Origin of the sequence: Methylobacterium brachiatum (genome assembly GCF_020523825.1) — a bacterium.
Taxonomy (GTDB): domain Bacteria; phylum Pseudomonadota; class Alphaproteobacteria; order Rhizobiales; family Beijerinckiaceae; genus Methylobacterium; species Methylobacterium brachiatum.
In genome coordinates, this window is the sequence record NZ_JAJALK010000002.1 from 615,789 (window position 1) to 715,173 (window position 99,385).

Consider the following 99,385-nt stretch of genomic DNA (forward strand, 5'->3'; position numbering starts at 1 on the left):
CGCCCAGGAAGCCGATGCCGGAGATCACGTAGGCCACGGTGCGGGTGCCGCCGTCCGGGCCGGTCAGCCGCATGCCGAGATCGACGAAGGCCGAGGCGCCGATCGCCACCAGCACCGCCGTGCGCAGGCCCGCGGTGCGCTGCCGGTACTGCCGCTCGGCCCCGATCGCGGTGCCGAGCACGAAAGCCACCATCAGGCCGATGGCGGATTTCAGTTCTTCCGGGATGGCGGCGTAGCTGGTCATGGCGGTCTCTTGCGAGGGGAGACGTGACGAAACCGTGACATCATGGCTCGGCCGCCCCACCAAAGGCGGAACCCATCGGGATTGACGGCCCCACCGGGCAGCAGGCACACCGGCTCCAACCTGAGGATCCCATGAGAATACGGGACCCGGCCGAGGAGACGTGCAGGATGCAGGACACGGCCCCCGCGGCAGGAGTTTGTCTCCCCGCACGAGCGTTTCCCGCATGAGCGGCGCCCTCGTCGAAAGCCGGCCCGCCGCTCTCACCCCGGCTGCCGCCACCCCGGATGCGGCCCTGCACGGGCGGGTCCTGGCCTTGCGCGACGGTCTGGAGCGCGGCCTGATCGGCAGCGCCGGCCTGGTCGAGCGCCTGCTGATCGGACTTCTCACCGGCGGCCATCTCCTGATCGAGGGCGCGCCGGGCCTGGCCAAGACCCGCGCGGTCAAGCGGCTGGCCGACGGGCTCGACGGTTCGTTCGCCCGCATCCAGTGCACCCCGGACCTGATGCCGGCCGATCTGACCGGCACCACCGTCTGGCGCCAGGACAGCGGCAGCTTCGAATTCCTGCAAGGCCCCCTGTTCCACGCCCTGGTGCTGGTGGACGAGGTCAACCGCGCACCGCCCAAGGTGCAGTCGGCCCTGCTCGAGGCGATGGCCGAGGGGCAGATCACGGTCTCGGGCTCGACCCATCCGCTCGCCGACCCGTTCATGGTCGTGGCGACCCAGAACCCGATCGAGCATGCCGGCACCTTCCCGCTGCCGGAGGCGCAGCTCGACCGCTTCCTGCTGCACGTCGTGGTCGAGATGCCCGACGAGGCCACCGAGCGGGCGATCCTCGACCTCGTGGAGGGCGAGATGACCCACCACGTCGAGGCGATGCCGGTGCGCCTGTCGCTCGCCGACGTGCGCGCCGCCCGGGAGGCCGCGCTCGCCACCTACGTGTCGCCGGCGCTCAAGGATTACCTGGTCCGCCTGGTGGCGGCGACCCGCACCGATGCGGCGGCCCCGGACCTGCGGGCGATGATCGAGCATCCCGCCTCGCCGCGCGGCACCCTGGCGCTGATGATGGCCGGCAAGGCCCGGGCCTGGCTCCGGGGCCGGGACCACGTCACCCCGGAGGACGTCACGGAGCTCGCCCGGGACGCGCTCTCCCACCGGATCGGCCTGACCTGGCGGGCCGCCGCCGAGGGCAAGACCGCCCGCGGCCTGGTCGGCGAGCTGGTGCAGCGGGTGCGGGCGCTCTGAGCGTGTTCGGGTTCGGAAAAGCGCACCGCCCATCGTCCCCCGCAGAGGGGGGAGGGAAGGGCGCGGGATCCGCCCAGTCCCAAAAAAACGGCATCCACCTCTCCGGCGAGGCCCTGATGGGCCTGCGCCATCTCGCCCGGCGGGGCGCGGCACCCGCGACCCGGACGCTCGCGGGCCTGCCCGGCGGCATCGTCACGAAGCGGCGCGGACGCGGTTCCGAGCCGGAGGATGTGCGGCTCTGGTCCGAGGGCGACGACCGCCGGTTCATCGACCGCAACGCCACCGCGCGCACCGGGCAGCTGCATGTGCGCACCCATCACGACGAGCGCGACCGCGCCGTGGTGCTGCTCGCCGATTTCCGGCCCTCCATGCTGTTCGGCACCCGCCGGGCCCTGCGCTCGGTGGCCGCCGCCGAGGCCCTGGCGCTGCTCGGCTGGCGGGTCGCGGCCGATGGCGGCCGGGTCGGCCTCGCCGTGGCGACCGCCGGGGCGCCGACGGTGCTGCGCCCGTCCGGCGGCGAGCGCGCCATGATTGCGGTGACCGGGGCCCTGGCCCAGGCGCATGCCGGCGCCCTCGAGGCCGCCGGCGCGGCCGGATCCGACGCGCCCCTGGAGCCGATCCTCGGGCTCGCCCGCAGCCTGCTGCCCGCGGGCGGCCACCTGGTCATCGCCAGCGCCCTCGACGCCCCCGGGCCTGGCTTCGACGCCACGCTGACCCTGCTGGCCGAGCGGGTCGCGATCCGGCTCATCCTGGTGAGCGACGCCTTCGAGCGCGTCCGCCCACCGGGCTTCTACCCCTTCGCCCTGGCGGATGGCCGGCGCGGGACCGCGCTCCCGGCGGTGCTGCCGGGCGAGACCGCCGAGGCGCGGCTCGCCGATTACGCCCGCCGGGGCATCGCGGGATTGCGCCTCGACGTCGAGGCCGGTCCCGAAGCCTACGCGCCGCTGATGGAGCGCCTCGATGCGGTGCTGTGAGGCGCGGGCGCACGCTTTCGAACGGGATGGCAGAACAGATCCGTCAGTCCGGGCTCCGCTGCGCGGCCCCGGAATGACGGCGTTTCTGGTCACGGCGATCCGTCATCCGGGACATACCGGACGATCCGCGGGCCTCGCGCGATGAACCCCGCCGAAATCGCCCCGTCCCTCGACCAGCTCCGCGGCCTGCACCTGCCCGGGGGCGCCGCCGGGGCGGTGCAGGGCGAGGTCGTGGCGGCGGCGGCTCTGGGCTTCTGCGCCGCTCTGCTGGTCGGGCTGGTGCGCTACCTGCGCGGCCGGGCGCGGGCGAGCCTGCGCCGGGCTGCCTTGGCGGAACTCGCCGGCAGCCGCGATCTCGACCCGGAATCGCGGCTCGTGGCCCAGGCCCGCCTGCTCCGACGCCTCGCCCGGACGCTGGCGGGAGATGCCGCCCGGGAGACCGGCGCGGCCTGGGCCACCCGCCTCGACACCCTCCTGGCCACCGACTTCTTCACGAAAGGGCCCGGCCGGGTCCTGGCCGACGGGCTCTACCGGCGCCAGACCCCCGACCTCGACGGGCTCGATGCCGAGTTGGGCCGCCTGATCGGACGGTTGCGGACATGAGCGGCCTCCTTCCCGCCTGGCTCACGGCGCAGCTCTCGGCCTTCGACCTCGCGGCGCCCTGGATCCTGCTCGTCCTGCCGCTGCCTTTGCTCGCCGCGCGCCTGCTCCCGGCCGAGCCGGAGGGCGGCAGCGGCGCCCTGCTGGTGCCCGGGACCCTGGTCGGAAAGGCGCATGCGGGGGCCGACCTCGCCGCGCGGGGCCGCCGCCGCGCCGCGCTGATCTGGACCCTCTGGGCGGCCCTGGTCGTCGCCCTGTCCGGCCCCCGCCTGGTGATGCCGGCCGCCGCGCTCCCCGCCTCGGGCCGGGAGATCATGATCGCCATGGACCTGTCCGGCTCGATGGAGCGGCGCGACTTCGCCCTGGACGGCGAGACCGTGAACCGCCTCACCGCGGTCAAGCGCGTCGGCACCGACTTCATCCGGCGTCGGGCCGGGGACCGGATCGGCCTGGTGATCTTCGCCGACCAGGCCTACGTGGCCGCCGCCCCGAGCTTCGACACCGCCGCGGTGGCCCGCGCCCTCGACGAGGCGACCATCGGCATCAGCGGCCGCTCCACCGGTATCGGCGACGGGCTCGGGCTGGCCCTGCGCCGGCTCGACCCGAAGGACGCGCCGACGGGCGCGCAGGGCGAGCCGGCGCCATCCGCCAAGGCCGTGATCCTGCTCTCGGACGGCGCCAACAATGCCGGCCAGACCGCCCCCAAGGACGTGGCCGCCCTGGCCAAGGAGCTCGGCATCAAGGTCTACACGATCGCGCTCGGCCCCCGGGACATGGCCGATGCCGACGGCGAGCAGGACGTGGTCGACACCGAGACCCTGCGCGACATGGCCCAGGCCAGCGGCGGCGAGGCGTTCCGGGTCCGCACCACCGAGGATCTCGTCCGGGTCGCCGACGCCATCGACCGGCTGGAGGGCGGCCGCGCCCTGGCCCCACCGCTGCCGCTGCGCCGGGACCTCTGGCCCTGGCCCGCCGCCCTGGCGCTCGCCGCCGCCGCGGCCCTGCTGGCGACCCGGAGGGGGGTGTGATGCGTCCCAACACCGTCTCCCCAATCCACGCCCTCATCCTGAGGTGCCGCGTCAGCGGCCTCGAAGGAGCGCTCCAGCCGGCCGCGCGATCCCTGGAGCCCTCCTTCGAGGCCTCCGCTGCGCTCCGGCACCTCAGGATGAGGATGCGGGCGGGAGGACAGCCCGCATGAGCGCCCTCGACGCCTTCGCGTTCCTGCGCCCCTGGTGGTTCCTGGCCATCCCGGTCGTGGCCCTGCTGGCCCTGCGCGCCGCCTGGCGGGCGGCACCGTTGGGTGATTGGGGCCGCGCGGTCGATCCGGCCCTGATGGCCCATCTCGCCCGCGCCGGGGCCGTGCTCGGCGGAAGGCGGCAGGCCAACCGGGCCGCCGCCCTGGCCGCCGGGGCGATCGCCCTGGCGCTGACCGGACCCGCTTTGGAGCGCCAGGATACGGCGACCTTCCGCAATCTCGACGAGACCGTGATCGTCCTGGACCTGTCCCGCTCGGTCACCGAGGGCGGCAACCTCCAGGGCGTCCGGCAGGCCGCCGCCGCGATCGCAGAGGCCGCCGGCACCCGGGCCGTGTCGCTCGTCGTCTATGCCGGCGACGCCTATCTCGCCGCCTCGCCGACCACCGACCGGGACAGCTTCGGCACGACCCTGTTCGCCCTCGACGCCGACACCGTGCCGGATCGCGGCAGCCATCCCGAGCGCGGGCTGGCGCTCGCTCGCCGCACCCTCGCGGAGGCCGACGTGGTCGCGGCCGACGTGGTGCTGATCACCGACGGCGACGGCATCGGCGCGGCCGCCGACCGGGAGGCCCGGGCCCTGGCCGATCGCGGCTGGCGCCTCCAGGCCCTGTTCGTCCCCGCCGGCAAGCCGCTGCCGCCGGGCGCGCCGAAGCCCGACCGGGCCGCCCTGGACGCGCTGGTGCGGGTCGGCGGCGGCCGCGTCGCCGACATCGCCGAGCCCGGCCCGGTCCTCGACGCGGTCGGGGCCGGCACCGCCCAGCATCTCGCCGCCGGCGGCTACGGCGTGCTGGCCTACGCGGATCTCGGTCGCTGGCTGCTGCTGCTCGCGGCCCTGCCGGCCCTGGCCCTGTTCCGCAGGAGCGCGTGATGGAGCGGCTCTTTCCGAAAACCGGCCTCACCGTCCCGATCCGCGCCGGCCTGCCCGCCGGCTGGCGGCGGCTCGCCCGGATCGCCGGGCTTGCGCTGGCCGGGCTCGGCCTCGTGGCCCTGCTCGCCGTCTCGCAGCCCCGCACCGGGCTCGGGCGCCTGCTGATGGCGCTGGGCCTGCCCGGGCTCGCCGCCGACCTGATCGTCGATCCCGCCTGGCGCGCCGCCGCTTTGTACGAGGCCGGCCGCTACGACGCGGCGATCGCGCTGTTCCGCTCCGGCGGGCGACGGGCGAGTTACAATCTCGGCAACGCGCTGGCCCGCGCGGGCGATTACAACGGCGCGCTCGCCGCCTACGACGAGGCCCTCCGCTTCGACCCGCGCGACGCCGACGCGCAGGCCAACCGCTCGCTGGTCGCCCGGATGCAGGCCGAGGTGATCGACCGCGGCCCCGGCGGCGGCATCGCCAACGGCACCGCGCAATACGGCGCCCGTTACAACAACACCGCCAACCAGGACCCGAACAACGCCATCAACGCCGCCTCCGCGGGCGAGGGCTTGGCCGGCAACAAGGAATCCAACGCCAGCGCGTCGCTGCCCGGCAACAGCAAGGTCGCCCGCCGCGGCAAGGCCGAGCAGCAATCGATCGATGCCGGCAAGGGCCAGGCCCGGGGCTCGGCCGGCGACGCCGCCGGGCGCGGCCGCACCGGCGGGGGCGCCGCCATGGTGGCGGAGGCTCCCGAACGCGAGGTCCGCCGGGTAACGAAGAGCTTCGAGGCCCACGAGATCCGCCCGGACCGGCTCTGGCTCCAGACCCTGCCGGACGATCCCGGCCGCTTCCTCAGGCTGCGCCTGCGCGCCGAGCAGACCCGCCGGGTCGAGGCCGGCACCGCCATCCCGGCCGGGAGCAACCCGTGGTAGTTTTTTGGGACTTTGTCCGCCCGCTTTTGGCCCCCCTGGCGAGCTGCCGGATGGCCACGTCGCCGGATGCGGCGCGGGTCCCCTCTCCCGGGCGGGAGAGGGACAGGGTGAGGGGACAGGTTCTTCCGGAGAGGGCGGGTCCCTCACCCCAACCCTCTCCCGCACGGGAGAGGGGGCGCGGCGCCGCCTGCCTAACGCGATGGGGGAGCACTGGAACCCGTAGCCGGAGGCGACAGAGCTACGTCCTGCTCCTGGCCCTTGCGCTCCTCGCCCCGCTCCCGGCCCGGGCTGAGATCGAGCCCGGCGACCTCACCCTCACGGTCACCGCGGAGTTCAACGGCAACAGCCCGCCCTTCGCCCGCGAGATGGTGCTGCTGAAGATCCGGGGGGTCTACAAGCAGCCGATCCTGCTGGAGGAGGTGGTCCAGCCGACGCTCGCCAACTTCTCCTGGACCCAGCTCGGCCGGGACCATTGGAGCCGGACCAAGCTCCCGGATGGCCAGAGCGCCATCGCGTTCGACCGCACCGTGGCGGTGTTCCCGCACCATGCGGGCGACTTCATCATCGAGCCCTTCACCCACAAGCTGACGGTCAACGATTTTGGCGAACGGCGGGTGGTCGAGGTGCGCTCGAAGCCGATCCCGTTCCCGGTGGCGCGCTGGACCGAGGCGACGGGCGGCCCGGACGTCAAGGAACCCTGGTGGCTGCCCGCCCGTGACGTCGCGGTCACCGATTCCTGGAGCCCGGACCCCGAGACCGTGAAGCTCGGCGAGACCACCCGGCGGATCGTCACCCTGGAGGTGCAGGGCATGGTCGCCGAGGGCCTGCCGCCCCGGCCGGTGATGCGCACCCGCGGCATCCTCACCTTCGCCGGCCCGGTCACCCGCGAGACCCTGCTGACGCCCTCCGGACCCGTGGCCCGGGCGACCTACCAGTGGGACGTGAAGCCCGGCGTGCCCGAGGTGATCCCCCTCGACGCCATCGCGATCCCGTGGTTCGACACCAACACCCGCACCATGCGCGAGGCCGAGATCCCGGCCCGCCAGATCGGCGGCGGCCTGCCCGACCGGGAGGGCGAGCGGGCGCCGCCGGCGGTCCCGTCGCCGCTGGTGGCCGCCGCCGCGGCGCTCGCCGCCTTCGGACTCGGCCTGGCCCTGATCGGTTACGGCGCGGGCCGCCCGCGCCTGCGCCTCCCCGCCGCCAGCCGCCGGGCCCTGAACCGGGCCGCCCGCGCGGGTGATCCGGCCGGGTTCCGCGCGGCCCTGGAGGCGGCCCGCCGGGAGGCGCCGGAGCTTGCCCGGATCTGGCAGGCACGGCCCGATCTCGCCGGGCCGCTCGCCGCCCTCGACCGGGCGGTGTTCGGAACCGCGGGCGCCCCCGCCCCGGACCTGCCGGCGCTCGCCCGCGCCCTGGCGCGGCCGGAATTTCAGGCGACCGCCTCCGGGCCGCAGCGGCTCGCCCCCCTCGACGGGCCGGCGGCCTGAAACCTTTGCACAGGACTTGGGCAGGTACTATTCCTGTGCAATGGCCCAAGTTCTGACCAGGCATCAATATTTTGCACCGTCTTGCGTCACCTGATTTCGCTTCGTAACCTTCGTTGCCTCAACAACGAAGCCTTCAACGATGATCGGGGAGGAGCGCCATGGCACGCGCCAACGACGTCAAGGACCGGTTCCGCGCCCGGCTGCAGGATGCCGACGCCCGCAGCAACGACTTCCGCCGCAAGCTGCTGGAGGAGGGCACCCGCGCCCTCGAGCCGGTGGTCGACGTCCTGAACCTGATGGCCGAGGTCCTCAACGAGGAGGACAACGTCCACGGCAGCATCACCGGCCTCGAGGCCAAGATCGACCAGGACAACTTCATCAGCCTGTGCGCCAAGCTGCGCGGGACCGACACCGAGCAGAAGATCAAGATCAAGTACGGGCCCGAGCTCGGCGGCAGCAACTACATCTCGGTCTCGGGCCTGAACCAGCGCTACAACGAGCGCCTGGTCCCGGGCGCGGCCGGGGCCGCCCTCGGCCGCAGCGTCGGCAGCGACATCCACCTGGACGAGAACCGCGGCACCGAGCTCGCCGAGGTGGTCCGCGAGGTCGTGGAGGATTTCTACGCCGCCCAGATCGAGCAGCGCAGCCACTTCGCCGCCGTCCAGTAGCGGCGACGCCGATCCTGCGCTAAGCCTGCCCGGGATGGGGATGGAGCTCCCCGATAACCGCCCGGCGATCGCCAAGCCGGGCTGATGGCTCCTACCGCACGGGCGTGCTCCGGACGTCCGCGGTGGGGCCGTGCGCCGAAGCCGCGACAGGGCCGCCCGACCGAACAGGAAGGGCAGGCATGGTCAACACCCTCATCGTCATCCTCGGCGCCGGGCTCGGCGGCGGGGTCCGCCACGGCATGAACGTCGCGGTCGCCCGGCTGCTGCCGGGCTTCGGGTTTCCCCTGGCGACCCTGCTGATCAACGTGCTCGGCTCGTTCCTGATGGGCGTGCTGGCCGAGGGCTTCGCCCTGCGCGGCGCGGCCGGGCATCCGGCGCGGCTGTTCCTGACCACCGGGATCCTGGGCGGCTTCACCACCTTCTCGACCTTCTCGCTCGACGCGATCAGCCTGTACGAGCGCGGCGAGCCGGCCCTGGCCGCGCTCTACGTGGCGGTCTCGGTGGCGGGCGGGCTGCTCGGCCTCATCGCCGGCATGGCCCTGATCCGCGCGCTCTGAAAACGTGATGGTTTCACAAGGTCCGAGACCTTGTGCGGGTCCAGGGCAGAGCCCTGGTCTCTCGGGGGCTCCGCCCCCGAACCCCTGCCAAAGGGCTTGCCCTTTGGGATCCCGGATTCATTCAATCCGCGATGAACTTCAGGCGGTGGTCGCGGTAGAGGTCGACGATCGCCGCGGCGGTCTCCTCGATCGAGCGGCGGGTCACGTCGATGGTCGGCCAGCGGTTCTTGGTGAACAGCCGGCGGGACATGGTGATCTCGTCGGCCACCGCCGAGCGGTCGACATACATCGAGGATTCGTCGGCGTTGAGGCTCGACAGCCGGTTCTGGCGGATCTGCACGATCCGCTCCGGCGAGGCGAACAGCCCGACCACCAGGGGCTTGCGCGCCCGCTCGATCGCCGGGGGCAGCGGCATGCCCGGCACCAGCGGCAGGTTGGTGGTCTTGAGCCCGCGATTGGCCAGGTAGATCGAGGTCGGCGTCTTCGAGGTCCGGCTGACCCCGAGCAGGATCACGTCGGCCTCCTCCAGGTCCTCCGGCAGGTTGCCGTCGTCGTGGGCCAGCGTGAAGTTCATCGCGTCGATGCGCTTGAAATACTCCGCGTTGAGCATGTGCTGGGCGCCCGGCCGGGCCGTGGTCTCGGCCCCGAGATAGGCGCGCAGCAGGTCGTGGACCGGCCGCAGCACCGACAGGCAGGGCGAGCCGGTCTCCCGGGCGACCTCTTCGAGCCGCTCGCCGAGATCGCCGCCGACCAGGGTGTAGAGCACGAGGCCCGGCGCCGCCCGGATCTCCGAGATTACCCGGTCGAGCTGCGCCGCCGAGCGCACCAGCGGATAGACATGCTCGATCGCCGAGACGCCCTCGTACTGCGCGGCCGCCGCCCGGCCGACATTGATCAGCGTCTCCCCGGTGGAGTCGGAGACGAGGTGGAGGTGGAAGTAGCTGCGGCCCATCCGGTCTCCTTCGCCTCGGCGGTCGGGTTATCCACCGCGGGCCGCCAGGGGAGTCGATGAGTGTGGATAGGATGCGGCTTCGGGCAGGTCCAGGGCGCAGGGGCTGCGCTTTATCGACTCCGCCGTTCACAGGTACGCCGTCGAGGCGCGCGGAATCCGGGCGCTTGGGAGAATCCGGGACGCAACAGGGGCGCGTACCGGACTCGGCGTTCGCAAGCCGCTGTTGGACTTGGCCGTTCTCGCAACATGGAGCGAATCCTTTAAAGCCTCGTTAACGGCGCGGCGGCGGGGACGGCCTGTGGACCCGCTTGCACCACCGTGTTGAGGCCCCCCAATAGAAAAAACAGAGTCCTAGAATCTCTCTTTTCTTTTCGAGAGGGGCCTGTGTGGGGATCCGGCGCGCCTCGACTCGACAGGACGGTCGCCGACAGGCATGCGGGATGACGAAGACGGGATGGGAGCGACGATGACGGGGACGGAGCGCATGTCCGAAGGCAAGTCCGACCGGAAGGTGCTGCGCGTCCTCGAGGGCGAAGCGATCGGACCGCCCCCCGCCTGGATGATGCGCCAGGCCGGCCGCTACCTGCCGGAATACCGGGCGAGCCGGGCCGAGGCCGGCTCCTTCCTCGACCTCTGCTACAGCCCGGACTTCGCCGTCGAGGTGACGCTCCAGCCGATCCGGCGCTTCGGCTTCGACGCCGCGATCCTGTTCTCGGACATCCTGGTCGTCCCCCACGCGCTCGGCCAGGACGTGCGCTTCGTGGAAGGCGAGGGGCCGCGCCTCGATCCCCTGGACGGCCGCGAGGCCTTCGGGCGGCTGCGCGAGGCCGGCGATCCGGCGATCTTTTCGCACCTGGCTCCGGTCTTCGAGACCGTGAAGCGGCTGCGCTCCGAATTGCCCGGCGAGACCACCCTGCTCGGCTTCTGCGGCGCGCCCTGGACGGTGGCGAGCTACATGATCGGCGGCCGCGGCACCCCGGACCTCGCCCCCGCCCGGGCGCTGGCCGAGGGCGACACGGCCCTGGTCGACAGCCTGATCGACCGCCTCGTCACGGTGCAGACCGCGTATCTCGTCCGCCAGCTCGAGGCCGGCGCCGACGCGGTGCAGATCTTCGAATCCCATGCCGGCACCCTGCCGCGCGCCGTGCCCGCCTCCGGGGACATCGTCGAGCCGGTGGGCGACGTGACCGAGAGCGCCCTGCCGGGCGAGGCGGCGATGGACGCCCTGACCCGCTGGTCGCTCCGCCCGATCGCCCGGATGATCGCCGGCGTCCGCGCACGGGTGCCGCACGCCAAGATCATCGTCTTCGCCCGCGGCTCGGGCCTCGACGGCCATGGCCGGGTGGTGCCGGAGACCGGGGCCGACGCGGTCGGCGTCGATTGGGCGGTGGACCTGAAGGCCCTGCGCCGGCAGCTGCCCGCCACCACGGTGACCCAGGGCAACCTGCATCCCGACACGCTGATCGAAGGCGGCGACGCCCTGGATGCCGGGGTCGACGCCGTGCTGGAGGCGACCGCGGGCCTGCCGCACGTGTTCAATCTCGGCCACGGCATCACCCCGCAGACGCCGGTGGCCCATGTCGAGCGCATGCTCGCGCGGCTGCGCAGGTAGGCCGTGCTCTACGATTGGCTCAAGGCCGGGCACGTCATCAGCCTGATCGCCTGGATGGCGGGCATGCTCTACCTGCCCCGGCTGTTCGTCTATCACGCGAGCCTGCCGCCGGGCTCGGACGGGCAGGCCGCGACCTTCAAGGTGATGGAGCGCCGCCTGCTCAAGGCGATCATGAACCCCGCCATGATCGCCACCTGGGCGTTCGGGCTGACGCTGGCCTGGATGAGCGGCTACTACGCCAGCCCCTGGCTCCAGGCGAAGTTCGTGCTGGTGCTGGCGATGTCGGGCATCCACGGCTGGCTCGCCCGGATGGTCAAGGATTTCGCCGCCGACCGGAACACCCGCGGGCACAGGTTCTACCGGGTGCTCAACGAGGTGCCCACCCTCCTGATGATCGGCATCGTCATCCTGGCGATCGTCAAGCCGGGCCTCTGATCCCGGGATCCTGTGATCCGGCTCCCCGCACCGCCGGCATGCCCGGAGCCTTTCGCCGGCCGGGCCGTTGGGGGGCCATGACCAAGGTTTTCGCCCTCGCCCTGCCGCTGGCCCTCCTGCCTCTTCTCGGCGCCGCCCCCGCCGGGGCCGCGAGCTTCGCCTGCGACAAGGCCGAGACCCAAGACGAGAAGGCGATCTGCGCCCATCTCCCGCTCAATGACATGGATGTCGAGATGGCGACTCGCTTCGCCATCCTGAAAGACGTCCTGCCGATGGGCGGCCAGACCAAGCTGCGCGACGACCAGGAGACCTGGCTCAAGGAACGCCACGCCTGCGGCGGCGACATCGCCTGCCTGCGCGGCCTCTACGAGACCCGGCTCAAGGTGCTGCGCGGGGTGCTGGCGGAATTCGCCAAGCAGGGGCCGCAGTGAGGGTGGTTCGGGCCATCGGGTGATCGGTCGGCTTCGCCCACGCCGCTATTGCCAGCGGAGCGCAGCAATCCGGGGCAGCGCGCGCTCTGAGACCGTGGCGGTTCCCTGGATCACATCGCTTCGCTGGTGATGACGGGACCCAGGTTGACGCACGTCACAGGGACGATCCCATCCACCCCCTCATCCTGAGGTGCCGAAGCGCAGCGGAGGCCTCGAAGGAGCTATCCAGCCCGCCGCGCGATCCCTGGAGGGCTCCTTCGAGGCCGCTAACGCGGCACCTCAGGATGAGGGGGGTGGATGGAAAGACCGCCGCTCAAGGCTTCGCGCAGCGATCAGCTCGATCCCGCTGAAGAATACGCTTCTTCTAAGCGACAGCCACAGCAATTTACAGCCACCGCTCCCGCGGCCCCGCAGGCGTCACGCCACAAGCGGCAGCGCCGCCGCATCGGCCCGGCAGGCGGCGACGCAGGCCCGGGCCAGGGACTCGGTCGCATCCACCATCACGCCCGCGAGCTCATCGTCGAGGGCGGACAGCGCCACCGGGATCTCGGTGCAGGCCATCACCACCCGGCGGCATCCGGCCGCCACCAGGGCCCGGGCCTGGGCTTCGAGGATCAGGGCCGCCTCAACCACCCGGCCGGCCTTCACCAGGTCGATCGCCGCGACCACCGCCTCCTGTCCGTCCGGATCCGGGCTCAGGCCGGTGAAGCCGTGCCGGGCGAGCCGCTCCGGGTAGAGGCCGACCCGGAGGGTCCCGGCGCTCGCCAGGAGGCCGATCGGGCCGCCGGCGAGGCCGCTCCCGGCGAGGTCGTCGGCCACCGCGTCGACGATGTGCAGGATCGGCAGCGCCGTGCCCGCCTGGAGCGCCGCGTGCCAGTGATGGGCGGTGTTGCAGGGAATCGCGATCCGGGTGGCGCCCGCCGTCTCCAGGCGGGCCAGGGCCGCGCGCATCGCCGGCAGCGGGTCCGGACCCCGGCCCAGGATGGCGGAGGCCCGGTCGGGGATGTCGACCGCCGAGCAGACCAGGGTCGGGATGTGGTCCTGGTCGCGCCGGGCCGGCGTCGCCCGCACCAGCTTGGCCAGAAAGTCCGCCGTGGCCAGCGGACCCATCCCCCCGAGAACACCGAGCATCTTCGCCTCCGAACGTCGCGGAGACCGTCATGAAGAGCGAAGGCAGGCGGGTCCAATGCCGTGTCGGCACGGGCCATGCCGGTCCGGCATGGTCGGGTCTCCGCCCCGACACCCCGCCAAAGGGCTGGCCCTTTGGCAACCCGGTTTCAGCCTACCTCGGAGGCCAGGGCGTGGGCGGCCTGCCAGACCGCGTCGAGGGCCGGGTGGCGGCGGGCGGCGTTCCGGTAGAGGCGGATCTCCAGGGCGGTCCCCGATCCCGAGGCCACGAGGCTGCCCTCGGCGAGCTCACGGGTGACCAGGCTCTCGGGCAGCCAGGCGAGGCCATGGCCCGCCAGCGCCATGAACTTCAGCGCCTCCGCCATGGCGTTCTCGTTGACATGGGCCGCCGGCATCGGCTCGGCACTCTGCGCCACCACCCGGCCCAGGAAGGAATCCGCCGGGTAGCCGAGACCGGGCAGGTCGGCTTGCGCCGGACCCGGCCGGTGCACCGGCACGAGCCTGTCCCGGCCGATGACGCGGTGCAGGAACGCCGCGGGGTCGAGGGGGATCGGCACGCCGGGATGATGGTAGGTCAGCAGCAGGTCGTGGCTGCCCTCGGCCAGCGCCTGCACGCAGGCGTGGAAGTCCCCCGGCAGCAGCCGGCTGCCCAGGGGCCCGGTCCGGGCCTCGATGTCCCGGTACCAGCCTGGGAAGACGGTCAGTGCCAGGGTGTGGAGTGCCGCCACCGACACCGCCCGGGCGGCCGGCCGGGTTCGGGCCCGCAGCGCGGCGCGGCCCTCGTACAGGAGCCGGACCGTCTCCTGCGCGGTCTCGCGGAACAGCTGGCCCTCAGGGGTCAGGGCGGTCGGGTAGGTGCTGCGATCGATCAGCGGGACCCCGAGCCAGCCCTCGAGCGCCCGGATCCGCCGCCCGAAGGCCGGCTGGGTGACGTGGCGCTCCACCGCCGCGCGGGAGAAACTGCCGGTGCGCGCGAGGCTCAGGAAGTCCTCGAGCCATTTCAGCTCCATCGCCGGGTGTCTTAGAGCCGGGCCAGCAGCCGCTCCGCCAGCGGGTTCTCGGCCGCGAAGGCGTAGTCGACCCGCCGGACCGTCACCGCCCGGGCGCCGGCCTCGACCAGGGCGCCGGCGAGGGCGAACACGGCCCCCTCGGGGCAGCGCATCACGATCTCGCCGTCGCTTCCGCGCGGGGCGCCGTAGGGCAACTCGGCCTCGTGCAGGCCCGCGATCGTGGCGAGGTCGATGGTGCCGCTCTCCGGCAGGGCGGCCCGGACCTCCCGGGTGGTGCGGGCGCGCTCCTCGGCGGCGATCCGGCCGAGCACCGTGCGCAGAGCCGTCCGCTGGTCCTCGCCCCAGGGGGCCTTGAGCGAGGCGACCAGGTTGGCCTCGGAGCGCAGGATGATGCCGTCGTCCAGCACCTTCAGGGCGTTGGCGCTGAGCGTCGCGCCCGTGGTGGTGATGTCGACCACGATCTCGGCCGAGCCCGCCGCCGGCGCGCCCTCGGTGGCGCCCAGGCTCTCGACGATGCGGTAATCGGCGACGCCTTTCTCGGCGAAGAACCGGCGGGTCAGGTTCACGTATTTGGTCGCCACCCGCAGGCGGCGGCCGTGGCGGGTGCGCATCAGGGCCGCGACCTCGTCGAGGTCGGACATCGCCCGCACGTCGATCCAGGCCTGGGGCACCGCCACCACCACGGTGGCGTTGCCGAAGCCGAGCGGGGTCAGGAGCTCGACCTGGCCGCGCACGTCCGGCAGGGTCTCGCGGATCAGGTCCTCGCCCGTGATGCCGAGATGGGCCGCCCCGGAGGCGAGCTGCGCGGCGATCTCCGAGGCCGAGAGGTAGCGCACCTCGACCCCCGGCACGCCCACGAGCTTGCCGCGATAGTCGCGGGCGCCCGCGCCCTGGGCGAGCCGCAGGCCGGCCCGGCCGAAGAACGCGCTGGCATTCTCCTGGAGGCGCCCCTTGGACGGGACGGCGAGGATCAGCGGCATGGCGTCCGAATCCGAGGAGGTCATCGGCCGGCTCCCGCCACGCGCTCGACCCAGAAGGTGCAGCCCACCGCGGGCAGGGGCGCCGCGCTGCCGAGATGCCCGAGCAGGCCGTCGTAACGGCCGCCGCCGACCAGGATCGGGCCGTCGCCCTCGTTCACCTCGAAGATGAAGCCGGTGTAGTAGTCGAGGTTGCGGGCGAAGCCGCCCTGGAACCGGAAGCGCTCGATCGGCAGGCCCCGGGCCGCGATGAAGCCGGTGCGCTCCTCGAACAGGTCGAGGGCGGCAGACAAGGCGTCGTGGCGCAGGCCCGCCTCGGCCACCAGCCCGCGCAGGTCGCGGGCCGCCGCGTCCGGATGGCCGGCGATGGCCCGGTAGCGGTCGAGCACGGCGCGGTTCTCGGCGTTGAGCCCGGCGCCGCCATTGGCCTGCGCGGCCGCCTTGCCGAGGAAGCGCTCGGCGATCTCGCCGGCGCTGCGGCCGCCCACCGCCGAGATGCCCGCGATGGCCAGCACATCCTCCACGAAGGCGCGCACGCCCCGGGGGTCCTGGCCCTGGATCGCGGCCAGCAGGCCGGCATGCGGATCCTCGGGGCGCGCGCCCTCGCCGCCATTGGTGACCTCGTCGAGGGAGCGCCCGGCGGCGAGGGCCCGCAGGGTCCGCCGCTTGGCCGCCGGCGGCACCGCAAGGCCGTCCAGCAGAGCCACGGTGAGGCCCATATCGCCGAGCCGCACCGCCGGGTCGGTCCGGCCGAACAAGGCGAGGCCCTCGAGGGCCAGCCCCAGCACCTCGGCATCGGCGGCGGGCGTGTCGGTGCGCCCGATCGATTCGATGCCGGCCTGGAAGAACTCGTCGGGCTCGTCGGCGGCGAGCCGGAAGACCGGGCCGCAATAGCTGTAATCGGCCGCCTGGCCGTCGGCCTGGGCCCGGTGCAGGCGGCAGACCGGGATCGTGAATTCCGGCCGCAGGCACAATTCGGCCCCGGCCGCATCCTGGGTGACGAAGATCCGCCGGCGGATATCCTCGCCGGACAGTTCCAGGAACGGCTCCACCGGCTGCAGCACCGGGGGCGTCACCGGCCGGTAGCCGGCCGCACTCAGATGCGCGAGCAGCCGCGTCCGCGCCGCGTCGCCTGCCCCCGTCTCACCGGCCTCCGGTCGTGTCATCGCATGTCCCTCGCGGGCGCTCTCTAGCAATCGCAGTCGCGCTTGGCGACACGTAGAGATCCTGGGTTCCCAAAGGGCTCAGCCCTTTGGCAGGGGTTCGGGGGCGGAGCCCCTGAGGAACGCGGGCTCTGCCCGCACCCGCAAAAGGTCACGGACCTTTTGAAACCGGGACTCAGCCCGCGATGGCCGGGAAGTGGCGGGCCAGGACGGCGCGGACCTGGGCGACCAGGTCGGCCTCCGGGCAGGAGAATTGCGCCGGCCGGGCGGCCTTCCACTCGGCGTTGCTGCCGATGGATTCGGCGGCGCGGGCGCCCTCGATCAGGTCCTTGATCTGGATCTCGCCGGCCAAGCGCTCGTTCGAGCCCTGGATGATCGCCACCGGGGCGCGGCGGCGGTCGGCGTATTTCATCTGGGCCTTCATGCCGGCGGCGCCGAGATAGAGCTCGGCCCGGATCCCGTCCGCCCGCAGCAGGGCGACCAGCCGCTGGTAATCGGCCATGTTCTCGCGGTCGAGGACCAGCACCACCACCGGGCCGGGGGTCTCGGTGCCGGCCAGAAGCGGGCTCTTGACCAGCTGGAGCGCCGAGAACAGCCGCGAGACGCCGATGGAGAAGCCCGTGGCCGGCACCGGCTCGGCCCGGAACCGCCCGACCAGGCCGTCGTAGCGCCCGCCGCCGGCCACCGAGCCGAAGCGCACGGTCTGGCCGTCCTCGTTGGTCACTGGGAAAGTCAGCTCGGCCTCGTAGACCGGGCCGGTATAGTATTCGAGCCCGCGCACCACGCTCGGATCGGCGCGGATCACATCGTGGCCGTAGCCCGCCGCCGCGCAGAGCCGCATGATCGCGTGCAGCTCGGCGATGCCCTCGCGGCCGGTCTCGGATTCGCCCACCGCCTCGTGCCAGCCGGCGAAGAATTGTTCCCAGAACGCCATCTTGTCGGCGCCGTCCCCGGCATCGGCCTGGAACGACACGTAGGCCAGGATCCGCGACACCGCACTGGCGTCGAGGCCGGCGCCCTTGGTGAAGTCGCCGCTCTCGTCCTTGCGGCCGGCGCCGAGCAGGTCGCGCACGCCGTCGACGCCGAGGCGGTCGAGCTTGTCGATCGCCCGCAGGACGGTCAGCCGCTGGCCGGCCTTGTCGGGGCCGGCGAGGCCGATCGCCTCCATGACCCCGTCGAGCACCTTGCGGTTGTTGACCTTGACCACGTACTGGCCGCCGAGCCCGAGCCGGTCCAGGGTGTCGGCCATCAGCATGCAAGTCTCGGCATCGGCCGCGACGCTGCCGGCGCCGACGATGTCGGCATCGAACTGCATGAACTGGCGGAACCGGCCGGGCCCCGGCTTCTCGTTGCGGAACACGTAGCCGGCCCGGTAGCTGCGATAGGGCTTGGGCAGGGAATCGTAATTCTCGGCCACGAACCGGGCGAGCGGCGCGGTCAGGTCGTAGCGCAAGGAGAGCCAGGCCTCGTCGTCGTCCTGGAACGAGAACACGCCGGCATTCGGCCGGTCGAGGTCTGGCAGGAACTTGCCCAGCGCCTCGGTATACTCGACGAACGGGGTCTCCAGGGCCTCGAAGCCGTAGAGCTCGAAGCTCTTGCGGATCGTCTCCAGCATCCGCCCCTGGGCGGCGATCTCGTCGGCGCGGCGGTCGACGAAGCCGCGGGGCAGGCGGGGTTTCAGGGTTTCGGCCCGGCTTTCGGCCTTCGCGGTTTCGGGCTTGGACATGTGAACGCGTTCGCTTCCCGCGGACCCGGAGCCCGGGTCCGGTGTGAGTCGTCCCCGGCGCGGCGGGGATCCTGGGCCGGGCTCTAGAGCATGACGGGCGAAAGGGGAATTCGGTTTCCGGGAAGCTTCCTCGGCCGCCTATCCCGCGCCGTCATCGCGCGTCGCGAAGCGACCCAGGGCAACGCGACGTTCGGGGAATGCGCGCTGCGCTGGGTTGCTTCGCTGCGCGCGCGATGACGGTGGCGGGTGGGAACGCTCGTCAAACCCTCAATACGGCGCGGTCAGCTTGAGCCAGAGCAGGACCGCGAGGCTCACCACGGCGATGGGCATCTGCAGCGGGCGCAGGCGGGCATGGGCCAGCGGCACCTCGCCGGCGCGGGCGGCGATCGGATCGAGGATTCCGATGGCCGCGTAGCCGAGGATCAGCATGGCCAGCGCCGGCACCGCCTTGCCCATCACCGCCGAGAACAGGCTGAACAGGCCGAGCGCGTACAGGATCAGCATCGTGACGATCTGGGCGAGTCGCGGGCCACCCTCGGTGCGGAAGCTGACGCCCCGGTGGACGCCGGCCAGGAACAGCAGGATCGAGGCGGCGTAGAGCAGGGTGAACAGGGCCACGAGATAATCGAGCGGCTGCCCGTTCAGCCACCAGGCGGCGGCGGCGCCGACGGCGATCGGCACCATCGGGCCGAAGCCGAACACGATGTCGAGCCATGGGATCCGGCGCGGCTCGTGCGCGGTGATGGTGCGTCCGGTGGCGTCGTCGCGCATGTTTGTGGGGCCGGGCTCTCGGGTGACGGGTTTGCTGCGCTGCGGCGCCGGGACGGGGAACGGCCCCGCGGGACCCCGGTTCCGCGCGGAGCCCTTTAGCGCCGCGCGAGCCGATCCGCGAGGTCCGGCCTGCGCTGGGGGCGTTCAACGGATCGTGACGGGTGAATGCACGTCTTCGAGAGGTGCCGCCGATTCCTAAAATTCTAAATGAGACTGCGTCTCCCTCCCTCCCTCTGCCGGGGAGGGGATGCGTGGGGGAGTGGTCACGGCCCCATCCCGCGACGAAGCCGGCCCGTCGTCACCGATCCCGCGGGCCCCCGGGCGCCTCCGATCCATCAGCCCCTTGAGTGCGGTGGCGAAACGCGTTATTTCTTGTGGGCCCTCTTCACAAGGTCAGCGCCGCAGCGCGCCCGTGAGCCGCGAGGGTCCTGCCGAAAACGGTCCAGCCAAGACGATCTTCGGGCCCCTCGCTGTTCCAGCGCGGCCCGCTCTCCGGCGCCCGTCCCCCGGGTTGCTTGGCGCAGAACCGGCCCTCCCACCTTCTCCGTCGGTTGCAAGACACCCCATGACGCCACATCCCGACGCCTTCGCCGATCCCCTGGCCGATCCCGAGACCGCGGATCAGGCCGACGCGCCCGCCACCCCGGGCACCGTCGCCGTCCTCGAGGGCGTGCGCGAGGTCAAGCTGTTCGACCTCAAGGCCAAGACGCCCACCGACCTGATCGCCTTCGCCGAGGAGGTCGAGGTCGAGAACGCCTCGACCATGCGCAAGCAGGAGCTGATGTTCGCCATCCTGAAGCAGCTCGCTGCCAAGGAGGTCGAGATCATCGGCGCCGGCACCGTCGAGGTGCTGCAGGACGGCTTCGGCTTCCTGCGCTCGAACGACTCGAACTACCTGCCCGGCCCGGACGACATCTACATCTCGCCGACCCAGATCCGGCGCTTCGGCCTGCGCACCGGCGACACCGTCGAGGGCCCGATCCGCGGCCCCAAGGACGGCGAGCGCTACTTCGCGCTCTTGAAGGTCAACACGATCAACTTCGAGAACCCGGAGAAGATCAAGCACAAGGTCCATTTCGACAACCTGACGCCGCTCTTCCCCACCAAGCGGTTCAAGCTCGAGCTCGAGAATCCGACCAAGAAGGATTTCTCGCCCCGGATCATCGACATCGTGGCGCCGATCGGCAAAGGCCAGCGCGCCCTGATCGTGGCGCCGCCGCGCACCGGCAAGACCGTGCTGATGCAGAACATCGCGCAGTCGATCACCCTCAACCACCCGGAATGCTACCTCATCGTGCTGCTCATCGACGAGCGGCCCGAGGAGGTGACCGACATGATCCGCTCGGTGAAGGGCGAGGTCATCGCCTCGACCTTCGACGAGCCGGCCACCCGCCACGTGCAGGTCGCCGAGATGGTGATCGAGAAGGCCAAGCGCCTGGTGGAGCACGGCCGCGACGTCGTCATCCTGCTCGACTCGATCACCCGGCTCGGCCGCGCCTACAACACCGTGGTGCCGTCCTCCGGCAAGGTGCTGACCGGCGGTGTCGACGCCAACGCCCTGCAGCGGCCCAAGCGCTTCTTCGGCGCCGCCCGCAACATCGAGGAGGGCGGCTCGCTCTCGATCATCGCCACCGCGCTCATCGACACCGGCTCGCGCATGGACGAGGTGATCTTCGAGGAGTTCAAGGGCACCGGCAACTCGGAGATCATCCTGGACCGCAAGGTCTCGGACAAGCGCATCTTCCCGGCGATCGACATCACCCGCTCCGGCACCCGCAAGGAGGAGCTGCTGGTCCCGCCGGACGCGCTCAAGAAGACCTACGTGCTGCGCCGCATCCTCAACCCGATGGGCGTCACCGACGCGATCGAGTTCCTGCTCGACAAGCTGCGCCAGACCAAGAGCAACAGTGACTTCTTCGACTCGATGAACACCTGATCGGGTCGATCTCAGGGGCTCCGCCCCCGAACCCCGCCAAAGGGCTTGGCCCTTTGGAAACCAGAGACCGCGTTGACCTTCTCCTAACCCGTGCCTGCCATGGTCGGCCTTGGGAGCCAGGTTGCGTATCGGCTCCGCGACAGCCCCGCCGACCGGTTCATCCCGGCGGCGGGGCTCGTCGCAGCCTTGCTTCGGCAACCCGATCCGTGACACTGGCGCGATGCCCCGCTCGCCCTGGCTCCGTCCGGATCCGCTCCTCCTCGCCTCGACCAGCCCGACCCGGCGCCTGCTCCTGGAGAGCGCGGCCCTGCCGGTCGAGACCGCATCCCCCGATGTCGACGAGCGCGCCGTCGAGGCGTCGAGCCAGGGATTGTCGCCGCCCGACCTCGCCCTGCGCCTCGCCCGGGCCAAGGCCGACGCGGTGGCCGCCCGCCATCCGGGCCGGGTCGTGATCGGCGCCGACCAGGTCCTCGAACTCGACGGCACGATCTTCCACAAGCCCCGGGATTCCGACGCGGCGCGCGCCCAGCTCGCCCGCCTCGCCGGCCGCAGCCACGCCCTGCATTCCGCGGTGGCGCTCGCCGGCGCCATCGACGACGCCTTCGTGGAGACCGCCCGGCTGACGATCCGCCCCCTCGATGCCCGGGCGATCGCCGCCTATGTGGACTGCGCTGGCGCCGAAAAGGTGCGCGCCAGCGTCGGCGGCTACCAGCTCGAGGGACCGGGCATCCACCTATTCGATTCGGTCACCGGCGACCATTCGACCGTGCTCGGCCTGCCGCTGCTGCCGCTGCTCGCCCGCCTGCGCGCCGCCGGCTATCTGGATTTCTAGGGAGCACCGCGTGGCAGGGCACGATCATTCGCATGGAGGCCCTCCCTTCGAAGGCGCTTCGCAGTCCGGCCACGGCACGTCTTCGACCGCTGGCCGATCCGGGGGCCACGCCCATGGCGGTCACGCGCATGGCGGTCATGGCGGCCACGTCCACGCGCCGAAGAATTTCGGGCCGGCCTTCGCGATCGGCATCGTGCTCAACACCGGTTTCGTGGTGGTCGAGGCGGCCTACGGCTACCTCAGCAACTCGATGTCCCTGGTGGCCGATGCCGGCCACAACCTCTCCGACGTGCTGGGCCTGGCCGCCGCCTGGATCGCCGCCATCCTGGTGCGCCGCCGGGCCAGCGCCCGCTTCACCTACGGCTATCGCGGCTCCTCCATCCTGGCGGCCCTGTTCAACGCCGTGTTCCTGCTGGTCGCCATGGGCGCGGTGATCTGGGAGGCGCTCGTCCGGCTGGTCCATCCCGAGCCCGTGGTCGGCACCATCGTGATGGTGGTCGCCGCCGTCGGCATCCTGGTCAACGGCGTCACCGCCTGGCTGTTCGCCAGCGGCGCCAAGGGCGACATCAACATCCGCGGCGCCTTCCTGCACATGGTGGCCGATGCCGCGGTCTCGGCCGGGGTCGTGGTCGCCGGCCTGGTGATCCAGCTCACCGGCCAGGCCTGGCTCGACCCGGCGGTCAGCCTCGCCATCGCGGGCCTCGTCGTCTGGGCGACCTGGGGGCTCCTGCGCGACAGCGTGGCGATGTCCCTCGACGCGGTGCCGCCCGAGATCTCCCCCGAGGCGGTGACCGGCTTCCTGCGCGACCGGCCCGGGGTCATCGACCTCCACGACCTGCATATCTGGCCGATGAGCACCACCAGCGTCGCCCTCACGGTCCATCTGGTGATCGCCGAGGACCACCCGGAGCATCGCGCGGCTGCCAACGGCTTCCTCAACGAAACCGCCGAGGGCCTGCGCACCCGCTTCGGCATCGGCCACGCGACCCTGCAGATCGAGGCGGCCGGCGGCCCGGCCTGCCGGCTCGCCCGGGAATGCGCGGCATGAGCGTGTCCCCGATCCCCCGGGCCTTCGTGGTCGGCCACCCGATCGCGCATTCGCGCTCGCCGCTGATCCACGGCTACTGGCTTAGCCAGCACGGTATCCCCGGCTCCTACGAGCGCCTGGACGTCGCCCCGGAGGCGTTCCCGGATTTCCTCCGGGCGCTGCCGGAATCGGGCTTCCGGGGCGGCAACGTCACGATCCCCCACAAGGAGGCGGCTTACGCGCTCGTCGATACGCTGACGCCGCGGGCGCAAAAGATCGGCGCGGTGAACACCCTGGTGGTCGAGCCCGACGGCCGGGTCCGCGGCGACAACACCGACGCGCCGGGCTTCTGCGCCCATCTCGACCACAGCCTGGGCGCCGGCTGGACCGAGCGGGCCGGCGGCACGGCGGTGGTGCTGGGCGCCGGCGGCGCGGCGCGGGCGATCGTGGTCGGCCTCGCCGAGAGCGGCCTGCGCCGGATCCTGATCGCCAACCGCACCCGGGCCCGGGCCGAGACCCTGGCGGCCCTGGCCCCGGGGATCGGCACCGCGCTCGCCTGGGACGACCTGCCCGACGCGCTCGCCGGGGCAGAGCTCCTGGTCAACACCACCTCGCTCGGGATGAAGGGCCAGCCGCCCCTCGATCTCGACCTCACCCCGTTGCCGGAAACCGCCGCAGTGGCCGACATCGTCTACGCCCCGCTGGAGACCGACCTGCTCGCGGCGGCACGCCGGCGGGGGCTCGCCGCGGTCGACGGACTCGGGATGCTGCTGCACCAGGCGGTGCCGGGTTTCGAGGCGTGGTTCGGCCTGCGCCCGGCCGTCACCCCGGGCCTGCGGGACCGGATCGTGGCGGATCTTACCGGATGAGCAAGGGCCGCCCCGTCATACTCGGCCTGACCGGCTCGATCGGCATGGGCAAGTCGGCCACCGCCCGGATGTTCTCGGCGCTCGGGGTCCCGGTCCACGATGCCGACGCCGCCGTCCACGCCCTCTACGGTCCAGGCGGCGAGGCCGCCGCAGCCATCGGCAAAGCCTTTCCGGGCGTGCTCGACCCGCAGGGCGGCGTCGACCGCGCCCGCCTGCGCGCGGCGGTGCTCGGCGATCCCGGCCGGATGGAAGCGCTCGAGGCCATCGTCCACCCGCTGGTCCGGGCGGCCAGCACGACCTTCCTGGCCCGGCACGCGGACGCGCCCCTGGTCGTCCTCGACATCCCGCTCCTCTACGAGACCGGGGGCGGGAGCCGCTGCGACGCGGTCGCGGTGGTCAGTGCGCCCCCCGAGGTGCAGCGCGCCCGGGTGCTGGCCCGCCCCGGCATGACCGAGGCGGCTTTCGAGGCGATCCGCGCCAAGCAGATGCCGGATGCCGAGAAGCGGGCCCGGGCGGATTTCGTGATCGATACGAGCCGGGGCTTTCCCGCCGCCGAGGCCGAGGTGGCGCGGATCGTGGCCGCGCTGACGGAGCGCGGTGCGCCGGAGCACCCCTCCGCTGGGTGACGCGGCCGCGCGACGGCCTATCTCCCGCTCACCGAGCCGGCTGCGGGATGGACGACGATGCGGTGTCTCGAAGGGATCGGCCGGGCCTCGGCGAATCCCGCGATCATGGCCAAGGCCCTGATCTCGCTCCTGATCCTGCCGCTGCTCGCGGCTGGGCCGGCCCAGGCGCAAGTTGCCGGCGCCTGCCCGCCCCCGAAGAAGCTCGCGGCCGGCGCCTGCGTCACCGCCTGCCCGGGCGGATACGAGGATCGCGGGCGCGACTGCGTCTACCGCAACCAGTCCCGCTGACAGTCAGGTCAGACCCACCCGATCCGCCCGAAGAACCCCGCGATCTCGGCCGTGGCCCGGTCGGGGTCCTCCCGGTGGGGGAAGTGGCCGACGCCCGGGAACGGCGCCAGGTCGAGATCCGAGAACGTCTCGCCGAGGCGGTCGGTCCAGGCATAGGGGAAGATCGGGTCGTGCTCGGCCCAGCGCACGCAGGTCGGCACGGCGATCGGCGGCAGGGGCGGGGCCTCGCCCTTGAGCATCGCGATCCGGCCGGCATGGGCCGCCCGGTAATGCGCGAAGCCGCCCGCGAGGTTGCCCGGCTTCCAGAAATTGTCCGCGAAGGCGTCCATCACGGGATCGAACGCGTCCTTGCGATGCGACCAGTGGCGCAGGAAATGGCCGATATAGGCGGCGCAGCTCTCCCGGCTGGCGCCCACCAGGGTCACCGCCAGGTCCATCTGGTTGAAGGACTGGTACCAGATCTCGCTGAGCCGGTCCGGCTCCCCGAGGCGGGGGCCGATCCCGGGATAGACGAAGTCGAACAGGAACAGGCCGGCGCAACGCTCCGGATGGGCGCGCGCCAGCGCCTGGATCACCGCGCCGCCGACATCGTGGCCGACGATGCCGGCGCGGTCGATGCCCAGCGCCTCCAGCAGCGCCGCCATGTCGGCCGCCTGCTCCGGTGGTCCGAAGGCGCCCTCCGGCTTGTCGCTGTCGCCGAAGCCGCGCAGGTCCGGGGCGATCAGGGTGTGGCGGGCGGACAGCCGCTCCATCACCGGCTCCCAGGTCAGCCAGAATTCCGGCCAGCCGTGGAGCAGAAGCAGCGGCGATCCCGTGCCGCGGCGGGCGACATGCAGGTTCGCGCCGTTCACGCGCACGGTCAGGTGCTCGGTGCCGTCCATCGTCCCTCCATCCCGGCGCGCCGGGCCAGCATCTTCGCCTGCAGGCGGCTGCGGCGGGCGGCGATCACCGTGCCGTTGATCTCGCCGCCGAACAGGAACATGGCGGCGAGCCAGTACAAGAACACCAGGAACACCATCGCGGTGGCCAAGCCCCCGTAGGTGGACGCGTAGGCGTTCGAGAACCGGTCGAGATAATAGCCGAAGCCGAGGCCGGCGAGGAACCACAGGATCAGCGTCACCCCGATCCCCGGCAGCACCGACAGGATCGAGCGCCGGCCGGCGGCCACGAACTTGTGGGCGATGATCAGCACCACCGCCAGCAGCAGGGCCGTGACGACGATCCGCCCGATCGCCACCGTGAGGCCCAGGGGCTCCACCCCCGGGGCGACCAGGACGATGTTGCGCCAGATCAGCGGGCCCAGCACCACGAGCAGGGCGAAGGCCAGCATCGCGAAGGCGCCGCAGATCACGTAGCCGATCGATTCGAGCCGGGTCAGCCACCACGGGCGGCTCTCCCGCAGGCCGTAGGCCCGGTTCAGGCCGACCCGCAGGCTCTCGACCCCCGAGGAGGAGAAGTAGAGGGCGAACAGGGCGCCGAGCGTCAGCACGCCGCTGCGCTGCTCGGTGAGCACCCGGTGGACCTCGCCGACGATCGGCTTGGCGATCTCCCGGGGCCAGGCGTCGAAGATCAGGTTGCCCGCCTCGTCGGCCAGGGACTGCGTGCCGAACAGGCCGGCGAGCGCCGCGAGCAGGATCAGGAACGGGAACAGGGAGGTCAGGGTCGAGAGCGCGATGTGGCTGGCGATCGCCCAGCCGTCATGGGCGACGAAGCGCTGCGCCGCGAGGCCCGCGACCTGTAATCCGCTGCGGAGAGATTTCACGGGTGTCCAACGATCCTCGTAGCGCGCTCGCCGATGAAGGGCGCGCGGCCCGGCCCGTCAACGCCGCCGGACCCGTCCGGTCCCGTTCGCGGCCCGGTGACGCGCCGCGGCCACGCCGGACCGGCCGGATGGCCGAATCGCCGTTGCCATTTCCCCGCCGGCATGCTCCGTCCGCGCGGTCATGCCCACCCCCCCAGGCGATTCGAACCGCGCGGCCAGCGCCCTCCCGGTGCTGTTCGTCCCGATCTGGGCGACCGGCTTCATCTCCGCCCGGGCCGTGATCCCGCACGCCGATCCCCTGGGCTTCACGGCGGTCCGGTTCACCGGCGTCGCCCTGCTGCTGGCGCTGATCGCCATGGCGTCCCGGGTGCGCTGGCCCGGGACCCGGGCGGGCTGGCGCGATCCCATGGTGGCGGGCTTCCTGATGCAGGGCATCTACCTGTCGGGGGTGTTCTGGGCGGTGAGCCGGGGGCTCCCGGCCGGGATCGCCGCCCTGGTCGGCAGCCTCCAGCCGCTGCTGACGGCGCTCCTGGCGGGGCCGCTCCTCGGCGAGCGCGTCAGCGGCCGGCGGGCCTTCGGGATCCTGCTGGGCTTTGCCGGCGCCGGGCTGGTGCTCGCCCCGAAGCTCGGCGCCGCCGACCCGTCCGGGATCCCGCCGGTGGCCCTGGCGGTCAGCCTGGTGGCGGTCCTGGCCCTGACGCTGGGCACCCTCTGGCAGAAGCGGACCGGCGGGGGCGGCGACCTCCTGGCCAACGCGACGCTGCAATTCGTGGGCGGGATGGCCTGCGCGATCCCGCTGGCGCTGGCCTTCGGCCACGCGACGATCGACCCGGTCGCGCCCCTGTGGCTCGGGCTCGCCTGGGCGATCCTGGTCAACTCGGTGGCCGGGATCCTGCTGCTCCTGGCGCTGATCCGGCGGGGCGCGGTGGCCGGCGTCGCCGCCCTGTTCTTCCTGGTTCCGCCGGTGGCGGCCCTGCTGGGCTACCTGCTGTTCGGCGAGGTGCTCACCCTGGTGCAGGGCGCCGGGATGACGGTGGCGGCGCTCGGCGTCGCGGTGGCGAGCCGGGCCTGACAGGAGGCCTTGGCGCCGCAGTCCCGGAACCCCCGGTGAGACCCGGTCTTTCGCTTGTTGCCGCCCAGCCGCCGAAGAGCCGGGCCGGATCACCGAGATCCCCGGGAGGCCCCATGAACCAGATCCTCGTCGTCGCGCTCATCTGCGCCGCCAACGTCCAGGCCCCCGACTGCTCGCGGGAGACCGCCCTCGACGTGATCACCGGGCCGGCCCACACGCTGCAGGAATGCCTGATCCAGGGACCGGTACTGGCAGCCAATACCGGTTTCACCGGCGAGAACGGCGCCTACGTGAAGACGCGCTGCGAGCAGAAGCGCTGAGCCGGGCTGAAACGGCTTCCCGTATCGTGGCACGCGGGCACGGCTGTCAGTGATTGTGGATACGAAATAACGTGCGCCGAGCCGGTCTCCATTTCGGCCGCGAGCATTCTGACGCATTCAACTTCAGTTCAAGACGCCGCAAATGAAATCTGCTTCGGCCTCGACGTCGGACGGGTTAGAAGACACGATCCAATAAAACGCCACGCGAGCCAAAAACCATGTCCGCATCCCCCGCCATCCAGACCGAGCCGCAGGACGTCGTCAGCCTCGCCAAGGCGGCCAGCGAGAGCGCGAAGGCCCTCGTGGCGGAAGCCACACGCCGGGTCCGGACGCGCATCCTCGGCACGGACGGGCGGATCGATGCCGGCAAGCTCGAGACCCAGCAGCACGCCGCCCACGGGCTGGCCTGGCTGGCGACCTACGCAGAGGCGGTGGCCGAGCTCGGCGGTTATGCCGAACGCCTCCAGGCCGAGGGCCGGTTCGGCGAGACCGAGACGCTGCTCGTGCGGATCGGCGCCGGCGAGTATCTCGACCAGCTGTTCTCCGGCATCCCGATGAGCCAGGGCGAGATGGTCCGCCCGACCGGCTCGCTCGGCCTCTCGGCCAAGGAGGTCGCGCAGTACCGCTCGGACGCGGTCGAGACCCTGATCGCCGAGGGCAATACCCCGGAGAACCGCGCCGCCCTGGTGGCGCTGATGCGCGAGGGCGGCGGCTCGGCCACCGTGGGCGCCTCGGGCCTCGACGAGGACATGGAGGCGATCCGCTCCGAGATGCGCCGCTTCGGCAAGGCCGAGGTGGTCGAGCAGGCGCATGAGTGGCACCTGAAGAATGAATACATCCCCATGGAGGTCGTCACTAAGATGGCCGAGCTGGGCGTGTTCGGCCTGACCATCCCGGAGGAATACGGCGGCATGGGCCTGCCTAAGACCGCCATGTGCGTGGTCTCGGAGGAGCTGTCCCGGGCCTATATCGGCGTCGGCTCGCTCGGCACCCGCTCGGAGATCGCCGCCGAGCTGATCCTGTGCGGCGGCACCGAGGAGCAGAAGCACCGCTTCCTGCCGAAGATCGCCAGCGGCGACATTTTGCCGACTGCCGTGTTCACCGAGCCGAACACTGGGTCCGACCTCGCGAGCCTGCGCACCAAGGCCGTCAAGGACGGCGAGACGTGGAAAATCACCGGCAACAAGACCTGGATCACCCATCCGGTCCGGGCCGACATCATGACCGTGCTGGTGCGGACCAAGCCGGAGGAGAAGGGCCATCGCGGCCTCTCGATGCTGATCGCCGAGAAGCCCCGGGGCACGGACGCAGAGCCGTTCCCGGTCCAGGGCCTGTCCGGCGGCGAGATCGAGGTGCTCGGCTACCGGGGCATGAAGGAATACGAGCTGGCCTTCGAGGGGTTCGAGGTGCCCGGCGGCAACCTGCTCGGCGAGGTCGAGGGCAAGGGCTTCGCCCAGCTGATGCAGACCTTCGAATCGGCCCGCATCCAGACCGCGGCCCGTGCCATCGGCGTCGCCCAGTCGGCCCTCGACGTGGCCCTGCGCTACGCCGAGGAGCGGGTGCAGTTCGGCAAGGCGCTGGTCAGCTTCCCGCGGGTCGCCGACAAGCTCGCCATGATGGCGGTGGAGATCAACATCGCCCGCCAGCTCACCTATTTCTCGGCCCGCGAGAAGGATGCCGGCAAGCGCTGCGACCTGGAGGCCGGGATGGCCAAGCTGCTCGGCGCCCGCGTCGCCTGGGCGGCCGCCGACAACGCGCTCCAGATCCACGGCGGCAACGGCTTCGCCTTGGAATACCCGGTCAGCCGGATCCTGTGCGACGCCCGCATCCTGTCGATCTTCGAGGGCGCCGCCGAGATCCAGGCCCAGGTCATCGCCCGGCGCCTGCTCGAAGCGGCCTGAAAGTCCCGGATTCACACGGTCCGGGACCGTGTGCGGGTGCCGGGCAGAGCCCGGCGGCATCGGGGCTCTGCCCCGATAGCTCCGCCCAAGGGCTGAGCCCTTTGGGATCCCCGCTACTTGGTAATCTTCACCGAGATCGGGTCGCTCGACGGGAACGTCTCCTCAAGGGCGTCGTCGAGGCGCTCGTCCATCTTCTCGGGCTTGTTGGCGGGATTGGCCTTGTCGTCCGGCTTGGCGCTGCCCTGCTGGAAGCCGGGCTTGGTCTCGTTCTCGAGCTTGTGGTCGTCGGCCATGTCTGTCCCTTATCGGTGACGGGTGCACGCGCGGTGCCTGTGCGCGTCAACGCGACGGGGCCCGGGTGTTTCCGGTTTTTTCGGGCGCAAGGCGTATCAATCAGGCCGTCGCCACCGCCGGGCCGGCTGATAACCGCGTCGCGCGGCCTCGCGCAGACGCCTCACGCATCACGGTCTCGTAGACGCCCGTCAGCCGGTCGAGATGGACTTCCGGGGTCAGCGGCGCGGTCCAGTAGCGGGCATGCGCGGCCCGGCCCATCCGGGCCGCGAGGGCGTCGTCCGACAGGCGGCGCAGATGGGCGGCGAGCGCATCCGGATCGCCCGAGCGGAACCAGAACCCGGTCTCGCCGTCGACCACCGCCTCCCGGCCGGCACAGGCATCGCTGACGACCACCGGCGTGCCGCAGGCCAGAGCCTCGTAAACGGTGAGCGGCTGGCCCTCGTACCAGACGCTCGGGAAGACCAGCGCCCGCGCCTGCCGCATCAGCGCCTGCACGCCGGCGGGGTCGCGCCAGCCGAGCATCACCGCCTCGGGATAGCGGGTGGCGAGGTCGGCCCGCTCCGAGCCGTCGCCGACGAACACGGCCCGCACCCCGGCCCGGCGGGCGGCTTCGGCGAAGATCGGCGCGCCCTTCTCGGTGGAGATCCGGCCGACGAACAGGCAGTCGCCCGGCGGTCCCTCGTGGACCGGCGTCTGCGCCACCGCGATCGGGTTGTCGACCCGGTGGAACATCGTGCCGGCGGGCATCAGCGGCCGGACCACGCTCTCTTGCAGGTCACTGATCGTGACGATGTGGGCGAACAGCTCCGGCAGCCGGGCGACATGCGCGAGCCCGGCATGGCGGATCATCCGGGCGACCTTGCGCGGGTAGCTGCGCGCATCGCACTTCGCCAGGATGCAGGAGGCCGACATCGGCGTGCGGTGGCAGATCGTCTGCTCGGGATAGGCGTAGAACCCGCCGGTCGGGCAGACCAGGAAGAACTCGTGCATCGTGTAGAGGCACGGCAGGCCGGAAGCCCGCAGGGCCGGGCCGATGGCGGGCGACAGCGCCTTGGCGAAGGCGTGGACATGGACCAGCGTGTCCCGCGGATCGCAGGCGGCGAGCTCGGCCGCCAGGGCACGGGCCGCCGGGCCGTTCCAGATCGCCTGGGCCGCGAAGGCGAGCTTGCTGCGCGCCGTCGTGACGTCGTCCTGATCCAGGCACACCACCCGGATGCCGGCGGGTTCCAGCCGCGGATCAACCGGGCCCACGGCCGCGAACAGGGTGACGCGGTGACCCCGGGCGGCGAGCCCGAGGGCGGATTCGATCGCGACCTTGGCCTGGCCACCGTTGATCGCGGCATGGTCGGCGACGAGGACGATGTGCACGTCAGGAAGTCCGCCGCTCTATTTTCGGGGTGGAAATCTGTAACGGCCGGCGGTTGATCCTCCGTAAACCGGCCTGGACTTATGATCGCGGCGGGTCCTGCCGAGACAAGTCATGCATGTCGTGATCCTGGCCGAGTTCGCGACCGCCAGCGGCGGGGCGGAAAAGGTCGCCCTGGAATCCGCCCGCGGGCTCGCCGAGGCCGGCCTGGCGGTCACCTACATCCAGGCGATCCCGGGCCCGGTCGATCCCCTGCTGGACCACGGGAACATCCGGCGGATCGAACTCGGCCTGCCCGACATCTGGACCCTGGGCGGCCTCAGAGCGGCGGCCACCGGGATCTGGCACGCCGCGGCGGCCCGCGCCCTCGAGGTGGCGCTCCGGGAGCTTCCGGCACCGCCGGATTGCCTCCATCTGCACCAATGGACCCGCACCCTGTCGCCGGCGATCTTCCCGGTCCTGACCCGCCTCGATGTGCCGGTGGTCGTCACCCTGCACGACTACGCCCTGGCCTGCCCGAACGGGGTCTATTACCGGTTCGACCGGGCCGAGCCCTGCGGGCTCACGCCGCTCTCGCCGGCCTGTCTCGCCGCGCCCTGCGATCCCCGCAGCCGGGTTCACAAGCTCGTGCGCGTCGCCCGCGCGGGCGCGCTCCGGCAGGCCCTGCACCGGCGCCCGCTCCATGTCGTCCATGTCTGCGACGCCAGCCGCCGGCGGCTTGGCGACCTGCTCGGCGGCTACGCGCTCACCCATCACCGCGTCGACAACCCGGTCCGGATCGCCGCCGGGCCGCCGGCCGATCCCGCCCGGGGCGACGCCATCGCGTATGTCGGGCGCCTGACCCGGGAGAAGGGCGCCGACCTCGTGGCGGACGCGGCCCGGTCCGCCGGGCTCACCGCCCTGTTCGTCGGCGCCGGTCCCCTGGAAGCGGAACTGCGCGCTCGGCCCGGTGTCGAGGTGATCGGCTGGCAGGCGCCGGACGCCGTCTGGGCGCTGCTGCGCAGCCGCGCCCGGGCGCTCGCCGCCCCGTCGCGCTGGTACGAGACCGGGCCGCTCACGGTCTACGAGGCCCTGGCGGCCGGCCTTCCCGTGGTCGCCTCCGACCGGTCCGGCGCGGCCGAGAAGGTGCGGGACGGGCGCACCGGCTTCGTGGTCCCCCCCGAGATCGGGGCGTTGGCGGCGGCGTTCTCGGCCCTGCGGGACGATGCCTGCGCGGCGACCCTCGGGGCGAATGCCCGGGCGCAGATCCAGGCTGCGCCGATGACGCTCGCCACCCATGCCGCCGCGCTCCGGTCGCTCTATGCCGGGCTCGTGCAGCGTGGGACTGGTGCGATGCACCATGCCGGCGCCGCGGCCCGGCCGGACCGGACGAGCGCTGAATCGGCCTGATACCGAATCGGCAAGTCCCAACCCCGGGCGCGTCGGCTATAGACAGCCAGAAAGATTGATATAGAGAGGCGTCTGTGCGGCCGAATCGTACCATGACCCTGTCTGGAACGGCCAAGGTTTATTGGAAGCGGGCGCGTTGCCGCTATGGCGACGCGAAGACTGTTCGGATACCGGGATCATGCATTTTATCCGGATTCTCGCGCCCGCGCCGCACCCCCGAACATGCACTTGACTTCTTGTTGCACTGCAACATATACAGACGCGTCACCGCGGACGCAGATCGGCGTCCCATCCCGAGACAGCGTGTGCTGGAGACTTCGATGCAGACCCCGAACTTCGAGATCCCGACCGAGATGCGTGATTTCGCCGAGAAGAGCGTCGACCAGGCGCGCAACGCCGTCGGCACCATGATGGCGAACGCCATCAAGGCGACCGAGCAGGTCCAGGCCTCGGGCCAGACCTTCCAGTCGACCATGACGGCGGCGGTCTCGAAGGGTTTCGAGCACGCGCAGAACAACGCGAACGCGACCTTCGACTTCGCCCAGAAGCTGGCCCGCACCAAGGACCTGCGCGAGGCGTTCGAGCTGCAGTCCGAGTTCGTCCGCAGCCAGTTCGCCGCCCTCCAGGCCCAGGCCAAGGATTTCGGCGCCCTCGCGCAGCAGAACGTCGCCCGCTGAAGACGCACCGATCCGCCCAGAGCGGATCGTTCGAGGCGGTGCCCGGCCCGACGCGGCGGGGCACCGCCGGATAGAAGCCTTCCGAACACGGTCTTCCCTCCGGCCGCCGCTCCGTCAGGGGGCCCGATGCGGACGAGGAGGAGATCGCGCCATGAGCAAGCCGCGTCGACCGAAGGGGCCCCGCCCCGATTGGGCTCCGAAGCCGGCTCTCAATACCGACGGGCCCGCGCTCCGCGCCGTTCCGCCGCCCACCGACACGGCCATCCCGGACGTGGCGGTTGCCAAGGCCACGGAGACCGTCGCCGCCTCCGAGCCGGATGATGCCGCGCCGGAGGCTCCCGCAGAGGTCTCGGTCCCGGTGGCCGCCCTCGTCCCACCCGTCACGATCCCGCCGGTGACGACTCCGTCCGCCGCGCCCCTCGCGCGGGACGACGCCGCCGAACACCTCACCGCGACCAGCTTAGCCGCGACCAGCCGGGCCGGGTTCACGCCGAATCACCGCGACGGCACCGGCATCGGCTCGACGATCGCCCGCTACATGCGCGGGGAGAGCGAGGCCGCTCTGGCGCATCTGCGGGCCCTGTCGCAAGCGGGCTCGCCGACCGAATTGATGCGTCTGCAGATGGGCGAGGTCCAGCGGGCCGCCGATGCCTCGCTGACCTGCTGGAGCGACGTCATCCGCAAGGCGAGCCGCCTCGTCGCGTTCCGCTGACGCACGATCGCCACGTTCAGGCTGTCGCATGCGCGCGACATGCCGGCCGCCTCGTTCCGGGCAACCGTCGATTAACCATACCGCTCCTATGCCCTATCAAGGGGCACGGGAGTTGAATCCGGACCGATGCCGAGTCGCGCGCGCCAGATCCGTTCCGCCATCCACCGCCTCTGCCTGGCTCTGACGCTGGCAGGCTCGCCCGTCCTCGCGCAGAACGGCGACAAGCCCGCCGCGCCGACGCCCGCGATCGCCATCGGGGCGGATCTCGCCAGCCAGGCCGGCACCACGCGGCTCACCCTGACCCTGTCCCGGGCCGTGGAGGCCCGCGGCTTCGTGATGGAACGGCCCGACCGGGCGGTGATCGACCTGCCGGAGGTCAATTTCCAGCTCGATTCCGGGGCGGGGCGTCGCCGCGACGGCCTCGTCCAATCCTTCCGCTACGGCCTGTTCGCCCCCGGCCGCTCGCGGGTCGTGATCGACCTCGCCGCGCCGGCCACGATCGGGCGGATCGAGACCGTGACCCGGGCCCGGGACGGTGCGGTGCTGCTGACGATCCCGCTCCAGCGCGTCGAGCGCGACGCGTTCCGCAAGGCGGCCGCGGCCAGCGACCCGGCCCCCGCCCAGGCGCGCAGCGCCGCCCCCGAACCCGCCGACCAGCGCCCGCTGATCATGGTCGATGCCGGGCATGGCGGGACCGATCCCGGGGCGATCGCGGTGGGCGGGGTGTTCGAGAAGGACATCGTGTTCGGCTACGCGCAGGCCCTGGTCGAGAAGCTGGAAGCGAGCGGCCGCTACCGGGTCCGGATGACCCGCGACCGGGACGTGTTCGTGCCGCTGGCCGACCGCGTCCGCCTCGCCCGCGAGGCCAAGGCGGACCTGTTCGTGTCGATCCACGCGGATTCGATCTCGGCCGCGCCCCAGGTGCGCGGGGCCACCATCTACACCAACGCCGAGAAGGCGACCGACGTGGAATCCGCCCGGCTCGCCGAGCGCGAGAACAAGGCCGACGCCGCCGCCGGCGCCGATTCCGCCGAGGCCCCTCCGGACATCGCCGACATCCTGCAGGAATTGACCCTGCGGGAGACCCGGGGCTTCTCGTCGGGCTTCGCCCGCACCCTGATGGGCCAGCTCGCCCCGGTCATGGAGATGAGCGCCAAGCCCCACCGGGAGGCGCGCTTCATGGTGCTGCGCTCCCCCGACGTGCCGAGCGTGCTGGTGGAACTCGGCTATCTCTCGAGCAAGCGCGACCTGGAGATGCTGCAATCGCCGGAGTGGCGCGCGGGGGTCACCGGCTCGATGGCGAAGGCGATCGATCTGTTCTTCGGCAACCGCGCGACCCTGAAGCCGTCCACGAACCCGCGCCGGTCGGCGGCCGTCGCCCCAGTTTTACCATAGATAGAGTGTCGATACGGGGTGTCCGACGCCCCGTCGCACCGCCGCTGAACCGGCAATCCGAGGGGGCCTCACGGGAGCGTCCGGGAGCCGACCGCGTCGAATACGGACGCCCGTGCCGGATGAGCCGAACCCGGCATGCGGCCGGGCCAGCGACGAGCGGAACACCGGATGCGTCTGATCCTTCGTTTCTTCGGGATCCTGTTTAGCGCCGGCGCGGTGCTGTTCGTGGTCGGTGCTGCGGCCGGCGGCTACTTCTACTGGAAGTACAGCCAGGACCTGCCCGACCACGCCGCGCTCGCCAATTACGAGCCGCCGGTGATGACCCGCATCCACGCGGCCGACGGCTCTCTGCTGGCCGAATATGCCCGCGAGCGCCGGCTATACCTGCCGATCCAGGCGATGCCGAAGATCGTGGTCGCGGCCTTCCTGTCGGCCGAGGACAAGAATTTCTACAAGCACGGCGGCATCGACCCCGAGGGGATCGTGCGCGCCTTCCTGACCAACGCCAAGTCGGGCAAGCGGCAGGGCGCCTCGACCATCACCCAGCAGGTCGCCAAGAACTTCCTGCTCTCCTCCGAGCAGACCTATGACCGCAAGATCCGCGAGGCGCTGCTGGCGCTGCGGATCGAGGCCGCCTACTCCAAGGACAAGATCCTGGAGCTCTATCTCAACGAGATCTTCCTCGGCACCATCGTCCCGGGCCGCAACCTGCACGGCGTCGCGGCGGCGGCCCTCGATTATTTCGGCAAATCGGTCCACGAGCTGACCATCAACGAGGCCGCGTATCTCGCCGCGCTGCCGAAGGGTCCCAACAACTACCACCCCTATCGCAAGACCCAGGCGGCCCTCGACCGCCGCAACGAGATCATCCGCCTGATGGCGGAGAACAGCTACATCACCAAGGAAGAGGCGGATTCCGCCAAGAAGATGCCGCTCGGGGTCAACCCGCGGGTCGCCTTCCCGAACGCCGCCAACGCCAACTACTTCACCGAGGAGGTCCGGCGCGAGATCTCCGAGCGCTACGGCGAGAAGAAGCTCTACGAGGGCGGTCTCTCGGTGCGCGCCACCCTCGATCCGAAGATGCAGGCCTGGGCCCGCAAGGCGCTGGTCGACGGCCTCGTGCGCTACGACCAGGCCCATGGCTGGCGCGGCGCGGTCACCAAGGTCGACCTGACCGGGCGCGACTGGGGCATGGCGGCCGCCGAGGTTCCGGCGCTCGGCGACGTGGCGCCGTGGCGGCTCGCCGTGGTGCTGGGCAATGGCGGCGGCGGCGTCCAGGTCGGCCTCCAGCCCAAGCGCGAGGCGTCCGGCCAGGTCGGCAAGGACCGCGAGACCGGCGTGATCCCCCCGGACGGCATGCGCTGGGCCGGCCGGCCGAACCTCCAGCCCGGCGACATGGTCTATGTCGAGGCGATGGATGGCGGCCGCGGCCAGTACCGCCTGCGCCAGAAGCCCGAGGTCTCCGGTGCCATCGTGGCGATGGACCCGAATACGGGCCGGGTCCACGCGATGGTCGGCGGCTTCTCGTACGACGAATCCGAGTTCAACCGCGCCACCCAGGCGATGCGCCAGCCCGGCTCGTCGTTCAAGCCGATCGTCTACTCGGCGGCGCTGGACAACGGCTACACCCCGTCCTCGATCGTGCAGGACACGCCGATCACCATCGAGGCCGGCCCCGGCCAGGAGGCCTGGACGCCCTCGAACTACGACGGCAAGTCCGGCGGCCCGCACACCCTGCGGTACGGGATCGAGCATTCGAAGAACCTGATGACGGTCCGGCTTGCCAAGGATGTCGGCATGCCGCTCATCGCCGAATACGCCCGCCGCTTCGGCGTCTACGACGACATGCTGCCGGTGCTGCCGATGTCGCTGGGGGCCGGCGAGACCACGGTCATGCGCATGGTCACCGCCTACTCGATGCTCGCCAATGGCGGGCGCCGCATCCGGCCGACCCTGATCGATCGGATCCAGGACCGCATCGGCGAGACGATCTACCGGCACGACAACCGCAAGTGCATCGGCTGCGACGCCGAGAAATGGTCCGGCCAGGACGAGCCGAAGCTGGTGGACGATTCCGAGCAGGTGCTCGACCCGCTCACCGCCTACCAGATGGTCTCGATCATGGAGGGCGTGGTCCAGCGCGGCACCGCGACCCTGCTGAAGCAGATCGGCAAGCCGCTCGCCGGCAAGACCGGCACCACCAACGACGCCAAGGACGCGTGGTTCGTGGGCTTCTCGCCGGATCTCGCGGTCGGGATCTATATCGGCTTCGACAAGCCGCGCTCGCTCGGCGACCGCGCCACCGGCGGCGGACTCGCGGCGCCGATCGCCCTCGAGTTCCTGAAGGTCGCCCTCAAGGACAAGCCGCCGACCCCGTTCCGGGTGCCGCCCGGGATCAAGCTGATCCGCGTGAACCTCGCCTCCGGCACCCGTGCCGGTTCGGGGGAGGGCGCCGGCACGATCCTGGAGGCGTTCAAGCCCGGCACCGCGCCGCCGGATTCCTACGTCGCCCCGGCCCAGAGCGCCGCCCCCGCGGCGGTCCCGGCGGACCCCGACCGGGCCGCGCAGGCGGGCGGCCTCTACTGAGGGATCGGCCTCGGTCCTAACCGTCGGGTGGGACCGAGGCCTTTCGCGCCCGATCCTCCGGCGTTGCCCCGTGGGATGCGCTTCACGCCACTGCGACGAAGCGCGGGCGGCCGTGCCCTTCCAGACTACGATCTCCTACCGCCCTGCCGGATATGGGCCTGGGACAGACATCTCTTGCGGCCGAGAACCATCCGGGCCGCGTTCCGTGGATCCGCGAGCCCGAGCGGGACCCGTCGCGGCCTGCGCAGGCCAACAGAAAAAAGCCGCCCGGTTGGGGGCGGCTTGGGAGAGTCATCAGGGAGGCATCAAACAGAGCGGACGAGGTCGTCCAACTCGATATCCAGAACTCTGGATGCCTCTTTATGCCGCGTGAACCTTAATCGGCGGTTAAAAACCAGTTTCCGTCGGCGAGCTTACGCGGCGAGACTGTCGAACAATCCGCGGCCGTCGGTGCCGCCGATCAGGCCTTCGACGAAGTTCTCGGGGTGCGGCATCATCCCGAGGACGTTGCCGGCCTCCGAGTAGACCCCCGCGATCGCGTTGAGGGAGCCGTTGCGGTTGGCCTCGACCGTGATCGTCCCGGCGGCGTCGCAGTACCGGAAGGCCACGCGCCCCTCGCCCTCGATCCGCGCCAGCGTCTCGGGATCGGCGAAGTAATTGCCCTCGCCATGCGCCACGCAGACGTCGATCACCTGCCCCTTCTGGTAGGCGCTGGTGAAGCGCGTGTCGGTGCGCTCGACCCGGAGGGTCTGCCGGTGGCAGATGAAGCGCCGGTTGACGTTGCGCATCAGCACGCCCGGCAGGAGGCCGGATTCGCACAGGATCTGGAAGCCGTTGCAGATGCCGAGCACGAGGCCGCCCCGGGCGGCATGCGCCCGCACCGCATCCATCGCAGCCGCGCGGCCCGCGATGGCGCCGCAGCGCAGGTAGTCGCCGTAGGAGAAGCCGCCCGGCAGGACGGCGAGGTCGGTTCCGGCCGGCAGGTCGTGGTCCGCGTGCCAGACCATGCTGACCCGCGCGCCCGACCGGCGCAGAGCCCGGGCGACGTCGCTCTCGCGATTCGACCCCGGAAAGACGACGACCGCAGCGTGCATCAGAGGATCTCGATCGCGTAGTTCTCAACGACGGTGTTGGCGAGCAGCTTCTCGCAGGCCGTCCGGAGGGTGGCTTCGGCGGTCGGGCCGTCGGCGGCCGAGACCTCGAGATCGAACACCTTGCCCTGCCGGACGCTGTCGATGCCGTCGATGCCGAGGGACTTGAGCGCGGCCTCGATCGCCTTGCCCTGCGGGTCCAGCACACCGGTCTTCAGGGTGACGATGATACGGGCTTTCATGGATCTTCCGGTCTCACGCGCAGCCGAAAACGTGGGCGCAACCCGCGGCGTCGTTACACGGGCGGCCGTCGCGCGTTCCCTAGCAGGAAGGCCGCCGGCCTGTCGAACGCCGTGCCGGGCACGGGCCCGGCGACACACCCAATCCGGCTACCGCGACGTGGCGCGGGTGCGGATCGGCTCGATGCTGGTCGCCCGGCGCCAGAGCTGGAGCATGATCCAGGCCGCGAACAGGCTGAAGACGCCCATCAGCACATGGCCGACCCGGTCGCCGAGGTCGAACAGGCCCGCGAGGGCCCAGCCGGCCGCGATGGCGACGGCGAAGACCTCCGTGCCGACGAGGACCATCATGCTCACGATGGTGATGGCGTTGCGCCCGTTCACGAGACTCGTCCCCCGGTCGATTGCGAGGCCCCGGACGAAATGCGCCCGGGACCCGCGCAGCTAGCCCACCGGGGAGGGGGGATGCAACCGCGGGACCCGGGATCGGTGGGTCCGGGCTTCAGCGCGGGGCGCGCTTGGCCAGGATCCGCTGCAGCGTCCGCCGGTGCATGTTGAGGCGCCGGGCGGTCTCGCTGACGTTGCGGCTGCACAGCTCGTAGACCCGCTGGATATGCTCCCAGCGGACCCGGTCCGCGGACATCGGGTTCTCCGGCGGGTCGGCGCGCTCGCCGGGCTGCGCCATCAGCGTGCCGTGGATCTCGTCGGCGTCGGCGGGCTTGGCGAGATAGTCGAACGCGCCGAGCTTCACCGCCGTGACGGCGGTCGCGATGTTGCCGTAGCCGGTGAGGATCACGCCGCGCGCGTCGGGGCGGCGCTCCTTCAGGCGGGCGATCACGTCGAGGCCGTTGCCGTCGCCGAGCCGCATGTCGATCACCGCGAAGGCCGGCGGGCGGGCCTCGACGGCCGACACGCCGTCGGCGACGCTGTCGGCGACCTGGACATGGTAGCCGCGGCTTTCCATGGCGCGGGCGAGCCGCGTCGAGAAGGGCTTGTCGTCGTCTACGATCAGCAGGCTGCGGTCGGTGAAGGCGGCGAGCGGATCGGCTTCGTTGATCACGGCGGGATCGATCGCTGCCGTGGTCCCGGGCTGCGTCAGCATCCGGCACTCCTTTCGGGTTTTCGTAAGGGAATTACTCAGTCAGTTCTCGGTCTGATCCTCATATAGGTACGACATCGCGCGGTGGCAGGGGCGCGCCGATATTGAGTTCCGGCGAATGGCGCGGGGCTGCACCCCGTTCGAAGATGTGCCGGGCCCAGGACACCCGCACGATCGCTCCATGGGCGTCCGGCGCGGAGACGTTCATCAGGGCGAGCTGTGCGCCCGAGCGCTCGATCAGGGTCTTGGCGATGAACAGGCCGAGGCCCAGGCCGGCGCCCACGGTCCCGCCGGTCTGCGGGCGGTCGCCGCTGCGGGTGGTTACGTAGGGCTCGCCCGCGCGCAGCAGGACCTCGCTGGAGAAGCCCGGGCCGTCGTCGCGGATCTCGATCCAGACCCGCTCCTGAGTCCAGCGGCCCTCCACGGTGACGCGGGAGGTGGCGAAGTCGACGGCGTTGTCGAGGATGTTGGCCAGCCCGAACATCACCCCGGGGTTGCGGCGGCAGGCCGGTTCCGGGCCGTCACCGCGGCTGGAGATTTCTAATACAGCTCCGAGGGCGCGCTGGGGGGCGACCAGCTCCTCAACGAGATGGCTGAACGTCACGGTCTCGAGGAAGCCGACCCCGTCCCCATCCAGGGACGTGAGCTTGCCGAGGATGCCGCGGCAGCGGTCGACCTGCTCGCGCAGCAGGTTCAGGTCCTCGGCCACCGCCGGCGAGGCGGTGGGCCCGAGCTGGCGGATCAGCTCCTTGGTCACCACCATAATCGTCCCGAGGGGTGTGCCCAATTCGTGGGCAGCCGCCGCCGCGAGGCCGTCGAGCTGCGAGAGGTGCTGCTCGCGGGCGAGCACCAGCTCGGTGGCGGCGAGCGCCTGGGCGAGGAGCCGCGTCTCCTCGGCGACCCGCCAGGCGTAGACGCCCGTGAACGCGGTGCCGAGCAGGATCGCGGTCCAGACCCCGGACACGTACAGGAACGGCAATTCGATCCGCCCGTCCGAGAACCAGGGCAGCGGCCGGTGCACCAGGGCGAGCAGCGTCGCCAGCCCCACGGCGAGCAGGCCGAGCGCCAGGGTCCGCTCCGGCGGCAGCGCGGTGGCGGAGATCAGCACGGGGGCGAGGAACAGCAGCGAGAACGGGTTCTGAAGGCCGCCGGTGAGGAACAGCAGCGCGGCTAGCTGCACGATGTCGAAGGCGAGCAGCAGCGCCGCGGAATCGTCGCTCAGCCGGTAGCTCGCCGGGAAGCGGATCCGCAGGGCCAGGTTCAGCCAGGACGAGGTCGCGATCACCAGGAAGCACCAGCCGAACGGCAGCGCCAGCCCGAGACCGAACTGCGCGCCGACCACGGCGGCGCTCTGGCCGGTGATGGCGAGCCAGCGCAGGCGGACGAAGGTGTCGAGCCGGAGGTGGCGGGCGTTGCGGACGAGGCCGTTGAGGTCGCTATCGGGCATGGGGTTATCGGTGGAGCGCCGGTCGGGCCGCGCCGGCGCGGATTTTCAAGATGGGTACCGCGGCACCGGATCCGGAGCGGGCCGCCGGATCCGTCGCGCCGAGGGCGTGGTCACGGGCAAGTCGCCCGGGGCGGGGGATGTTCCGTGATCGTTCAGGGTGGAACCTTATCCTACGCGGCGGGTTGCAGCAGGCTCCGCGCGCAGGCCGGATGTCGGCGGCCCGGATGGTGTGTCGTCCCGCGGCGGACCGGTCCCGGTCGGCCCCGGGCGGCATTCGAGACCGCGAGGTGGCGATGCTCCTGGCTTACGCGATGTTCGAAGGCGCCCGCGCCCTGATGGCGCCGGCCCGGGTCGCCGCGGACCTGACCCGCCACGCCCTCCAGATGCCCGGCAATCCCCTGGCCTACGGGCCCTACGCCCGGGCGATCAGCGCCGGCTGCGAGATGTTCGAGCGCGCCACGCGCCGCTACGGCAAGCCCGCCTTCGGGTTCACCGAGACGCGGGTCGATGGGATTGCGGTCCCGGTCAGCGAGCGCGTCGTCTGGGAGCGGCCGTTCTGCCGCCTGGTCGCGTTCGAGCGCGCCTTCCTCACGCCACCCGCCGAGCCGCAGCCCAAGCTGCTCATCGTCGCGCCGATGTCGGGCCACTACGCCACGCTGCTGCGCGGCACCGTGGAGGCGATGCTGCCGAACCACCGGGTCTACATCACCGACTGGACCGATGCCCGGATGGTGCCGCTGACCTTCGGGAGCTTCGACCTCGACACCTATATCGACTACCTGCAGGAGATGTTCGCGATCCTCGGGCCGGACCTGCACATCATGGCGGTGTGCCAGCCGGCGGTGCCGGTTCTGGCCGCGGTGGCGCTCATGGAGGCCAAGGCCGATCCGGCGGGCGATCCGGCCGTGCCGGCCTCGATGACCCTGATGGGCGGCCCGATCGACACCCGCCGCTCACCCACCGCCGTGAACTGCCTCGCCCAGGAGCGCGGCCAGGCTTGGTTCGAGCGCAACACGATCAGCCTGGTGCCGCCGATCTATCCGGGGGCCTGGCGCCGGGTCTATCCGGGCTTCCTGCAGCTGTCGGGCTTCATGGCGATGAACCTCGACCGCCACGTCACCGCCCATTCGGACATGTTCGACCATCTGGTGAAGGGCGACGGCGACTCGGCCGAGAAGCACCGGGAATTCTACGACGAGTACCTGGCGGTGATGGATCTCACCGCGGAGTACTACCTCCAGACCGTGCAGACCGTCTTCGTCGACCACGCTCTGCCCAAGGGGCAGATGCGCCACCGCGGCACCCCGGTCGATCTCGGGGCGATCCGCCGCTGCGCCATCCTGGCCGTGGAGGGCGAGAACGACGACATTTCCGGGGTCGGCCAGACCAAGGCGGCCCTCGAGCTGACGCCGAACCTGCCCGAATCCCGCAAGGCCTACCATCTCCAGGCGGGCGTCGGGCATTACGGCGTGTTCAACGGCTCCCGCTACCGGACGGTCATCGCCCCGCGGATCGCCGCCTTCATCCGCGCCCAACCGGCGGAGGCCGGCTCGCACCTGCGCCAGGTCAGCTGAGGCAAGTCCCGGTTTCGAAAGGTCCAGGACCTTTCGCGGGTCCAGGGCGGAGCCCGGGCCTCCGGGCGACGCCGCACCGAGCCCCATCAAAGCGCTGAGAGCCCTCTGAAATCCCTTTCGTGAGCTTGCGCTCCCGCCCCATCCTGCCGGGCGGTCGCACTGCATTTTGAATTCTCTTCCCCTCACGGTGGCGCGAGGCTTGCGAGGCGGCGCCCGTGAGCATGACGACCGCCGATCCCCCGACGCCCTTCCGTATCCCTGCCGGCCTGCATCCGGCCGGACGACCGCGCGCGCGAACAGGATGCGGATAACTAGAATTCAAATCTCCAAAACCGTCTTGCGGCAGCAGGGAACTGGCGCATGCTGCTGATCGCGTGAAACGCCAGCCCGCTCCGGCCCCGATACGGGACCGAAGCCTTCCGTCGACCGAGTCACAGGCGCACCCGGGGTGCGGGCCGGTAGCCGGGATCGCAATCCCACCGGCCAGGGAGATCACGATGGACCGCAGGACCTTCCTCAAGGGCTCGGCCGCACTCGGGCTGGCAGCACCGCAGATCGCGATGCCGGCCGTGGCGCAGGGCGCCAAGGTGCTGCGCTTCGTGCCCCAGGCGAACCTCGCCAATTTCGATCCGATCTGGGGCACGCAATACGTCGTGCGCAATGCCGGCACCCTCGTCTGGGACATGCTCTACGGGGTCGACGCGCAGCTGAAGCCGCAGCGGCAGATGGTCGAATCCGAGGAGGTCTCGGGCGACCAGCTGACCTGGACCTTCCGGCTCCGCCCCGGCCAGACATTCCATGACGGCGAGCCGGTGCTCGCCAAGGATGTCGTGGCGAGCCTGACCCGCTGGATGGCCCGCGACCCGATCGGCCTGATGATCCGCGGGATCCAGGACGACCTCGCCGCCGTGGACGACCGGACGTTCCGCTGGCGCCTCAAGAAGCCGTTCCCGAAGCTCCTCTACGCGCTCGGCAAGACCAACGCCCCGATGGCCCTGATCATGCCGGAGCGGATCGCCAAGACCGACCCGTTCACGCAGATCACCGAATATGTCGGGTCCGGCCCGATGACCTTCGTGCGCAACGAATGGGTGCCGGGCGCCCGGGCCGTGTTCCAGAAGTTCGCCGGCTACAAGCCCCGCGCGGAGCCGAATTCCTGGCTGGCCGGGGGCAAGCACATCCTGGTCGACCGGGTCGAGTGGGTGATCATGCCGGACGCGGCCACCGCCTCGGCGGCCCTGCAGAACGGCGAGGTCGATTGGTGGGAGAACCCGATCTCCGACCTTGTGCCGCTCCTGCGCAAGAACGCCAACCTCAACGTCGATATCGCCGATCCGCTGGGCAATGTCGGGTCGTTCCGGATGAACCACCTGTATCCGCCCTTCGACAACCCGAAGATCCGCCAGGCGGTCATGACCGCCATGAATCAGGAGGATTACATGCGGGCGATCGTCGGCGACGACGACAGCCTGTGGAAACCGCTACCGGGCTTCTTCACGCCGGGGACGCCGCTCTACAGCGAGGCGGGGGGTGCCCATGTCGGCAAGGGCGACCTAAAGCTCGGCCAGAAGCTGCTCAAGGAAGCTGGCTACAAGGGCGAGCCGGTGGTCTGCATCGTGGCCCAGGACCAGGGGATCACCAAGGCGCAGGGCGACATCACCGCCGACCTCTTGAAGCAGATGGGCTTCAACGTCGATTTCGTCGCCACCGACTGGGGCACCACCGGCACCCGCCGGGCCTCCAAGGCGCCGCCGAGCCAGGGCGGCTGGAACATGTTCCACACCTGGCATGCGGGCGCCGATTGCATCAATCCGGCGGGCTACCCCGCGGTCCGGGCCAGCGGCGACAAGGCCTGGTTCGGCTGGCCGAACGTCCCGCCCGTGGAGGCGGCCATCGCCGAATGGTTCGACGCGGCCGACCCGGCCGCCGAGAAGGCCGCCATCGACAAGGTCAACGCCGCCGCCTGCGAGGGCGTGGTCTACGTCCCGACCGGGTTCTTCCTCGGCTACCAGGCCTGGCGCAAGAGCGTCTCGGGCATCGTGAAGGGGCCGATCCCGTTCACCTGGGGCGTGTCGAAGGCGTGATGGGACGTCCCGCGGTCATCCCGTTCGGCGCGACACGCCCCCTCTCCCGTACGGGAGAGGGCTGGGGTGAGGGATACGCCCTCTCCGGACAAACCCGTCCCCTCACCCTGTCCCTCTCCCGCACGGGAGAGGGGACCTGCGCCCCAGCCGGATGCGGCCCGGGGCGCGGGCGACCGATGAGATAGGGGAGACCCATGCTCGGCTATATCGGCAGGCGCATCCTGGCCACCATCCCGGTAATGGCGGTGGTCGGCTTGTTCGTCTTCAGCCTCCTCTACTTCGCCCCCGGCGATCCGGCCGCGATCATCGCGGGCGACCAGGCGACGCCGGAAGACGTGGCGCGCATCCGCGCCTCGCTCGGCCTCGACCGGCCGTTCCTGGTGCGGTTCGGCGAATGGTCCTGGCAGATCCTCCACGGGGATCTCGGCACCTCGATCTTCACCAACCTGCCGGTCACCACGATGATCGGGCAGCGGGTGCAGCCGACCGTGTCGCTGATGCTGGTCACCCTGATCCTGGCCATCGTGGTGGCGGTGCCGCTCGGCGTCGTGGCGGCCTGGAAGGCCGGCAGCCTGATCGACCGGCTGGTCATGGGACTCGCGGTGCTGGGCTTCTCGGTGCCGGTCTTCGTGGTCGGCTACGTGCTCGCCTACGTGTTCGCCCTCGAGCTCGGCTGGCTGCCGGTGCAGGGCTACACGCCGATCGAGCAGGGCCTGTGGCCATGGTTCGCGAACCTGATCCTGCCCGCGGTGACGCTCGGCCTCGTCTACATCGCGCTGATCGCCCGGGTGACGCGGGCGACTATGCTCGACGTGCTGAGCCAGGATTACGTCCGCACCGCCCGGGCCAAGGGGTTGGCGCAGGGGCCGGTGCTGTTCATCCACGCCCTCAAGAACGCCGCGGTGCCGATCGTCACCGTGATCGGCATCGGCATCGCCCTGCTGATCGGCGGCGCCGTGGTCACCGAGACGGTCTTCGCGATTCCCGGCCTCGGGCGCCTCACGGTCGATGCGATCCTGCGGCGCGATTACCCCGTCATCCAGGGCGTCGTCCTGCTGTTTAGCTTCGTCTACGTGCTGGTGAACCTCGCCATCGACCTGTTCTACACCTTGCTCGACCCGAGGATCCGCTATTGACCGCGACCGTCCCGCCTCTCTCCGGTCAGCCCCTCGCCAAGGGGCCCGTGCCCAAGATGTCGCTCCCCGTCGGCATCGCCATCGCTTGGCCGATGCCGGATGTGATCCTGGCGCGCAAACGCCGGGGGCCGGTCTGGACCTATGTCCGCCGCAACCCGACCATCGTGGTCGGCGGGATCCTGCTACTGGTCGTGTTCCTAATGGCGGTGCTGGCCCCCTATCTCGGCACCGTCGATCCCACCGCCCTGGCCCCGGCCAAGCGCACCCGCGTGCCCTCGGCCCAGTACTGGTTCGGCACCGACATGCTCGGCCGGGACATCTACTCGCGGGTGGTCTACGGCGCCCGGGTCTCGCTGCTGGTCGGCTTCTCGGTGGCGCTCCTCGCCTCGGTGGCAGGGCTCGCGGTCGGGCTGATCTCCGGGATGGTGCGCTGGCTCGACGGCATCGTCATGCGGATCGTCGACGGCATGATGTCGATCCCGCCGATCCTGCTGGCCATCACCCTGATGGCGCTCACCCGCGGCTCGGTCCAGAACGTGATCGTGGCGATCACCATCGCGGAGATCCCCCGGGTCGCCCGGCTGGTCCGGGGCGTCGTGCTGTCCCTGCGCGAGCAGCCCTATGTCGAGGCCGCCGTGACCACGGGCACGCGCATGCCGGCGATCATCTGGCGCCACATCCTGCCCAACACCCTGGCGCCCATGACCGTGCAGGCGACCTATATCTGCGCCTCCGCGATGATCACCGAGGCGATCCTGTCGTTCATCGGTGCGGGCGTGCCGCCCTCGACGCCGTCCTGGGGCAACATCATGGCCGAGGGCCGGGCCCTCTGGCAGGTCAAGTTCTACATCATCCTGTTCCCGGCGATCTTCCTGTCCATGACGGTGCTCGCGGTGAACCTCGTGGGCGACGGCCTGCGCGACGCCCTCGACCCCCGCATGGCGAAAGACGCATGAGGAGCCCCGGCGTGAACGGCGTACCCCTCCTCTCCATCGAGAACCTGCAGGTCCATTTCCGAACCCCCGACGGAGCCAACCGGGCGGTGGACGGCGTGTCCTTCGCGATCCAGGCCGGCGAGACCCTGGCGATCGTCGGCGAATCCGGCTGCGGCAAGTCGGTGACCGCGATGTCGATCCTGCGGCTCCTGCCCGAGCCGCCGGCCAGCATCGCCGGCGCCATCCGGTTCGAAGGAAAAAACCTCCTCGACCTGCCCATCAAGGCGATGCGCAAGATCCGCGGCAACGACATCAGCGTCATCTTCCAGGAACCGATGACCAGCCTGAACCCGGTGCTGACGGTCGGCCGCCAGATCGGTGAGACCTTAAGGCTGCACCAGGGCCTCAGCCGGCGCGAGGCCGAGGCGCGGGCGGTGGAGATGCTGACGCTGGTCGGCATCCCCGAACCCGGGCGCCGGGTCCGGGAATACCCGCATCAGCTCTCGGGCGGCATGCGCCAGCGGGTGATGATCGCCATCGCGCTCGCCTGCTCGCCCAAGCTCCTGATCGCGGACGAGCCGACCACGGCGCTCGACGTGACCATCCAGGCTCAGATCCTCGACCTGATGCGCGACCTGAAGCGCCGGGTCGGCGCCGCGATCATGCTGATCACCCACGATCTCGGCGTGGTCGCCGAGGTCGCCGACCGGGTGGTGGTGATGTATGCTGGCCGGAAGGTCGAGGAGGCGCCGGTCCGCGACCTGTTCCGGGCGCCGCGCCACCCCTACACCCGCGGGCTGATGGGGGCGGTGCCCAAGCTCGGTGCGGTCGAGCACGGCGCCACCGAGCGGCTCGCCGAGATTCCCGGCATGGTCCCGAGCCTGAAGCAGCGGATCGAGGGCTGCGTCTTCGCCGGCCGCTGCCCGGACGTGACCGACCTGTGCCGCACCTACGCCCCGGCCCTGGAGCCGAAGGCCCCGGCCCACCTCGCTGCCTGCCACTACGCGCCCAAGGACGCCCTCGCGGCATGATGGTTTGTGACTTGGCTGGCGCAGAATCCCTTCGCCTTCGCAGCGGCCGTCGAATTCACGGGATGCCGGATGCGGCGCGGGTCCCCTCTCCCGTGCGGGAGAGGGACAGGGTGAGGGGACAGGTTTGTCCGGAGAGGGCGTATCCCTCACCCCAACCCTCTCCCGCCCGGGAGAGGGGGTACGTCATCGCCGACACAAGGCGCGGTGAGAGCCTTCCTGCCCGCAGAGGGGAATGGGTCGCCACGGTCGACGCGATCCTGGGAGGCCGCCCGTGACCACGACCGCCCGCACGCTCCTCCAGGTCAACGACCTGAAAAAGCACTTCGCCCTCGGCGGCGGCCTGTTCGGCCGGTCCGCCCGGGTGCTGAAGGCGGTGGATGGCCTGTCCTTCACGGTGGACCGGGGCGAGACCCTCTCGCTGGTCGGCGAATCCGGTTGCGGCAAGTCCACGGTCGCCAAGGCGCTGATGCGCCTCTACACCCCGACGGCCGGGCAGGTTGTGCTGGCGGGCCGGCGCATCGACGACCTTTCGGCCGGCACCCTGCGGCCCCTGCGCCGCCGGATGCAGATGGTGTTCCAGGACCCTTTCTCCTCGCTCAACCCGCGGATGCGGGTGCGGGCGATCCTGGCCGAGCCGATCCGCAATTTCGGCCTGGCCCAGGGCTCGGCCGACCTCGAGACGAAGCTCGCCGCCCTGATGGAGCGGGTCGGCCTGCCGCGGGAGGCCCTGGGGCGCTGGCCCCACGAATTCTCCGGCGGCCAGCGCCAGCGCATCGGCATCGCCCGGGCGCTCGCCGCCGAGCCGGACCTGATCATCTGCGACGAGGCGGTCTCGGCGCTCGACGTCTCGGTGAAGGCCCAGATCGTCAACCTGCTGCGCGACCTGCAGCGCGAGCTCGACCTCGCCATGCTGTTCATCTCGCACGACCTCGCCATCGTCGAGCACATGACCCACCGGGTGGCCGTGATGTATCTCGGCAAGATCGTCGAGATCGGCCCGCGCCGGGAGCTGTTCCTGGCCCCGAAGCACCCCTACACGCAGGCGCTGCTCTCGGCGGTGCCGATCCCGGAGCCCGGGGCCGGGCGCACGCGCATCGTGCTCAAGGGCGACGTCCCGAGCCCGATCAACCCGCCCAGCGGCTGCCGCTTCCACACCCGCTGCCCGCAGGCCTTCGACCGCTGCCGGGTCGAGGAGCCGACCCTGGATCCCGTGGGCGCCGGCCACCTCGCCGCCTGCCACCTCAACGACGCGGCCGTGCCGGCCCAGGCGGCCTGACGGATCGGATCCCTGCAGACGGCTTTTGGAGACAACCGTGCATCACGACCTCATCCTGAAGGGCGCGCGGGTGATCGACCCGTCGCAGAACCATGACGGCGTCTGCGACGTCGCCTTCGCGGAGGGCCGCGTCTCGGGCTTCGGCCGCGACCTGCCGGCCGGACCCGCCACGCAGGTCCGCGACATGGCGGGCGCCATCGTCACCCCGGGGCTGATCGACCTGCACACCCATGTCTACTGGGGCGGCACCTCGATCGGGATCGATGCCGACGAATTCTGCCGCACCTCCGGGGTGACCACCTCGGTCGATACCGGCAGCGCCGGGCCGGGCAATTTCGCCGGCTTCCGCAAGCACGTGATCGACCGCTCGGAGGCGCGGATCCTCGCCTACCTTCACGTGTCGTTCGCCGGCATCTTCGCCTTCTCCAAGACGATCATGGTCGGCGAGAGCAGGGACCCGCAGCTCATGGCGCCCCGCGAGGCGGTGGAGGTGGCCGAGGCCAACCGCGACGTGATCGTCGGCATCAAGGTCCGGGTCGGGCGCAACTCCTCCGGGGACCAGGGCACCGCGCCGCTCAACATCGCCCTCCAGGTCGCGGAAGAGACCGGCCTGCCGCTGATGGCCCATATCGACGAGCCGCCGCCGAGCTACGAGGAGGTGCTGGCCATGCTGCGCCCCGGCGACGTGCTGACCCACGCCTTCCGGCCGTTCCCGAATTCCCCCGTGACCGCGCAGGGCGCGGTCAAGCCGGCGCTCCGCGACGCCCGGGCCCGGGGCGTGCTGTTCGATATTGGCCACGGCAAGGGCTCGTTCGCGTTCAAGACCGCCCGGGCCATGCTGGCCGGCGGCTTCCTGCCGGACACGATCTCGTCCGACGTGCACCAGCTCTGCATCGACGGCCCCGCCTTCGACCAGGTCACCACCATGTCGAAGATGCTCTGCCTCGGCATGAGCCTGCACGACGTCATCGCCGCCTCCACGGTCAACGCCGCCGTGGCGCTCAAGCGGATGGAATACGGCACTCTGAAAGTCGGCGCGCTCGGCGACGCCACCGTGCTGTCGGTCCGGGACGGCGCGTTCGACTACATGGACACAAGGGGCGAGCACATGACCGGCGCCCAGCGGATCTTTTCCGAGGGCGTGGTGCTGCGGGGTCGGTGGTGGCACCCGGTCTAAGATGGGGAGGCACGCTCGCCATGACGGTGCGGGACCATCGAACGGGCGCTTCGGCCGGGAGATGCACGAAAGACGCTCCTTCGGCTGCCCGCCGGGAACGGCTCTGTCAGATATTCCCGACCCTGAGCGGCAGACCGGGATAGACGAAACAATCGGGCTGATCCGGACAGCAATCCTGGTTTATCAAGAATACGCCGCTTTACAGCCTCTCCTCGCCGACCCTACACTTTCCCGTGAGGCCCGGACCATCTCCGGGCCATCAGCGACACGCGGCTCAAGCTGCGGCGCCAGGGAGGATGGATGGGTACGGGTCAGCCTCTGCTGGAGGTCGACGGCGTCACGCTCCGCTACAAGACGCCCGAGCACCTCGTCACGGCCACCTACCGGGTGAGCTTCAAGGTCTGGCCCGGAGACCGGTTCGTCCTGCTCGGGCCGTCCGGCTGCGGAAAGTCGACCCTGCTCAAGGCGGTCGGCGGCTACATGGCCCCCACCGAGGGGGAGATCCGGCTGAAAGGCCGCCCGGTGACCGAGCCCGGGCCCGACCGGATGATGGTGTTCCAGGAATTCGACCAGCTCCTGCCGTGGAAGACGGTCCGGCAGAACGTGGTCTTCGCCCTCGAAGCCTCGGGCCGGCTGAAAGGCCGCCAGGCGCTGGAGCGGGCCAACCTCTACATCGACAAGGTCAACCTCACGAAGTTCGCCGACAGCTACCCGCACACCCTGTCGGGCGGGATGAAGCAGCGCGTCGCCATCGCCCGCGGCATGGCGATGGAGCCCGACATCCTGCTGATGGACGAGCCGTTCGCGGCGCTCGACGCGCTCACCCGGCGGCGCATGCAGGACGAACTGCTGATGCTCTGGGAGGAGACACGCTTCACGGTCCTGTTCGTGACGCACTCGATCCCCGAGGCGATCAAGGTCGGCTCGCGCATCCTGCTGCTCTCGCCCCATCCCGGCGAGGTCAAGGCCGAGCTCAACAGCGCCGCCACTCCGGAGGCGGCGCTGCGGCTCGAGAACCGCATCCAGCAGATGCTGTTCTCCGAGGAGATCCAGGAGGCCGAGAATGTCTAGCGCGCCCCTTCTGAGCGAGGCTCCGACGGCCGTGCCGCCGCGGCCGGCCGCCGCGGAGCCGGTCCGCCCCGAGATCGTGCGGGAGACCGGCCACGCCCACGGCGCCCCGGTGGTGGAGAAGCCGCTCTCGGCTTTCGAGCGGCTCTACAACCAGGCGTGGCTGCGCAAGATCCTGATCCTGGTCCTGCTGGCGGGGATCTGGGAGGCCTACGGGCGCTACCTCGACAACGACCTGCTGTTCCCGACCTTCTCGGCGACCATGGAGGCGTTCTTCCGGGCGGTCGCCGACGGCACGTTGCCGGCCCGGGCCTGGAGCTCGCTGAAGGTGCTGCTGATGGGCTACGCCGCCGGCATCGTGCTGGCGACCCTGCTCACCGGCATCGCCATCGCGTCTCGGATCGGGACCGATTTCCTCGAGACCCTGACCTCGATGTTCAATCCCCTGCCGGCCATCGCGCTGCTGCCGCTGGCGCTGATCTGGTTCGGTCTGGGCAATGGCAGCCTGATCTTCGTCCTGGTCCACTCGGTGACCTGGGCGATCGCGCTCAACACCCATTCCGGCTTCCTGTCGGTGAGCCGGACGCTCCGGATGGTCGGGCGCAATTACGGGCTGTCGGGACCGCGGCTGATCGGCAAGATTCTGATCCCGGCGGCCTTCCCGTCGATCCTCACCGGATTGAAGGTCGGCTGGGCCTTCGCCTGGCGCACCCTGATCGCGGCCGAGCTCGTGTTCGGCGTCTCGTCCGGGGCGGGCGGGCTCGGCTGGTTCATCTTCGAGAACAAGAACATGCTCGACATCCCGAACGTGTTCGCCGGGCTGCTCACCGTGATCCTGATCGGTCTCGTGGTGGAGAACCTGATCTTCCAGACGATCGAGCGGCGGACCATCCAGCGTTGGGGTATGCAGGCCTGACCGAAGTCCGGCATGGCGTCGGGTGATGTCGCGCAGCCATCCGGAGTCCTGACCATGCCGATCCTGTCCCTCGCGGAGGCGCACGCCCTCGCGGCCGGCGCCTTCCGCCGCTGTGGCGCCTCGGCGGCTGCGGCCGACAGCACCGCCCGGGCCCTGGTGGCCGCCGAGGCGGACGGCCTGAAGGGGCACGGCCTGTCGCGGGTGCCGAGCTACGCCGCGCAGCTGCGGACCGGCAAGGTCGTGGGCGATGCCGCGGTCAGCGTCACCCACCCGCGGCCGGGGCTCCTGGCGATCGATGCCGGACACGGCTTCGCCTATCCGGCCCTCGACGCGGCGCTGGCCGAGCTGCCCGAACTGGCACGCCGGCAGGGGATCGCGGCGGCCGGGATCCGGCGCTCGCATCATTGCGGCGCCGCCGGCCGGCCGGTCGAGGCCCTGGCCGAGGCCGGATGTCTCGCGATCCTGTTCGCCAACACGCCGGCCGCTATGGCGCCCTGGGGCGGCAACCGCGCGGTGTTCGGCACCAACCCGCTGGCCTTCGCCTGCCCGTTGCCCGGTCGCGCGCCGATCGTGATCGACCTGGCTCTGTCGAAGGTCGCCCGGGCCGCCATCGTGGGCGCCAAGCAGCGCGGGGAGGCGATCCCGGAGGGCTGGGCGCTCGATGCCGAGGGCCGTCCGACCACCGATCCCGCCGCCGCCCTCGACGGCACGATGGTATCGCTCGGCGACGCCAAGGGCGCGGCCCTCGCCCTGATGGTGGAGCTGCTCGCTGCCGGACTCACCGGGGGGCGCTTCGCAGCGGAGGCCAGCTCGTTCCTCGACGCGGCGGGCGACCCGCCCGGAACCGGGCAACTGATCCTGGCGATCGACGCCACGGCCTTGAGCTCCGACGCGCCGGAGCGCTTCGCCGTCCTGGCCGGAGCGATCGAGGATCAGGACGGCGCCCGGCTGCCGGGGAGCCGACGCCTCGATCTGCGCAGCCGCGCCGCGCGCGACGGGCTGACGGTCCCCGACGCCCTCGCGGCCGAGATCGCGGCGCTGGGCTGAAAGCGGCGCAATGTTTCCCGTGAAACACGAATGCCTCGGGAGAGGCCGGTTCGGCCGGACGAAATTCTGATACACCCCCACGGTAGGGCCGCCCCGGGATTGCCGGATCGAGGAGCGTCCGCGCGCAGATCGTTCGGTTTCCCAGGGTGGTGGAAGAAGGACGCGACGATGGCTGATCTCGACAGGCGCCGGGTTCTGCAGGGCGGTCTCGGCGCGCTCGCGGCCGTGGCGGCACCGGTGCAGGCCCGGGCCGAGGAGGTCACGCTTCCCTTCGGCAACGGCACACGGCCGCTGGTCGCCTATCCGGGCAAGCGCCCGCTTCTCCAGAATACGGCCCGGCCGCCCCAGCTCGAGACGCCGTTCGCGGTGTTCGACGCGGGGGCGATCACCCCCAACGACGCGTTCTTCGTGCGCTACCACCTGGCCGACATCCCGCTGGAGATCGATCCGGACACGTTCCGGCTCGGGGTGACGGGCCATGTCGAGCACCCGGTCTCGCTGTCGCTGGCCGAGATCAAGGCCCTGCCCGGGCGGACCGAGATCGTGGCCGTGAACCAGTGCTCGGGCAATTCCCGCGGCTTCTTCGAGCCGCGCATGGCCGGCGGCCAGCTGGGCAACGGCGCCATGGGCTGCGCCCGCTGGACCGGCGTACCGCTGAAGAGCGTGCTCGACCGGGCCGGCGTGAAGGCCGGCGCCGTGCAGGTGACGTTCGACGGGATGGACGGCCCGGTCCTGCCCGAGACCCCGGATTTCGTGAAGGCGCTCGGCCTCGACCATGCCCGCGACGGGCAGGTGATGCTGGCCTGGGCCATGAACGGCGAAGACCTCCCCTGGCTCAACGGCTTTCCGCTGCGCCTCGTGGTGCCGGGCTTCTACGGCACCTACTGGGTCAAGCACCTGAACGCGATCACGGTCCGCGACACGCCCTTCGACGGCTTCTTCATGAAGAGCGCCTACCGCATCCCGGACAATGCGTGCGCCTGCACGGAGCCCGGCCAGGCCGCCGCCGCCACGGTGCCGATCGGGCGCCTCAATGTGCGGTCGTTCCTGACCAACCTCGTCGACGGCGCGGACATCCGGGCCGGCAGGACGCATCTGCGCGGGATCGCGTTCGACGGCGGCTCCGGCATCAAGGCCGTCGCGGTCTCCACCGACGATGGCCGGAGCTGGATGCCGGCGGCCCTGGGGCAGGATCTCGGCCCCTACGCGTTCCGTCCCTGGTCGCTCGATCTCGATCTGAATCCGGGGCCGCACGCGATCCGGGTCCGGGCCACCGCCAATGACGGCAGCACGCAGCCGATGGAGTCGCGCTGGAACCCGTCCGGCTACATGCGCAACGGGGTCGAGACCACCCGGGTCCGGGTGGCGTGAAAGGGAACGGGATGCGCGCGCTTCTTGTCGGATCGCTGGCCGCCGGTCTGATCGCGGGCACTGCCCTGTCGGCACCGCGAAGCTACTCCGTGCCGGATCCGACCGCGGCGCTGAAGGCGCCCCGGGACGGGGAGGGGGGCAGCCAGGGCCGGGGCTTCGCGGCGGCGCAGGCCAATTGCCAGACCTGCCACTCGGTCGATTACATCGCCACGCAGCCGCCGGGCCGCGGCAAGGCGTTCTGGGATGCGGAGGTGACCAAGATGATCAGGGTCTATCACGCCCCGATCGACGAGGCGGATGGCCGCGCGATCGCGGCTTATCTGGCCGATACGTATTGAGTGACGGCCGCGCCTCAGCGCAGGGCGACGACCTGCGCGGCGTAGGAGGCGACGCTTTCCACCGCCGGCATGTCGTAGGCGTAGACGCGCCCGGCCAGGATCGCCAGCGCGAGCGTCCAGAACACGGCGCCGCCGACCCGACGGGCGGTCCGGTCGCCGGACGCGGTCGGGCAAGCGTTCGCCACGCCTTCGGCGACGGGCTCGCCAAAGGGGTCGAACGCCATCGTCGTCGACCGGGTGTTCGGGGTGGTGCGCATGGGGGTGAATGTCGCGCTCTGACCCTCGCGCCGCAATGGACGCGTCTTCCGAAGTTTTCTCGCGCCGTAGAGTGTCCTTCTCTCTTGCGCGTTCACGGCAAACGTTTTCTTCCCTTTGCTCGGATGTCGACCACGGAGCGACCGGCGTGAGCTCAAAAACCTCGTCCCGGACGGGCGAAACCGGCGCGGCCGTGCGGGACGGAACCGGTGCCTCCGTACTGCCGGGCCTCGGCCTGTGCGCGGCGATCACCGCCGTCGCCATGGCCGCGCAGGCGCTCGAGGAGCGCATCGCCGGCCACCCCTATGTCGAGGCGCTGGTGCTGGCGATCCTGATCGGCATCGCCGTGCGCACCGCCTGGACCCCGGATGCCCGGTTCCGCACCGGCATCGCGTTCTCGGCCAAGCAACTCCTCGAGGTCGCGGTCGTCCTGCTCGGCGCCTCCCTCAGTCTCGGGGCGATCCTGGCCTCCGGACCGGCCCTGCTCGCCGGCATCGTCGGCACCGTGGTGATCGGCATCGGCGCCAGCGTCGCGATCTGCCGGGCCCTCGGCCTGCCGCCCCGGATGGCGATCCTGGTGGCCTGCGGCAACGCGATCTGCGGCAACTCGGCCATCGCCGCGGTGGCGCCGGTGATCGGGGCCCAGCCCAAGGACATCGCGGCGGCCATCGCGTTCACCGCGGTGCTCGGCGTGCTGATGGTGCTCGGGCTGCCCTTGTTCGTGCCGCTCGCCGGCTTGAGCGACAACCAGTACGGCGTGCTGGCCGGGCTCACCGTCTACGCGGTGCCGCAGGTCCTGGCCGCGACCGTGCCGGTGAGCCTGCTCGCCACGCAGGTCGGCACCCTGGTCAAGCTCGTGCGCGTGCTGATGCTCGGGCCGGTGGTGGTGGCGTTCTCGCTGATCGCCCCGCGCCTGCCCCAGGAGGCCGGGCTCGAAGCGACCGGCCCGAAGCCCCGTCCCGGCCTGACCAAGCTGGTGCCCTGGTTCATCCTGGGCTTCCTGGCGCTCGCCACCGCCCGCTCCCTCGGGCTGATCCCGGATGCGGCGGTCAAGCCGCTGACACAGCTCGCGGGCGTGCTCACGGTCCTGTCCATGGCGGCCCTGGGTCTCGGGGTTGACGTGCGCGTCCTCGCCCGGGTCGGGGGCCGGGTCACTCTGGCGGTGACCGCCTCGCTGGCCGTCCTGGTCGCGGTCAGCCTCGGTCTCATCCGTGGACTCGGGATCGGTTGAGACCGTGGACAGAAGCATACTGCGTTCTGAGTTTCGTATTTCGGATTTTCTGCAGATCTGATCCGGACAGGCCCAGCAAATCGTGGGGCGGACGCAGTGAAAACACTCTGTCGGAAACGTGTTTTCCTTAGAGTCTGCATTAAAATGCTGCCGCGAATCGGGATCGGCTGAACAAAGCATCTTGACACTGCGACGGTTTTTGCTTTGGAACCGTGGTGTCACGAACGAAATCTTAGACTGGAACTTGCGCAGTGCCCGAAGTGATCCCCGAGAGCAGCGCCGAACTGGCCGTCTTGGTCGGCGACATCGTCGCCGCCTATGTCTCGAACAATCCCGTCCCGCCGACCGCACTGCCCGAGCTGATCGCCAGCGTTCACGGCGCACTGGTCAATCTCGACGGCAAGCCGCCCGTGGAGGTCGAGCCCGTGATCGAGCCGCCGACCGCGGCCCAGATCCGCAAGTCGGTCCAGCAGGACGGCATCATCAGCTTCATCGACGGCCGGTCGTACAAGACGCTGAAGCGCCACCTGACGGCCCACGGCCTGACGCCCGAGCGCTACCGCGAGCGCTACGGCCTGCCGGCGGATTATCCGATGACCGCGCCAGGCTATGCCGCGCAGCGCTCCGCCCTCGCCAAGGCGATCGGCCTCGGCGTTCCGGGTGCCCGCGCCGATCAGCGCAGGACGGGCACCAAAGGCTGACCGGCGCCTCCGCCGATCAGCGGCTTCCTCCGATCGCCGGTTACCGCTGGCGGAACGGCAGGATGCGCGCGATCATCCCGGGCAACCGCGCCCGGGGCGGACGTCCGAAGGTCTGGGCCCAGCTCAGGTAGATGATCCGAGCGCCGACGATCTCGGCGACCGCCTCCGGCTTGCCCGCGCGGCGGTTGCCGGTGTTGGCCCTGCGGCCCGCCCGGTGCGCCGATCCTTGGCGCCGGGACGGCTGCCCGTCCGGCAGGGACCGCCTGCGCGAGGGCTGAGGATCATCGGGCTTGGCTGAGAACGACACGTCAAGAGTCCCCGTCCGCGTTCGAGGTTCGAGCGGGGACGGACGTTGCGGTCGGCCGTAGATCCGCCGGGGCGCTCTGCCCTCGACAATGCCGGCATTTTACCGGATGGCCCGAAGCGGGACAGTCCGAGTCCGTCCAAAAAACTTGTCTGTGTGTCCAATGGCGGCCCCCGGCGTCTCAGAGAGGGGCCAGGACGTCTCAGCCGCCCGCTACGACGCGCGGGCGCCCGGGACGGCCGCCAGCAGGCTGCGCGTGTAGGCGTGCTCCGGGGCGGCGAACAGGTCGGCGGTGGTGCGCATCTCCACGATGGCGCCGCGATGCATCACGGCGATGCGGTCGCAGATCGTGGCCGCCACCCGCAGGTCGTGGGTGATGAACAGCATCGCCAGCGAGAGCCGCTGCTTCAAATCCTCCAGCAGGTCCAGCACCTGGCGCTGGACCGAGACGTCGAGGGCGGAGACCGCCTCGTCGGCCACCAGCACGTCCGGCTCCATGGCGAGCGCCCGGGCGATGCCGATGCGCTGGCGCTGGCCGCCCGAGAACGCGTTCGGGTAGCGGGCGGCCGCCTTGGGATCGAGCCCGACCAGATCGAGGAGGCTCCGGGCGCGCTCCCGCGCCTCCGCGACCGGCACCCCATGGGCGATCGGGCCGGCGATGATGATCTGCTCGACGGTACGCCGGGGGTTCAGGGACGCGAACGGGTCCTGGAAGATCATCTGGATGCGGCTGCGCTGGGCGCGCAGGTCCGCGGTCCTGAGGGCCGTGTAGTCGAGGCTGCCGAGCCGGACGGTGCCGCCATCGGGCTCGATCAGCCGGATCGCCAGCCGCGCCGTGGTCGACTTGCCGGAGCCCGATTCGCCCACGAGCCCGAGGGTCTCGCCGCGCCGCACGTCGAAGCCGACCTCCTTCACGGCCGCCACCACCCGGGGCTTGCCGAACAGGCCCGCCTTGGTCGTGTAGGTCTTGGACAGCCCGACCACCGACAGGGCCACGGGGGCCGCCTGCACGCTGGGCCGGACCGGCGGGGTCAGGCTCGGCACCGCGGCGAGGAGCGCCCGGGTGTAGGGCGCCTGCGGATCGCGCAAGACCGCCTCGGCGCTGCCCGATTCCACCAGCCGGCCGCGCTGGAGCACCGCCACATGGTCGGCGATCTCGGCGACCACGCCGAAATCGTGGGTGATGAACAGGACGCTCATCCCGCGCTTGCGCTGCAGGTCGCGGATCAGCTTCAGGATCTGGGCCTGGGTGGTGACGTCGAGGGCGGTGGTCGGCTCGTCGGCGACAAGCACCGACGGCTCCAGGGCCAGCGCCATGGCGATCATCGCCCGCTGCCGCTGGCCGCCGGAGAGCTGGTGCGGATAGGCCCGCACCGCCTCCTCGGGATTGGGCAGGCCGACCTCGGTGGCGAGCGCCACCGCCCGGGCCCGCCGCTCGGCCCGGGTGAGCAGGTTATGCGCCTCGAACATCTCGGCGATCTGGTCGCCGACGCGCATCACCGGATTGAGCGCGGTCATCGGCTCCTGGAACACCATGGCGATGCGCCGGCCGCGCAGGGCGCGCCACGCCGGCTCGTCCAGCGTCAGCAGGTTCCGTCCCTCGAACAGGATCGAGCCGGATTCGGGTTTCAGCGCCCGGGGCAGGAGGCCGGTCAGCGCGTAGGCGCTCATCGACTTGCCCGAGCCCGATTCCCCGACCACGCAGAGGATCTTGCCGGGCTCGAGGTCGAGGTTCAGGCCCTCGACGGCGTAGGGACGGTCGGCGCCCTTGGGGAGCGCGATCGTCAGGTCACGGATGCGGACGACCGGCTCGCTCATTGGTCAAACCCTCGCTTGACGGCGACGCAGGATGTCCGGACCGGCCTCGCCGAGATCCCAGAACAGCCCGGCCATGATCGCCAGACCCTCGCGGGTGCTGGAGGCGAGCATGTGCTCGTCCGGCCCGTGCTGGCGGCAGGCCGGGTAGGAATGCGGGACCCACAGGGTCGGCAGGCCCAGGATCTCCGAGAAGGCGTCGTTCGGCAGCGAGCCGCCGAGATTGGGCAGCAGGGCCGGCTTCTTGCCCGCGCTCGCCGTCATCGATTCGAGCGCCCAGTCGACCCACGGGTCCTCCACGGGCAGCCGCGTCGCGTGGAACACCTCCGAGGCCCGGGCCGGCTTGACCTCGATCATCGGGAAGCCGTTGGCGTCGAGATGGGCGCGGATATTCGCGATCAGGTTCTCCCAGTCGGTGCCGACGACGAAGCGCAGCTGCAGGGTCGCCTTGGCGTGGGGCGGCACGGCGTTGAGCGGCCCGTCGGGATCGCCGGTCTTGAAGGCGAGGACCTCCAGGGTGTTCCAGGCGAAGACCCGCTCGGCCGGGGTCAGCCCGGGCTCGCCCCAATCGGCATCGATCGTCGGTGCGGTCGGATCCTCGCCGACCCGGATGTCGCGGAGCGCGGCGCGCACGCCCTCGGGGATCGGCGGCGGCCGCAGGGCGTCGACCCGGATGCTGCCGCGGGCATCGACCATGGACGCGATCGCCGACGCAAGGACGGTGCCGGGATTGCGCAGCAGGCCGCCCCAATTGCCGGAATGGTGCGGGCCCTCGCGCAGGTTGAGGCTGAGCTCGAAATTGTAGGCGCCCCGGGAGCCCAGGAACAGGGTCGGCCGCTCGGCGCTGAGCCGCGGCCCGTCCGAGGCGATCAGCACGTCGGAGCGCAGGGCTTCGGCCTGTGCGCGGCAGAACGGGCGCAGGCCCGGCGAGCCGGATTCCTCGCCCATCTCGATCAGCAGCTTCACGTTGAAGCCGAGGCGGCCGTCGCGCGCCGCGATCACCTGCTCCAGGGCCGCGAGGTTGATGATGTGCTGGCCCTTGTTGTCGGCGGTGCCGCGCCCGTACCAGCGGTCGCCCTCGACCACGATCTCCCAGGGGCCGAGCCCCTCGCGCCACTGCTCGGGATAGCCCCGCACCGTGTCGCCGTGGCCGTAGATCAGCACGGTCGGCAGATCCGGCCCCTCGTGCCGCTCGGCGATCAGGAACGGGCCGTGCACCCCGTCCGGATTGTCGAATTTCTTCGGAACGGCGAAGCCGAGGCGCGTCACCAACGGGGTGATGTAGCTGTCGAGATAGGCGTGCAGGGCCGCTTCCTGGCCGGGCGCCTGGCTCTCCGTGGGGTAGGCGACCGCCTCCCGCAGGAGCGCGAGGAACGCGCCCGAATCGAAGGTCTCGGTGGCGCGCGCGATGGCGACGTCTCGCGTCATGGTGTGTTTCCCGTGAAACATTGGGGGGCTTCGCCGGACTCGATCCGCGTCAGTTGCGCCCCTCGGGCGCCGTGATGTCGCGCAGGCCGTCGCCCAGGAGATTGATCGCCAGCACGAGGAGGAGGAGCGCCACGCCCGGGATGGTGATGACCCAGGGCTGGAAGAACATGTACTGCTTGCCCTCAGCGATCATCAGGCCCCAGGAGGGCAGCGGCGGCTGCACCCCGAGCCCCAGGAACGAGAGGGCCGCCTCCAGCAGGATCGCGTGCGCCATCTCCAGCGTCGCCACGACGATCAGCGCGTTGAGGATGTTGGGCAGGATTTCCTGGCGGATGATGCGCAGGTCGGTCAGGCCGGCGGCCCGCGCCGCCGAGACGAAATCCTGGTTGCGGATCTGCTGGGTGGCGGCCCGGGTCACCACGGCGAAGCGGTCCCAGAGCAGGAAGCCCAGCACCAGCACCACGACCTTCAGCGAGCCGCCGACCAGCGACGCCATGGCGAGCGCCACCAGCACCACCGGCATCGCCAGCCGGGTGGTCACGATGTAGCTCACGACCGAATCGACCCAGCCGCCGAAATAGCCGGCGCAGAGGCCGAGCACCGTGCCGATCACCCCGGAGATCAGCGCCGCCGAGATCCCGATCAGCAGGGAGATCTGGCCGCCATAGAGCAGGCGGCTCAGATAGTCGCGTCCGAGCTTGTCGGTGCCGAGCACGTGGTCCCAGGTGCCCTTGGCCTGCCAGACCGGCGGGATCAGCCGGCGCGAGACATCCTGCGCGTAGGGGTCGTGCGGGGCGATCAGCGGGGCGGCAAGCGCGGCCAGAACGATCAGCCCGAGGATGCCGGCGCCGATCAGGAAGCCGCCGTGGCGCAGGCCGCGCCGGAGGACCAGACCGGTCGGCGAGCGCACCGGCGCCAGGGCGGTCGGGACCTCGATTTCCGGCGGGAGAGCGGGGGCGGCGAGCGCCGCCGTGTCGGTGGGCAGGCTCATGGGGCGAGCATCCTCACGATTGGCGCAGGCGCGGATCGAGGAAGGCGTTCAGCAGGTCGGCCGCGAGCGTCAGGGCGATGTAGATCATCGCCAGAACCAGCACGATCGCCTGGACCACCGGGAAGTCGTTGCGGGCGATGGACTCCCAGGCGAGCTGTCCGAGCCCCTGCAGCGAGAACACCGCCTCGATCACGATCGAGCCGCCGAGCATGAAGCCGAACTGCACCGCCGCCAGGGCGATCACCGGGATCACGGCGTTGCGCAGGGCATGCCGGACTAGGACCGTGCGGGGCGGCAGCCCCTTGGCGCGGGCGGTGCGGACGTAGTCGGAGGCCAGGACCTCGAGCATGCCGTTGCGAGTGAGCCGCATCACCGCCGGCATGGCGTAGTAGCCGAGCGCCACCGCGGGCAGGACGAAGTTCTTCCAGCTCGCATTGCCGGAGACCGGCAGCCACCGGAGGTTGACGGAGAAGACCAGGATCAGCGTCAGCCCGAACCAGAAGCTCGGCATCGCCTGGCCGAGCACCGAGATCGACAGGGCGAGCCGGTCGATCCAGGTATCGCGCTTGACCGCGGCGATCACCCCGAGCGGCACCGCCACGAACAGGGCTACGCTGAGCGCGATGATCCCGAGATAGAGCGTGATCGGCAGGCGGGCGGCGAGCAGGTCGATCACCCGCTCCCGGAAGTAGAAGGAATTGCCGAAATCGAGGTGCAGCGCCCGCCAGGCCCAGGCGAGGAACTGGGCCAGCAGGGGCTGGTCCAGGCCGTAATCCTTGCGGATCTGCACGATCTGCGGGCCGGTGGCCTCGGGCCCGGCGATCGCCGTGGCGAGGTCCCCCGAGAGGTGGAGGAGCATGAAGCTCGCCACCGAGACCGTGAAGGCCACCGCCAGGGCGACCAGGATGCGCCGGAGCGTGAAAGCCAGCACGAGAGCGGTCCTACTTCCAGGACGCCGCGTAGAAGCGCGGCACCTCGTCCGGCTGGGCGGTGAAGTTCAGGTCCGACGTGAAGGCGTAGTTGGTCGCGTAGGAGAACATCGGCAGGGCGTAGGCCTGGGCGGCGATCCGCTGGAGCGCCTTGGCGTAGGCGACCTTGCGCTTCTCCGGATCGGTCGAGCCGTCGCCTTCCTGCAGGTCGGCGATCACCTGGGGATCCTTGGTCAGGTCCTCCTCGCCGCCGCGGAAGAACACCCCGTCGAAGGCCGAGACGTCATAGACCGAGAACGAGCCCCAGGTCTGGTAGCCGATCGAGATCTTGCCGCTCCGCAGGGCATCCCGGAACGCGGCGTAACGCAGGTAGTTGAGCCGCACCTTGATGCCGACCGCCCCGAGATAGCCGATCACCGCCTCGGCATAGTCCCGCTCGCGATAGGCGCCGAGATCGATCTCGAACCCGTTCGCGTAGCCGGCTTCCTTGAGCAGCGCCTTGGCCTTGGCCGGGTCGTAGGGGTAGCGCATCACCCCCTGGTCGTTGCAGCCGAACTGGTCGACGAAGCAGAGCGCGTTCATCACCCGCGAGGCGCCGCGCACGAGGTTGTCGACCATGGCCTTGCGGTCGATGGCGTAGGAGATCGCCTGCCGGACCCGCACGTCCTTGAGCGGCGAGTTCTCCTTGGCGCGGCCGAGCGTGTCGAATTGCAGGAAGCCGACCCGCATCGTCTCGGAATTGAGCACGGTGACGTTGGGCGCGGCGCGCAGCTGCTCGGCCTGGTCGCTCGGCACCCGCCAGATCCAGTCGACGCCGCCGGTCATCAGCTCGGCCATCCGGCTCTCGCCGTCCGGGATGACGCGGAATTGCAGCTTGCCGATCTTCGGCTTCCCGAGCGGGCTGCCGGACCAGTACTGGGCGAAGCGCTCCATGGTGACGCCGCGGCCGCTATCGACCTTGGTGATCTTGTACGGGCCGCTGCCCACCGGCGCCTTGGCGAAGCCGTCGAGGCCGACCTTCTTGAAGTAGGCGGCCGGGAAGATCGGCGTCGGGCCGGCGAGGTATTCGAGCGCCGCCGGGAACGGCGCCTTGAGATGGATCCGCACGCTGTGCGGGCCGGTGACCTCCACCGACTTCATCCAGTCGACGTTCTGCCGGGTGACCGTGCGGGCCTCGGGCGTCAGCACGAAGTTGAACGTGAAGGCGACGTCCTCGGGCCCGAGCGGGTCGCCGTTGTGGAAGGTCACGCCCTCGCGGATCGTCAGGTCCAGGGTGGTGTCGTCCGTCCAGGTCCAGGCGGTGGCGAGCATCGGCTTGTAGGTGCCGTCCGCGGGGTCGCGGTACAGCAGCGTGTCCCAGCAGTTCCGGGCCAGGACGAGGCCTTCGCGGGCGCTGTTGTGATAGGGGCTGACATTCTCCGGCTCGCTGTCGGAGGCGTAGACCAGGGTGTCGTCGGCCTTGCCGGCGAGCGCCGGGCTCGCAGCGACCAGCGCGATCAGGGATGCTGCCAGGGAAGCGGTGAGGGGGATCGTCCGTACCGGCATGTCGACTCCGTCTCCGACGGCGGAGCGGCAGGATGCCCGGAGAGACTCCGCGACTGCCGCGTTTTTCACCCTGCGATGATGTTGTGCATCTGGGATCGCAACAAGTAGAATTTGGCGAGCGCTGCATTGCCGTTTCGGCAACGGGGCTGCGGTATAAGTGATATCGAGGCAGGATAATGCAGGCAACCGGGCTGCGCTACTTCCTGGCGGTCGCCCGCACCGGCTCCATCGCGGCGGCCTCGACCCAGCTCAACGTCGCCGCCTCGGCGATCAGCCGGCAGATCGCCAACCTCGAGGCCGAGCTCGATTGCGTCCTGTTCGAGCGCCGCCCGCGCGGCATGGTGCCGAGCCCGGCCGGGGAGCTTCTGGCCCAGCACGCCCACCAGATGCTGATCCGCTCCGAGCAGGTGGTCGCCGAGATCCGCGAGCTGGAGGGGCTCGCCCGTGGCCTGATCCGAGTGGCCAGTTCCGAGGGGTTTTCGCTCGACATCGTGCCGAGCGCCGTGGCGTCCTTCCACGCGGCGCATCCCGGCCTGCGCTTCGAGGTGACGGTGCTGCCCCCCGCCCAGGTGACCCAGATGGTGGCCGCCGGCGAGGCCGATCTCGGCATCACCTTCGCGCTCGCGCCGACCACCCAGGTCGAGGTGCTGTATGACGGGCAGGTCGACATGCGGGTGCTGGCCGCGCCCGATCATCCCCTGGCGCGGGCGAAGGTGGTGCAGCTCTCCGAGCTGCCGCATTATCCCGTCGCCCTGCCGACCCGGGACACGACCCTGCGGCAGGTCTTCGACGCCGCCTGCCTGCACGAGGGGATCGTGATCGAGCCGGTCCTGACCGCCAACAACCTGGCCACCCAGCTGCCCTTCGTGCGCAGGTCCCGCGGTCTCGCGCTGATGTCGGCGCTGTCGGTGCGGACGCCGGTGGACCTGAACGCGTTGATCAGCCTGCCGATCCGCGCCCGGGCGAGCCTCGCCCGGGGCATCCAGATCCAGGCCATGCGCGACCGGCGGTTGCCTCGGGCGGTGCGCGGCTTCCTGCGCCAGCTCATGGATGCGCTGCCGCCGACGGGCGTCGCTTAGGATGCCGGGTCAGGCGCCGCCGCGGCCCGAGGCGACGGCGCAGCTATGGTCCATCACGTCCTCGGCGCTGGCGCTCGGCGCCCGGTAGGCCAGCAGCAGGAAACCCGGCTCGGGATCGCCCGGCGGCGTCGCCACGGCGGCAAAGCTCGTCCGGTGTAGGTCCGGCCGGGGGCCCGGCAGGGTGCGCAGGGCCGCGAACGGGTTGAAGCGCGCGGCCTCCGCTTCCGGCACCCGCATCGCGTGGAAGCGATCCCCGGCGAGCGGCACCGGGAAGCGCGTCCAGGTCCCGCGGATCTGGCGGCCATGCGCCTTCACGGCGGCCAGCACGCTCGGCTTCAGGCAATCGAGGTGGATGTGGAGCTGGTCCTGGCTCCGGCCCCGGGCGGAGTTGACCGCGAGCCCCACCGCCTCAAGCGGCAGCCTGCCCTTCAGGGCATCCGACACGAACGGGCGCGCCGCCAGCGCCGCCCGCCAATAGGCGGCCCCGCGCGGCCCGCGCAGGACCGGGGCTTCGAGCCCGGGCGTCGTGTCGGTCGGCATCACCACGATGTGGGTCGGCTCGCCGGGCGCGCGCAGCACCGCCGAGCCGGGACGGTCCTTGTCGCCGAGATCGACCGAGAGGCACGGAAACGTCCGGTCGGCGATCCGCTTGGCGAGCACGCAGGTCTTGAGCGCGGCCCAGAGCACGTCCCGGCTGGGATCCGGCGCCGCCGCGGCCGGCAGCGCGAGCGTAACGACGAGGGCGGCGATCGGCGCACGGCGCATGGACAGTCCCGATGAGGCCAAGCCGGCGGACTGCCCGGCTGGCCGGGCTTGCGATAACCGTCTCACACCGCGTCGGCAAAGCGCCCGGCGCCGCATTGGGAGTTCCGCGATGCCGCACGCGCTCACCCCGGAGATCGGTGCCCGCTTCGCGGCACTCGCCCTCGGCCACGTCACCCGCGAATATCCGAACAAGCCGGGCCACGTCCTGGCCGGCCCCGAGGATGCGCGCACGCCCGCGGCGCTGCACCCGGTCTTCCACGGCAGCTACGATTGGCATTCCTGCGTCCACGGATACTGGCTGCTGGCGCGGGTGCTGCGGCGTTTCCCCGACGGGGCGCAGGCCGGGGCGATCCGCACGCGGTTCGACGCGCAGCTGGTGCCCGACAAGGTGGCCGGGGAATGCGCCTATTTCGCCGCCCCGACCGCCCGGGGCTACGAGCGGCCCTACGGCTGGGCCTGGCTCCTGAAGCTCGCCGACGAGCTGGCCCGCCTGCCCGAGCGCCGCTGGGCCGAGGCCCTGGCGCCGCTCACTGCGATGATCGCGGATCGCGTGCGGGATTTCCTGCCGGTCGCACCCTATCCGGTGCGGGTCGGCACGCATTTCAACACCGCCTTCGCGCTGCGGCTGGCGGCCGACTACGCCGAGGGCGCGGGCGACGCGGCCCTGTCCGACCTGCTGCTGCGCACCGCCGAGCGCTGGTACGGGGCGGACGCGGATTGCCCCGCCTGGGGCGAGCCCGGGGGCGACGATTTCCTGTCCTCCGCGCTGATCGAGGCCGAGTGCCTGCGCCGCCTCCTGCCGCCGGACACGTTCCGGCCCTGGTTCGACCGGTTCCTGCCCGACCTCGCGGCGGGGCGGCCCGCGACCCTGTTCCGGCCCGCCAGCGTGACCGACCGCAGCGACGGCAAGATCGCCCATCTCGACGGGCTGAACCTCAGCCGTGCCTGGTGCTTCCGCGCGCTCGCCGCCGCCCTCGACCCGGACGACCCCCGCCGCCCGCCGCTCCGGGCCGCCGCCGAGGCCCATTTGGAGGCCGGCCTCCCGCATCTCGCCGGCGACTACATGGGCGAGCACTGGCTCGCGACCTTCGCGCTGCTGGCGCTGGAGGCCTGAGCCGGATCGGACCCGCGGCGGCTAATCATGAGAGATTCCTGAGAACCTTTCGCCGCAGGCGGCGTTGTTCCCTGTCAGGGTGAAGCAGGACCCCGAACAAAAAAAGGACCGCCCCCGAGAGGGCAGCCCGAAGTCTTGGGAGGAAACGCCCACGAGGGGCAGCAGCGCGGCGACGCCATCGCCGTGCTGCATCGCATCAACCGGAGAGCGGGGGCCTTGTTCCCCGCCCGATCCGGCGCTGCGTCGCCTCGTAGAGCACCTGGGCGAGCTGCTCGGCCGAATAGGGCTTGCGCACCAGCGCGAATCCGTGCGCGTCGTCGGTCGCGAGCACGTGGCTGTAGCCGGAGGTCAGGACCACCGGCAGCTCCGGTCGGCTGCGCTGCAGATGGCGGGCGAGGGCGACGCCGCCCATCCCGGGCATGACCACGTCCGAGAAGACCGCGTCGAAGCGGCTCGGCGTCTGCTCGAGCTCGGTGAGCGCCTCTTCGGCGGATTTCGCCCAGATCGGCGCGTGGCCGAGATCCTCGAGGATCTGGGTGCAGAAGCGCCCGACCCCGAGATTGTCCTCCACGACCAGGATGCACAGGCTCCGCTGCGGTTCGGCCTCCCGGCGGTCGTCGCGGTTCGGATCCGCCGCCTTCGTGGGGGCGTCGACCTGCGGCAGGTAGAGGGTGAAGCGGGTGCCTTGGCCCGGCTCGCTCGCCACATCGATATCCCCGCCCGACTGCTTGGCGAAGCCGATGACCTGGCTGAGCCCGAGCCCCGTGCCCTTGCCGATCTCCTTGGTGGTGAAGAACGGCTCGAAGATCCGGCCCAGGTCGGGGGCCGGGATGCCGGCGCCGGTATCGATCACCACCACCGCCACGAACGGCCCCGCGGCGCCGGCATGCCCGCGGATCGGCGGCATCGGGCGGCCGCTCTCGAGGCGCAGGGTCAGGCTGCCTTCGCCGTCCATCGCGTCGCGGGCGTTCACCGCCATGTTGATCAGCGCGGTCTCGAACTGGCTCTCGTCGGCCCGCACGAAGCAGGCGCTGTCCGGCAGGTCGGTCTCGACATGGATGCGGGCACCGGTGACCGAGTCGATCATGTCGGCGATGCTGCGCAGGCGCTGGCCGATATCGAAGACCTGGGGCTTGAGGGCCTGGCGCCGGGCGAAGGCGAGCAACTGGCCGGTGAGCTTGGCGGCCCGGTCCACCGTGTCGGACACGGCGTCGAGGTAGCGGCGCTTGCGCTCCTCGGCGAGGTCCGGCCGGCGCAGGAACTCGACGGACGAGCGGATGATGGTCAGCAGGTTGTTGAAGTCGTGCGCGACGCCGCCGGTGAGCTGGCCGATCGCCTCCAGCTTCTGCGATTGCCGCAGCGCCTCCTCGGCCTGGCGCTGCTCGGTGATGTCGCGGCCGAAGCCGTAGAACAGCCCGTCCTCCGGCACGACGGTCCAGAGCACCCGCCGCCGGTCGCCGTCGCGGGTCATGCATGACAGCTCGACATCCTCGGCCCGGCGGCCCTCGCAGAGCGGCCGGAGCGCCGCCAGCGCCGTCTCGCGCTCCGCGGCGACGACGAAGTCGATGGCTTTCCCGCCCAGGGTCTCGTCCTCGGACCAGCCGAGCGCCCGGCTCCAGGACGGATTGACCGACTGGACCTGCCCATTCTTGTCGGAGACGATCTTCAGCACCGGCGACAGGTTCCAGACCCGGTCGCGGTCCCGGGTCTGGGCGGCGACCTGCGCCTCCAGCCGGTCCGCCCGGGATTGGAGCAGCGCCTCGTCCCGGTGCCGGGCCGCGGCGGCGCGCCGGCTCTCGAGCAGGCTCATCAGGGTCCGAGCGAGCCCCTCCAGGATGGCGACCTGCGGCCCGGTCAGGCCGCGCGGCTCGGGATCGAGGAGGCTGAGCGTGCCGATCGCCCAGCCATCGAGGGTGACGAGCGGGACGCCGGCGTAGAGGGCGAGGCCCGGCGCGCCGGTCCCGTCCTGCAGCACCAGGGCGCCCGGCTGGCACAGGGTCCGGATGCACAGCTCGGCGTCGAGGGACCGCTCCGGCCCGTCCCCGCCGATGGCGGCCGCGGTCCAGAGCCGGTCGGCGTCGACGAAGGTGATCCGCGCCAGCGCGGTGCCGCAGGACGCGGCGGCGATCCGGGCGATGTCGTCGAATACGGGGTCCGGCGGGGTGTCGAGAACGGCATAGCTGTGCAGCGCCGCCAGGCGCTGGGGGTGGTGGCGTTCGAAGCCCGACGGGCAGGACATGGTCTCGTTCCGCGACACGGCTGCGTCATAGCTCACGGCACCGACCTCCCAAACTGGGGCGATCGCCCGCGGCCTGCCGACTTGTTAAGCCGGTTCTCCCTACAACGCATGGGTGCAGATTTGAGTCCGGCTGCCCGGTGCAGATCGCCGCGTCGCCAGGCTGTCCGCGCTTGAGCCACCGCCCGACGGTTTGCGATGTGCAGTATCGTCGCACGGTGGGCCGAAACCCGGAGCGGCAAGTTGCCCGTGAGCAGCATGCTTCCGAGGGGTGGTCGCCGGCGTTCGGGAGACGATGATGGCAAGCCAAGGCCCTGGCGCGTCGCCCCGGATCCGGTATCCATGGTGACGGGCTGGGCTCGTCATGACCGGAGCAGCCGTGGACCTCAGACTCGACGACATCGCCTGGGGTACGCGGGGCGATCCGGTTGCGGCGGCCCGCGCGGTCGCGGCCGGGGCGGCGCGTCGGGCCGGCCGCCACGATCACGACGGCGGCTTTCCGGCGGAGGATGTCGCCGAACTCGCCCGGGTCGGCCTGCTGGCCGCGCCGGTCCCCCGGCGTGACGGCGGCGCGGGTCTCGGCGAGGAGCCGGACGGGGCGATCCTGCGCGCGGTGCTGACGCGCATCGGGGCCGGCAGCCTCGCGCTCGGGCGCGTCTACGAGGGCCACGTCAACGCGGTCCAGCTCGTCGCCCGCTTTGCCAGCGGCGAGGCACGCAACACCCTGCTGGCGGATGCCGCGCAGGGCCATCTGTTCGGGGTCTGGAACACCGAGCCGCCGGGCCAGGGCCTCAAGATCGACGGCGCCGACGGCACCCGGGTCCTGCGCGGCGTGAAGACCTTCGCGTCGGGGGCCGGGTTCGTGACCCGCGCCCTCGTGACCGCGCAGCCCGCCGCGCCCGGGTCGCAGATGATCGTCGTCGCCCTCGAACCCGGCGAGCGGGCGGACCTCTCCGCCTGGCGGGCGCAGGGGATGCGCGCCTCGGCCACCGGCACCGTGGATTTCACCGGGCTGGGCGCCGACCGCTTCACGCCGGTCGGCGCGCCCGACGATTACCAGGCGCAGCCGCATTTCTCGGGGGGCGCCTGGCGCTTCCTCGCTGTGCAGCTCGGCGGCCTGGAGGCGCTGCTCGACGCCTGGCGCGGCCATCTCGTCGCCACCGGCCGCGGCGAGGATCCGCACCAGCTCGCCCGTCTCGGCGAGGGCGTGATCGCCGCCGAGACCGCGCGCCTCTGGGTGGCCCGGGCGGCCGCGATCGTGGGCGAGGAGGGCGATCCGGACGGAATCATCGCCTACGTGAACCTCGCGCGCCTCGCGGTGGAGCGCGCCGGGCTCGACCTCCTGGAACGGGCGCAGCGCTCGGTCGGCCTGCAGGGCTTCCTGCGCGACCATCCGCTGGAGCGCCTGACCCGGGATCTCGCGACCTATCTGCGCCAGCCCGGCCCCGACCGGGCGCTGACCGAGGGCGCCCGCCACGTCCTGCGCGCGCCGCTGGCGAGCGGCGATCTCTGGCTCGACGAGGCCTGACCCCGAGGGGCGGCCCGGATCCGGGACGCAAGCCTTTTCGAATGCGGCATCGGGTCTGTGGATCGGATGGCCGCGGCCGGGAGCCCTAACCGTCGCCCGGCGTTTCCAGCGGCCGGGACAGGTTCGGATCATAGATGGCCAAGCGCAGGACGAAGACGGTCGCCCATTCGGAGACCGAAGACGCGCCGCTGATGCCCACCGGTGCGCTGGCGGTGGCGCTGCTGGACCTGGCCGAGGGCACGGCCCCTCTGGTCCACGTCGCCCGGGATGCCCGGCGGCTGGACGAACTGGCCGCAACCCTCAGGGCCCTGGACCCCGAGGCGCGCGTCGCCGTCTACCCGGAATGGGATTGCCTGCCGCTCGACCACGCCTCGCCCTCGCGGGGCATGATGGGCGCCCGGGCGGCCACGATGCGCTGGCTCACCGACCGGGACGCCCTGCCGGGCTTCGTGCTCACCACCGCCCCGGCGCTGATCCAGCGCGTGCCCCCGCCCGAGACCTGGGCCGATGCCCGGGTGACCCTCCGGGTCGGCGATGCCCTCGACGTCGCCGCCGCGATGGCCGACCTCAAGCGCCTCGGCTACATCCTCGACGAGCGGGTCGACGAGCCGGGCGAGATCGCGGTCCGGGGCCGCACCATCGAGGTGTTTCCCGCCGCCGCCCCGCGTCCCTGCCGGATCGAGCATGCCGAGGGCCGCGTCACCGCGATCCGCTCCTACGACCCGATCTCGCAGCGCTCCGTCGCCGAGGTCGCGGACCTGGTGATCGACCCGGCCACCGAGATCATCCTGGCGCCGGATTCCGGCCAGAGCTTCGAGCCCTTCACCGGGCAGGAGCACCGCCTCGAGCGCTACTATCCCCGCCTCGTCACCCTGCTCGACTACGTGCCCGAAGCCCGGCTGGTGGTCGAGGACGGGACCCAGGCCCGGGTCGACGCCTTCTACGAGCAGATGGACGAAGCCGGAGCCCGCCGGGCGCCCCGCGGCGGCCGGCCGGAGGGCGGCGCGGGCCTCTACCTCGCCCCCGAGGCGTGGCGGGCCGTCGTGGCGGAGCGCACCCGCGCGGTCGCCACGGACGCCGCGGCCGAGCCGGTGGCGGTGCCGGTCTTCGCCCGGGAGCGCCGGCCCGAGGCGGCCTTCGCCAAGGCGATGCGCGAGCGGCTGAAGGCCGGGGACATCGTCGTCCTGGCCGGCTCCCGCCAGCCGCTGCGGCGCCTCGTGCGCCAGGCCGGCAAGATCGCCGAGCGCCCGGTCCGGCTGATCGACGGCTGGTCCGACCTCGCCGACGCGGCCCCGGGAGACATCCTCGCCCTAGAGGCACCGGTCGGGGCCGGCTTCCGGGTTCCGGCCAGGGGCGCGACGGTGTTCGCCGCGGCGGACCTGTTCGGGCCGGATGCCGCGGTGGCCGGCACCGCCCGGGCGATCCTGCCGATGGGCGAGGTCGACCTGCGCCCCGGCGACGTCGCGGTCGATCGCGACCACGGCCTGTGCGTGTTCGAGGGGCTCGAGCCGGTCGAGACGCCGGCGGGCATCGCCGCGGAAGCCGCCTCCGAGCCGTCCGAGGCCCTGCGCCTGCGCTTTGCCGGCGACGCGATCCTGATGGTTCCGGTGACCCAGGCCGACCGGATCTGGCGCTACGGCCCCGAGCCGGATGCCGTCACCCTGGACAAGCTCGACGGCGGCACCTGGGCCCGCCGCCGCCTGGAGGCCGAGGCCACCATGGCGCGCACCGCCCGGGCGATGCTGGAGGCCGCCCGCGCCCGCCGGGACACCGAGGCTCCGGTCCTGGCGCCGCCCTCCCGCGACATGGAGCGGTTCGCCGCCGGCTTCGGCTACGCCCCGACTCCGGACCAGGCCGCCGCGGTCGACGCGCTGATGGCCGACCTCGCCTCCGGCCGGCCGATGGACCGGCTGGTCTGCGGCGATGTCGGCTTCGGCAAGACCGAGGTTGCGCTGCGGGCCCTGGCGGCGACGATTTTCGCCGGCAAACAGGCTGCGCTGATCGCCCCGACCACGGTGCTGGCCCGCCAGCACGCCGAGACCCTGCGCCGGCGGTTCGGCCGCTTCGGCATCGAGGTCGCGCAGCTCTCGCGCCTGGTCTCGCCGGCCGAGGCCAAGCGGGTGAAGGCCGGGCTGGCCGACGGTTCGATCCAGCTCGTCGTCGGGACCCAGGCGCTCGCCGGCCGCGGCGTGCGATTCGCCGATCTCGGCCTGACCGTGATCGACGAGGAGCAGCGCTTCGGCGCCAAGATGAAGGCGGATCTGCGCCGCCTCGCCGCGGGTGGGCACGTGCTGACGCTCACCGCCACCCCGATCCCGCGCACCCTCCAGGCGGCGCTCGTCGGCCTGCAGAGCCTCAGCGTGATCGCCACGCCCCCGGTGATGCGCCAGCCGGTCCGGACCGTGGTGGCGCCGTTCGAGGCCGACGCGGTGCGCGAGGCCCTGATCCGCGAGCATCGCCGGGGCGGGCAGAGCTTCGTCGTCTGCCCGCGCATCGAGGACATCGCCCCCATGGCCGAGCGCCTGCGCGGCCTCGTGCCGGGCCTCGACGTGCTGGTGGCGCATGGCGACCTGAAGCCCTCGGCCATGGACGAGGTCATGGTCCGCTTCGCCGACGGGGACGGCGACGTGCTGCTCGCCACCGCCATCGTGGAGAGCGGGCTCGACGTGCCCCGGGCCAACACGATGCTGGTCTGGGAGGCGGCCCGGTTCGGGCTGGCGCAGCTCCACCAGTTGCGCGGCCGCGTCGGGCGGGGCCAGCGGCGCGGGGTCGTCCACCTGCTCAGCGATCCGGCCGCGCCGCCCCCGCCGGCGGCCCTGCAGCGCCTGCGCGCCCTGGAGGCGCTGGACCGCCTCGGCGCCGGCTTCGCGGTCAGCGCCCGCGACCTCGACCTGCGCGGCGCCGGCGACCTCGTCGGCGAGGACCAGGCCGGCCATGCCAAGCTGGTCGGGCTCGGCCTCTACCAGCACCTGCTGCAGCTGGCGCTCACCGCCGCCAAGGGCGAGCCGGCCGAGGATTGGAGCCCGGAGATCGAGATCGGGCTGCCGAGCCGGATCCCGGCGGATTACGTCCCGGAGCCGGAGATCCGCCTGAGCCTCTACACCCGCCTGCTGCGCCTGCGCGACGGCGAGGCGATCGAGGCGCTGGCCGGCGAGGTCGAGGACCGCTTCGGCACGCCGCCGACGCCGGTCCTGGCCCTGTTCACCCTGGCGCGGCTGCGGGCCGCCTGCTGCGGGCTGGGCGTGGCCCGGCTCAGCGGCGGTCCCCAGGGCGTCGCGGCCGATATCCGGCCCGACCGGCCCCTGCCGCCGATGCCGGCCGAGGACGGGATCATCCTGCGTGCGGGGCGCGTGGTCTGGCGGCAGGCCTGCGCCGACGCGGAGGCGCGCGCGGGCCTCGCGGCGGATCTGCTCGACCGCATCCGGACCGCCCGGGACCGCGCCGCCTGACGCGGATCCGAACCCGGGCGGCCCTCACGCGCTTGTGAGCGGCGCCCGGGCCGGACCAGTAAAATCGTATCAGTGACAGCGGGCCCGCCGCGGCCCATCTGCGGCGGGCCACATCCCGACCGAGCGCCCCGTGCCAGCCGGCGGCACGCCGGACCGGTCGGGTCCCGACGTTGTACCGGGGTCTCTTGCCCTTTCGTCTCCGGTACGGCCGCATGGCCGGGCGCCCATGACCCCGTGCAAGGCGGGTGCCCGGCCTGTCGTCCGTGGAGGCCGGGCCGGGCGATCGGCCCGATCCGGAGTTGACCGGCGCCGTCCGCTCGGGCCTTCTCACCCAGAACGGGAAAAGCCCGGGTTCGATGGAATTTCTCCGCGATCCTGCGCCGACCCGGGGTCAACCAGGGAGGTATCATGCACGTCACGATTGAGCAGGCCGAGCGGGCGATCGCCGCGGCACGGGCGAAGGCCCAGGAGCTGGGCACCCAGATGTGCATCGCGGTCGTCGATTCCGGCGGCAACCTGAAGGCGTTCCATCGCATGGACGATGCCTGGGTCGGCTCGATCGACATCGCCCACAAGAAGGCCAAGACCTCGGTGTTCTTCGGGATGATGACCGGCCAGATCGGCCAGCTGTCCCAGCCGGGCGGCCCGCTCTACGGCATCGAGCATTCCAATGACGGGCTGATCACCTTCCCGGGCGGTATCCCGATCGTCGACGCCGACGGTGTCATGTCGGGCGCGATCGGCGTCAGCGGCTCCACGGTGGAGAACGATCACGTCGTGGCGGAGGCCGGCGCCAAGGCCATCGGCCAGACCGAGCTCCCGGCCCATCCCTGGCGGACCTGAGACCGCTCCGGCCCCGGCCTTACGGGTCGCGCTGCGCCAGCGCCCGGCCGATCCCGAGCAGCAACATGCTCGAGATCAGCCGGAGGTTCTCGTCGCCGTAGCGATCGAGCGCGGAATGGACCCGGATGCAGTGGTCGGCCGCGGATTCCAGATGCTTCACCTGCGTCGCGTCCGCGTCCAGCCCGGCCGGGACGGAACTGGGATAGAGATCCGTCACATCGATATAGGCGCCGCGCCCGCGCAGCGCCCCGCCGGTATCCGGGGCCAGGCGGCCGCGGTTGAGGATCCAGCGGACCTCGCCGGTCGCGCTCAGGACGCGGAATTCCAGCGAGACCAGGCCGCCGGTCCGGCGCACCTTGCGGATCCGGTCGAACACCCAGCCGCGATCCTCGGGATGGATGCGCCCCAGGGCCACGTCCAGCGGCAGGGGCTTGCCGGCAAAGCTCGGATTTCCGGACAGCAGGGTGGCCGCGCCCGCGTCGAGCACGGAGCGGCCGGCCAGGACATCCGTGTCCCAGGTCCCGACAAATCCCGCATCTTGCAGGGCGGAGGTCGCCGTGGAGGCCAACGCCATTCAATTCCCCGATGCGGCTGTGTCGGGCCCGGCACCCGACAACCTGCTGCGACACAAGCCAGCGACAATTCGGTTGTCGGCGAATCGATCCAAGTCCGGCGCCGCCCCGGCCCTGACATGTCGTCACGGGTCTCCGGCACCGGGCCGACGCCGCGAGCCCGCGGGCGGCCCGAGCAAACGCGGCGTAAAGCTTTTCGTGATGCGGTCTCGGCGCCGTTAAGACTGTATCCACGTCGGCGGTGAGCACCCACGATGCTCGGATACCGTATCGTTCCAGGTCTCTTGATGCGCAGCTACATCTTCCGGGCGATCCGCCGCGAGCCGGACGGGATGCTCGGCCCGGACCTGTACCGGCAGCCCTTCGAGGCCGCCGGCGACGCGGCCGCGGTGGTTGTGGCCAAGCGGATCGATCTCGATCTGGCCGAGCTCGGAGCCAACGCGGTCTACGTGACCGCCGAGGATGGACGGGCGATCTGGAGCCTGCACGCGCAGGACTTCCCCGATCCGCGCCTCTGACGGCGATGTCCGCCCCCGCCGCCCCGTCCCTGGTGCTGCGCGGGATCAGGGCCTAACCTCGTCGGCTCCGGTATACGGTCGGCCAGGGCGCGCGGGATCACACCAGCATGGATCGCACCAATCTCCCGCTCTCGCAGGAGCGCCTCTGGGACAGCCTGATGGAGCTCGCCCGGATCGGCGCGCTCCCCAACGGCGGCAACGACCGGCAGGCCCTGACCGACCGGGACGCCGAGGGGCGCGCCCTGTTCCAGCGCTGGGGCGAGGCGATCGGGCTGACGCTCACCGTGGACCGGATCGGCAACATGATCTTCCACCGGCCGGGGCGTGACCCGGGCCGGAAGCCGGTCGCCATCGGCAGCCACCTCGACACCCAGCCCACCGGCGGCAAGTTCGACGGGCCGCTCGGCGTGCTCGCCGGCCTGGAGATCCTGCGCGCCCTGCACGAGGCCGGGATCGAGACCGAGGCGCCGCTCCTGCTGATCAACTGGTGCAACGAGGAGGGCGCGCGCTTCGCCCCGCCGATGAGCGGCAGCGGCGTCGCCATGGGGATCGTGCCCGAGGCCGACGTGATGGAGACCCGCGACCTCGACGGCCGCGTCTTCGGCGACGAGCTGCGCCGGATCGGCTGGCAGGGGGAGGCGGATCCCGCGGCTCTTCGCGGCATCGGCGCCTATTTCGAATTGCACATCGAGCAGGGCAAGCGCCTCGAGGATGCCGGCCTGACCATCGGCGTGGTCGACCGGGCGCTCGCCCAGATCTGGTACGAGATCACCGTGCTGGGCGAGGAGGCCCATGCCGGCAGCCCCATGGCCGGGCGGCGCGACGCCATGATGGCCGCCGCGGCGCTGATCGGGTCCCTGGAGGACATCGCCCGGGACGCCGTCGGCCCGGAGGGCGAGCGCGGCCGCGCCACCGTGGGGGTCCTGAAGGCTGAGCCGGCGAGCCGCAACATCACCCCGGGCCGGGTCTGGTTCAGCCTCGACACCCGCCACGGCGATCCCGGGCAGCTGGAGGCGATGCGCGGGCAGGTCCTGGCCAGGGCCGACGCGCTCTCCGCGGAGCGGGGCGTGACGATCCAGGTCGAGGAGTTCTGGCGCGCGCCGCTCACGCCCTTCGACCCGGTGCTGGTCGACCGCGTCCAGGCGGCCGCCGAGGCGCGGGGCCATGCCTGGACCCGGATGCCGACCGCGATCTATCACGATGCCGTCTACTGTGCCCGGACGGTGCCGGCGGCCCTGGTGTTCTGCCCCTGCCACGGCGGCATCAGCCACAACGAGGCCGAGAGCATCACGCCGGACTGGGCCCGGGCCGGCATGGAGGTGCTGGCCGACGCGGTGCTGGCCACCGCCGGTCTCGCGCGCGCCTGAGGAGGCTGGTTCGGCATGTCCGACGACAACGTCATCCGCCCGACCTTCGGCGCGCCCCGCCCGGCCGCGCCCCCGGAGCCCGATCCCGGGCAGCCGCCGATGCGCCTGTTCGGTGCGGCGGCGGGCCACCGGGTCGGCCTGATCCGCGACCCGGCCGCCCAGGAGGGCGACGTGTTCCGGATCGTGGTCGGCCCGGAGGACGAGCACGCCGTCGAGACGGTGGCGCTGCTGCCGGCGGCGGGCGACACGGAAGGGGAGGCGGAGCGGATCGGCTTCGCGATCCTGCGGGCGCTCGAAGTGGTCGAGGGCGCGGTCTGATCCGGGCTGCCGGCCCGGCCGGTCAGGCGATCGGCTTCGGCTTGATGATCGGCGAGCGGGTGAGGCTCTGGATCTCGCGGCCGGGCCGTCCGGCCTTGAGGGCGATCTCCTCCTCATGCTCGGCGATGACCTGCCGGGCCGGCTCGTCGCCGTCCAGCCCGCCGAGGATCTCGGCCGGGACGCGCCGGTTCGAGGCCCGGGAGCCGTCCTCGAAGACGACGTCGAACAGAATGAAGCCCCGTTCCTGGGGTCTCGACTTGATGCGCTTAGCCATAGGTGCTGATACGCCAGCGCGATCCCGCGTGGCAGGGGGCACCGCCGCGCAGGGGGTTGCGCCGCGCGCAGCGCCGAACCCGCCCGCGGCCCCGCTCTCGCCGTGATCTTTCGTGCCGACGGTCCCGGACCGGCCGCACCGCCAATCGAGGAAACGTCCGTGATACCCTGGGTTCATCTCGACACCGGCTCCGTCCCGGGGGGCGGCACCGACCTGCGCTTGATGCAGCGGGGCGACGAGTTCTCGATCCTGGCCGACACGATCGAGCTGATGAACAACCGCCGCAGCGGCTCCGAGGCGGCGCTCGCCGCGATGACCTGCGAGCGGCTCAGGGACCGGCCCCGGGCCCGGATGCTGATCGGCGGCCTGGGCATGGGCTTCACCCTGCGGGCAGCGCTCGAGGGGCTCGGCCCGGACGCGCGGGTCGTGGTGGCCGAGCTGGTGCCCGCCGTGATCGCCTGGGCCCGCGGCCCGCTCGCCCATGTCTTCGGCGATTGCCTGGACGATCCCCGGGTCGACGTGCAGGAATCCGACGTGAACCGCCTGATCCAGGCGGGGCCGGGCCAGTACGACGCCATCCTGCTCGACGTCGATAACGGCCCGGAGGGGCTGATGCGCCGCTCGAACGACCGGCTCTACGACAATTGGGGCCTCAAGCGGGCCCGCTGGGCCCTGCGGCCGGGCGGCATCCTGGCCGTCTGGTCGGGCGCCCCGGACCGGAAGTTCAAATCGCGCCTGCAGCGCTCGGGCTTCGCGGTCGAGGAGGCCCGCGTCCACGCCAGCGGCCGTGGCAGCGGGCCCAAGCACGTGGTCTGGCTCGGCACCCGGACCGAGGGTCCGGTCGCGCCGGACCGGCCCGAGCCCGGCCGTCCGAAAGCGGCCCGGTAAGCGCCGGGCTGCCGCCCACGGTCGCACCCCCTGGGCCGGCGCGCGGGAATCCGCACATGCGGGTCATGGGTGCGAATGGCGGGCATCTCTACACGGTTGAGGTCAGGCCGAGCCGGCATGACCCGGGCCGTTTCACGTGGGCGATCCGCGACCGCGGCAAGCTGGTCCGCGGCTCGTACCGCCCGCATGCCTCCGAGGGGGCCGCCCGGGCGGTCGCCCTGGCCGAAGTGGACCGGCTCATCGGGCATGACGAGCCGCAGAACGACGGCTGACCGGCCGGAGCTATGGCCTGGACGCGCATCTCGACGACCATGCCGTGTCATCCATGCATGCAGAAACAACCTTCGGTCTGTTGCATGCCGCAATGCGGTAGCCTATCTGTGCAGTGCGGGATGGCGATGGCGTCGCGATCCCGCTGCCCTTCTTGGGCGTTTCCTCCCTAGACTTCGGGCCGCTCCTTCGGGAGTGGCCTTTTTTCTGTGCTGTATCCGCCGCGGGATATACGCCCGAGATCCGAGCCCTGGGCCCGGAGCTTCGGTCAAGCGGAACCATGACCTTGGCTGTTCGTTCTGCCGTCATGGAACACTACAGATCCACCCTTGCGACGACCGCGATCGCCGTATTCGGCCTGGTCGTAGCCGCCCATACTCTGCATCCGGGCAATTACGAGGTGCAGCCGCGCCCCGTCCGGACGGAGGCGGCGCAGGCCGCGCCGTCGACCTGGATGGATCCACCGGCCCGGATGGCCGGCACGATCAAGCCCGAACCCGCCGTCTCCGAGACCGCGCGCGCGCCCGCTGCCGACCTGCTGTCGCCCCGGCTGGCCGCCGCGCTGCCGCCGGGCGCCGTCACGGCCCCGGCGCTGCCGAGCGCGCTGGTGGCTCCGGCCGAGAAGGCGCGCAAAACGCTCGTGGCGAACCGGGTGAAGGTGGCGGATCGCGGCCTGCGTCGGACCGCCCGCCTGCGCCATGCCGGCCTGGACCGCCCTGCGGCCGTCGAGCCGATCGTCGCCGCCGCCGCACCGACGCCCGCACCCGCGGCCCAGAGAATCGATCCGATCGGCGACCTGATTCGCGGCCTCGGCCTCGCTCACGACAGCGAGGGCTGAGCCGGGCCGGGCTCAGCCATACCCGCCCACGCGCTACTGGACGTGGATGGTCAGCTTCATCTTCGGGTGGATGCCGCACTGGATGACGAAATCCCCCGGCTCCTTCAGGACCAGCCGGGTCTCGGTGCCGGGCTCCTGATCGCCGGCATCGAAGGAGAACCTGTCCGCCTCAATGAAGGCGTGGTGGGTCTGGTTGGCATCTTCGTTGCGCAGGGTGATCGTGTCGCCGCGCCGCAGGAACAGGTCGGTCGGCACGTAGTGACGCCCCTTCTGCAGGACGAGCCGGGTCGTGGCCGACAGCGTCGCCCAGGCCGCGTGCGGCGCGACGCACAGACCCGCCAGAACCACCGTCCCGACGAGGAGCAAGGGCTGCAGGCGCCGGTCGCGAAGGGGCATGTTGGGTGTCCGCTGGAAAATGGGATGCGCCGGGGCAAGGGATGAAGACCGGATCGCCCGCCGAGCGGCCCGGGAAACCGCGACGCCCATGGTGCGCCGAGGCCCTCAACATCCCGCTACGCCAAATCGTAAGATTGTCTCAATCGCCCGATGAATAAGCGCCGATATTTAAGTTCTACAAGTCTTGATTGTATTCGTCGCTAGAAAGCGGCTCCCCGTCATGCGCGCCGCACAGCCTCAGCGCGCCGCGCACATGCTCCCGGAAGACCTGGACCCGCGCCGGCAGATCGCGCCCGGCCAGGGTCACGGCGCGCAGCACCGCCCCGCGACTCGCCCAGGGCGCCAGCACGCGCACGAGCTGGCCCGCCGCGACCGCCCGGGCGGCGACAAGGCTCGGGATATGGCCGATCCCGGCCCCCACCAGGGTCAGGCGGTGCACGGTCGCGAAATCGCTGACCCGGATGGCCGGGCTCAGGACGATCCGCTCGGTCCGGCCGCGCCCGTCCGTGAGGGGCAGGGCGCCCGAGCCCGGCCGATCCCGGGACAGGATCAGGTCGTGCGCGTCGAGCCCGGCCAGGTCGGCGGGCGCCGGGCGGCGCAGCAGGTAGGCCGGCGCGGCGTAGAGGCCCACCGACAGGGTCGCCAGGACGACGGCCCGGTAGCCGGTCTCCTCCGCGCCGCCGAGCCGGAGGGCGAGGTCGATCCGGTTGGCCGCCAGGTCGAGGCGGGCATCGGTGTTCAGCATCTCGACCGTGATCTGCGGATAGGCCGCCCGGAAGCTCGCGACGATCTCGGGCATCACCTCGATCCCGAAATCGATCGAGGTGGTCAGGCGCAGGTGCCCCGCCGGCACCGTCCGGGCGTCGCGGGCGGTCTCGGCGGCCTCGTCGAGGAGCGCGAGGCTCTCATGGGCCTTGGCGTAGAAGGCCAGCCCCTCCGCGGTCGGCGAGACCGCCCGCGAGGTGCGGGCCATCAGCCTCGTGCCGAGCGCCCGCTCCAGCCGGGACAGGCGCCGGCTGACGCTGCCCTTGGTTTCCCGCAGGCTCGCGGCTGCGGCCGTGACGGTGCCGAGATCGACGACCGTGCAGAAGGCGCGCACGTCGTCGAGGCCGCCCTGGAAGGTTTCCGTTCTCGCAACCATGGGGTTCCGGATAGCAGGCTCAACCGCGGCCGTGAACGGGTCTACAGGGCGGCTGCGGCGCACCGAATCGCGCACGATCGTCTGCTGTGTAGGAGACACCCTTGAAGTCGATTCTCGCCTCCGGCCTTCTGGCCCTCCTGGTCGCCACCCCCGTCCTGGCCCAGTCCCCCGCGACCCGCGACCCGGCCCAGATCCAGGCCGGCACCTACGCGGTCGATCCCAACCACACCCAGGTCGGCTGGCGGGTCTCCCATATGGGCTTCTCGAACTATGCCGGCGGCTTCTCGGACGTGTCCGGCACCCTCGAGCTGCAGCCGAAGAACCCGGCGGCCGCGAAGCTGTCGATCAAGATCCCGGTCGCCTCCGTGACCACGACCAGCGCCAAGCTCACCGACGAGCTGAAGGGCGACCAGTGGCTCGACGCGGCCAAGTTCCCCGACATGACCTTCGTGTCCACCAAGGTCACCCCCGAGGGCAAGGACAAGGCGAAGGTGACCGGCAACCTCACGCTCCACGGGGTGACCAAGCCGGTGACGCTGGACGTCACCCTGGTCGGGGCCGGCGTGAACCCGCTGAGCAAGAAGGTCACGGTCGGCTTCGACGCCACCGGCACGCTCAAGCGCTCCGAGTTCGGGGTGAAGACCTACCTGCCGCTGATCGGCGACGACCTGCACCTGACCATCGCGGGCGCCTTCGAGCGTCAGGACTGACCCGGTACCGCGGGACGGGAGGATGGCCATGGCACCCGACGCGTCGGCCCGGCGCTACTCCGCGGTGGCTATCCTGCTGCACTGGGCGAGCGCGCTGGGCGTTCTCGCCCTGATCGGCATGGGCCTGACCATGACCCATGCCGGGCTGGCGCCGATGCGCCTGTTCCCGCTCTACCAGTGGCACAAGTCGGTCGGGATCACCGTGCTGGTCCTGACCGGGCTGCGCCTCGCCTGGCGGCTGGCTCACCGGCCGCCGCCCTATCCGGCGGCCATGCCGGCCCGGGAGCGCCGGGCGGCGGGGGCGGCCCACGCCCTCCTGTACGGGCTCCTCATCGGGCTGCCGCTGACCGGCTGGGCCGTGGTCTCGCTCTCGCCGTTCAACATCCCGACGGTGCTGTACGGGCTCGTGCCCTGGCCGCACCTGCCGCTCGCGCCGCTCCTGACCGATCCCGCGGGCGCGGAGGGGCTGCTCAAGGCGCTGCACGCCTCCGGCGCCTGGATCCTCACCGCGCTGCTGGTGCTGCACGTGGCGGCGGCGCTGCGCCACCATCTCATCCTGCGGGACGGCGTGCTGGGACGGATGCTGCCCGGCCGCCGCCCGGCGGGGCTCCCCGACGCCCTGGAATCGCCCCGATGATGTCGCGCCGCCTGCGCCTCGCCCTGTGCCTGTCGGCCGCCCTGTCGGGTGCCGTCTCCCCCGCGCTATCCGCCTCGTGGGCGGTGGATCCGGCCAAGAGCGCGATCCGGTTCTCGGGCGTGCAGGTCGGGACCCCGTTCTCCGGACGCTTCGAGCGCTTCGAGGCCCGGGTGGAGTTCGACCCCGCCAAGCCCGAGGCGGGCCGCGCCACGGTGCTGGTCGATCTGGCCAGCGCTCGCACCGGCGATACCCAGCGCGACACGGCCCTGCCCCAGAAGGACTGGTTCGACGTGGCGAGCGCCAGCCACGCGCGCTTCGAGGCGAGCCGCTTCGTCGACAAGGGCGGCGGCGACTACGAGGCCGTCGGCGACCTGATGATCCGGGGTACGAAACGCCCGCTGACGCTGCCCTTCCACCTGTCGCTCGACGGCGACCGGGCGCACGCCACCGGGCATGTCGGACTCGTCCGCACCGCGTTCGGTGTCGGCCAGGGCGCCTGGGCCTCCGGGCAATGGGTCGCCCTCGAGGTCGGGGTCGATGTCGACCTCGTCGCCACCGCCCGGTCCGACGCTCCGGCGCAGGCGCACTGAGCGCGCGCCGCCGACCCGGCTGCGGGCTCGGCGTGAGGCCCGGCCACCGCGCAGGCGCCTCTCAGCCCGAGGCACCGGAACGCGCCGTCTCCGCAGGGATCGGGAGGGCGGCGGGGCGCCTGGTTTTCGCGCGCACAACCGACGTGCTCTGACACACCTAAGACCTGAGCCGGCAGCGGTATGTCATTCCGCGGCGGCTTACTGACTTCAACGGATTGGCCGCCGGATTTACTGTCAACGAAACGAGTCCGCTCGTTATCTGGCAAAGGCGCCAATCATGAAATCACTCATCGTTGCTGGAATGCTGTCGGCGGCTTGCATGGGCTCCGCCTATGCCGGGCCCGCCATCCCCATGGATGCAGGCCTCGCGACCGGCGGTCAGACCGCGGTGACCAACGTCGCCTGGCTCAGCCGCTACGGCAAGCTCTGCTATCACGGCACGCGGTGGATCCCGGCCTGCCACGCCACCAATCGGCCGGTCGGCTACATGAGGGGACACTGGAACGCGACTCGCACCCGTTTCATCCCGGGGCGCTACTATTGAGGTCCTGTACCGCCGCGTCGATCGGACGGCACGGCCCGCGATCCCGATCGTCACCCTGAGCGCGGCGCCGCCGATCCGTACGATCGCCCCGGCCATGCGCCCAGGCGCAGGATCCCCCGCAAAGTCTGGTTGGACGTCGTCATGAGCAAGCGCGTTCTCGGCGCCCTTCTGGGGGCGTGGGCCGGTGTCATCGCGACCGTGAGCGTCGCTCCCCCGGCCGTGGCGGCCCCGCCTGCGCCCGCGTCCGGGACCTGCGACACGGACGAGCCGACGGCCTGCATGAACCGCTACGGCGAGGGCGCGGCCCGCAGCCTGTCCAGGGCCTACGGGAAGGCCGCCGGCCAGGTCGATGCGCTCTGCGCCGAGGCCACCAGCTCCGGGATCGCGTATTGCCTGGAGCCCGCTCAGCGGGTTGCCGACAAGGACCTCAACGCGACCTATGCCCGGGCCGTGGCGTCGATCGGCGACGACGCCGAAGGCCGGACATGGCGCGCGCGTCTCAAACAGGCGCAGCAGGCCTGGCTGCGTTTCCGCGACGCCGATTGCGGGGATCTCACCTTTTCCGAATGGGGGAGCGGCACGGGAGCCGGCCCGGCAATGTCGGCCTGCCTCATCGCCCATACCGTGGAGCGCACCGCCGAACTCCGCCGGCGCTACGACCGTCGATGACGGTCACGGACAAGGTCACGGGCGGCCCGGAACGCGCTTCTACGCCCCCGGCTGGTCCTCGGAACCGGTGCCCAGGGCCCGCTGCACCATCACGCTGTCCGACCAGCGCCCGTATTTGAAGCCCACCGCCTTCAGGTAGCCGACGCGGACGAAGCCGCAGGTCTCGTGGAGGCGCAGGGACGCCTGGTTCTCGGCGTCGATGTAGCCGATCATCTGCCGGTAGCCGCCGGCCGCGCAGGCCTCGATCAGCGCCGGCAGGAGGCGCCGCCCGATCCCGGCATGGAGATGGTCGGGATGCACGTAGATCGAGTGCTTGAGGGTGTAGCGATAGGCCGGGCGCTTCCGGAACGGCACCGCGTAGGCGTAGCCCGCCACCTGGCCGCCGCGCTCGGCGACGAGGTGGGGCAGGCGCTTCTTGCGCATGGTCTTGCGCCGCCGCTTCAGGTCGTCGGGCAGCAGGCGCGCCTCGTCGTCGAAATCGGCGACGTTGCCGACGCCCTTGCCGATATGATGCTCGTAGATCGCCACCATGGCCTCGACATCCGCGTCCGAGGAGGCGCGGATGATGATGTCCGGGCTCGGATGCGCCGGGACCGGGGCGCCCGCCTCGGGCTCGATCTCCATCAGGCGCCGTCCCGCACGACGTAGGTGTGGAAGCGGATCCGCCCGTCCGGATCGACCTCGCGGTAGACGCCCTGGATCTCGGCCTCGAAGCCCGGGAACAGGTTGGCGGAGGCTTCGAACATCTTGAAATAGTCGAGCATCGGCTTGGCGCGGTCGTCCAGGCGCTCGCCCGGCAGCACGGTGCCGATGCCCGGCGGGTAGACCAGCATCAGGGTCGTGGCGATGCGCCCCTCGGCCTCGGCGATCGGCACGTAGTCGACCTTGTTGCGGGTCAGCATCTGGGCGGCCTTCTTGGGCGCCATCACCATCTCGGGCAGGTGCTCGGGGGCGAATTGCCGGCGCTGGAGCGCGGAGGTGCCGGCCTCCCGGTGGAAGGCGTGGAACTCGGCGCAGAGGTCGCGCAGGCGCACCCCGCGGTAGCGGTTGGGCCGGCGGTTGACGAATTCCGGCATGGCCTCCTCGAGCGGCACGTTGTCGTCGTGGAGCCGCTTGAAGGCGACGAGGCCCGAGATCAGGGTCCCGGCCTTGGAGGATTCGACGCCCGGCGTCAGCAGGAAGAGCAGCGAGTTCAGGTCGTTCTTCTCGGCCACGATCCGGTTCTCGCGCAGGTACTGCGCGACGATCGGGGCCGGCACGCCGTGATCGGCATAGGCCCCCGTGGCCCGGTCGAAGCCCGGGGTGAGCACCGTCAGCTTGTTCGGGTCGGTGATCGCGTAGCCCGGCGCCACGTGGCTGAAGCCGTGCCAGGCCGCCCCCGGGGTGAGCTCCCAGTAGCGCGGCTCGGATGCGAGCGCGTCGGTGGGCACCCGCTCCCAGGCGATCTCGGCGCCGTCCGGGCCGGTCACCCGGTCCGGCACGAACGGGTCGAAGAACCAGCGCCGCAGCGGATCGGCCTCGTTCTCCTCGAATTCCCGCCGGATCGCCCGGACCTTCTTGCGCCACTCGATCCCGAGCCGGATCGTGTCGTCCCACAGGATCATGCCCGAGCGGCCCTTCATCATCTGGGCGCCGACATCGAGGGAGGCGAACAGGGGATAGAACGGCGAGGTCGAGGCGTGGACCAGGAAGCTCTCGTTGAGGCGCTTGTGCTCCACGCGCCGGGTCTGGCCGCGGATATGGCCGTCGCGGGTGTGGATCTGCGACGCCTGGGAGAAGCTCGCGAGCTGCTTGTGGGTCGATTGCGTGGCGACGATGCCGGGCGAGGTCTCGTCGAGCCCGGTGAGCCCCATGGCGAAGCGGCGGGCGAAGAGCGGGTGGAACTTCATGAAGCCCGCCCAGGCCTCGTCGAACAGGATGTAGTCGCAGAGGTGGCCGATCCGCTCCAGGATCTCCTGCGCGTCGTAGATCGTGCCGTCGTAGGTGCATTGCTCGATCACCGCGACCCGGAACGGCCGCTCCCGGCGCCAGGCCTCGGGATCGGTCACCAGCGGGTTGGTCCGGATCTTCTCGCGGATCCGGGTCTCGTCCAGGGCCTCGTGGTAGATCGGGCCGATCAGCCCGAAGGCGTTCCGGTCGGTCTCCAGGAAGATCGGGATGCCGCCGCCCAGGAACAGGGCGCCGTGATGGGCCGCCTTGTGGTTGTTGCGGTCGAACAGGACGAGGTCGTCCTCGGCCACCAGGGAGGACAGCACGATCTTGTTGGAGGCCGAGGTGCCGTTGAGGACGAAATAGGTCTTCTCCGCCCCGAAGATCCGGGCGGCCTCCTTCTGGGCCTTGAGGGCCGGACCCTCGTGGGTCAGCAGGTCGCCCAGATCGAGCACCGAATTGTCGAGGTCGTCGCGGAAGATCGCCTCGCCGAGATGCTCGACGAAGATCCGGCCGATCGGCGAGCGGTTGTAGAAGATGCCGCCGTTATGGCCCGGGCAGGTCCAGAGCTGGTTGCCCTTCTCGGCATAGTCCACGAGGGCGCCGAAGAACGGCGTCTTCAGGGTCTCGGCATATTGCGTCACGCGGCTGACCAGGCCGCGGGCGATGAATTCGGGGGTCTCTTCCGCCAGGAAGATGTAGCCGTCGATGAAGTCCAGGAGCTCGACCGGGATGTCCTCCAGCCGCTTGCGGCGGACCATGATGACGATCGGCATCTCCAGGCCGCGCTTGCGCATCATGTCGATGAGCGCCGCAGCCTTGCCGTCGAGGCCGCGCTTGCCCCAGTCGACCACCATGCAGCCGATGGCGGCGTCCGTCTGCACCGCGATGGCCGCGTCCTCGACGCGCCGCGCCCGCACCACCTCGAAGCCGCGATTCTCCACCGCCGCCACGATCTGGGCGACGCGCGCGCCCTCCAGGTCGTCCGGATCGAAGGCGGGAGCGCACATCAGAACCGTGAAGCGACGGTGGAAATCCATGGAGCCCCTCTCAGCCTTGCAAGCAGCGAGTGGCTTTCTGGCCCATCTGCGACGTTTGCATGACATCGCCCGGGATCGCGGCCGAAACCGGCTCGGGAATCGATGCGCTCAGGCGCCGATCACTTCGGCCATGGGCCTGACCGCGATCCCCCGGTCGGCGAGGTCGGCGCGCAGCTGCGCGGCCATCGTGACGGCCCCGTGGGTGTCGCCGTGGACGCAGATGCTGTCGATCCGGGCCGGGATGCGCCGCCCGGACAGGCAGAGGATCGCGCCGTCCTCGATCATCCGCACGACGCGCTCGGCCGCCTCCACGGGATCGTGCAGCACCGCCCCCGGCAGCTTGCGCGACACCAGGTTGCCGGTCTCGGCATAGGCGCGGTCGGCGTAGATCTCCCGGGCCAGGGGCAGGCCGAGCCGCTCGCCCGCCCGCTCGGTCTCGAGGCCGGGCATCACCACGAAGATCAGGTCGCGGTCGAGGGTGCGAATCGCCCGGGCCACCGCCAGGGCGAGGTCGGCATCCGCGTTGGCGATGTTGCCCAGCGCCCCGTGGGTCTTCACGTGCCGCACCGGGCAGCCGGCATCCTGCGCGAGCGCCAGCAGGGCGCCGACCTGGTAGAGCACGGCCTTCTCGACATCGGCCGGGCGCTCGCCGTGGATCGGGCGCCGCCCGAAGCCCCAGAGATCGAGGAAGCCCGGATGCGCCCCCGCCTGGACGCCGGCCCGGGCGGCGAGCGTCAGGGTCTCGTGCATGACCAGCGGGTCGCCGGCGTGGAACCCGCAGGCGATGTTGGCCGAGCTGGCGATCGCCAGCATCCCGGCATCGTCGCCCAGGCGATAGACGCCAAACCCCTCGCCCATGTCGCAGTTCAGGTCGACGATCATCCCGGTCCCTCGCAAGCGCGGCGGCTCCGCGCATTCAAGGGTCGGACCAAACGCATCACCAAGCGGCTCAGCGTGAGGGCGGTTGCCCGGACGGAGCGGGCGTCGCGCGAACCCCGAAACGTCCACGTCGTCACTTCGGCTCGCGGGCAGGAACGGCGCCTCAATCGAGCGGGTACCGGCTCAGGATATCCTCGGTCCGCTGGACGGTCTTGTCGTATTGGCAGGCATACAGCGCGCCGGTGGTGCCGCTGCCGTTGTTCCATTCGCTGAAGGTAAGATCGCCGCAATCGGCGTCCCGGAAGGCGATCCAGGCGCGCTGGGCCGTTGCGAACTGGGCCTTCCAGGCCGCTTTCGCGTCCTCCGGGCGGTCATCCTGGTCGATGATCGACAGGGCCTTCCTGTAGGCTGCATTGAGCTTCGCGTCGGCGGCTTCCAGCGCCTGGTGCAGACAGGTCTGGGTCTCGGGCGTCGAGGTCGCGTCCTGGCACAGCTTGGCCGAGGGCTGGTCGGCCCGCGCGCCTGCGGACGGGAGCGCGCACACCCAGAATGCGGCGAGGATCAGGATGCCGGCCGGGCGCGCGGGCTTGGGCGGATACGGACGCATCTATGTCTCCCCGGGGCGAAGCGGGCCGGCTCGGGCGAAAGGCCGGGCCGCGTGACGCTGGCCGGAAAGGCATGAAGACTTCTTTGGCGCGTCGCACGCCCGATCCCGCTTTGCACCGCTGGGTGCGGGGAGGAGGATGCAATGCTCAGACTTCGACGGGCGCTGGCTGTGAGTCTCGTCATGTCGTTCAGTTAAAAAATTGGACTGTCGTGTGCTTCCGCAAGATCGGTCATTTGTATCGAGTCGTAGTGTCTGTTTTTGCCTTCAGAACTATAATTATTACAACACAAAAGCACGATTGTCTTGCGGTTTGTCCTTGACTTGCTTCACGCGGGATGAAACGCCGCCCGTGATCGGCTCGGCGCCGAGACAGCGAGTCGTTTCCCATGGGTATGATGCGTTCGGGCCGGTGCGTGCCGCTGTTTCGCGGCTCCCCTGCGATCCTGAGCGCCGGTGTCCTGATCCTGGTCACCGCCGGCACGGCACGGGCCGAGGACGTTCGCCCCGGATCGACCGTCCAGCTCGAGGAGCTCTCGGTGGAGAGCACCGGCGCGGCGCGCGGGATCGTGCCGGCCTATGCCGGCGGTCAGGTCGCGCAGGGCGGGCGCGTCGGCCTGCTCGGCAACACCGAGGCGAAGAAATCGCCGTTCAGCATCACCAGCTACACCGACACGTTCGTGCGCGACCAGCAGGCCCGCACCGTGTCCGAGGCCCTGAGCCGCGACCCGTCGGTGCGCGCCACCCAGACCACCGGGGCGCCGTTCGATTCCTTCTCCATCCGCGGCTTCCCGTCCGGCGAGGGGACGAGCAGCGAGATCGCGTTCGACGGCATCTACGGCGTTGCGCCGAGCTTTCGCGTCTTCACCGACTATGCCGAGCGGATCGAGGTGCTGAAGGGCCCCTCCGCGGCACTCTCTGGCGTCTCGCCGAACGGCGCGGTCGGCGGCGTCGTCAACGTCGTCCCCAAGCGCGCCGGCGAGGACCTGACCCGCTTGACCCTGGATTACGGCTCGGTCGCCCGGGGCGGCGGCCAGCTCGACATCGCGCGCCGCTTCGGCCCGGGCCGGGAATGGGGCGCGCGCGTCGTCGGCAGCCTGCATGGCGGCGACACGCCGTTCGCGCGCCAATCCGAGACGACCGGCGTCGGGGCGCTCGCCCTCGACTACCAGGGCGAGCGTTTCCGGGGCTGGCTCTACCTGCTGGCGCAGAATGACCGTTTCGACGCGCCCCTGCGCCCGTTCCAGCTCAGGACCGGCGTACCGGTCCCGCGGGCGCCGGACGGACGCCTCAACCTGACCCAAAGCTGGGAATATTCCGATATCGACGACCGCGGCGCCCTGCTGCGGCTGGAATACGACCTCACCGACGCGGTCACGCTGTTCGCCGATGCCGGCGGCGCGCAGACGGAGGTCCAGCGCTACTTCCAGTCCGCGCCGACGATCCTCAATGCCCGCGGCGATACGACCAGCACGCCGCAATTCTACGCGATGGGCATCGCCCGCTCGACCGTCGATGGCGGCGCCCGGGCCCGGTTCGACACCGGCGCCATCCACCACGCGCTCGTCGTGCAGGCCTCGACCTACGACGAGGATACGGCCCGCCAATTCCCCGCCGGGCGCGGCGCCTATCTGTCGAACATCTACGCGCCGCGTCCGGCCGCCTACATCCCCCCGCCGATCACCGCCGGGCGGCCGCGCCTGTCCGACAGCACGCTGTCCGGGGTCTCGGTGGCCGACACGCTCTCGGCCCTCGACGAGCATATCCTGCTGACGGTGGGCGTGCGCCGGCAGCGGGTCGAGGCGCACAATTACCTGGCCAATGTCGGCACGCTGAGTTCCGCTTACGACAAGAGCGCGACCACCCCGGTGGTCGGCCTGGTGATCCGGCCCTGGGACGCCGTCTCGCTCTACGCCAACTCCATCGAGGGGCTGAGCCGCGGCGACGTCGCCCCGCTGGCGGCGAGCAATGCCGGCGCGATCCTGGCACCCTACGTGGCGCACCAAATCGAGGCCGGCGTGAAGCTCGATCTCGGCCGGATCGGCGCGACGTTCAGCGCCTTCCGGATCACCAGGCCGAATGGCGAGGCGAACCCCATCACCCGGAGCTTCGCCCAGACCGGCGAGCAGCGGATCAGCGGGCTCGAGTTCAGCGTCTACGGCGAGATCACCCCGGAGCTTCGGGTGCTGGGCGGGCTCAGCCTGCTCGACGGCGTCCTGACCCGGACGGCCACCGCCGCCAATCTCGGCCACGTGCCGGTCGGGGTGCCGGACGTGCAGCTCAATCTCGGCGCCGAATGGGACCTGCCCGGGCTGCCGGGCCTGACCGTCGACGGGGCGGTCATCTATACCGGGCGGCAATTCATCGACCTCGCCAACACCCAGGCCCTGCCGGACTGGGCGCGGCTCGATCTCGGCCTGCGCTACGCCACCGTGATCGACGGGCGCCGGACGACGTTCCGGGCCAACGTGCTGAACGCGACGGGGACGCGCTACTGGACCGGGGTCGCCTCGTTCGGGACGTTCTTCCAGGGCGGGCCGCGCACCTACCTGCTGTCGATGTCGGTCGATCTGTAGGCGTCGACAGGCCGCGGCCGCATGCCTCGGCGGCGATGTTTCACGGGAAACACTTTCTTAAGCCTGCCGGCCCGAACCTCTGGCCCGGATGCCGTCGCCTTCCCCCGCGTCGCGCGCTAGAGCGCTCGCCGCCGAAGTGGAGACCGGTTCGGCGTAAGCGAGCGCGTCATATGAAGGATTTAGAGGCGAGCCCGATTGCAACGCGATCGGGAACGGCTCTAGCACGGCCCGACATGACGGTCTCGATCACGACATCCAGCTGGCGCGACCTGAAGAACGCCAAGGCCCGGGCCCGGCTGGAACGGGCGCTGCCGTCGATCTTCCCGGCCCCGGTCCTGCACCACGCCCTGACGCGGCCCCTGATCCCGCCGACCCCGCGGCTGGCGGTGGAGAGCTACTGGCGCAACCACATCCTGCGGGCCGACCGGCTGGCCCGGGCGCTGGCGGCGCGCTCCGGGACGCCGGAGGGCTGGACCTGGCAGCTCGGCGAGGGCGGCGCCGGCGGCCGTCCGGCGAGCTTCCGGATTCCGCCCGCCCCGTTCCGCGAGGCGGCCTTCGCCCGCGGCCGCGGCGCCTGCTGCATCTGCGGCCAGCCAATCTACCGGTTCGGCTGGCACCGCGACCTCTGGGGGCAGGGCGTGCCGAACGGCAAGGCCGCCTGGCACGCGGCCTGTGTCGCCGCCTGGAAGTTCTGGATCGCCCCGCATGAGCAGGTCCGGGTGCTGAAGCGCCACCAGGGGCATCGCTGCAAGGCGTCGGGCAAGCGGCTGCTGCGCACCGCCGAGGTCGACCACGCCGTGCCGCTCTACCGGGTCTGGCGCGAGCACCGCGACGCGCCCTGGCCGGAGCTGCTCGGCTATTGGGGTGTGCCGAACCTGCAGGTCGTCAACCGGACCGCCCACGTCCTGAAATGCCGGGACGAGGCGGCGGAGCGGTCGCAGACCCTGCGGCTGTCCCGGTACCGGGTGGTCGAGGACGAGTCCGGGTTCAGCGTGGTCGAGGAGGAGTGAGCCGCCGGCTCAGCCGCGCGTGACCGCCTCCAGGCCGCGGGACAGGTCGGCCAGGAGATCGTCCACGGCCTCGAGGCCGATCGACAGGCGCAGCAGCCCGTCGGTGATGCCCGCGATGGCCCGCGCCTCGGGATCCATCGCCGCATGCGTCATGGTCGGCGGATGGGCGATCAGGCTCTCGACCCCGCCCAGCGACTCGGCCAGCGTGAACACCTGCAGATTCTCCACCAGGGTCTTCACGGCGGCGCGGCCGCCGACCAGCTCGAAGCTCAGCATCGCGCCGAACCCGGCCTGCTGCGCCTTGGCGATGGCGTGGCCCGGATGGGATTCCAGGCCGGGATAGTGGACGCGGCTCACCGCCGGATGCGCGTCCAGGAAGGCGGCGAGCTGCCCGGCATTCTGCTGCTGGCGCTCCACCCGGACGAACAGGGTGCGGATGCCGCGCAGGGTCAGGTAGGCGTCGAGCGGCGAGCCCGTCACCCCGATCGTGTTGGCCCAGGCGGCCAACTCGTTGCCGACCGCGGCCTCGGCGGCGATCACGGCCCCGCCGATCACGTCCGAATGGCCGTTGAGGAATTTCGTGGTGGAGTGGACGACGAGATCCGCCCCGAGGGCGATCGGCTGCTGCAGCGCCGGCGACAGGAAGGTGTTGTCGACCACCGCCAGGGCGCCGACCGCCTTGGCCTGACCGGTGACGCGCCGGACATCCACCACCCGCATCAGTGGATTGCTCGGCGTCTCGACCAGCACGACCTTGGGTTTCTGGGCGAGCGCCGCGGCGAGCGCGGCCTCGTCGGTCTGGTCGACGAAGATCACGCGGTACTGCCCGCGGGCGGCGCGCAGGCTGAGCAGCCGGTGCGTCCCGCCGTAGCAATCATGGGGCGCCACCAGCAGGTCGCCGGGACACAGGCTCGACAGGGCGAGGTCGAGCGCCGCCATGCCGCTCGACACCATGACGGCCCGGGCGCCGCCCTCGAGCTTGGCGATCGTGTCGGCGAGCTGGTCGCGGGTCGGGTTGCCGAGCCGGGAGTAATCGTAGGGGCCGGGCTGCTCGAAGGCCGGGAACTTGAAGGTGGTCGACAGGTGGATCGGCGCGATCACGGCGCCGAAGGACGTATCCTGGGCCACACCGTTGGTCGCCGCGATCGTGCGGGCATCGAGTCCCTCTGGCATCGGCTCGTCCTTCCTGTGCCGGAATTGCACCGGCGCGCGTGACCGGCCGGCTTGCGAGCGCGTTCTTTATGGCGAACGGATCAGGCTTTCAAGAGAACGAAAGCTGCATCAACGGAGCAAGCCCCGCATGCGGGACAGGGGTTGCGGTCGCGTTTCGGTACAGTCCTGGTTGGCCGAGGCACGGTCACCCAGAGCCGAGGCGGCGTCACGGCCAGAAATCCAGCCGCGACAGCAGGCGGTACCCCGCAGCCGCCTCGCCGACGGCCACGCTGCACGTTGTGCCCGCCGCGAGCGTCACGCCCGGGGGCACGGTGTTGATGTGGATCCGGACGGGGATGCGCTGCGCCAGCCGCACCCAGGCGAAGACCGGATTGACGCTCGGTAGGCCCAGATGGTCCGGGACCTCGTTCGCGTCCGCGATACCGTGTCCGATGCTTTCGACATGTCCGGAGATGGGCGGCTCGAAGCCCATCAGGTGGATCTGGGCGCGGGCGCCGATGGCGATCCGGGACAGCTTGGTTTCCTCGAAATACGCCGTGATCCAGAATCCCTCGGCATCGATGATCGAGACCCGGGTCAGGCCGGCCGTCGCATAATCGCCCGGCCGCATCCGGAGGTTGGTGACGTAGCCATCCAAAGGTGCCCGGACCGTCGTGCGATCGAGGTCGAGCTCAGCGACGTGGGCGGCCGCGATCGCCGCATCGTAATCCGCCCGCGCGATCGCCGCCGTAGCGTTTGCCTGCTCGATCGTCTCTGAGGCGACGACACCGGGGCTCAACTGGCTGCGCCGCCGCGCTGTCGCGGTTTTGAGCGCCGCATCCTCGCGCCTGGCCAGGACCACGGCCTGCGCCGTGTCGAGCGCCAGCCGGAAGCGGCGTGGGTCGATGACGTAGAGGATATCGCCCCGCCGGACGAACTGGTTGTCGACGACGCGCACGTCGACGACCGTACCCGAAACCTCGGGGGTGACCCGCACGACCTCGGCGCTGACCCGCCCGTCGCGCGTCCAAGGTGCCAGCATGTAGACCCGCCACAGGGCCGTGAGCAGCATCGCCGTAGCGGCGACGATGGCCAGGGTCAGCAAGGGGCGGAGCAGGCGCTTCAGGACCGTCATGGCGGCACTCAGACGAGGAGGAGGAGCAGTGCCACCGTCGCGAGGAGCACCGCGCATTCGAGCAGCGCGGGGTGCCAGGCGAAGCGCAGCAGGCCGGCCCGGTCCAGGACGGCGCGGAGCCCCATGAAGACCGGGATCGCCGCGGCGAGGTAGACCAGGATGGGCGGCAGGTAGACGCCGCCGATCGCGACCTCGCTCAGCATGGGGGGCTCCGGTGCCGGTCGAACGACCAGTCCGGATGGGCTTCGAGCAGCGCCACCATGTCGGTGAGGCCGGCGGCGACCCGATGGGCCGCGGGCCATGCGCGAGGATTTGCGATCGCGCGCGTGGCGATGTCGGCGGCCGCCGCGAGGGTGTCGCGCGCCTGCCGCGGCGACCGGGCGGCGTCGGCCAAGGCCTGCAAGATTAGGGTGCGGAGGAGGGCGGATGCGGCGGGGTGCTGGGCCGCGGCGCGGGCCCGGATTGCGGCGCGACCGAGACGCAGCCATGCGATCCCGTCCGCCAGGATCGCCGCTGCGGCGGGATCGCCCCTCAGGCTCAGCGCGATGCGGGCCAGGCGGTGATGCTGAAGATGCGCCCAGACATGCCGATGTTCGGGTGGGTCCGCATGGAGCAGTGCCAGCGCGTCGCGGCGCAGAGCCGCATGGATCCGGCGGGCCTGCCGGCGCGGATCGTGCGGCAGGAGCAGCTGAAAGGTCAGACGCGTCACGAGGACCGCCGCGATCCAGCCGAACGCCTGGTTCAAGAAGGCCGGCACACTGAACACCATCGGGTTGGTGGCGCCGACGAGCGTGTTGAACGCGACTAGGAAGGCCAGCCCGGACAGCATGTGACGGGGCAGGGTGGTGGCGTAGAGCCCCGCCATCCAGAACGGCGCGAGCACGGCGATCAGCAGAGGGAAGCCTTGCACGTTCGGGATCAGGCCGAAGGCGCAGACGAAAGCCGCCGGCACGGCCACGATCGTACCGTTGACGAACGCGCCGGCGCTCGCGGCCGGGTTGCCGGTCATGGCGAGCAGGACCGCGTAGGGGGCGAGGATCAGCAGCAGGAGCGACCAATCGTTCCAGCTGGTCGCGATCCCGAAGGCGCCCGCGAGCAGGATCGCCAGCGCGGAACGCAGGCCGTTCTCGGTCGCGGCCCCCCAATCCCGATGGAACCGGAATGACCTGGCCGGCACCGGGCGGCCACCGGACAGCCGTGCCATGCCGGACAGCGCCGACCTGTAATCCTCGGCGAATGCCAGGAGCCGGTCGAGGCCGATCAACCGGGCGGGGGTTCCGACATCGGCGGCTTCGGCGCGGCCGATGCGCGCCTGCAGCGCTTGGCTCAGCGCGGTGATCCGGTCGACCGCCTCATCGTAGCGCCGGGCCTCCAGTGCGGACAGGATCCGCGGCAGTTCGGTGACCACGTCCCTCCGTGCCGCGACGAGATCCTCGGGCGCCCGTGGATCGGGATCGCCGAGGTCCAACGTGCCCAGCAACGCGCCGAACAGGGCGGCGACGATGTCACGAACCGCGGCGTCACGGCCTGCCATGTCCCGGGACTCGGCACGGCTCAGTTCCAGCAGGTCGTCGATTGCGAAGAGGCCGGCAATCTGCGCCGCGGCAGGCAACGCATGCGGCTGGCCTTCGTGCCGCAGCCGCTCTAGGGCGAGGCCGGCGATCGTGCCGAACTGCCCGATCAGAGCCTGATCCAGCGTGGTGCGCGTGGTACGCCTGCTGAGCAGGGCCGTCACCAACCCGAGGCAGGCTACGCCGACAGCGACGGTGGCGGTCCGGCCGAGCACGGCATCCAGAGCCCGCTCGGGCGCCTCCAACGCGCCATACGTGGCGAGGCCGACCGTGTAACCGGCCACCGCCGCGCCCGACCCCCGGAAGTGGCGGAGCAGCGTGGCCGCGCCGGTACAGAGGCCGAGCCAGAGCGCGAAGCCGAGGATGAACAGGGCGGGAGCCTGGATGAACAAGCTCATGAGGGCGAGCGCCGCCGCCGCGCCGACCAACGTGCCGGCGAGGCGCCATCCCCCCTTGGCAAAAACCGCACCCGGGTTCGCGTTCGCCACCAGCAGCACCGTGGAGGCCGCCGAGTAAGGCGTCTCGAGTTGCAGGCCGAACGCGATCCCGAGGGCGAGGATCGCGGCGGTCGTCGATCGCGCGACATGACGAGTGCGGGGCGTGAGGATGTCGATCGCACAAATGCGGTCGCCGGCGCTTCGCAGCAGGGCGGAGGTGCGGATTGCGGGGTGTGCGGCGTGGCCGGTCATCGGAAGGCAGCCGACGAATCGGCCGCGATGCAGGGTTCTGCGCTTACAGATCGAATCGATGAATGACCCATGGCCGTCACTTGGAGCCGAAAAGTAGGATCATCCTATCTTTTGCCCGCGCGTCGTCAATCTGCGCGGCGGCGCGGACGTAAACCGGTTCCACGCCGCCGACGTGGAACGCGACCACCATTCGGCCGCGAACGACGCGGCGCTCCGGACGATCTGAAAGCCGATCGGCCCAGGCTGCCAGACACTGAGTGCCCCTATCCGAAAGACCGGGACCTCGCCGCGACGCTACGCACCTTCACGGCTGCGGAGTCACACGACGCTTCAGCCCACGTCGCCGGCCCTGGCCGTCGGAGCCGCGGACCGATTGCGGGGCGGCGTGAAGCATGGCGCCGCACATGCAGGGATGCGCCGCGGCTTTTCCCGTGAGATGCCGGCAAAAGGGTTGTTGACATAGGAATGCGGGGCGTCCTATACGGCGCCTCCCGACGCGGTGCCGAAGCAACGGCGAGCCGGTTGGACGGACTTTCTGAAGATCTCAGCAGGACTTGACCGGGGCAGCCCGGTGGTTTACTGGTCTCTTCAAGGTACTGACGAAGGTCAGTTCCGCTCTTTGACAAGTGAATACGAGAAAGAGAAGCGTGGACGGCGCTCGTCCTTGCGGGCCCGGCGTGAGCCGGGTCGTCAAGAGGATGCGAGCTGTCATACGCTTTTTGGAAGCTCACACGGTTCGGGTGGAAACGCCCGGATCAATGTGAGCCTTCGTCAAGATGTAGTGATCAGCTTTGATCAATCTCTTCAACGTGAGAGTTTGATCCTGGCTCAGAGCGAACGCTGGCGGCAGGCTTAACACATGCAAGTCGAGCGGGCCCTTCGGGGTCAGCGGCGGACGGGTGAGTAACGCGTGGGAACGTGCCCTCTGGTTCGGAATAACTCAGGGAAACTTGAG

Annotated in this window: 96 protein-coding genes, 1 rRNA gene and 1 riboswitch (1 of these 98 running past the window's edge); of the genes, 59 read left to right on the forward strand and 38 right to left on the reverse strand. The window is 71.2% G+C overall.

The window, feature by feature from the left end; all coding sequences use genetic code 11:
* On the reverse strand, positions 1-244 hold the 5' end (the start) of the coding sequence (locus LGR69_RS06565; protein WP_007565320.1) for an MgtC/SapB family protein. 467 nt of this gene lie to the left of the window's left edge; the window shows 244 of its 711 coding nt (coding positions 1-244); the start codon lies at positions 242-244; the stop codon falls past the left edge of the window.
* A 223-nt stretch (positions 245-467) separates the two neighbouring features.
* On the opposite strand from LGR69_RS06565, the gene LGR69_RS06570 reads away from it, so the two are divergent.
* From LGR69_RS06570 to crcB, 9 genes are all read left to right on the forward strand, one after another.
* Positions 468-1,487 carry an AAA family ATPase gene (locus LGR69_RS06570; RefSeq protein ID WP_230365525.1) on the forward strand — a complete coding sequence of 340 codons (1,020 nt, stop codon included), beginning with the start codon at positions 468-470 and terminating at the stop codon, positions 1,485-1,487.
* 116 nt (positions 1,488-1,603) lie between these two features.
* Positions 1,604-2,461: a DUF58 domain-containing protein gene (locus tag LGR69_RS06575; protein WP_007565315.1), complete on the forward strand. Its 858-nt coding sequence runs from the start codon at positions 1,604-1,606 to the stop codon at positions 2,459-2,461.
* Between the two features lie 141 nt (positions 2,462-2,602).
* On the forward strand, positions 2,603-3,064 hold the full coding sequence (locus LGR69_RS06580) for a DUF4381 family protein (protein WP_230365526.1): 462 nt from the start codon (positions 2,603-2,605) through the stop codon (positions 3,062-3,064).
* The gene (locus tag LGR69_RS06585) at positions 3,061-4,089 is read left to right on the forward strand and encodes a VWA domain-containing protein (RefSeq protein WP_230365527.1); all 1,029 of its coding nucleotides are present in this window, start codon (positions 3,061-3,063) and stop codon (positions 4,087-4,089) included. The genes LGR69_RS06580 and LGR69_RS06585 overlap by 4 nt, the downstream gene beginning before the upstream one ends.
* Positions 4,090-4,255: 166 nt before the next feature.
* The gene (locus LGR69_RS06590) at positions 4,256-5,185 is read left to right on the forward strand and encodes a VWA domain-containing protein (RefSeq protein WP_230365528.1); all 930 of its coding nucleotides are present in this window, start codon (positions 4,256-4,258) and stop codon (positions 5,183-5,185) included.
* On the forward strand, positions 5,185-6,105 hold the full coding sequence (locus tag LGR69_RS06595; RefSeq protein WP_230365529.1) for a tetratricopeptide repeat protein: 921 nt from the start codon (positions 5,185-5,187) through the stop codon (positions 6,103-6,105). Before LGR69_RS06590 ends, LGR69_RS06595 begins: the two co-directional genes overlap by 1 nt.
* Entirely contained in the window at positions 6,099-7,589 is a 1,491-nt protein-coding gene (locus tag LGR69_RS06600; RefSeq protein ID WP_230365530.1) for a hypothetical protein, read from the forward strand. The genes LGR69_RS06595 and LGR69_RS06600 overlap by 7 nt, the downstream gene beginning before the upstream one ends.
* Before the next feature lie 158 nt (positions 7,590-7,747).
* Positions 7,748-8,257 (forward strand): hypothetical protein, encoded by a 510-nt coding sequence (locus tag LGR69_RS06605; protein WP_007565300.1) that lies wholly within the window; start codon positions 7,748-7,750, stop codon positions 8,255-8,257.
* Between the two features lie 27 nt (positions 8,258-8,284).
* Positions 8,285-8,358, forward strand: a riboswitch (Fluoride riboswitch).
* A gap of 78 nt (positions 8,359-8,436) precedes the next feature.
* Positions 8,437-8,814, forward strand: coding sequence for a fluoride efflux transporter CrcB (gene crcB / locus LGR69_RS06610; RefSeq protein WP_007565298.1), 378 nt, complete (start codon positions 8,437-8,439; stop codon positions 8,812-8,814).
* 121 nt (positions 8,815-8,935) lie between these two features.
* Here the strand turns inward: crcB and LGR69_RS06615 are convergent, their stop codons facing one another.
* Entirely contained in the window at positions 8,936-9,766 is an 831-nt protein-coding gene (locus tag LGR69_RS06615) for a pyruvate, water dikinase regulatory protein (protein WP_007565296.1), read from the reverse strand.
* A gap of 454 nt (positions 9,767-10,220) precedes the next feature.
* On the opposite strand from LGR69_RS06615, the gene LGR69_RS06620 reads away from it, so the two are divergent.
* The 3 genes from LGR69_RS06620 to LGR69_RS06630 all read left to right on the forward strand — a co-directional run bounded on the left by LGR69_RS06620 (position 10,221) and on the right by LGR69_RS06630 (position 12,244).
* Complete coding sequence (locus LGR69_RS06620) at positions 10,221-11,378, forward strand: uroporphyrinogen decarboxylase (RefSeq protein ID WP_370881379.1); 1,158 nt, start codon at positions 10,221-10,223, stop codon at positions 11,376-11,378.
* Between the two features lie 3 nt (positions 11,379-11,381).
* A complete protein-coding gene (gene hemJ / locus LGR69_RS06625) occupies positions 11,382-11,813 on the forward strand; it encodes a protoporphyrinogen oxidase HemJ (RefSeq protein ID WP_122161759.1) in 432 nt (143 codons plus the stop codon).
* A gap of 77 nt (positions 11,814-11,890) precedes the next feature.
* Positions 11,891-12,244: a lysozyme inhibitor LprI family protein gene (locus tag LGR69_RS06630; protein ID WP_230365531.1), complete on the forward strand. Its 354-nt coding sequence runs from the start codon at positions 11,891-11,893 to the stop codon at positions 12,242-12,244.
* Between the two features lie 417 nt (positions 12,245-12,661).
* Here the strand turns inward: LGR69_RS06630 and cuyB are convergent, their stop codons facing one another.
* From cuyB to LGR69_RS06660, 6 genes are all read right to left on the reverse strand, one after another.
* On the reverse strand, positions 12,662-13,375 hold the full coding sequence (gene cuyB / locus LGR69_RS06635) for a cysteate racemase (RefSeq protein WP_230365532.1): 714 nt from the start codon (positions 13,373-13,375) through the stop codon (positions 12,662-12,664).
* Positions 13,376-13,521: 146 nt separating this feature from the next.
* A complete protein-coding gene (locus LGR69_RS06640) occupies positions 13,522-14,382 on the reverse strand; it encodes a LysR family transcriptional regulator (RefSeq protein ID WP_230365533.1) in 861 nt (286 codons plus the stop codon).
* A gap of 11 nt (positions 14,383-14,393) precedes the next feature.
* On the reverse strand, positions 14,394-15,386 hold the full coding sequence (gene hisG, locus LGR69_RS06645; protein ID WP_007565279.1) for an ATP phosphoribosyltransferase: 993 nt from the start codon (positions 15,384-15,386) through the stop codon (positions 14,394-14,396).
* Positions 15,383-16,525, reverse strand: a complete 1,143-nt coding sequence (locus LGR69_RS06650) for an ATP phosphoribosyltransferase regulatory subunit (protein ID WP_122161753.1) — start codon at positions 16,523-16,525, stop codon at positions 15,383-15,385. The genes hisG and LGR69_RS06650 overlap by 4 nt, the downstream gene beginning before the upstream one ends.
* A 172-nt stretch (positions 16,526-16,697) precedes the next feature.
* Positions 16,698-18,248: a histidine--tRNA ligase gene (gene hisS, locus LGR69_RS06655; protein WP_230365534.1), complete on the reverse strand. Its 1,551-nt coding sequence runs from the start codon at positions 18,246-18,248 to the stop codon at positions 16,698-16,700.
* A 267-nt stretch (positions 18,249-18,515) separates the two neighbouring features.
* The gene (locus tag LGR69_RS06660; RefSeq protein WP_007565273.1) at positions 18,516-19,019 is read right to left on the reverse strand and encodes a DUF3429 domain-containing protein; all 504 of its coding nucleotides are present in this window, start codon (positions 19,017-19,019) and stop codon (positions 18,516-18,518) included.
* Positions 19,020-19,584: 565 nt separating this feature from the next.
* On the opposite strand from LGR69_RS06660, the gene rho reads away from it, so the two are divergent.
* The 6 genes from rho (at position 19,585) to LGR69_RS06690 (ending at position 24,597) form a co-directional block, all read left to right on the forward strand.
* Positions 19,585-20,955, forward strand: a complete 1,371-nt coding sequence (gene rho / locus LGR69_RS06665; protein ID WP_007565271.1) for a transcription termination factor Rho — start codon at positions 19,585-19,587, stop codon at positions 20,953-20,955.
* A gap of 220 nt (positions 20,956-21,175) precedes the next feature.
* Positions 21,176-21,787: a Maf family nucleotide pyrophosphatase gene (locus tag LGR69_RS06670; RefSeq protein WP_230365535.1), complete on the forward strand. Its 612-nt coding sequence runs from the start codon at positions 21,176-21,178 to the stop codon at positions 21,785-21,787.
* Between the two features lie 10 nt (positions 21,788-21,797).
* Positions 21,798-22,835 carry a cation diffusion facilitator family transporter gene (locus LGR69_RS06675; protein ID WP_230365536.1) on the forward strand — a complete coding sequence of 346 codons (1,038 nt, stop codon included), beginning with the start codon at positions 21,798-21,800 and terminating at the stop codon, positions 22,833-22,835.
* Positions 22,832-23,683 carry a shikimate dehydrogenase gene (locus LGR69_RS06680; RefSeq protein WP_230365537.1) on the forward strand — a complete coding sequence of 284 codons (852 nt, stop codon included), beginning with the start codon at positions 22,832-22,834 and terminating at the stop codon, positions 23,681-23,683. The genes LGR69_RS06675 and LGR69_RS06680 overlap by 4 nt, the downstream gene beginning before the upstream one ends.
* The gene (gene coaE, locus LGR69_RS06685; protein ID WP_230365538.1) at positions 23,680-24,309 is read left to right on the forward strand and encodes a dephospho-CoA kinase; all 630 of its coding nucleotides are present in this window, start codon (positions 23,680-23,682) and stop codon (positions 24,307-24,309) included. Before LGR69_RS06680 ends, coaE begins: the two co-directional genes overlap by 4 nt.
* A gap of 57 nt (positions 24,310-24,366) precedes the next feature.
* Complete coding sequence (locus LGR69_RS06690; protein ID WP_230365539.1) at positions 24,367-24,597, forward strand: hypothetical protein; 231 nt, start codon at positions 24,367-24,369, stop codon at positions 24,595-24,597.
* 8 nt (positions 24,598-24,605) lie between these two features.
* Here the strand turns inward: LGR69_RS06690 and LGR69_RS06695 are convergent, their stop codons facing one another.
* Both LGR69_RS06695 and LGR69_RS06700 read right to left on the reverse strand, forming a co-directional pair.
* The gene (locus LGR69_RS06695) at positions 24,606-25,478 is read right to left on the reverse strand and encodes an alpha/beta fold hydrolase (protein WP_230365540.1); all 873 of its coding nucleotides are present in this window, start codon (positions 25,476-25,478) and stop codon (positions 24,606-24,608) included.
* Positions 25,457-26,359, reverse strand: a complete 903-nt coding sequence (locus tag LGR69_RS06700; protein ID WP_007565259.1) for a YihY/virulence factor BrkB family protein — start codon at positions 26,357-26,359, stop codon at positions 25,457-25,459. Before LGR69_RS06700 ends, LGR69_RS06695 begins: the two co-directional genes overlap by 22 nt.
* A gap of 181 nt (positions 26,360-26,540) precedes the next feature.
* On the opposite strand from LGR69_RS06700, the gene LGR69_RS06705 reads away from it, so the two are divergent.
* From LGR69_RS06705 to LGR69_RS06715, 3 genes are all read left to right on the forward strand, one after another.
* On the forward strand, positions 26,541-27,431 hold the full coding sequence (locus LGR69_RS06705) for a DMT family transporter (protein ID WP_230365541.1): 891 nt from the start codon (positions 26,541-26,543) through the stop codon (positions 27,429-27,431).
* Between the two features lie 113 nt (positions 27,432-27,544).
* Entirely contained in the window at positions 27,545-27,751 is a 207-nt protein-coding gene (locus tag LGR69_RS06710) for a hypothetical protein (RefSeq protein WP_007565256.1), read from the forward strand.
* 218 nt (positions 27,752-27,969) lie between these two features.
* Entirely contained in the window at positions 27,970-29,652 is a 1,683-nt protein-coding gene (locus LGR69_RS06715) for an acyl-CoA dehydrogenase family protein (protein ID WP_230365542.1), read from the forward strand.
* Positions 29,653-29,765: 113 nt separating this feature from the next.
* Here the strand turns inward: LGR69_RS06715 and LGR69_RS06720 are convergent, their stop codons facing one another.
* Entirely contained in the window at positions 29,766-29,945 is a 180-nt protein-coding gene (locus tag LGR69_RS06720) for a hypothetical protein (RefSeq protein WP_007565252.1), read from the reverse strand.
* A 100-nt stretch (positions 29,946-30,045) separates the two neighbouring features.
* On the reverse strand, positions 30,046-31,314 hold the full coding sequence (locus tag LGR69_RS06725) for a glycosyltransferase family 4 protein (protein ID WP_230365543.1): 1,269 nt from the start codon (positions 31,312-31,314) through the stop codon (positions 30,046-30,048).
* Between the two features lie 112 nt (positions 31,315-31,426).
* On the opposite strand from LGR69_RS06725, the gene LGR69_RS06730 reads away from it, so the two are divergent.
* From LGR69_RS06730 to LGR69_RS06750, 5 genes are all read left to right on the forward strand, one after another.
* On the forward strand, positions 31,427-32,701 hold the full coding sequence (locus LGR69_RS06730; RefSeq protein ID WP_230365544.1) for a glycosyltransferase: 1,275 nt from the start codon (positions 31,427-31,429) through the stop codon (positions 32,699-32,701).
* A gap of 320 nt (positions 32,702-33,021) precedes the next feature.
* Positions 33,022-33,378, forward strand: coding sequence for a phasin (locus tag LGR69_RS06735; RefSeq protein ID WP_007565246.1), 357 nt, complete (start codon positions 33,022-33,024; stop codon positions 33,376-33,378).
* Between the two features lie 151 nt (positions 33,379-33,529).
* A complete protein-coding gene (locus tag LGR69_RS06740; protein WP_230365545.1) occupies positions 33,530-34,090 on the forward strand; it encodes a phasin family protein in 561 nt (186 codons plus the stop codon).
* Positions 34,091-34,216: 126 nt separating this feature from the next.
* Positions 34,217-35,485 carry an N-acetylmuramoyl-L-alanine amidase gene (locus LGR69_RS06745; protein ID WP_007565243.1) on the forward strand — a complete coding sequence of 423 codons (1,269 nt, stop codon included), beginning with the start codon at positions 34,217-34,219 and terminating at the stop codon, positions 35,483-35,485.
* A gap of 168 nt (positions 35,486-35,653) precedes the next feature.
* Positions 35,654-38,071 (forward strand): penicillin-binding protein 1A, encoded by a 2,418-nt coding sequence (locus tag LGR69_RS06750; RefSeq protein WP_007565241.1) that lies wholly within the window; start codon positions 35,654-35,656, stop codon positions 38,069-38,071.
* 413 nt (positions 38,072-38,484) lie between these two features.
* On the opposite strand, the gene purQ is transcribed toward LGR69_RS06750, so the two are convergent.
* From purQ to LGR69_RS06775, 5 genes are all read right to left on the reverse strand, one after another.
* Positions 38,485-39,165, reverse strand: a complete 681-nt coding sequence (gene purQ / locus LGR69_RS06755) for a phosphoribosylformylglycinamidine synthase subunit PurQ (RefSeq protein ID WP_007565239.1) — start codon at positions 39,163-39,165, stop codon at positions 38,485-38,487.
* Positions 39,165-39,404 (reverse strand): phosphoribosylformylglycinamidine synthase subunit PurS, encoded by a 240-nt coding sequence (gene purS / locus LGR69_RS06760; RefSeq protein WP_007565237.1) that lies wholly within the window; start codon positions 39,402-39,404, stop codon positions 39,165-39,167. Before purS ends, purQ begins: the two co-directional genes overlap by 1 nt.
* Positions 39,405-39,551: 147 nt before the next feature.
* Positions 39,552-39,785 (reverse strand): hypothetical protein, encoded by a 234-nt coding sequence (locus tag LGR69_RS06765; RefSeq protein WP_007565235.1) that lies wholly within the window; start codon positions 39,783-39,785, stop codon positions 39,552-39,554.
* 118 nt (positions 39,786-39,903) lie between these two features.
* Positions 39,904-40,503, reverse strand: a complete 600-nt coding sequence (locus LGR69_RS06770; RefSeq protein ID WP_007565233.1) for an ActR/PrrA/RegA family redox response regulator transcription factor — start codon at positions 40,501-40,503, stop codon at positions 39,904-39,906.
* Between the two features lie 58 nt (positions 40,504-40,561).
* Positions 40,562-41,947, reverse strand: coding sequence for an ActS/PrrB/RegB family redox-sensitive histidine kinase (locus LGR69_RS06775; protein WP_007565232.1), 1,386 nt, complete (start codon positions 41,945-41,947; stop codon positions 40,562-40,564).
* A 293-nt stretch (positions 41,948-42,240) separates the two neighbouring features.
* Between LGR69_RS06775 and LGR69_RS06780 the strand changes: the two genes are divergently transcribed.
* The 12 genes from LGR69_RS06780 to sorB all read left to right on the forward strand — a co-directional run bounded on the left by LGR69_RS06780 (position 42,241) and on the right by sorB (position 55,900).
* Positions 42,241-43,521 carry a polyhydroxyalkanoate depolymerase gene (locus LGR69_RS06780; protein WP_091863613.1) on the forward strand — a complete coding sequence of 427 codons (1,281 nt, stop codon included), beginning with the start codon at positions 42,241-42,243 and terminating at the stop codon, positions 43,519-43,521.
* A gap of 497 nt (positions 43,522-44,018) precedes the next feature.
* Complete coding sequence (locus LGR69_RS06785) at positions 44,019-45,605, forward strand: ABC transporter substrate-binding protein (protein WP_007565230.1); 1,587 nt, start codon at positions 44,019-44,021, stop codon at positions 45,603-45,605.
* 194 nt (positions 45,606-45,799) lie between these two features.
* Positions 45,800-46,741: an ABC transporter permease gene (locus tag LGR69_RS06790; RefSeq protein WP_230365546.1), complete on the forward strand. Its 942-nt coding sequence runs from the start codon at positions 45,800-45,802 to the stop codon at positions 46,739-46,741.
* The gene (locus LGR69_RS06795) at positions 46,738-47,697 is read left to right on the forward strand and encodes an ABC transporter permease (protein ID WP_370881378.1); all 960 of its coding nucleotides are present in this window, start codon (positions 46,738-46,740) and stop codon (positions 47,695-47,697) included. The genes LGR69_RS06790 and LGR69_RS06795 overlap by 4 nt, the downstream gene beginning before the upstream one ends.
* On the forward strand, positions 47,694-48,707 hold the full coding sequence (locus LGR69_RS06800; protein ID WP_230365547.1) for an ABC transporter ATP-binding protein: 1,014 nt from the start codon (positions 47,694-47,696) through the stop codon (positions 48,705-48,707). The genes LGR69_RS06795 and LGR69_RS06800 overlap by 4 nt, the downstream gene beginning before the upstream one ends.
* A 271-nt stretch (positions 48,708-48,978) precedes the next feature.
* On the forward strand, positions 48,979-49,983 hold the full coding sequence (locus tag LGR69_RS06805) for an ABC transporter ATP-binding protein (protein WP_230365548.1): 1,005 nt from the start codon (positions 48,979-48,981) through the stop codon (positions 49,981-49,983).
* A 37-nt stretch (positions 49,984-50,020) separates the two neighbouring features.
* A complete protein-coding gene (locus tag LGR69_RS06810; protein WP_230365549.1) occupies positions 50,021-51,160 on the forward strand; it encodes an amidohydrolase/deacetylase family metallohydrolase in 1,140 nt (379 codons plus the stop codon).
* Positions 51,161-51,460: 300 nt separating this feature from the next.
* On the forward strand, positions 51,461-52,231 hold the full coding sequence (locus tag LGR69_RS06815) for an ABC transporter ATP-binding protein (RefSeq protein WP_007565223.1): 771 nt from the start codon (positions 51,461-51,463) through the stop codon (positions 52,229-52,231).
* Positions 52,224-53,144 carry an ABC transporter permease gene (locus tag LGR69_RS06820; RefSeq protein ID WP_007565222.1) on the forward strand — a complete coding sequence of 307 codons (921 nt, stop codon included), beginning with the start codon at positions 52,224-52,226 and terminating at the stop codon, positions 53,142-53,144. Before LGR69_RS06815 ends, LGR69_RS06820 begins: the two co-directional genes overlap by 8 nt.
* Positions 53,145-53,198: 54 nt before the next feature.
* Positions 53,199-54,191 (forward strand): Ldh family oxidoreductase, encoded by a 993-nt coding sequence (locus LGR69_RS06825; RefSeq protein WP_007565220.1) that lies wholly within the window; start codon positions 53,199-53,201, stop codon positions 54,189-54,191.
* 168 nt (positions 54,192-54,359) lie between these two features.
* The gene (sorA, locus tag LGR69_RS06830) at positions 54,360-55,562 is read left to right on the forward strand and encodes a SorA family sulfite dehydrogenase catalytic subunit (RefSeq protein ID WP_007565218.1); all 1,203 of its coding nucleotides are present in this window, start codon (positions 54,360-54,362) and stop codon (positions 55,560-55,562) included.
* Between the two features lie 11 nt (positions 55,563-55,573).
* Positions 55,574-55,900 carry a SorB family sulfite dehydrogenase c-type cytochrome subunit gene (gene sorB, locus LGR69_RS06835; RefSeq protein ID WP_007565216.1) on the forward strand — a complete coding sequence of 109 codons (327 nt, stop codon included), beginning with the start codon at positions 55,574-55,576 and terminating at the stop codon, positions 55,898-55,900.
* Between the two features lie 14 nt (positions 55,901-55,914).
* On the opposite strand, the gene LGR69_RS06840 is transcribed toward sorB, so the two are convergent.
* Positions 55,915-56,157, reverse strand: coding sequence for a hypothetical protein (locus LGR69_RS06840; RefSeq protein ID WP_007565213.1), 243 nt, complete (start codon positions 56,155-56,157; stop codon positions 55,915-55,917).
* A gap of 146 nt (positions 56,158-56,303) precedes the next feature.
* On the opposite strand from LGR69_RS06840, the gene LGR69_RS06845 reads away from it, so the two are divergent.
* Both LGR69_RS06845 and LGR69_RS06850 read left to right on the forward strand, forming a co-directional pair.
* Entirely contained in the window at positions 56,304-57,386 is a 1,083-nt protein-coding gene (locus LGR69_RS06845; protein ID WP_370881377.1) for a YeiH family protein, read from the forward strand.
* Positions 57,387-57,637: 251 nt separating this feature from the next.
* On the forward strand, positions 57,638-58,087 hold the full coding sequence (locus LGR69_RS06850) for a Ros/MucR family transcriptional regulator (protein WP_230365550.1): 450 nt from the start codon (positions 57,638-57,640) through the stop codon (positions 58,085-58,087).
* A gap of 40 nt (positions 58,088-58,127) precedes the next feature.
* Here LGR69_RS06850 and LGR69_RS06855 read toward each other — a convergent pair whose 3' ends face one another.
* The 6 genes from LGR69_RS06855 to LGR69_RS06880 form a co-directional block, all read right to left on the reverse strand.
* Positions 58,128-58,394, reverse strand: a complete 267-nt coding sequence (locus LGR69_RS06855; protein WP_091863571.1) for a hypothetical protein — start codon at positions 58,392-58,394, stop codon at positions 58,128-58,130.
* Positions 58,395-58,604: 210 nt separating this feature from the next.
* Positions 58,605-60,209 (reverse strand): ABC transporter ATP-binding protein, encoded by a 1,605-nt coding sequence (locus LGR69_RS06860; protein WP_091863572.1) that lies wholly within the window; start codon positions 60,207-60,209, stop codon positions 58,605-58,607.
* Positions 60,210-60,212: 3 nt separating this feature from the next.
* The gene (locus LGR69_RS06865) at positions 60,213-61,634 is read right to left on the reverse strand and encodes a M20 family metallopeptidase (RefSeq protein ID WP_230365551.1); all 1,422 of its coding nucleotides are present in this window, start codon (positions 61,632-61,634) and stop codon (positions 60,213-60,215) included.
* A gap of 49 nt (positions 61,635-61,683) precedes the next feature.
* Positions 61,684-62,625: an ABC transporter permease gene (locus LGR69_RS06870; RefSeq protein ID WP_007565200.1), complete on the reverse strand. Its 942-nt coding sequence runs from the start codon at positions 62,623-62,625 to the stop codon at positions 61,684-61,686.
* A gap of 13 nt (positions 62,626-62,638) precedes the next feature.
* Complete coding sequence (locus tag LGR69_RS06875) at positions 62,639-63,556, reverse strand: ABC transporter permease (RefSeq protein ID WP_007565198.1); 918 nt, start codon at positions 63,554-63,556, stop codon at positions 62,639-62,641.
* Between the two features lie 10 nt (positions 63,557-63,566).
* A complete protein-coding gene (locus tag LGR69_RS06880; protein ID WP_122161732.1) occupies positions 63,567-65,099 on the reverse strand; it encodes an ABC transporter substrate-binding protein in 1,533 nt (510 codons plus the stop codon).
* 176 nt (positions 65,100-65,275) lie between these two features.
* On the opposite strand from LGR69_RS06880, the gene LGR69_RS06885 reads away from it, so the two are divergent.
* Positions 65,276-66,178: a LysR family transcriptional regulator gene (locus LGR69_RS06885; protein ID WP_122161731.1), complete on the forward strand. Its 903-nt coding sequence runs from the start codon at positions 65,276-65,278 to the stop codon at positions 66,176-66,178.
* 9 nt (positions 66,179-66,187) lie between these two features.
* Here the strand turns inward: LGR69_RS06885 and LGR69_RS06890 are convergent, their stop codons facing one another.
* A complete protein-coding gene (locus LGR69_RS06890; protein WP_230365552.1) occupies positions 66,188-66,943 on the reverse strand; it encodes a CDP-diacylglycerol diphosphatase in 756 nt (251 codons plus the stop codon).
* Between the two features lie 109 nt (positions 66,944-67,052).
* Here LGR69_RS06890 and LGR69_RS06895 point away from each other — a divergent pair, with 109 nt between their 5' ends.
* On the forward strand, positions 67,053-68,057 hold the full coding sequence (locus tag LGR69_RS06895) for a DUF2891 domain-containing protein (protein ID WP_230365553.1): 1,005 nt from the start codon (positions 67,053-67,055) through the stop codon (positions 68,055-68,057).
* Positions 68,058-68,253: 196 nt separating this feature from the next.
* Here the strand turns inward: LGR69_RS06895 and LGR69_RS06900 are convergent, their stop codons facing one another.
* Entirely contained in the window at positions 68,254-70,296 is a 2,043-nt protein-coding gene (locus LGR69_RS06900; RefSeq protein ID WP_230365588.1) for an ATP-binding protein, read from the reverse strand.
* A 361-nt stretch (positions 70,297-70,657) separates the two neighbouring features.
* On the opposite strand from LGR69_RS06900, the gene LGR69_RS06905 reads away from it, so the two are divergent.
* The 3 genes from LGR69_RS06905 to LGR69_RS06915 all read left to right on the forward strand — a co-directional run bounded on the left by LGR69_RS06905 (position 70,658) and on the right by LGR69_RS06915 (position 76,113).
* Entirely contained in the window at positions 70,658-71,821 is a 1,164-nt protein-coding gene (locus LGR69_RS06905; protein ID WP_268868389.1) for an acyl-CoA dehydrogenase family protein, read from the forward strand.
* A gap of 134 nt (positions 71,822-71,955) precedes the next feature.
* Complete coding sequence (locus LGR69_RS06910) at positions 71,956-75,270, forward strand: DEAD/DEAH box helicase (RefSeq protein ID WP_230365555.1); 3,315 nt, start codon at positions 71,956-71,958, stop codon at positions 75,268-75,270.
* Positions 75,271-75,678: 408 nt separating this feature from the next.
* Positions 75,679-76,113: a GlcG/HbpS family heme-binding protein gene (locus LGR69_RS06915; protein ID WP_007565178.1), complete on the forward strand. Its 435-nt coding sequence runs from the start codon at positions 75,679-75,681 to the stop codon at positions 76,111-76,113.
* 19 nt (positions 76,114-76,132) lie between these two features.
* On the opposite strand, the gene LGR69_RS06920 is transcribed toward LGR69_RS06915, so the two are convergent.
* A complete protein-coding gene (locus tag LGR69_RS06920; protein WP_230365556.1) occupies positions 76,133-76,687 on the reverse strand; it encodes a PAS domain-containing protein in 555 nt (184 codons plus the stop codon).
* Positions 76,688-76,972: 285 nt separating this feature from the next.
* Between LGR69_RS06920 and LGR69_RS06925 the strand changes: the two genes are divergently transcribed.
* The 3 genes from LGR69_RS06925 to LGR69_RS06935 all read left to right on the forward strand — a co-directional run bounded on the left by LGR69_RS06925 (position 76,973) and on the right by LGR69_RS06935 (position 78,888).
* Positions 76,973-77,203 carry a hypothetical protein gene (locus tag LGR69_RS06925; RefSeq protein WP_230365557.1) on the forward strand — a complete coding sequence of 77 codons (231 nt, stop codon included), beginning with the start codon at positions 76,973-76,975 and terminating at the stop codon, positions 77,201-77,203.
* A gap of 107 nt (positions 77,204-77,310) precedes the next feature.
* Positions 77,311-78,570 carry a Zn-dependent hydrolase gene (locus LGR69_RS06930; RefSeq protein WP_230365558.1) on the forward strand — a complete coding sequence of 420 codons (1,260 nt, stop codon included), beginning with the start codon at positions 77,311-77,313 and terminating at the stop codon, positions 78,568-78,570.
* A 15-nt stretch (positions 78,571-78,585) separates the two neighbouring features.
* Entirely contained in the window at positions 78,586-78,888 is a 303-nt protein-coding gene (locus LGR69_RS06935; RefSeq protein WP_007565174.1) for a hypothetical protein, read from the forward strand.
* A gap of 22 nt (positions 78,889-78,910) precedes the next feature.
* Here LGR69_RS06935 and LGR69_RS06940 read toward each other — a convergent pair whose 3' ends face one another.
* On the reverse strand, positions 78,911-79,162 hold the full coding sequence (locus LGR69_RS06940) for a hypothetical protein (protein ID WP_230365559.1): 252 nt from the start codon (positions 79,160-79,162) through the stop codon (positions 78,911-78,913).
* A gap of 159 nt (positions 79,163-79,321) precedes the next feature.
* Between LGR69_RS06940 and LGR69_RS06945 the strand changes: the two genes are divergently transcribed.
* From LGR69_RS06945 to LGR69_RS06955, 3 genes are all read left to right on the forward strand, one after another.
* The gene (locus LGR69_RS06945) at positions 79,322-80,050 is read left to right on the forward strand and encodes a polyamine aminopropyltransferase (RefSeq protein WP_230365560.1); all 729 of its coding nucleotides are present in this window, start codon (positions 79,322-79,324) and stop codon (positions 80,048-80,050) included.
* A 56-nt stretch (positions 80,051-80,106) separates the two neighbouring features.
* Positions 80,107-80,322 (forward strand): hypothetical protein, encoded by a 216-nt coding sequence (locus LGR69_RS06950; RefSeq protein ID WP_007565171.1) that lies wholly within the window; start codon positions 80,107-80,109, stop codon positions 80,320-80,322.
* 305 nt (positions 80,323-80,627) lie between these two features.
* The gene (locus LGR69_RS06955) at positions 80,628-81,158 is read left to right on the forward strand and encodes a hypothetical protein (protein ID WP_230365561.1); all 531 of its coding nucleotides are present in this window, start codon (positions 80,628-80,630) and stop codon (positions 81,156-81,158) included.
* Between the two features lie 33 nt (positions 81,159-81,191).
* Here the strand turns inward: LGR69_RS06955 and LGR69_RS06960 are convergent, their stop codons facing one another.
* Both LGR69_RS06960 and LGR69_RS06965 read right to left on the reverse strand, forming a co-directional pair.
* Positions 81,192-81,554, reverse strand: a complete 363-nt coding sequence (locus tag LGR69_RS06960; RefSeq protein WP_007565169.1) for a cupredoxin domain-containing protein — start codon at positions 81,552-81,554, stop codon at positions 81,192-81,194.
* A gap of 175 nt (positions 81,555-81,729) precedes the next feature.
* Positions 81,730-82,695 (reverse strand): LysR family transcriptional regulator, encoded by a 966-nt coding sequence (locus tag LGR69_RS06965; protein ID WP_007565168.1) that lies wholly within the window; start codon positions 82,693-82,695, stop codon positions 81,730-81,732.
* A 101-nt stretch (positions 82,696-82,796) separates the two neighbouring features.
* Here LGR69_RS06965 and LGR69_RS06970 point away from each other — a divergent pair, with 101 nt between their 5' ends.
* The 5 genes from LGR69_RS06970 to LGR69_RS06990 all read left to right on the forward strand — a co-directional run bounded on the left by LGR69_RS06970 (position 82,797) and on the right by LGR69_RS06990 (position 85,845).
* Positions 82,797-83,405 (forward strand): YceI family protein, encoded by a 609-nt coding sequence (locus LGR69_RS06970; protein WP_007565167.1) that lies wholly within the window; start codon positions 82,797-82,799, stop codon positions 83,403-83,405.
* A gap of 28 nt (positions 83,406-83,433) precedes the next feature.
* Positions 83,434-84,042, forward strand: coding sequence for a cytochrome b (locus LGR69_RS06975; RefSeq protein ID WP_230365562.1), 609 nt, complete (start codon positions 83,434-83,436; stop codon positions 84,040-84,042).
* Complete coding sequence (locus tag LGR69_RS06980; protein ID WP_370881376.1) at positions 84,039-84,632, forward strand: YceI family protein; 594 nt, start codon at positions 84,039-84,041, stop codon at positions 84,630-84,632. Before LGR69_RS06975 ends, LGR69_RS06980 begins: the two co-directional genes overlap by 4 nt.
* A gap of 277 nt (positions 84,633-84,909) precedes the next feature.
* A complete protein-coding gene (locus tag LGR69_RS06985) occupies positions 84,910-85,176 on the forward strand; it encodes a hypothetical protein (RefSeq protein ID WP_007565163.1) in 267 nt (88 codons plus the stop codon).
* Positions 85,177-85,317: 141 nt separating this feature from the next.
* Positions 85,318-85,845, forward strand: a complete 528-nt coding sequence (locus LGR69_RS06990; RefSeq protein ID WP_230365563.1) for a lysozyme inhibitor LprI family protein — start codon at positions 85,318-85,320, stop codon at positions 85,843-85,845.
* 39 nt (positions 85,846-85,884) lie between these two features.
* Here LGR69_RS06990 and LGR69_RS06995 read toward each other — a convergent pair whose 3' ends face one another.
* The 4 genes from LGR69_RS06995 to LGR69_RS07010 form a co-directional block, all read right to left on the reverse strand.
* Positions 85,885-86,469: a GNAT family N-acetyltransferase gene (locus LGR69_RS06995; RefSeq protein ID WP_007565158.1), complete on the reverse strand. Its 585-nt coding sequence runs from the start codon at positions 86,467-86,469 to the stop codon at positions 85,885-85,887.
* A complete protein-coding gene (locus LGR69_RS07000) occupies positions 86,469-88,814 on the reverse strand; it encodes an Orn/Lys/Arg family decarboxylase (protein ID WP_091863593.1) in 2,346 nt (781 codons plus the stop codon). Before LGR69_RS07000 ends, LGR69_RS06995 begins: the two co-directional genes overlap by 1 nt.
* A 108-nt stretch (positions 88,815-88,922) precedes the next feature.
* On the reverse strand, positions 88,923-89,696 hold the full coding sequence (locus LGR69_RS07005) for a LamB/YcsF family protein (RefSeq protein WP_007565155.1): 774 nt from the start codon (positions 89,694-89,696) through the stop codon (positions 88,923-88,925).
* A gap of 160 nt (positions 89,697-89,856) precedes the next feature.
* Positions 89,857-90,300 (reverse strand): lysozyme inhibitor LprI family protein, encoded by a 444-nt coding sequence (locus LGR69_RS07010; protein ID WP_230365564.1) that lies wholly within the window; start codon positions 90,298-90,300, stop codon positions 89,857-89,859.
* Positions 90,301-90,686: 386 nt separating this feature from the next.
* On the opposite strand from LGR69_RS07010, the gene LGR69_RS07015 reads away from it, so the two are divergent.
* Together LGR69_RS07015 and LGR69_RS07020 are read left to right on the forward strand one after the other, a co-directional pair.
* Positions 90,687-92,873, forward strand: a complete 2,187-nt coding sequence (locus LGR69_RS07015; RefSeq protein WP_230365565.1) for a TonB-dependent receptor — start codon at positions 90,687-90,689, stop codon at positions 92,871-92,873.
* A gap of 233 nt (positions 92,874-93,106) precedes the next feature.
* The gene (locus LGR69_RS07020) at positions 93,107-93,883 is read left to right on the forward strand and encodes a hypothetical protein (protein WP_230365566.1); all 777 of its coding nucleotides are present in this window, start codon (positions 93,107-93,109) and stop codon (positions 93,881-93,883) included.
* 9 nt (positions 93,884-93,892) lie between these two features.
* Here LGR69_RS07020 and metB read toward each other — a convergent pair whose 3' ends face one another.
* The 4 genes from metB to LGR69_RS07040 form a co-directional block, all read right to left on the reverse strand.
* Positions 93,893-95,056, reverse strand: a complete 1,164-nt coding sequence (gene metB, locus LGR69_RS07025; RefSeq protein WP_230365567.1) for a cystathionine gamma-synthase — start codon at positions 95,054-95,056, stop codon at positions 93,893-93,895.
* A 205-nt stretch (positions 95,057-95,261) separates the two neighbouring features.
* Positions 95,262-96,170 (reverse strand): efflux RND transporter periplasmic adaptor subunit, encoded by a 909-nt coding sequence (locus LGR69_RS07030; RefSeq protein ID WP_230365568.1) that lies wholly within the window; start codon positions 96,168-96,170, stop codon positions 95,262-95,264.
* A gap of 8 nt (positions 96,171-96,178) precedes the next feature.
* The gene (locus tag LGR69_RS07035; protein ID WP_230365569.1) at positions 96,179-96,373 is read right to left on the reverse strand and encodes a DUF1656 domain-containing protein; all 195 of its coding nucleotides are present in this window, start codon (positions 96,371-96,373) and stop codon (positions 96,179-96,181) included.
* The gene (locus LGR69_RS07040) at positions 96,367-98,430 is read right to left on the reverse strand and encodes an FUSC family protein (protein WP_230365570.1); all 2,064 of its coding nucleotides are present in this window, start codon (positions 98,428-98,430) and stop codon (positions 96,367-96,369) included. Before LGR69_RS07040 ends, LGR69_RS07035 begins: the two co-directional genes overlap by 7 nt.
* An 805-nt stretch (positions 98,431-99,235) precedes the next feature.
* Between LGR69_RS07040 and LGR69_RS07045 the strand changes: the two genes are divergently transcribed.
* Positions 99,236-99,385, forward strand: a 16S ribosomal RNA gene (locus LGR69_RS07045); the annotation flags it as partial.

Excerpts from the sequence above, each read along its gene's own strand:
- LGR69_RS06570 (WP_230365525.1), top strand. The coding sequence starts at position 468 with ATGAGCGGCGCCCTCGTCGAAAGCCGGCCCGCCGCTCTCACCCCGGCT.
- LGR69_RS06575 (WP_007565315.1), top strand. The coding sequence starts at position 1,604 with ATGGGCCTGCGCCATCTCGCCCGGCGGGGCGCGGCACCCGCGACCCGG.
- LGR69_RS06580 (WP_230365526.1), top strand. The coding sequence starts at position 2,603 with ATGAACCCCGCCGAAATCGCCCCGTCCCTCGACCAGCTCCGCGGCCTG.
- LGR69_RS06585 (WP_230365527.1), top strand. The coding sequence starts at position 3,061 with ATGAGCGGCCTCCTTCCCGCCTGGCTCACGGCGCAGCTCTCGGCCTTC.
- LGR69_RS06590 (WP_230365528.1), top strand. The coding sequence starts at position 4,256 with ATGAGCGCCCTCGACGCCTTCGCGTTCCTGCGCCCCTGGTGGTTCCTG.
- LGR69_RS06595 (WP_230365529.1), top strand. The coding sequence starts at position 5,185 with ATGGAGCGGCTCTTTCCGAAAACCGGCCTCACCGTCCCGATCCGCGCC.
- LGR69_RS06605 (WP_007565300.1), top strand. The coding sequence starts at position 7,748 with ATGGCACGCGCCAACGACGTCAAGGACCGGTTCCGCGCCCGGCTGCAG.
- crcB (WP_007565298.1), top strand. The coding sequence starts at position 8,437 with ATGGTCAACACCCTCATCGTCATCCTCGGCGCCGGGCTCGGCGGCGGG.
- LGR69_RS06615 (WP_007565296.1), bottom strand. The coding sequence starts at position 9,766 with ATGGGCCGCAGCTACTTCCACCTCCACCTCGTCTCCGACTCCACCGGG.
- LGR69_RS06620 (WP_370881379.1), top strand. The coding sequence starts at position 10,221 with ATGGGAGCGACGATGACGGGGACGGAGCGCATGTCCGAAGGCAAGTCC.
- LGR69_RS06630 (WP_230365531.1), top strand. The coding sequence starts at position 11,891 with ATGACCAAGGTTTTCGCCCTCGCCCTGCCGCTGGCCCTCCTGCCTCTT.
- cuyB (WP_230365532.1), bottom strand. The coding sequence starts at position 13,375 with ATGCTCGGTGTTCTCGGGGGGATGGGTCCGCTGGCCACGGCGGACTTT.
- LGR69_RS06640 (WP_230365533.1), bottom strand. The coding sequence starts at position 14,382 with ATGGAGCTGAAATGGCTCGAGGACTTCCTGAGCCTCGCGCGCACCGGC.
- hisG (WP_007565279.1), bottom strand. The coding sequence starts at position 15,386 with ATGACCTCCTCGGATTCGGACGCCATGCCGCTGATCCTCGCCGTCCCG.
- LGR69_RS06650 (WP_122161753.1), bottom strand. The coding sequence starts at position 16,525 with ATGACACGACCGGAGGCCGGTGAGACGGGGGCAGGCGACGCGGCGCGG.
- hisS (WP_230365534.1), bottom strand. The coding sequence starts at position 18,248 with ATGTCCAAGCCCGAAACCGCGAAGGCCGAAAGCCGGGCCGAAACCCTG.
- LGR69_RS06660 (WP_007565273.1), bottom strand. The coding sequence starts at position 19,019 with ATGCGCGACGACGCCACCGGACGCACCATCACCGCGCACGAGCCGCGC.
- rho (WP_007565271.1), top strand. The coding sequence starts at position 19,585 with ATGACGCCACATCCCGACGCCTTCGCCGATCCCCTGGCCGATCCCGAG.
- LGR69_RS06670 (WP_230365535.1), top strand. The coding sequence starts at position 21,176 with ATGCCCCGCTCGCCCTGGCTCCGTCCGGATCCGCTCCTCCTCGCCTCG.
- LGR69_RS06680 (WP_230365537.1), top strand. The coding sequence starts at position 22,832 with ATGAGCGTGTCCCCGATCCCCCGGGCCTTCGTGGTCGGCCACCCGATC.
- coaE (WP_230365538.1), top strand. The coding sequence starts at position 23,680 with ATGAGCAAGGGCCGCCCCGTCATACTCGGCCTGACCGGCTCGATCGGC.
- LGR69_RS06690 (WP_230365539.1), top strand. The coding sequence starts at position 24,367 with ATGCGGTGTCTCGAAGGGATCGGCCGGGCCTCGGCGAATCCCGCGATC.
- LGR69_RS06695 (WP_230365540.1), bottom strand. The coding sequence starts at position 25,478 with ATGGACGGCACCGAGCACCTGACCGTGCGCGTGAACGGCGCGAACCTG.
- LGR69_RS06705 (WP_230365541.1), top strand. The coding sequence starts at position 26,541 with ATGCCCACCCCCCCAGGCGATTCGAACCGCGCGGCCAGCGCCCTCCCG.
- LGR69_RS06710 (WP_007565256.1), top strand. The coding sequence starts at position 27,545 with ATGAACCAGATCCTCGTCGTCGCGCTCATCTGCGCCGCCAACGTCCAG.
- LGR69_RS06715 (WP_230365542.1), top strand. The coding sequence starts at position 27,970 with ATGTCCGCATCCCCCGCCATCCAGACCGAGCCGCAGGACGTCGTCAGC.
- LGR69_RS06720 (WP_007565252.1), bottom strand. The coding sequence starts at position 29,945 with ATGGCCGACGACCACAAGCTCGAGAACGAGACCAAGCCCGGCTTCCAG.
- LGR69_RS06730 (WP_230365544.1), top strand. The coding sequence starts at position 31,427 with ATGCATGTCGTGATCCTGGCCGAGTTCGCGACCGCCAGCGGCGGGGCG.
- LGR69_RS06735 (WP_007565246.1), top strand. The coding sequence starts at position 33,022 with ATGCAGACCCCGAACTTCGAGATCCCGACCGAGATGCGTGATTTCGCC.
- LGR69_RS06740 (WP_230365545.1), top strand. The coding sequence starts at position 33,530 with ATGAGCAAGCCGCGTCGACCGAAGGGGCCCCGCCCCGATTGGGCTCCG.
- LGR69_RS06745 (WP_007565243.1), top strand. The coding sequence starts at position 34,217 with ATGCCGAGTCGCGCGCGCCAGATCCGTTCCGCCATCCACCGCCTCTGC.
- LGR69_RS06750 (WP_007565241.1), top strand. The coding sequence starts at position 35,654 with ATGCGTCTGATCCTTCGTTTCTTCGGGATCCTGTTTAGCGCCGGCGCG.
- purQ (WP_007565239.1), bottom strand. The coding sequence starts at position 39,165 with ATGCACGCTGCGGTCGTCGTCTTTCCGGGGTCGAATCGCGAGAGCGAC.
- purS (WP_007565237.1), bottom strand. The coding sequence starts at position 39,404 with ATGAAAGCCCGTATCATCGTCACCCTGAAGACCGGTGTGCTGGACCCG.
- LGR69_RS06770 (WP_007565233.1), bottom strand. The coding sequence starts at position 40,503 with ATGCTGACGCAGCCCGGGACCACGGCAGCGATCGATCCCGCCGTGATC.
- LGR69_RS06775 (WP_007565232.1), bottom strand. The coding sequence starts at position 41,947 with ATGCCCGATAGCGACCTCAACGGCCTCGTCCGCAACGCCCGCCACCTC.
- LGR69_RS06780 (WP_091863613.1), top strand. The coding sequence starts at position 42,241 with ATGCTCCTGGCTTACGCGATGTTCGAAGGCGCCCGCGCCCTGATGGCG.
- LGR69_RS06785 (WP_007565230.1), top strand. The coding sequence starts at position 44,019 with ATGGACCGCAGGACCTTCCTCAAGGGCTCGGCCGCACTCGGGCTGGCA.
- LGR69_RS06790 (WP_230365546.1), top strand. The coding sequence starts at position 45,800 with ATGCTCGGCTATATCGGCAGGCGCATCCTGGCCACCATCCCGGTAATG.
- LGR69_RS06800 (WP_230365547.1), top strand. The coding sequence starts at position 47,694 with ATGAGGAGCCCCGGCGTGAACGGCGTACCCCTCCTCTCCATCGAGAAC.
- LGR69_RS06815 (WP_007565223.1), top strand. The coding sequence starts at position 51,461 with ATGGGTACGGGTCAGCCTCTGCTGGAGGTCGACGGCGTCACGCTCCGC.
- LGR69_RS06820 (WP_007565222.1), top strand. The coding sequence starts at position 52,224 with ATGTCTAGCGCGCCCCTTCTGAGCGAGGCTCCGACGGCCGTGCCGCCG.
- LGR69_RS06825 (WP_007565220.1), top strand. The coding sequence starts at position 53,199 with ATGCCGATCCTGTCCCTCGCGGAGGCGCACGCCCTCGCGGCCGGCGCC.
- sorA (WP_007565218.1), top strand. The coding sequence starts at position 54,360 with ATGGCTGATCTCGACAGGCGCCGGGTTCTGCAGGGCGGTCTCGGCGCG.
- sorB (WP_007565216.1), top strand. The coding sequence starts at position 55,574 with ATGCGCGCGCTTCTTGTCGGATCGCTGGCCGCCGGTCTGATCGCGGGC.
- LGR69_RS06840 (WP_007565213.1), bottom strand. The coding sequence starts at position 56,157 with ATGCGCACCACCCCGAACACCCGGTCGACGACGATGGCGTTCGACCCC.
- LGR69_RS06860 (WP_091863572.1), bottom strand. The coding sequence starts at position 60,209 with ATGAGCGAGCCGGTCGTCCGCATCCGTGACCTGACGATCGCGCTCCCC.
- LGR69_RS06865 (WP_230365551.1), bottom strand. The coding sequence starts at position 61,634 with ATGACGCGAGACGTCGCCATCGCGCGCGCCACCGAGACCTTCGATTCG.
- LGR69_RS06870 (WP_007565200.1), bottom strand. The coding sequence starts at position 62,625 with ATGAGCCTGCCCACCGACACGGCGGCGCTCGCCGCCCCCGCTCTCCCG.
- LGR69_RS06880 (WP_122161732.1), bottom strand. The coding sequence starts at position 65,099 with ATGCCGGTACGGACGATCCCCCTCACCGCTTCCCTGGCAGCATCCCTG.
- LGR69_RS06885 (WP_122161731.1), top strand. The coding sequence starts at position 65,276 with ATGCAGGCAACCGGGCTGCGCTACTTCCTGGCGGTCGCCCGCACCGGC.
- LGR69_RS06890 (WP_230365552.1), bottom strand. The coding sequence starts at position 66,943 with ATGCGCCGTGCGCCGATCGCCGCCCTCGTCGTTACGCTCGCGCTGCCG.
- LGR69_RS06895 (WP_230365553.1), top strand. The coding sequence starts at position 67,053 with ATGCCGCACGCGCTCACCCCGGAGATCGGTGCCCGCTTCGCGGCACTC.
- LGR69_RS06900 (WP_230365588.1), bottom strand. The coding sequence starts at position 70,296 with ATGTCCTGCCCGTCGGGCTTCGAACGCCACCACCCCCAGCGCCTGGCG.
- LGR69_RS06905 (WP_268868389.1), top strand. The coding sequence starts at position 70,658 with ATGACCGGAGCAGCCGTGGACCTCAGACTCGACGACATCGCCTGGGGT.
- LGR69_RS06910 (WP_230365555.1), top strand. The coding sequence starts at position 71,956 with ATGGCCAAGCGCAGGACGAAGACGGTCGCCCATTCGGAGACCGAAGAC.
- LGR69_RS06915 (WP_007565178.1), top strand. The coding sequence starts at position 75,679 with ATGCACGTCACGATTGAGCAGGCCGAGCGGGCGATCGCCGCGGCACGG.
- LGR69_RS06920 (WP_230365556.1), bottom strand. The coding sequence starts at position 76,687 with ATGGCGTTGGCCTCCACGGCGACCTCCGCCCTGCAAGATGCGGGATTT.
- LGR69_RS06925 (WP_230365557.1), top strand. The coding sequence starts at position 76,973 with ATGCGCAGCTACATCTTCCGGGCGATCCGCCGCGAGCCGGACGGGATG.
- LGR69_RS06930 (WP_230365558.1), top strand. The coding sequence starts at position 77,311 with ATGGATCGCACCAATCTCCCGCTCTCGCAGGAGCGCCTCTGGGACAGC.
- LGR69_RS06935 (WP_007565174.1), top strand. The coding sequence starts at position 78,586 with ATGTCCGACGACAACGTCATCCGCCCGACCTTCGGCGCGCCCCGCCCG.
- LGR69_RS06940 (WP_230365559.1), bottom strand. The coding sequence starts at position 79,162 with ATGGCTAAGCGCATCAAGTCGAGACCCCAGGAACGGGGCTTCATTCTG.
- LGR69_RS06950 (WP_007565171.1), top strand. The coding sequence starts at position 80,107 with ATGCGGGTCATGGGTGCGAATGGCGGGCATCTCTACACGGTTGAGGTC.
- LGR69_RS06955 (WP_230365561.1), top strand. The coding sequence starts at position 80,628 with ATGGAACACTACAGATCCACCCTTGCGACGACCGCGATCGCCGTATTC.
- LGR69_RS06960 (WP_007565169.1), bottom strand. The coding sequence starts at position 81,554 with ATGCCCCTTCGCGACCGGCGCCTGCAGCCCTTGCTCCTCGTCGGGACG.
- LGR69_RS06965 (WP_007565168.1), bottom strand. The coding sequence starts at position 82,695 with ATGGTTGCGAGAACGGAAACCTTCCAGGGCGGCCTCGACGACGTGCGC.
- LGR69_RS06975 (WP_230365562.1), top strand. The coding sequence starts at position 83,434 with ATGGCACCCGACGCGTCGGCCCGGCGCTACTCCGCGGTGGCTATCCTG.
- LGR69_RS06980 (WP_370881376.1), top strand. The coding sequence starts at position 84,039 with ATGATGTCGCGCCGCCTGCGCCTCGCCCTGTGCCTGTCGGCCGCCCTG.
- LGR69_RS06985 (WP_007565163.1), top strand. The coding sequence starts at position 84,910 with ATGAAATCACTCATCGTTGCTGGAATGCTGTCGGCGGCTTGCATGGGC.
- LGR69_RS06990 (WP_230365563.1), top strand. The coding sequence starts at position 85,318 with ATGAGCAAGCGCGTTCTCGGCGCCCTTCTGGGGGCGTGGGCCGGTGTC.
- LGR69_RS06995 (WP_007565158.1), bottom strand. The coding sequence starts at position 86,469 with ATGGAGATCGAGCCCGAGGCGGGCGCCCCGGTCCCGGCGCATCCGAGC.
- LGR69_RS07000 (WP_091863593.1), bottom strand. The coding sequence starts at position 88,814 with ATGGATTTCCACCGTCGCTTCACGGTTCTGATGTGCGCTCCCGCCTTC.
- LGR69_RS07005 (WP_007565155.1), bottom strand. The coding sequence starts at position 89,696 with ATGATCGTCGACCTGAACTGCGACATGGGCGAGGGGTTTGGCGTCTAT.
- LGR69_RS07010 (WP_230365564.1), bottom strand. The coding sequence starts at position 90,300 with ATGCGTCCGTATCCGCCCAAGCCCGCGCGCCCGGCCGGCATCCTGATC.
- LGR69_RS07015 (WP_230365565.1), top strand. The coding sequence starts at position 90,687 with ATGGGTATGATGCGTTCGGGCCGGTGCGTGCCGCTGTTTCGCGGCTCC.
- LGR69_RS07020 (WP_230365566.1), top strand. The coding sequence starts at position 93,107 with ATGACGGTCTCGATCACGACATCCAGCTGGCGCGACCTGAAGAACGCC.
- metB (WP_230365567.1), bottom strand. The coding sequence starts at position 95,056 with ATGCCAGAGGGACTCGATGCCCGCACGATCGCGGCGACCAACGGTGTG.
- LGR69_RS07030 (WP_230365568.1), bottom strand. The coding sequence starts at position 96,170 with ATGACGGTCCTGAAGCGCCTGCTCCGCCCCTTGCTGACCCTGGCCATC.
- LGR69_RS07035 (WP_230365569.1), bottom strand. The coding sequence starts at position 96,373 with ATGCTGAGCGAGGTCGCGATCGGCGGCGTCTACCTGCCGCCCATCCTG.
- LGR69_RS07040 (WP_230365570.1), bottom strand. The coding sequence starts at position 98,430 with ATGACCGGCCACGCCGCACACCCCGCAATCCGCACCTCCGCCCTGCTG.